This is a genomic window from Rhizobacter sp. P2_D12, assembly GCF_056404395.1.
The window spans coordinates 1-80836 of sequence record NZ_JBFUEB010000016.1; the positions used below are offsets into that span (position 1 = coordinate 1).

General features: G+C 69.2%; 76 protein-coding genes and 2 pseudogenes. 36 read left to right on the forward strand and 42 right to left on the reverse strand.

What is annotated here, in order from left to right; genetic code table 11:
- Positions 1-63: 63 nt before the first annotated feature.
- Positions 64-8826, reverse strand: a complete 8763-nt coding sequence (locus AC1DYN_RS07420) for a glycoside hydrolase family 94 protein (protein WP_477958484.1) — start codon at positions 8824-8826, stop codon at positions 64-66.
- A gap of 79 nt (positions 8827-8905) precedes the next feature.
- Positions 8906-9028 (reverse strand): hypothetical protein, encoded by a 123-nt coding sequence (locus AC1DYN_RS07425; protein ID WP_477958485.1) that lies wholly within the window; start codon positions 9026-9028, stop codon positions 8906-8908.
- Between the two features lie 377 nt (positions 9029-9405).
- Here AC1DYN_RS07425 and AC1DYN_RS07430 point away from each other — a divergent pair, with 377 nt between their 5' ends.
- A complete protein-coding gene (locus AC1DYN_RS07430; RefSeq protein WP_477958486.1) occupies positions 9406-9807 on the forward strand; it encodes a response regulator transcription factor in 402 nt (133 codons plus the stop codon).
- Positions 9808-9860: 53 nt separating this feature from the next.
- On the opposite strand, the gene AC1DYN_RS07435 is transcribed toward AC1DYN_RS07430, so the two are convergent.
- Positions 9861-10493 (reverse strand): response regulator, encoded by a 633-nt coding sequence (locus AC1DYN_RS07435; protein WP_477958487.1) that lies wholly within the window; start codon positions 10491-10493, stop codon positions 9861-9863.
- Positions 10494-10552: 59 nt separating this feature from the next.
- On the opposite strand from AC1DYN_RS07435, the gene AC1DYN_RS07440 reads away from it, so the two are divergent.
- The 10 genes from AC1DYN_RS07440 to AC1DYN_RS07485 all read left to right on the forward strand — a co-directional run bounded on the left by AC1DYN_RS07440 (position 10553) and on the right by AC1DYN_RS07485 (position 17147).
- Complete coding sequence (locus tag AC1DYN_RS07440; RefSeq protein WP_477958488.1) at positions 10553-11896, forward strand: CHASE3 domain-containing protein; 1344 nt, start codon at positions 10553-10555, stop codon at positions 11894-11896.
- 168 nt (positions 11897-12064) lie between these two features.
- Positions 12065-12232 carry a DUF1328 domain-containing protein gene (locus AC1DYN_RS07445; protein WP_047500752.1) on the forward strand — a complete coding sequence of 56 codons (168 nt, stop codon included), beginning with the start codon at positions 12065-12067 and terminating at the stop codon, positions 12230-12232.
- Positions 12233-12296: 64 nt separating this feature from the next.
- Positions 12297-12701, forward strand: a complete 405-nt coding sequence (locus AC1DYN_RS07450; protein WP_477958489.1) for a hypothetical protein — start codon at positions 12297-12299, stop codon at positions 12699-12701.
- Between the two features lie 88 nt (positions 12702-12789).
- On the forward strand, positions 12790-13173 hold the full coding sequence (locus AC1DYN_RS07455) for a hypothetical protein (RefSeq protein WP_477958490.1): 384 nt from the start codon (positions 12790-12792) through the stop codon (positions 13171-13173).
- Positions 13170-13781, forward strand: coding sequence for a hypothetical protein (locus AC1DYN_RS07460; RefSeq protein ID WP_477958491.1), 612 nt, complete (start codon positions 13170-13172; stop codon positions 13779-13781). The genes AC1DYN_RS07455 and AC1DYN_RS07460 overlap by 4 nt, the downstream gene beginning before the upstream one ends.
- A 188-nt stretch (positions 13782-13969) precedes the next feature.
- Positions 13970-14149 carry a DUF1328 family protein gene (locus tag AC1DYN_RS07465; protein WP_477958492.1) on the forward strand — a complete coding sequence of 60 codons (180 nt, stop codon included), beginning with the start codon at positions 13970-13972 and terminating at the stop codon, positions 14147-14149.
- Positions 14150-14263: 114 nt separating this feature from the next.
- Entirely contained in the window at positions 14264-14578 is a 315-nt protein-coding gene (locus tag AC1DYN_RS07470) for a BON domain-containing protein (protein ID WP_477958493.1), read from the forward strand.
- A gap of 14 nt (positions 14579-14592) precedes the next feature.
- A complete protein-coding gene (locus tag AC1DYN_RS07475) occupies positions 14593-14838 on the forward strand; it encodes a CsbD family protein (RefSeq protein ID WP_477958494.1) in 246 nt (81 codons plus the stop codon).
- 115 nt (positions 14839-14953) lie between these two features.
- Positions 14954-16162 (forward strand): AI-2E family transporter, encoded by a 1209-nt coding sequence (locus tag AC1DYN_RS07480; RefSeq protein WP_477958495.1) that lies wholly within the window; start codon positions 14954-14956, stop codon positions 16160-16162.
- A 4-nt stretch (positions 16163-16166) separates the two neighbouring features.
- Positions 16167-17147 (forward strand): YihY/virulence factor BrkB family protein, encoded by a 981-nt coding sequence (locus AC1DYN_RS07485; RefSeq protein ID WP_477958496.1) that lies wholly within the window; start codon positions 16167-16169, stop codon positions 17145-17147.
- Positions 17148-17198: 51 nt separating this feature from the next.
- Here AC1DYN_RS07485 and AC1DYN_RS07490 read toward each other — a convergent pair whose 3' ends face one another.
- Both AC1DYN_RS07490 and orn read right to left on the reverse strand, forming a co-directional pair.
- On the reverse strand, positions 17199-18758 hold the full coding sequence (locus AC1DYN_RS07490; protein ID WP_477958497.1) for a DEAD/DEAH box helicase: 1560 nt from the start codon (positions 18756-18758) through the stop codon (positions 17199-17201).
- Positions 18759-19133: 375 nt separating this feature from the next.
- Entirely contained in the window at positions 19134-19700 is a 567-nt protein-coding gene (orn, locus tag AC1DYN_RS07495) for an oligoribonuclease (protein WP_477958498.1), read from the reverse strand.
- Between the two features lie 53 nt (positions 19701-19753).
- Between orn and AC1DYN_RS07500 the strand changes: the two genes are divergently transcribed.
- Genes AC1DYN_RS07500 through rsgA form a run of 3 tightly spaced genes read left to right on the forward strand, consistent with a single transcriptional unit; the run spans position 19754 to position 22298 of the window.
- A complete protein-coding gene (locus AC1DYN_RS07500; protein ID WP_477958499.1) occupies positions 19754-21025 on the forward strand; it encodes a M48 family metallopeptidase in 1272 nt (423 codons plus the stop codon).
- Between the two features lie 3 nt (positions 21026-21028).
- Positions 21029-21361: a 4a-hydroxytetrahydrobiopterin dehydratase gene (locus tag AC1DYN_RS07505; RefSeq protein ID WP_477958500.1), complete on the forward strand. Its 333-nt coding sequence runs from the start codon at positions 21029-21031 to the stop codon at positions 21359-21361.
- Positions 21362-21392: 31 nt separating this feature from the next.
- The gene (rsgA, locus tag AC1DYN_RS07510; protein WP_477958501.1) at positions 21393-22298 is read left to right on the forward strand and encodes a ribosome small subunit-dependent GTPase A; all 906 of its coding nucleotides are present in this window, start codon (positions 21393-21395) and stop codon (positions 22296-22298) included.
- On the opposite strand, the gene AC1DYN_RS07515 is transcribed toward rsgA, so the two are convergent.
- From AC1DYN_RS07515 to rpsP, 6 genes are all read right to left on the reverse strand, one after another.
- Positions 22299-23288 carry a CobD/CbiB family protein gene (locus AC1DYN_RS07515; RefSeq protein WP_477958502.1) on the reverse strand — a complete coding sequence of 330 codons (990 nt, stop codon included), beginning with the start codon at positions 23286-23288 and terminating at the stop codon, positions 22299-22301.
- Between the two features lie 39 nt (positions 23289-23327).
- Entirely contained in the window at positions 23328-24011 is a 684-nt protein-coding gene (locus AC1DYN_RS07520; RefSeq protein ID WP_477958503.1) for a CoA pyrophosphatase, read from the reverse strand.
- A 125-nt stretch (positions 24012-24136) separates the two neighbouring features.
- Positions 24137-24490: a 50S ribosomal protein L19 gene (rplS, locus tag AC1DYN_RS07525; protein WP_169671788.1), complete on the reverse strand. Its 354-nt coding sequence runs from the start codon at positions 24488-24490 to the stop codon at positions 24137-24139.
- Between the two features lie 87 nt (positions 24491-24577).
- Positions 24578-25339 carry a tRNA (guanosine(37)-N1)-methyltransferase TrmD gene (trmD, locus tag AC1DYN_RS07530; protein ID WP_477958504.1) on the reverse strand — a complete coding sequence of 254 codons (762 nt, stop codon included), beginning with the start codon at positions 25337-25339 and terminating at the stop codon, positions 24578-24580.
- An 8-nt stretch (positions 25340-25347) separates the two neighbouring features.
- On the reverse strand, positions 25348-25950 hold the full coding sequence (gene rimM, locus AC1DYN_RS07535; protein ID WP_477958505.1) for a ribosome maturation factor RimM: 603 nt from the start codon (positions 25948-25950) through the stop codon (positions 25348-25350).
- 11 nt (positions 25951-25961) lie between these two features.
- The gene (rpsP, locus tag AC1DYN_RS07540; protein ID WP_477958506.1) at positions 25962-26228 is read right to left on the reverse strand and encodes a 30S ribosomal protein S16; all 267 of its coding nucleotides are present in this window, start codon (positions 26226-26228) and stop codon (positions 25962-25964) included.
- A gap of 172 nt (positions 26229-26400) precedes the next feature.
- Between rpsP and AC1DYN_RS07545 the strand changes: the two genes are divergently transcribed.
- Entirely contained in the window at positions 26401-26943 is a 543-nt protein-coding gene (locus AC1DYN_RS07545; protein WP_477958507.1) for a GNAT family N-acetyltransferase, read from the forward strand.
- Positions 26940-27383, forward strand: a complete 444-nt coding sequence (locus tag AC1DYN_RS07550; RefSeq protein WP_477958508.1) for an NINE protein — start codon at positions 26940-26942, stop codon at positions 27381-27383. Before AC1DYN_RS07545 ends, AC1DYN_RS07550 begins: the two co-directional genes overlap by 4 nt.
- Positions 27384-27401: 18 nt before the next feature.
- On the opposite strand, the gene AC1DYN_RS07555 is transcribed toward AC1DYN_RS07550, so the two are convergent.
- The 11 genes from AC1DYN_RS07555 to murJ form a co-directional block, all read right to left on the reverse strand.
- Positions 27402-28418, reverse strand: coding sequence for an inorganic phosphate transporter (locus AC1DYN_RS07555; protein ID WP_477958509.1), 1017 nt, complete (start codon positions 28416-28418; stop codon positions 27402-27404).
- The gene (locus AC1DYN_RS07560; RefSeq protein WP_477958510.1) at positions 28418-29065 is read right to left on the reverse strand and encodes a DUF47 domain-containing protein; all 648 of its coding nucleotides are present in this window, start codon (positions 29063-29065) and stop codon (positions 28418-28420) included. The genes AC1DYN_RS07555 and AC1DYN_RS07560 overlap by 1 nt, the downstream gene beginning before the upstream one ends.
- A 91-nt stretch (positions 29066-29156) precedes the next feature.
- Complete coding sequence (locus AC1DYN_RS07565; RefSeq protein ID WP_477958511.1) at positions 29157-29819, reverse strand: deoxynucleoside kinase; 663 nt, start codon at positions 29817-29819, stop codon at positions 29157-29159.
- A gap of 12 nt (positions 29820-29831) precedes the next feature.
- Complete coding sequence (locus AC1DYN_RS07570; RefSeq protein ID WP_477958512.1) at positions 29832-30185, reverse strand: DMT family protein; 354 nt, start codon at positions 30183-30185, stop codon at positions 29832-29834.
- On the reverse strand, positions 30182-30691 hold the full coding sequence (gene folK, locus AC1DYN_RS07575) for a 2-amino-4-hydroxy-6-hydroxymethyldihydropteridine diphosphokinase (protein ID WP_477958513.1): 510 nt from the start codon (positions 30689-30691) through the stop codon (positions 30182-30184). The genes AC1DYN_RS07570 and folK overlap by 4 nt, the downstream gene beginning before the upstream one ends.
- Entirely contained in the window at positions 30681-32231 is a 1551-nt protein-coding gene (pcnB, locus tag AC1DYN_RS07580; RefSeq protein WP_477958514.1) for a polynucleotide adenylyltransferase PcnB, read from the reverse strand. Before pcnB ends, folK begins: the two co-directional genes overlap by 11 nt.
- Complete coding sequence (locus tag AC1DYN_RS07585) at positions 32228-32899, reverse strand: histidinol-phosphatase (RefSeq protein ID WP_477958515.1); 672 nt, start codon at positions 32897-32899, stop codon at positions 32228-32230. The genes pcnB and AC1DYN_RS07585 overlap by 4 nt, the downstream gene beginning before the upstream one ends.
- Positions 32896-33573: a DnaA regulatory inactivator Hda gene (gene hda, locus AC1DYN_RS07590; protein WP_477958516.1), complete on the reverse strand. Its 678-nt coding sequence runs from the start codon at positions 33571-33573 to the stop codon at positions 32896-32898. Before hda ends, AC1DYN_RS07585 begins: the two co-directional genes overlap by 4 nt.
- A gap of 7 nt (positions 33574-33580) precedes the next feature.
- Positions 33581-34642, reverse strand: a complete 1062-nt coding sequence (locus tag AC1DYN_RS07595; RefSeq protein ID WP_477958517.1) for an AI-2E family transporter — start codon at positions 34640-34642, stop codon at positions 33581-33583.
- A 110-nt stretch (positions 34643-34752) separates the two neighbouring features.
- Positions 34753-35622 carry a SirB1 family protein gene (locus tag AC1DYN_RS07600; protein ID WP_477958518.1) on the reverse strand — a complete coding sequence of 290 codons (870 nt, stop codon included), beginning with the start codon at positions 35620-35622 and terminating at the stop codon, positions 34753-34755.
- Between the two features lie 10 nt (positions 35623-35632).
- Positions 35633-37189, reverse strand: coding sequence for a murein biosynthesis integral membrane protein MurJ (murJ, locus tag AC1DYN_RS07605; RefSeq protein WP_477958519.1), 1557 nt, complete (start codon positions 37187-37189; stop codon positions 35633-35635).
- Between the two features lie 127 nt (positions 37190-37316).
- Here murJ and rpsT point away from each other — a divergent pair, with 127 nt between their 5' ends.
- Positions 37317-37610: a 30S ribosomal protein S20 gene (gene rpsT, locus AC1DYN_RS07610; RefSeq protein ID WP_477958520.1), complete on the forward strand. Its 294-nt coding sequence runs from the start codon at positions 37317-37319 to the stop codon at positions 37608-37610.
- Between the two features lie 72 nt (positions 37611-37682).
- Here the strand turns inward: rpsT and AC1DYN_RS07615 are convergent, their stop codons facing one another.
- Positions 37683-38036, reverse strand: coding sequence for a DUF3579 domain-containing protein (locus tag AC1DYN_RS07615; protein ID WP_477958521.1), 354 nt, complete (start codon positions 38034-38036; stop codon positions 37683-37685).
- 212 nt (positions 38037-38248) lie between these two features.
- Between AC1DYN_RS07615 and AC1DYN_RS07620 the strand changes: the two genes are divergently transcribed.
- Genes AC1DYN_RS07620 through AC1DYN_RS07645 form a run of 6 tightly spaced genes read left to right on the forward strand, consistent with a single transcriptional unit; the run spans position 38249 to position 44151 of the window.
- Entirely contained in the window at positions 38249-39478 is a 1230-nt protein-coding gene (locus tag AC1DYN_RS07620; RefSeq protein ID WP_477958522.1) for an aspartate aminotransferase family protein, read from the forward strand.
- Positions 39475-40407: an ornithine carbamoyltransferase gene (gene argF / locus AC1DYN_RS07625; RefSeq protein ID WP_477958523.1), complete on the forward strand. Its 933-nt coding sequence runs from the start codon at positions 39475-39477 to the stop codon at positions 40405-40407. Before AC1DYN_RS07620 ends, argF begins: the two co-directional genes overlap by 4 nt.
- Before the next feature lie 10 nt (positions 40408-40417).
- Positions 40418-41161 carry a metallophosphoesterase family protein gene (locus AC1DYN_RS07630; protein WP_477958524.1) on the forward strand — a complete coding sequence of 248 codons (744 nt, stop codon included), beginning with the start codon at positions 40418-40420 and terminating at the stop codon, positions 41159-41161.
- Positions 41151-42626, forward strand: a complete 1476-nt coding sequence (locus tag AC1DYN_RS07635) for a serine/threonine protein kinase (protein ID WP_477958525.1) — start codon at positions 41151-41153, stop codon at positions 42624-42626. The genes AC1DYN_RS07630 and AC1DYN_RS07635 overlap by 11 nt, the downstream gene beginning before the upstream one ends.
- On the forward strand, positions 42623-43531 hold the full coding sequence (locus tag AC1DYN_RS07640; protein WP_477958526.1) for a polysaccharide deacetylase family protein: 909 nt from the start codon (positions 42623-42625) through the stop codon (positions 43529-43531). The genes AC1DYN_RS07635 and AC1DYN_RS07640 overlap by 4 nt, the downstream gene beginning before the upstream one ends.
- Positions 43531-44151 carry a flavin reductase family protein gene (locus AC1DYN_RS07645; RefSeq protein ID WP_477958527.1) on the forward strand — a complete coding sequence of 207 codons (621 nt, stop codon included), beginning with the start codon at positions 43531-43533 and terminating at the stop codon, positions 44149-44151. The genes AC1DYN_RS07640 and AC1DYN_RS07645 overlap by 1 nt, the downstream gene beginning before the upstream one ends.
- Positions 44152-44182: 31 nt before the next feature.
- Here the strand turns inward: AC1DYN_RS07645 and AC1DYN_RS07650 are convergent, their stop codons facing one another.
- The gene (locus AC1DYN_RS07650; RefSeq protein WP_477958555.1) at positions 44183-45718 is read right to left on the reverse strand and encodes an MFS transporter; all 1536 of its coding nucleotides are present in this window, start codon (positions 45716-45718) and stop codon (positions 44183-44185) included.
- 225 nt (positions 45719-45943) lie between these two features.
- Between AC1DYN_RS07650 and AC1DYN_RS07655 the strand changes: the two genes are divergently transcribed.
- The gene (locus AC1DYN_RS07655; protein ID WP_477958528.1) at positions 45944-48841 is read left to right on the forward strand and encodes a C1 family peptidase; all 2898 of its coding nucleotides are present in this window, start codon (positions 45944-45946) and stop codon (positions 48839-48841) included.
- A 132-nt stretch (positions 48842-48973) separates the two neighbouring features.
- Positions 48974-50086, forward strand: coding sequence for a catalase family protein (locus AC1DYN_RS07660; RefSeq protein WP_477958529.1), 1113 nt, complete (start codon positions 48974-48976; stop codon positions 50084-50086).
- Here AC1DYN_RS07660 and AC1DYN_RS07665 read toward each other — a convergent pair whose 3' ends face one another.
- From AC1DYN_RS07665 to AC1DYN_RS07695, 7 genes are read right to left on the reverse strand one after another with little or no spacing between them, the layout of a single operon-like run.
- Positions 50087-50482 (reverse strand): RidA family protein, encoded by a 396-nt coding sequence (locus tag AC1DYN_RS07665; RefSeq protein ID WP_477958530.1) that lies wholly within the window; start codon positions 50480-50482, stop codon positions 50087-50089.
- Between the two features lie 18 nt (positions 50483-50500).
- Positions 50501-52105, reverse strand: a complete 1605-nt coding sequence (locus AC1DYN_RS07670; protein ID WP_477958531.1) for an AMP-binding protein — start codon at positions 52103-52105, stop codon at positions 50501-50503.
- 1 nt (position 52106) lies between these two features.
- Positions 52107-53252, reverse strand: a complete 1146-nt coding sequence (locus AC1DYN_RS07675; protein WP_477958532.1) for an acyl-CoA dehydrogenase family protein — start codon at positions 53250-53252, stop codon at positions 52107-52109.
- The gene (locus AC1DYN_RS07680; RefSeq protein ID WP_477958533.1) at positions 53252-54103 is read right to left on the reverse strand and encodes an enoyl-CoA hydratase family protein; all 852 of its coding nucleotides are present in this window, start codon (positions 54101-54103) and stop codon (positions 53252-53254) included. Before AC1DYN_RS07680 ends, AC1DYN_RS07675 begins: the two co-directional genes overlap by 1 nt.
- On the reverse strand, positions 54100-54645 hold the full coding sequence (locus AC1DYN_RS07685; protein WP_477958534.1) for a MarR family winged helix-turn-helix transcriptional regulator: 546 nt from the start codon (positions 54643-54645) through the stop codon (positions 54100-54102). The genes AC1DYN_RS07680 and AC1DYN_RS07685 overlap by 4 nt, the downstream gene beginning before the upstream one ends.
- Positions 54645-55400 carry an SDR family NAD(P)-dependent oxidoreductase gene (locus tag AC1DYN_RS07690; protein ID WP_477958535.1) on the reverse strand — a complete coding sequence of 252 codons (756 nt, stop codon included), beginning with the start codon at positions 55398-55400 and terminating at the stop codon, positions 54645-54647. The genes AC1DYN_RS07685 and AC1DYN_RS07690 overlap by 1 nt, the downstream gene beginning before the upstream one ends.
- Positions 55397-57763, reverse strand: coding sequence for a bifunctional salicylyl-CoA 5-hydroxylase/oxidoreductase (locus AC1DYN_RS07695; protein ID WP_477958536.1), 2367 nt, complete (start codon positions 57761-57763; stop codon positions 55397-55399). Before AC1DYN_RS07695 ends, AC1DYN_RS07690 begins: the two co-directional genes overlap by 4 nt.
- Positions 57764-57913: 150 nt before the next feature.
- On the opposite strand from AC1DYN_RS07695, the gene kynB reads away from it, so the two are divergent.
- From kynB to AC1DYN_RS07720, 5 genes are all read left to right on the forward strand, one after another.
- Positions 57914-58537 carry an arylformamidase gene (kynB, locus tag AC1DYN_RS07700; protein WP_477958537.1) on the forward strand — a complete coding sequence of 208 codons (624 nt, stop codon included), beginning with the start codon at positions 57914-57916 and terminating at the stop codon, positions 58535-58537.
- 10 nt (positions 58538-58547) lie between these two features.
- Positions 58548-59834, forward strand: coding sequence for a kynureninase (kynU, locus tag AC1DYN_RS07705; RefSeq protein ID WP_477958538.1), 1287 nt, complete (start codon positions 58548-58550; stop codon positions 59832-59834).
- Positions 59792-60679 carry a tryptophan 2,3-dioxygenase gene (gene kynA / locus AC1DYN_RS07710; RefSeq protein WP_477958539.1) on the forward strand — a complete coding sequence of 296 codons (888 nt, stop codon included), beginning with the start codon at positions 59792-59794 and terminating at the stop codon, positions 60677-60679. Before kynU ends, kynA begins: the two co-directional genes overlap by 43 nt.
- A 196-nt stretch (positions 60680-60875) precedes the next feature.
- Positions 60876-61739: a DUF6597 domain-containing transcriptional factor gene (locus AC1DYN_RS07715; protein WP_477958540.1), complete on the forward strand. Its 864-nt coding sequence runs from the start codon at positions 60876-60878 to the stop codon at positions 61737-61739.
- A gap of 16 nt (positions 61740-61755) precedes the next feature.
- On the forward strand, positions 61756-62196 hold the full coding sequence (locus AC1DYN_RS07720) for a VOC family protein (protein WP_477958541.1): 441 nt from the start codon (positions 61756-61758) through the stop codon (positions 62194-62196).
- Between the two features lie 3 nt (positions 62197-62199).
- Here AC1DYN_RS07720 and AC1DYN_RS07725 read toward each other — a convergent pair whose 3' ends face one another.
- The 4 genes from AC1DYN_RS07725 to hmgA all read right to left on the reverse strand — a co-directional run bounded on the left by AC1DYN_RS07725 (position 62200) and on the right by hmgA (position 66996).
- Positions 62200-62604: a carboxypeptidase regulatory-like domain-containing protein gene (locus AC1DYN_RS07725; RefSeq protein ID WP_477958542.1), complete on the reverse strand. Its 405-nt coding sequence runs from the start codon at positions 62602-62604 to the stop codon at positions 62200-62202.
- Positions 62605-62783: 179 nt separating this feature from the next.
- Entirely contained in the window at positions 62784-64280 is a 1497-nt protein-coding gene (locus AC1DYN_RS07730; RefSeq protein WP_477958543.1) for a Do family serine endopeptidase, read from the reverse strand.
- 95 nt (positions 64281-64375) lie between these two features.
- Positions 64376-65698, reverse strand: coding sequence for a fumarylacetoacetase (gene fahA / locus AC1DYN_RS07735; RefSeq protein WP_477958544.1), 1323 nt, complete (start codon positions 65696-65698; stop codon positions 64376-64378).
- Entirely contained in the window at positions 65695-66996 is a 1302-nt protein-coding gene (gene hmgA, locus AC1DYN_RS07740) for a homogentisate 1,2-dioxygenase (protein WP_477958545.1), read from the reverse strand. Before hmgA ends, fahA begins: the two co-directional genes overlap by 4 nt.
- Positions 66997-67071: 75 nt before the next feature.
- On the opposite strand from hmgA, the gene AC1DYN_RS07745 reads away from it, so the two are divergent.
- On the forward strand, positions 67072-67848 hold the full coding sequence (locus AC1DYN_RS07745) for an IclR family transcriptional regulator (protein ID WP_477958546.1): 777 nt from the start codon (positions 67072-67074) through the stop codon (positions 67846-67848).
- A 37-nt stretch (positions 67849-67885) separates the two neighbouring features.
- Positions 67886-69421: a S41 family peptidase gene (locus AC1DYN_RS07750; RefSeq protein ID WP_477958547.1), complete on the forward strand. Its 1536-nt coding sequence runs from the start codon at positions 67886-67888 to the stop codon at positions 69419-69421.
- On the opposite strand, the gene pcaCD is transcribed toward AC1DYN_RS07750, so the two are convergent.
- The 4 genes from pcaCD to AC1DYN_RS07770 are packed head-to-tail and all read right to left on the reverse strand — an operon-like array spanning position 69405 to position 74094.
- Complete coding sequence (pcaCD, locus tag AC1DYN_RS07755) at positions 69405-70613, reverse strand: bifunctional 4-carboxymuconolactone decarboxylase/3-oxoadipate enol-lactonase PcaCD (protein WP_477958548.1); 1209 nt, start codon at positions 70611-70613, stop codon at positions 69405-69407. The two genes, AC1DYN_RS07750 and pcaCD, sit on opposite strands and share 17 nt — an antisense overlap.
- Positions 70614-70637: 24 nt before the next feature.
- Positions 70638-72032: a 3-carboxy-cis,cis-muconate cycloisomerase gene (gene pcaB / locus AC1DYN_RS07760; protein ID WP_477958549.1), complete on the reverse strand. Its 1395-nt coding sequence runs from the start codon at positions 72030-72032 to the stop codon at positions 70638-70640.
- 14 nt (positions 72033-72046) lie between these two features.
- Entirely contained in the window at positions 72047-72796 is a 750-nt protein-coding gene (locus AC1DYN_RS07765) for a SapC family protein (RefSeq protein WP_477958550.1), read from the reverse strand.
- Positions 72793-74094: a hemolysin family protein gene (locus AC1DYN_RS07770; protein ID WP_477958551.1), complete on the reverse strand. Its 1302-nt coding sequence runs from the start codon at positions 74092-74094 to the stop codon at positions 72793-72795. The genes AC1DYN_RS07765 and AC1DYN_RS07770 overlap by 4 nt, the downstream gene beginning before the upstream one ends.
- Before the next feature lie 119 nt (positions 74095-74213).
- On the opposite strand from AC1DYN_RS07770, the gene AC1DYN_RS07775 reads away from it, so the two are divergent.
- A complete protein-coding gene (locus AC1DYN_RS07775; protein ID WP_477958552.1) occupies positions 74214-75032 on the forward strand; it encodes a symmetrical bis(5'-nucleosyl)-tetraphosphatase in 819 nt (272 codons plus the stop codon).
- Positions 75033-75830: 798 nt separating this feature from the next.
- Here the strand turns inward: AC1DYN_RS07775 and AC1DYN_RS07780 are convergent.
- The 3 genes and pseudogenes from AC1DYN_RS07780 to AC1DYN_RS07790 form a co-directional block, all read right to left on the reverse strand.
- A pseudogene (locus AC1DYN_RS07780) lies at positions 75831-76032 on the reverse strand (IS66 family transposase); the annotation flags it as partial.
- Between the two features lie 147 nt (positions 76033-76179).
- Positions 76180-76353 (reverse strand): annotated as a pseudogene (locus AC1DYN_RS07785) (IS66 family transposase); the annotation flags it as partial.
- A gap of 229 nt (positions 76354-76582) precedes the next feature.
- Positions 76583-76828, reverse strand: a complete 246-nt coding sequence (locus AC1DYN_RS07790) for a hypothetical protein (protein WP_477868438.1) — start codon at positions 76826-76828, stop codon at positions 76583-76585.
- Between the two features lie 1477 nt (positions 76829-78305).
- On the opposite strand from AC1DYN_RS07790, the gene AC1DYN_RS07795 reads away from it, so the two are divergent.
- The 3 genes from AC1DYN_RS07795 to AC1DYN_RS07805 form a co-directional block, all read left to right on the forward strand.
- Positions 78306-78494, forward strand: a complete 189-nt coding sequence (locus AC1DYN_RS07795) for a hypothetical protein (protein WP_477868440.1) — start codon at positions 78306-78308, stop codon at positions 78492-78494.
- Positions 78495-78779: 285 nt separating this feature from the next.
- Positions 78780-79958 (forward strand): YcaO-like family protein, encoded by a 1179-nt coding sequence (locus AC1DYN_RS07800; RefSeq protein WP_477958553.1) that lies wholly within the window; start codon positions 78780-78782, stop codon positions 79956-79958.
- The coding region (locus AC1DYN_RS07805; protein WP_477958554.1) for a TfuA-like protein at positions 79955-80836 on the forward strand (882 nt) is incomplete at its 3' end. The genes AC1DYN_RS07800 and AC1DYN_RS07805, both read left to right, overlap by 4 nt.

The following is an 80836-nucleotide window of genomic DNA, read 5'->3' on the forward strand; positions in this document are numbered from 1 at the left end:
GGCTTGGCACGGGGGCGAGGGGCGGCTGGCATGGTTTTCTCCTTTCAATGCGGATGACTGCATTCAGGCGAGCGTCGCCACGACCCGGTGCACCGCACCATCGTCGACAAACGGAACGCCGCCCTCGGGGGGAACGGATTGCCCGTCATGCTGCAGGCTCCAGGTGCCCTGGGCCAGCCGCGACGGGTTGCTCACTTCGACTTCGTAAACGGTCTTGCCGCGCCTCAGACTGACGCGGAACTTCGGCCAGGACGCCGGCACCACCGGCTTCACGTGCAGCACGCCATCGCGCACCCGCACGCCCAGCAACTCCTCGACACCGATGCGCCAGTACCAGCCGGCCGCACCCGTGTACCAGGTCCAGCCGCCCTTGCCGGTGTGCGGCGCTTCGCCATAGATGTCGGCCGGCATCACGTACGGCTCGACCCGGTAGCGCTGCACCGCCAGGCGCGAATCGCTCTTGCCGATCGGGTTCAGCATCGCGTACAGAGGGTACGCCCGCTCGGCATCCTGCAGCCGCGCAAAGGCCATTGCCGTCCACACCGCGGCATGGGTGTATTGCCCGCCGTTCTCGCGGATGCCGGGCACGTAGCCCTTGATGTAGCCCGGGTCGTGCGGCGTCTTGTCGAAACTCGGCGTGAACAGCCGCACCAGCTGCGACTCGCGGTCGACCAGCATCTCGTCGACCTTGTCCATCGCGTCGCGCGCCCGCTGCGCATCGCCGCCGCCGGCGATCACCGCCCAGCTCTGCGACAGCGAATCGATGCGGCATTCGTCATTCGACGCCGAGCCGAGCGGCGTGCCGTCGTCGAAGTACGCGCGCCGGTACCATTGGCCGTCCCAGGCATTCGCGTCGACGGCCGCCAGCAGCTCCTGCGACAGCAGCGTCCACTGCGACACCAGGTCGGCGCGCTCCTTGCGCATCGCGATCGGCATGAACTCGTCCAGCACCGACTTCAGGAACCAGGCCATCCACACGCTCTCGCCCTGCCCCTTCCAGCCGACGCGGTTCATGCCGTCGTTCCAGTCGCCGCAGCCCATCAGCGGCAGCCCGTGCACGCCGCGCCCGCGGCTGACCTGGATAGCCCGCACGCAGTGCTCGAACAGGCTCGCGCTCTCGTGCGACACCGTCGGCTCGAAATACTGGCTCTCCTCGTGCGGCGGCAGTTGCGGCCCCTCGAGGAAGGACACCGTCTGGTCGAGCACCGCGTCGTCGCCGGTGACGGACACGTAGTACGCCACCGCGTACGGCAGCCACAGCCGGTCGTCCGAGAACGTGGTGCGCACGCCCTTGCCGCTCGGCGGATGCCACCAGTGCTGCGCATCGCCCTCGACGAACTGCTGCGCCGCCGCGCGCAGCAGGTGGTCGCGCGCAAAGCCCGGCCAGGCATGCACCAGCGCCATCACGTCCTGCAGCTGGTCGCGGAAGCCATAGGCACCGCCCGCCTGGTAGAAGCCGCAGCGGCCCATGCAGCGGCTGCTCAGCACCTGGTACAACAGCCAGCGGTTCAGCATCAGGTCGAGCGCGCGATCGGGCGTCTGCACCTGCAGCGCCCCCAGCAGCTCGTCCCACTGCGCCTTCACGTTGGCGAGCGCCTGGTCGGCGTCGCGCGTGGTCATGCGCACCAGCTCGTCGGCGCCGGCGATGCTCGCGGCCTGGCCGAACGAGAACACCACCACGTCGGACTCGCCCGGCTCCAGCTTCAGCTCCACCTGCATCACCCAGCACGGGTCGGGCCCGACGCCGGCCGCCTGGCGCAACGGCCGCTGCGATTCCAGCGCCTGCGGGGCGGCGAGGCTCTGGCCCAGGCCGATGAACTCGGCACGGTCGCAGGTCCAGCCGCTCACCGGGTGCGAGCTGCCCAGCCAGGCGATGTCGCGCCCGAAATCGGCATTCATCGGGTTGCGCGCATACAGCGTCGTCGATGCATTGCGCCCGGCCCAGGTGGACAGCAGGTCGACCTTGCCGCTGCGGTTGTCGCCCAGGCACAGATTGACGTACAGGCACAGCGTCAGCGTGCGCCGGCGCGCGCTGCGGTTGGCCACGCGCAGGCGCATCAACTTGGCCGGACGGTCCCACGCGACGAAATGCGTCAGCTCCGACTCGATGCCGTCGGCCTGTGTCGTGAAGCGGCTGTAGCCAGCGCCGTGCGCGCACTCGTGCGTCGCACCGGGTGCCGAGCGCGGCTGCGCCGTCGGCGACCAGTAGGCCCCGGTCACCCGGTCCTGGATGTAGAGCACCTCCGACGACGGGTCGACCAGCGCATCGTTCGACCACGGCGTCAGCTGGTTCTCGCGCGCGTTCATGCGCCAGGTGAAGGCCGAGCCGCTCTCGGACACCAGCGTGCCGATCTGCGGGCTGGCCATCACGTTGACCCAGGGTGCCGGCGTCGTGCGGCCCGGCGGCAGCACGATGCGGTATTCCTTGCCGTCGGGCGTGAAGCCGCCCGTGCCGTTGAAGAACTGCAGCGCCGCGGTCGCGGTCGGCTCGGCCGGGGCACCGCCCTGCACCAGCGGCGCACGCAGCGGCAAGGACTGCGCCGGCAAGGCTTCGCGCGGCGCGCGCCGGCGCAACTGGTCGCCCAGCAGCCCCTGGCCGCCACGCAGCAGCACGCGGCAGATCGTCATCAGCAGCCGGCGCTCGTCGTCGGGCAACCGGTCGCCGCGCAGCACGTAGATGCGGCCGCCGGCCACGCCCGGCTCGGGGCCTGCGCCGGCCTGGCGCACCATGGCCTCGATCGCGTGCTGCATGTCATCGGAGTACGAGGTCGCACGGTCGTTCAGCACCACGATGTCGACCTCGAACGAGCGCGACTTCCAGAAGTGGTGGCCACGCACCAGCTGCTGCACCAGCGGCAGGTCGTCGTTCGAGTCGATGGTGACCAGCAGGATGGGCCGGTCGCCCGAGATGCCGTAGCGCCACAGCGCGCGCTGCGACAGCTGGTTGCCGCGCATGAACTCGGTGCCGGGTCGGAACGCGGTGTCCGAGAACATCAGGTAACCCGACAGCGACTGGAAGTGCGTCGCCTCCTCGCTCCCGATGCCCAGCTGGTGCAGCTTGGCCTGCGCATACACCCACGAGCGCGAGATCTCGCGCTGCAGCGCGCTGAACGAGCCCAGGCGCTGCCAGGTGCGGGACGCGCTCTCGCGGTCGGGCCCGAAGGCCAACACGAAGGCGATGCGCGCCGACTGGCCCGGCTTCAGCTCCAGCGTCTGGCGCAGGCACAGCACCGGGTCGAGCACCGCGCCGGTGGTCAGCGCCAGGCCGCCGTGCTCGGTCAGCGCCAGCGGCTCGCGCTTGCTGCGACCGCGTCCGATCACCGTGCGCCGATCGGTGTCCCAGGCCAGCGGCCCGGCCTGCGTGCCTTCGACCACGGCGCCGAGGATGGCGGTCGTCGCCGCTTCGTCCGAGGCGCGCGGGCGGCGCGTCGCCAGCAAGGCACCGCGCACCGCGTCGTACTCGGTCGTGATGAACAGGTTCGAGAAGGCCGGGTGGGCCATGTCGGCATTGCGCCGGTTCAGCACCACCTCGCAAAGTGCGCTCACCTCGATGCGCCGCACGCCATGGCCTTCGTTGGTCAGCTTCAGCGTGCGGATCTCCGCGTCCTCCTGCTGGGCGACCACCACCTCCAGGCTGCTGCGGATGCCGTGCTGGCGCAGGTCGAACTGCGCGCGCGCCTCGGCGAACTCGACCGAATGGAAATCCGGCTCGCCGAAGGTCGGCGCCAGCGTCGCGCCCCACAGTACGCCCGAGTCGGCATCGCGCAGGTAGACGAAGAGCCCGCACTCGTCGAGCACCCGGTCTTCGCGCCAGCGCGTGATGTCGATGTCGGCGCACTCGCTGTAGCCCGAGCCACTGGCCGTCAGCGCGGTCGCGTAGCGGCCGTTCGACAGCAGGTGCACGGCCGGGCGGCGCAGGTCGGTGCCCTGGATGCGGCGCACGCGCTGCGTCGAATGGCGTGCCGCCTTCTCGTGGCGTTCCGGCGTCACGGTGCTGTCGCGCGCGATCACCACCGAGCCGGCCACCTGCTCCTGCAGCAGCAGGTCGAAGGCGTTCATCTCGGGCTCGCGGTGGAAGCGGTCGACCAGGCTGTCCGCCGCCAGCATGCCGGTCAGCGCCAGCAGGCTCATCGCCTGGTGGTGCGCCATGTGGCTCTTGACGATCGCGCACTTCTCGTCTTCGCCGAGGCGTTCGGCGGTGAAGTCGATCGCCTCGTAGAAACCGTGCGGGCCCAGTGCGCCCAGCTTGGTCAGCGCGGCGAAGTTCTCGCGCACCTCGACCGGCGCGAACGGCGCGGCCAGCGCGGTGGCATACGGCGCCACCACCAGCTGGCGGTCCATGCCGCGCTTCAGGCTCAGCGCCGGCGCGCCGGCCGGGCCGTATTGGTAGGTCAGCTCGACGTCGCGCACGTTGAGGCCCGACTCCGAAATGCCCCACGGCACGTTCTGCTCGCGGCCGTAGCGGATCTGCTCGGCGATCGCGTTGTGGCAGGTCTGGTGCAGCAGGCTGCCGGGCGGCGTCTTCATCACCAGCGCCGGCATCAGGTACTCGAACATCGAGCCCGACCACGAGATCAGCACCGGCCCCGCCTTCACGAGGCCCATGTGGCGGCCGAGCCGGAACCAGTGGTCGACCGGCACGTCGCCCTTGGCGGCGGCGACGTAGCTGCCCAGGCGCGCCTCCGAAGCCAGCAGGTCGTAGCGGCCTTCGTCGAGCTGGTGCTCGGCCACGCGGTAGCCGATCGAGAACAGCTTGCGCCGCGGATCGAACAGGAAACCGAACTGCATGCCGCGCCACGTGGCCTCGGCCTGGGCCGCGCAGGCGTCCAGGTCGGCCAGCCAGGCGATGGCCGCGGCGCGCGCGTCGGCGCAGGCCTGGCGCGCCGTGGCCAGCAGCGCCACCGTCGCGGATGAATCGCGGTGCACGTGCAGCGCCTGCGCCAGCGCCGCGTCGACGTCCGCCAGGTGCTCGGGCACCTCGCCGATCGCGGGCACCGCATCCAGCAGTTGGGACAGCGACCCGTCCAGCACCGCCGGTGCCTGCTGCGCCATCGTCGCGAACACCGCCTCGACCGCCCACGGGCAGCGCCGCTGCAGGTCGTCCAGGTGGCTGCCGAGCTCCAGGCCCAGGCATTCCGCCTCGGCGACCACCGGCTTCAGCGGGCCGGCTCCGTCGCCGCTGTCGAACGCATAGGCCTCCAGCAGCTCCTTCAGCTGCAGCGACAAGGCATGCGCGCCGCCCAGCGTGCGGCCGGCATCGGCCGGCGTCGTCGGCGCCGGCTGCAGCAGCTTGGCGCCCAGGTCGGCCATCGCCCGGTCGATCTCGGTCGGGCTGACGTTGCCGCGCGGCGCATTGGCCTTGGCGCCGCGCGGTGCGGCGGCGCGCACGCCGCGCCACGCCGACTGCAACTCGAGGAAGCTGTCGCGCGGGCCGGCCAGCATCTCCGGACCGACCACCGGGCGCTCGCGCTCCTCGCGCAGCGCGCGCGCCACCACCACCAGGTGGGCCGCCAGGTTGCCGCTGTCGACCGACGACACGTAGCGCGGCTCCAGCGGCCGCAGGTGCTGCGTCTCGTACCAGTTGAACAGGTGGCCGTTGTAGGTCTCCAGCCGCGCCATGCTGGCAAGCGTGGCCTTCATGCGCGCGATGAACGGGCCGCCGGCCAGCCAGCCGAGGTCGTGGGCCCGCATCAGCGCCAGCAGGTACAGCCCGATGTTGGTCGGCGAGGTGCGATGGGCCACCACCTCTTCCGGCTCGAACTGCACGTTGTCGGGCGGCAGGTGGTTGTCGGCCTCGGTGACGTAGTCCTCGAAGAAGCGCCAGGTGCGGCGCGCGATGCGGCGGAATTCGCGCAGCTCGTTGTTGCCGGCCAACCGCCCGGCCAGCAAGCCCGGCGAGCTGATCGCCACCGCGATCACCGGTGCCAGCCACCACGCTGCCAGCAGCGGGGCGGCGGCCAGGATCGCATCGCGGTTGAAGGCCAGGATCAGCGCGCTGGAGGCGATCACCGGCAGCGTCGCGCTGCTGATGGCCCAGCTGAACTGCCGCAGCTGGCCGCCGGCGGCCGCCTTGGCCTGCGCGGCGGTGCGCCATTCGAGCATCTTGCGCTGCGACACGAAGGTGCGCCACAGCGCGCGCACGATGGCATCGGCCATCACGCAGGCGCTCTGCGCCAGCAGCACCACCTCGATCAGCGCGTGGCCCGCCACGTGCCCCAGGTCGCGCGTCAGCTGGATCGGCCGGTTGCTGCGCACGCCCTTGGGCATCGGCTTGAAGAGCGCCGCGAACCAGCCGAGCAGGCCCGGCAGCGTGATGGCCGCCACCACCAGCGCCAGCCAGGCGAGCGGCTGCGCCGCCGGGTCCATCCAGGCCGCGACGATGAGCGCGAACGAAGCCATCGGCAGCAGCGAGCGGCGCAGGTTGTCGAGCATCTTCCAGCGGTTCAGCGGCGACAGCGGCTCGGCCCGCATGCCCAGCAGCCAGGGCAGCAGCTGCCAGTCGCCGCGCACCCAGCGGTGCGAGCGCGCTGCCGCGACCTCGGAATGCGACGGCGAATCCTCGAAGAACGCGACGTCGCTGACCAGCGCGCAGCGCGCGAAGGCGCTTTCGAACAGGTCGTGGCTGAGCAGCGCGTTCTCCGGCACGCGGCCGGACAACGCGGTGTGGAAGGCCTGCAGGTCGTACAGGCCCTTGCCGGTGTAGGTGGCCTCGCCGAAGGTGTCCTGATAGGTGTCGGAGACGGCGGCGGCGTACGGGTCGACGCCGGCGCCGCTGGAGAAGATCCAGCGGAACACCGAATGGTCCTCGGCCTGCGGCAGCAGGAACGAGATGCGCGGCTGGAACAGCGCATAGCCCCGCGACACGCGGCCGGTCTGCGGGTCGATCTGCGGCCGGTTCAGCGGGTGCGAGGCGGTGCCCACCAGGCGCGCGACCGAGCCGACCGGCATGCGCGTGTCGGCGTCCAGCGTGATCACGTAGCGCACGTTGCGCGGCACCCGCTCGGCCGAGCCGTCCTCGAACACGTACGAGGTGCCGCTCTCGCCGAGCAGCAGGCGGTTGAATTCGTCGAGCTTGCCGCGCTTGCGCTCCCAGCCCATCCACGCGCCTTCGGCCGCGTTCCAGCAGCGGCAGCGGTGGAACAGGTAGAAGCGGTCTTCGGTCTCGGTCCCGGCTGCCATCGGGTAGCGCCGGTTCAGCTGCGCGACCTGCTCGCGCGCCTTGGCCAGCAGCGCCTCGTCGGTCTGCAGCGACTGTTCCGGCGCGTCGCGCCAGTCGGTCAGCAGCCCGAAGCGCAGCTGGTCGTCGCGGTTCGACAGGTAGTGGCGCTCGAGCTCGCCAACCTGGTGCTCGACCTGGTCGAGCTGCGTCAGCAGGGTCGGCACCACCACCATGGTCTTGCACTGCGGCGGCAGGCCCTGGGCGAACTCCAGTCGCGCCAGCTGGACCGGGCGGAACACGCGCCCGAGGATGCGGTTGATGACGAGCAGCGCGATCTCGGAGGCCGGCCACACGGCCAGCAGGAAGATGACGAAGGCCGGCAGCGAGATGTGCTCTTCGGCATAGCCTGCGCGGAAGACCAGCGCGGTCAGCGCGAAGGTCAGTGCGAGCACCAGCGCGGCATACAGGCCGAGCCGGGTGTGCGGCACCGTGGCCTCGATGCGGCGCAGCGGGTTCGGCGTCAGGCCGATGCTGCGCTCGAGCTCGGACCGTCCGTCCGCCAGCAGCCAGTGGCCGATGTCGATGTCGTCGCCGGTCTCGGCCGCGTCGCCGGGGCCTTGCTTGCGGCGCCCGAAACGGTCGACCACCAGCTCCGCCAGGTCAGGTTCGGGCAGGCCGCTGCGGCGGCTCAGCCTTTCGATGCGCTGCCGGTACAACGCCTTCGAATGCGCGTCCATGCGCGCATAGACGCTGTTGCGCTGCAGCGCGCGGTCGACCAGCGAGGTCTGCGCGAAGATGTCGACCCAGTCGCTCAGCTCGATCGCCTTGACGCTGCGGAAGATGTTGCGCACGCGCACGTCGAGCATCGTGCGCACGACCAGGTCGTCCTCGATCGCGCCGGCCTGGTGCACGATGCCCACGCCTTCGGCATGGGCGGCACCGGTGGTGCCCGCAGGGTCGTCGTAGCGCCGGCGCTGCGCCAGCTGGCCCAGGTAGGCCTGGCGGAAGACGGCGGATGCCGTCTTCAGGTCGGGCATCGGCGGGGTCTTCGCCTTGGGCACCGGCCCGCGCGACGGCGCCAGCGAGGTGTCGGCCACGAGATCGGCCGCATGCGCGCCGCGGTGGATCTCGAGGATCTGCTCGGCGCACACGCGCAGCTGGCGGATCAGCAGGAAGTTGAGGATGGGCGCCAGCAGGGCCAGCTCGCGCAGCATCAGCGGGTGCACCTTCTGGTAGTCGACCAGCACGCGCACCAGTTCGTCGGCTTCGAAGTCGAAGTCGCAGGCTTCCAGGTAGAAGTGCGAGAACAGCTCGATGCGCGCGCGCGACGGGTGGCCGCCGGTCTGGTAGGCCGGCAGGCCCCGCACCGCGGCATCGGTGAGCTGTTGCGACAGCGCGGTCTGGATGCGCTCGATGACATAGAAGTTGTCGACCAGCCATTGCGCCGCCTGCGACAGCGAGCGCTGCTCGTCGGTGAAGCTCTCGATCTGGCGCACGCAGGCGCGCAACTCCTCGATCGCGCGCGACAACTCGGCCTTGAAGCGGGCCCGGCGCACCGAGCGCGACGGTGCATCCCAGCGCGAGAAGGCGCCGGCGAACTCCTCGATCGCCGCCGGCAACGCGAAGTCGAAGCCCTCGTACACGCTGATGGACGGCATCAATTGCATGCGGGCTCCCCGCGCCGGCCGGGCCGTCGACCTCTGCGCTGAACCGGACGCGCATCCCCTGAAACTGCCGGAGACCCTCTCAATGTCGTTGCGTCCACGAGAGGCTCGCAACCTGCGTGGACAACCCGTCGCTGAACGTCACCATGACCATGCTGAGCACGAGGAATGGCACACCCACAGCCCACATCAACAGTTTCTTCATCCAGCCACTCCCAGTTCGGTTCGGTTGAGGCGCGGGGTAGCGCTTCGGTGAACCCAGTCTATGAACGGCCCCCGTCGGACACAGCCGGACGACAGTGCGATCGTCTGTCGGTGCTGTCCTACGTGGGGCACGGCCGCCCCCGGCTGTAGGCAGCTTCCTACAAGCGCTCCCGCGCTCTTCCGGCAGGGCAGGCGTTGCCCGATTCATACAATCGATCGCATGTCTGCAGACGTCCTGGCGGCTCCTCCCATCATGTTTGTCGCGGAAATGGCAAGATCCGTAACCTTTGCAGACAACGCTGCGGCGTGGACCACTCGTGAAACACAAGAGTCCGACCTGCGCATGCCTCGCCCGTTGAAGAATCAAGAAGCCGGGACATGCTGAAAACCTACATCGTCGAAGACAGCCCGGTGATCAGGGAGAACCTGATCGCCGCGCTGGAGGAATTGGTGGCCGTCGAAGTGGTGGGCACGGCCGACAACGAGGCGGCCGCGTTGTACTGGCTGAAGCAGCCGCGCAATGGCTGCGACCTGGTGATCGTCGACATCTTCCTGAAGAGCGGTTCAGGATTGGGCGTGCTGTCGGCCAGCGCCGACCTGCCCGACAGCACCAAGCTCGTGGTGCTGAGCAACTACGCGACGCCCGACATGCGCCGCAAGTGCCTTGAACTTGGGGCCGACAAGGTGTTCGACAAGTCCAACGAGATCGACGCGCTGATCGGCTACTGCCAGCGCCTGGCGGCCGGCGAGGCCACCAACTCCAGCCCGGGAACCTTGTGAAGCGCACGACGGGGCTGCCCTCCCGGGCAGCGCCGTCGCGCCGGTGCGGCCATCTACTGGATCAGGCCGTTCTTCAGTGCGTAGTAGGTCAGGTCGCTGTTCGACTCGAGCTTCATCTTCTCCATCACGCGCGTGCGGTAGGTGCTGACCGTCTTGACGCTCAGCGACAGGCTGTCGGCCATGTGGCCGATGGTCTCGCCCTTGGCCAGGCGCAGGAACACCTGGAACTCGCGCTCGGAAAGCTGCTCATGCAACGGCCGGTTGGTGTGGCCGCCGAGGTTGTCGGCCAGCAGTTCGGCCACCGCGGGGGTGATGTACTTGCGGCCGCGGGCGACGGTGTGAATCGCCTTGACGATCTCTTCGGGGTCGCATTCCTTGTTGAGGTAGCCGCTCGCGCCCTGGCGCAGCAAGGTGGTCGCGTAGTGTTCTTCGGGGAAACCACTGAGGATGAGGACGGGCAGGTCGGGTTCGCGGGCACGGATGGCGGCGAGGGCATCGACGCCGCTTTGCTGCGGCATCGACAAATCCATCACCAGCACGTCGATCTGCTCCTTGCGCACGATGTCGAGGGCTTCGCGCCCGTTGGACGCCTCGGCCACGACCTGCAGGTCGACTTGCTCCGCGAGATACTGGCGCAGACCGGCACGCACCAATGCGTGGTCGTCAACGATGGCGATTTTGATCATGAGCGACTGTCCCCAGTGGTTGGACTGCGATCGATTCTAGAGGCACACAGAGAAATCGCATGAAGAACTTCTTTCTCCGGTTCAAGCGCAGTGCCTTCACCTTCCCGCTGGCCGTGGTGACTGCGCTGACGCTGATGGGCATCAGCGAGACGGCCTACCGCACCTCGGTCGAGGCGCTCGACCGCCTGGACCGGATGGGCGTCGCCCGCATCAACAACATGGTGCTGCTGCGCCAGGTGCTCGATGCCGAGAACGGCCAGCGCGGCTACCTGATCACCGGCCGCCCCGAGTACCTGAAGCCCTACCGCTCGTCGATGGAGAACATCGGCGAGACGCTGCGCACGCTGACCGAGTACTACACCCACGAGCCCGACCGGGTGGCCGACTTCACCGTGCTCGCGACGCTGGTGAGCAAGAAGCTGTCGGAGATGGACACCACGGTGCAGCTGCGCGCCGACGGCCGCGACGAGGCCTGGCGCGCGGTCATCGAGACCGACATCGGGCGCGAGCAGATGGAGAGCATCCGCCTCGCGTCCGAGCGGCTGGTGGCACGCGAGGCCAAGCTGATCGCGGCCCGCCGCGACGAGGTCTACCAGACGCTGCAGCTGAGCCGGCTGGGCGTCAGCACGATGACGGCGCTGAGCGTGCTGGCCTTCTTCATGTACCTGCGCCAGTCGAACACGCTGGAGCGGGAACGCGTGCACAAGAAGGAAGCCCTGCAGGCCGAGCGCGACCTGCTGGAGGTGCAGGTGACGGCACGCACGGCCCAGCTGACCGAGCTGGCGCAGCATCTGCAGACCGCGCGCGAGGACGAGCGCAGCCGGCTGGCGCGCGACCTGCACGACGAGCTGGGCGCGCTGCTGACGGCGGCCAAGCTGGACGTCGCGCGGCTGAAGTCGCGCATCACGATCCACACGCCCGACATCACCGAACGGCTGGTGCACCTGAACGACACGCTGAACGAGGGCATCGCGCTGAAGCGCCGCATCATCGAGGACCTGCGCCCGTCGTCGCTGAGCAACCTGGGGCTGCTGGCGGCGCTCGAGATCCTGGGGCGCGAATTCGCCGAGCGTTCGGGCGTGCAGGTGAAGAGCGAGCTCGATGCGGTGACGCTGAAACCGTCGGGCGAGCTGACGGTGTACCGGCTGGTGCAGGAGGYGCTGACCAACGTCGCCAAGTATGCGCAGGCGCGCCAGGTGGTGGTGACGCTGCGTCCGCGCGGGCGCCTGGCCGAGATCGACGTGCAGGACAACGGCGTGGGGTTCGACACGCAGGTGGCGCGGCCGTCGACGCACGGGCTGCTGGGCATGCGCTACCGCGTCGAGGCCGAAGGCGGGCGCATGAACATCCAGTCGACGCCGGGGTCCGGCACGCGCATCCACGCCACCTTGCCGTTGTTGTAGACCGGATGCCAATCCGGGTCGGCGCCAAGTCCGTCTCCCTGTCGGCGCTTTCCTACGTGGGCATCCCCGCGTCGCCGACATGGCATCGGCTCACCGTCCCATTCCTGCGCCTGTGGCCGGCTCCTACAGTGGTTCCATCGTCAACCACCACCTTCAAGGAGCCAGGACATGCTGTACTACGCCGTCGTGTTCTTCATCATCGCGCTGATCGCCGCCTTGTTCGGCTTCGGTGGCATCGCCGCCAGCGCGGCAGGCATCGCGAAGATCCTGTTCATCATCTTCGCCATCATGGCCGTGGCAGCTTTCCTGTTCGGTCTCATCAAGCGCGGAACCTAGCGCGTCCTTGCGGCGCCGCGGGCCCTCGCCTAACTTAGTTATCCCACAGCACAAGGAAACAACCATGACCTCCTCGACCTTCAAGCCCGACACCCTGAGCAGCCAAGCCGGCGAAGCCGTCAACCGCCTGGCCGACACGGCCGACAGCGCCGTGAAGAGCACCCGCCGCGTCACCAACACCGCACTCGACCAGGCCGAAACGGCCATCGGCGAAGCGCGCGACACCGCCGAGCCGACGATTGCCCGCCTGGCCGGCCAGGCCGAAGCCCTGGCGCGCCGCAGCGTCGACGCCGTCAAGGACACGGCCCACCAGGTGCGTGAACGCGCCGCCTCGGTCGGCGACGCCACGGTGCGCTACGTCAAGGACGAGCCCGTCAAGTCGATGCTGATCGCCGCCGCGACCGGCGCGGCGCTGATGGGGCTGCTGGCGTTGATCCAGAACGCTCGCCGCAACAACAACCAGCCTTGAGCGAACGCAGGCCACCCGGCCTGCGGCGCCTGTGCGCCGCGGCCGGGTTTCTTGCGTCTGCACCCCATCCACCTCACGGGTGACCGCCATGATCCATCCGCTGATCAAACTCGTGGCCACGCGGCCCGAACTCGTCGCCGATCACCTGAGCGCCTACGCCGCATTGATCGGCAGCGAGGCGAAGCTGGTGCAAAGCCGCTGGACGGTGCGGCTGCTGCTCACCGCACTGGCACTGTGCTGTGTCGGTGTCACGGCGGTGCTGGCCGGCGTGGCACTGATGCTGTGGGCCGTGACGCCGTCGCTGCAGGGCGATGCGGTGTGGGCGCTGTGGGTGGCGCCCGCCATCCCGGCGGCGGTCGCGATCGTCGCCGGCCTCATCGCCCGCAAGCCGCCGGCCGAACCGGCCTTTGCCGCGGTGCAGGAGCAGTTCGAGGCCGACACGCGGATGCTGAGCGAAGCGGGGGCCACATGACGCACGTCGAGGAAGGCGACCTCGACCCGGGCCTGCCGGCCGTCGCACCACCGCAGGCGCTGACGCCGAAGCAGCGCCTGGCCGCCTCGCGCGAGTCGATCCGCCTCGCGTTGCTGAAGGCGAAGGCCCCCCCCGACGCGCGCGCGATGGACACGCCGCAGGAGCCCGGCTGGCTGGGCACGCTGGGCGATGCGCTGTCCGACCTGCCCGCCGCGGCGATCGCGGTGCGCTGGCTGCGCCGCTGGTGGGCGGGTCATCCGTGGCGCACGACGTTCGAGTTCGCGCGCGATGCGGGCAAGGAGCTGGCCGGCCCGGTCGCGAGGAAGCATCCGTGGTGGCTGCTGATCGGCGCCTTCGTCGGCGGCATGCTGCTGACGCGTGCGCGGCCCTGGCGCTGGATCTCGGGCGGGGCCTTGCTGGCCGGGCTGTTGCCGCGCTTCGACCTCGGCTCGATCATCAACTGGGTCAACCTCGCGATCGCCGACTTCGGCGCGAAATCCGCACCGCCTGCCGCCGCGCCCGAAGCGAAGGCACAGGCAACGGCAGCAGAGCCTTCGCCCCCCACGCCCACGCCCACGATGGACAGCGCCACCGGCACCTTGCATTGACGGCAGTCGCATCCGCCCCGAAGCGCGCCCGACGGCGCGCTTCTTCTTTTTGCCGATCGACGAACCAACTGCAAGCGATCGAATCGGCAAAGCATTCCGTCCTACAGGCGCTCACGCCCGCGTCCGATGGCTCGCACGGGGCCGCGACCCTAGAGTTGCGACATCGAATCAGCACCCGGAGAACGAGCATGTTGAAGTGGGCCATCATCTTTGCGGTCATCGCATTCATCGCCGGCATCCTCGGGTTCACCGGCATCGCCGCGGGCGCGGCAGGCATCGCGAAATTCCTCTTCGTGCTGTTCCTGGTGCTGTTCGTCGCCGTCGTGCTGATCGGCCTGCTGGGCGCGAAAGCGATCAGCAGCAAGTGATGTTCTTCTGAATTCCGCGACACGGGCCCGTCCGGGTGGGGGCCTGTTGTTCACCTTCCCGAAGACCACCTGTCCCAAAACGTTCAACAACGTTCCCACTGAAGGAGAACCACCATGTTTGTCCGCAACACCCTCGCCGCCGTCGTGTCTGCCGTTGCGCTGCTGTCCGCCACCGGCTGCGCCGTGACGCGCGACCAGTCGACGGTCGGCGCGTACGTCGACGACTCCGCCATCACCACCGCCGTGAAGGCCAAGTTCGTCGGCAACAAGGAAGTCGATGCGTCGTCGATCAGCGTCGAGACGCTGAACGGCACGGTGCAGCTGTCGGGCTTCGCGAAGAGCGCCGGCGAGAAGAGCACCGCCGAATCGATCGCCCGCAACGTCAATGGCGTCAAGTCGGTCAAGAACGACATCCTGATCCGCCCGTGACGCCGGGAGTGACCATGAACTGGGATCGCATCGAAGGCAACTGGAAGCAGCTGAAGGGCCGCGTCCACGAGCAGTGGGGCAAGCTGACCGACGACGACCATGATGTCGTCGGCGGGCGCCGCGAACAGCTGGCCGGCAAGATCCAGGAGCGCTACGGCGTGGCCAAGGACGAAGCCGAACGGCAGATCGCGGCCTGGGAACGCAGTGCGACCGATGACTGGTTCGACTCGCGCGCCCAGCGCGAAGCGCGCCACCACTGATCGACTCTTCCTGTCGCGGCGCGCAGGCGCCGCGAAGGCGCACCTCCCTGCCGGGTCGTGCGCCTTGCGGCGTTGAAGGCACGGCGCTCTTCGCGCCCCTTCCAACACCATGGCGATGTCCGGCACCCTGACACCTTCCGCTTCGACGACGATGGCCGCACCACCGGCCGTCGACGAAGCGGAGTTGCCGGGCGACGAGCCGCTGCCCGATCCGCTGCCGCGCTCGGCCCCCGCGACCACCGTGCTCGCCGTCGTGGCCGTCATCGCGGCGCTGTGGTGGGGCCAGCGCTTCGCGATCCCGGTGGTCGCCGGCCTGATGCTGGCGATGCTGGTCGCGCCGGTGGTGTTCGCCTTGCGCAGGCTGCTGCACAACCAGGTGCTGGCGGTGCTGCTGTCGCTGGTGCTGTTCCTCGCGCTGGCGGCGCTCGCGTCGATGGCCTTCGGCGGCAAGCTGCTGCGCATGGTGGACCGCAGCCCCGAGGTGATCCGCATGGTGGCCGAGCGCATCACGCAGACCGAGCCGGACGATGATTCGGTGCTCAAGCGCTCGCGCGACGCGCTGCAGGAACTCGACCGCGCCGCGCAGAGCGTCGCCAACGGCGCGCCGCCGCCGAAGCCGTCGCGCCAGAAGCTGATCCCGGCCGCGCCGGCGCACACGCTGACCGAATCGGTGACGCTGTGGATGCGCGACACGGCCGTGAACGGCTCGTCGATCCTGATGAAGTTCGCCGGCGACCTGACGATCATCGTCTTCGTCGCGTTCTTCGTGCTGAGCGGCGGCAGCCCGCTCGCGACGCGCTTCATCGACCTGTGGGGCGGGCGTTCGCAATCGCGCACCCGGGCCTGCCGCGCCCTGCACGAATGCGCGCGGCAGATCCGCGTCTACGTCGGCGTGCTGATGGTCACCAACGTGCTGATCGGCTTTGCCGTGTGGGCCGCGTTCGCGCTCACCGACATCCCCGACGCCGCGAGCTGGGGCGTGACGGCGGCGGTGCTGCACGTGGTGCCGTACGTGGGCATGGGCATCCTGACGGCGTTCGGCGCGGCCGAGGCTTTCCTGGCGCACGGCACCGCGGCGGCGGCGTTCGGCACGGCCGCGTACCTCGTCGTGCTGTCGACGCTGATCGGCACCGCGGTCGCCGCGTGGCTGCAGAGCCGGGCCTCGAAGATGAATGCCGCGGCGGTGTTCATCGGGCTGGTGTTCTGGGGTGCGCTGTGGGGGATCTGGGGGCTGTTCCTCGGGCCGGGGCTGATCGTCGCGATGAAGGTGGTGGCGCAGCACTCGCGCTCGGCGCACCGGTTTGCGCGGCTGATGGAGGGCTGACGGCGTGGAACTGCGCGCAGTGGCCGATTCAGCCGATCCGCCCGGCACCGCCGCGCGCCTGTGGCACCGGCTGGTGGCGAGCGCCCCGGGTCGGCTCGCGTCGCTGGGCGTGCGCGCCGTCAACCGCTTCGTCGAATGCCACGGCGCCCGGCAAGGGGCGGCGGTGGCGTTCTATGCGGCGTTCTCGATGGCACCGCTGCTGGTGGTCGTCACCGGCCTGCTGGTGTGGGTGCTCGGCGACCAGGGCGCGAACTCGACCATGCTGGACGCGGTGGCGCGGCTGGTGGGGCCCAGCGAGGCCAAGGCCTTGTCGGACCTGCTGGCGAGTGCGCCGAAGGCTGCTTCGTCGTTGCTGTCGCACGAGCGGGCGGGCGGGTTCTCGGTCGTCGCACCCGCCGTCGCGGTGGTGACGATGCTGGTCGGCGCGGTGGGCGTCTTCGTCGAGCTGCGTGCGTCGCTGCAGGAGATGCTGGGCCAGCCGGCGACGCGCGGCTCGCTGTGGCACCTGGTGCAGGTGCGATTGCTGTCGATGGGCGTGCTGCTGGGCTGCGGCTTCCTGCTGGCGGTGGCGATGGTGCTGCAGACGGTGGCGCTGCTGGCGATCCGCTGGGTGGTCGGCCAGAGCGACGTGCTGGGCCCGGCGCTCGGGCCGCTGCTGCAATCGGTGGAACTGCTGTGGTCGTGGCTCGTGATGACGACGCTGTTCTCGTTGCTGATGATGTGGCTGCCCGACGCGCACCTGCGGGCCCGCCACGCGTTCATCGGCGCGGCGGTGGCGGCGGTGCTGTTCCTGGCCGGACGCTACGGCATCAATGCGTACATCGCCGGCACGGCCCTGCGCTCGACGCTCGGCGCAGCCGGGTCGTTCGCGGCGCTGCTGGTGTGGATCTACTGGTCGTGCCAGATCTTTTTGCTGGGCGCGGCGCTGGCGGTGGAGATGGGGGCGCACGAGCGGGTGCCGTATCCGGCGCCGCAGGCCGCCTGACCAAAAAAAGGGCCCGCTGTGCGGGCCCTTTCTTCATCGACTCGGCCGGGATCAGCGGCTGAACCCACCCTGGCGCGGACGCTGCGGCTTGCCGAAGCTGCCCTTGTTGCCGCCCGGGCCCGACGGCTTGCGCGGCGCGAAGCCGGCGTTGTTGCCGCGGTCGGCCGGTGCGCGGTCGAACGCGTGGCGCGGGGCGCCATCGTTCGAGCGGTTCGCGAACGGGTTGTCGCGGCGCTCGTTGCCGCCGGCGTTGCGGTCGAACGGACCACGCGGCGCGAAGCCGTCCGGACCACGCGTCGCAAAGCCTTCGCCGCGCGGCGCGAAACCTTCACCGCCACGCGGTGCCGGCTTGCCGTAGCCCTTGTTGAAACCGCCACCGTTCGGGCGGCCGAACGGCTTGCCGCCGAACTTGCCTTCCGGACGCGCCGCGAACATGCGCGGTTCCGGCGACTTCGGCTCCAGGCCGACGATCGTCGCGACCGGGATGTTCTGGGTCGTGAACTGCTGGATGCGGCGGATCATGCCGGTGTCCATGCGTTCGGCCAGCGTCACCGCCAGGCCATTGCGGCCGGCCCGGCCGGTGCGGCCGATGCGGTGCACGTAGTCCTCGGCCTTCATCGGCAGGCCGTAGTTGATCACGTGGCTGATGGTCGGCACGTCGATGCCGCGAGCGGCAACGTCGGTGGCCACCAGCACGCGCAGCTGCTTGTTGCGCAGGCCCTGCAGCACGCGGGTGCGGCGGCCTTGCGGCATGCCGCCGTGCAGCGAGGCCACGGCATGGCCCATGTCGGCCAGGCGGTCGGCCAGCCAGTCGGCATCGCGCTGGGTGCTGGTGAACACCACCGCCTGCTCCATGTCGCGCTCGGTCAGGATGTGGTCCAGCAACGCGTTCTTGTGCGCGCCGTTGTCAGCCCAGTGCAGGCGCTGCTCGATGTTCTCGTGCGTGTCGGTGTGCGACGTGACCTCGATGCGCTGCGGATCGCGCAGCAGGTCTTGCGCCAGTCGGCCCACGTGGCCGGCGAAGGTGGCGCTGTACATCACCGTCTGGCGCTCCTGCGGCAGCTGGTCGGCGATGGTGCGGATGTCGTCGATGAAGCCCATGTCGAGCATGCGGTCGGCTTCGTCGAGCACCAGCATCTCGACGTTCTCGAGGATGGCCTTGCCGCTTTGCAGGTGATCGAGCAGGCGGCCAGGCGTCGCGATCAGGATGTCCAGCGGGCCGCGCAGCGCCTTCAGCTGCGCACCGTACGGCACACCGCCGACGACGGTGGTGACGCGCAGGCCCTGCACGTGCTTGCCGTACACGGTGGCGGCCTTGTCGACCTGCATCGCCAGTTCACGCGTGGGGGCCAGCACCAGGATGCGCGGGCCGTAGACCATGCCCTTCTCGCGGCGCTTGGTGTTGTCGCCGCGGGCGGCCAGGATGCGCTGCAGGCCCGGCAGCACGAACGACGCGGTCTTGCCGCTGCCGGTGCTGGAGGCGACCATCAGGTCCTTGCCTTCGAGGGCCGGCGGGATGGCGCGCGATTGCACGTCGGTCGGGGTGGTGTAGCCGGAATCGGTAAGGGCCTGCAGCAGTGCCGGGTTCAGGCCAAGGGTATCGAAACTCATCGTCTTCTTTCTTCATGCACGGTGCCGCCCGCCCACAGGGCACGGCAGGACACCAGCGTGCTTCAAGCGCACGCAGATCAGTCGCTGGAGAGAATGTGTCCGAACCCAGATCGGAGCGAAATCGCGCCGGTGCCGGGGAACATGGGAACAGTCAAAGCGACGGCATCGCCGCCAACCATTCCCTTACGGGGTTCGGATCAGGCCGCGCGGGGGGAAAGGCCATGGGGGGCCAACCGCGGGAAGACTCGATGAGGTCAGAGGGGATGAACGAAACGCCCCGGCATGCACGCTGTACTTTTGTACGATGTACTTTTGGGGCGAAGCGCGTATTCTAGGGGGATCCGGGTTTTCCCGCAAGCTGCAATCCCCTCCGGTCTACTTGGCCAGGAAATGCTCGCGGTAGTACGCCAGCTCGTCGATCGACTCGTGGATGTCGGCCAGTGCGGTGTGCGCCTGGGCCTTCTTGAAGCCGGCCAGGATCTCGGGCTTCCAGCGCTTGGCCAGCTCCTTCAGCGTGCTGACGTCCAGGTTGCGGTAGTGGAAGAAGGCTTCCAGCTTGGGCATGGTCTTCGCAAGGAAGCGGCGGTCCTGGCAGATGCTGTTGCCGCACATCGGCGAGGTGCTCTTGCCAACATAACGCTTCAGGAAGTCGATCACCTGCGCCTCGGCCGAGGCCTCGTCGATGGTCGAGGCCTTCACGCGGTCGATCAGACCGCTGCGCCCGTGCGTGCCCTTGTTCCAGGCGTCCATCGCGTCCAGCGTCGCATCGCTCTGGTGGATCGCGAACACCGGGCCCTCGACGCGCTGCGTCAGCTGGGCATCGGTGACCACCACGGCGATCTCGATGATGCGGTCGGTCTCGGGGTACAGCCCGGTCATCTCCAGGTCGATCCAGATCAGGTTCTGGTCGCTGCTCTGCAGCGGGCTTGCGGGGTCGCTCATCGTGTTTTCTCCTTGCGGCGATTCTCGCAGGCTCGCGCCTACACTTGCAGACCATGCAATCCTTTCAGCTGACCCTCCTGTTCGCGGCCGCGCTGCTGGCCTCGCTGGGGCTGCGCCTGTGGCTCGCGACGCGCCAGATGCGCCACGTCGCGACGCACCGCGACAGCGTCCCTGCCGTTTTCGCCGCGTCGATCCCGCTCGAAGCCCACCGCAAGGCCGCCGACTACACCGTCGCCAAGGGGCGCCTGGGCCTGCTGTCGATGGCCTTCGGCGCCGCCGTGCTGCTCGGCTGGACGCTGCTCGGCGGGCTGGACGCACTCAACGGCGCGCTGCGCGACGCCCTCTTCCCACGCTTCGGCGGCATGGCCTACCAGCTGGCGCTGCTGGTGGCCTTCTCGCTGATCGGCACGCTGCTCGACCTGCCGTTCGAACTGTACAGCATCTTCCGCCTCGAAGAACGCTTCGGCTTCAACCGCATGACCTGGCGGCTCTACCTGGCCGACATGCTGCGCAACGCGCTGGTCGGCCTGGTGCTGGGCCTGCCGATCGCCGCGCTGATCCTGTGGCTGATGGGCACGGCCGGCGCCTGGTGGTGGGCCTGGGCCTGGGGCGCCTGGGTGGTGTTCGGGCTGGTCGTGCAGGTGATCTTCCCGGTCTTCATCATGCCGCTGTACAACAAGTTCGAGCCGCTCGCGGACGAAACGCTGAAGGCGCGCGCGCAGGCGCTGATGGCACGCTGCGGCTTCACCGCCCGCGGCTTCTTCGTGATGGACGGCAGCAAGCGCTCGGCGCACGCCAACGCCTATTTCACCGGCCTCGGCAAGTCCAAGCGCGTGGTCTTCTTCGACACGCTGATCAGCAAGCTCTCGCCCGGCGAGATGGAAGCCGTGCTGGCCCACGAGCTGGGGCATTTCAAGCGCCGCCACATCCTGAAGGGCACGCTGAAGATGTTCGCGTTCAGCCTCGCCGCCTTCATCCTGCTGGGCTGGCTGTCGGGCCAGGCCTGGTTCTACCTCGGCCTGGGCGTGCAGCCGTCGCTGGACGCGCCGAACGATGCGCTGGCGCTGCTGCTGCTGATGCTGGTGGTGCCGGTGTTCGGCGTCTTCGCGTCGCCGCTGATGGCGCGCAGCTCGCGCAAGCACGAGTTCGAGGCCGACGCCTATGCCTGCGAGCACGCGAGCGGGCAAGACCTTGCCGCTGCCCTGCTGAAGCTGCATGAAGACAATGCCTCCACGCTGACGCCGGACCCGGTGTACGCGCGGTTCTACTATTCCCACCCGCCGGCCGCCGAGCGCCTGGCGGCCCTTCATCCCCAGACGAGCTGAACCATGAGCAACCTGCTGCACCTGAAATGCAAGGCGCTGGAAGGCGCCGACGCGATGGGCCCGAACGAGATCCGCAGCCACCTGGCCCAGGTCAGCGGCTGGCACCTGAACAACGGCGCGATCGAGAAGACCTTCAGCTTCAAGAACTACCACGAAACGATCTCGTTCGTGAACGCGCTGGCCTGGATCGCCCACGCCGAAGACCACCACCCCGAGCTGGCCGTCAGCTACGACCGCTGCGTGGCGCGCTTCAACACGCATTCGGTGGGCGGCATCTCGCTGAACGACTTCATCTGCGCGGCCAAGGCGGACGCGCTCGTGGCCTTCCTCGGTTGATGCGCCGCACTGGCCGCGCGGGCGCCTTGCGATGAGCAAGACGGTTGCGCTGGACACCGGGCTGGTGGTGGCCGGCCACGGGCGCCACTACATCGTCGAGACACCCGACGGCGAGCGCATCGTGTGCCATCCGCGCGGCAAGAAGAGCGACTGCGTGGTCGGCGACCGCGTGCGCTGGCAGGCGTCGGGCGACGAGGGCGTGATCGAGCACGTCGAGCCGCGGCGCAACCTGCTGTTCCGGCAGGACGAATGGAAGACCAAGTCGTTCGCGGCCAACCTCGACCAGTTGCTGGTGCTGGTGGCGGCCGAGCCGGTCTTCAGCGAGTCGCAGCTGGCGCGCGCGCTGATCGCCGCCGAGAGCGCCAGCATCCCGACCCGCATCATCCTGAACAAGGCCGACCTGGCGCAGATCGCCGCGGCACGCGAGCGGCTCAAGCCCTACAGCGCGATGGGCGTCGACGTGATCGAACTCGCGCTGAAGGCCCGCCCCGACGAGGCGCGCGATCGCCTGGGCCCGTTGCTGGCCGGGCGTGCCACGCTGGTGCTGGGCCCGAGCGGCACCGGCAAGAGCACGCTGATCAACCTGCTGGCGCCCGATGCGCGCGCGCAGGTGGGCGACATCTCGCAGGCCCTGAACTCCGGCCGCCACACGACGACGACGACGCAGTGGTACTGGCTGGACGCGGCGCGCAGCACGGCGCTGATCGACTCGCCGGGCTTCCAGGAGTTCGGGCTGCGGCAGATCGAGGCGCAGCAGCTGGCGATGCTGATGCCCGACATCCGCGCGGCCGCCACCGACTGCAAGTTCTACAACTGCACGCACCAGCACGAACCCGGCTGCGGCGTACTGGCGGCGCTGGCGCGCGGCGAGATCAGCGAATCGCGGCATCGCATCTACGGCGAGATCCGCGACGAGCTCGGCCGGCAGCGCTTCTGATCAGCCGATCAGGTTGGCCAGCGACAACAGCGCCAGCAGCAGCATCCACAACACGACGGAGCGCCACACCAGGCCGACGATGCTGCGCAGGTGGCCGGTCTGCGGCGGCGCCCCGGGCGTCGAGCCCTCGGCCCCGGCCAGCTCATCGGAGGCGCCGCTGTCGAAAGTCTTGGAGCGGTCCGGCGTGACCCCCGGCGCCGCACTGCCGCCCAGCTGCACCCCCACCGCGCCGGCCGCGGCCGACAGGATGATGCCCTCGTTGGCATGCTTCCACAGGCCGGCATCGCGGCGCCAGCACGACACCGCCTCCTCGAAGTTGCCGACCACCGCGAAGCCGAAGGCCGTCAAGCGCGCCGGCAGGTGGTCGATCAGGCCGAACAGGCGCTGCGACAGCGCCAGCAGCCGCTCGTTGACCGGCGCGCCGACGGTGCGGCTCTTGAAGGCCCAGTAGCGGCTCGCGAACTCGGCCATGCGGTAGAACACCGCGCCGGCCGGGCCGAAGCCGAGCGTCGACAGCACGACGAACCAGAAGAACACGCCGAACACGTGGCGGTGCGCGGCCAGCAGCGAATGCTCGATGACGTGGCGCAGCAGCTCGGCGCGCGGCAGCTCGCTCGCGTCGAGGTGGCGCCATTCGGCCAGCAAGCGGCGCGCGGTGAGTTCGTCGCCGCGCTCGAGTGCATCGCGGATGTCGGTGAAATAGTGGCTGAACTGCCGGAAGCCCATCGTCAGGTACAGCACGACGACGTTCCAGGCCAGCGCGGCGATCAGGCTGAAGTGGACGATGACGAGGTAGATGCCCCAGGCCATCAACGCCGGGAACAAGGTGGTCACGCACCAGACCACCCAGGCGTGGTGGTCGCGGCCGGCATCGAAGTTGCGGCCGGTCCAGCGCATCCAGCCGGTCAGGCCGTCGTGCACGAAGTTGCGGCGGGGCAGCGGCTTCAGTTGCTCGATCAGCAGCGCGAACAGGACGGCGAAGAAGCTCATGGCCCGCGATGATAGCGGCGGGGGTGCGTGGCTTCGCCGTCAGGCGATCAGGAATCGGTAGAGGTTGCGCAGCATCGCGGCGGTCGCGCCCCAGATGAAGTACTGGTGCGGCTTGCCGTCGGCACCGAGGCCGGTCCAGGGCATCGACAGGAATTCGCGCCGCGCACCACCCACCTCGACGCTGTGGCGGCGGTGGTTGGCCGGGCTCATCAGGAACTCGAGCGGCACCTCGAACACCTCGGCCACCTCGAACGGATCGGCCTGGAACGTGAAGCCGGGGCGCAGCAGCGCGACCACCGGCGTCACGATGAATCCGGTGCCGGTGGTGTAGGTGGGCAGGCTGCCCAGCACGTCGACATACTCGCGGGCCAGGCCGATCTCCTCGGCGGCTTCGCGCAGCGCGGTGTCGACGGCATCCTGGTCGTAGCTTTCGGCGCGGCCGCCGGGAAAGCTGATCTGGCCCGGATGGTCGGTCAGGTGGTCGGTGCGCTGGGTCAGCACCACGCACAGCGATTCGCGCTGGACCAGCGGCACCAGCACCGAGGCATGGGTGGGCTGGCGGGTGCCGAAGGCGCGCTCGACGGCGGTCTCGGGCGCCCAGGCGGGCGGGGACAGGAAGCGGTGGCGCAGCGCATCGGGCGACAGGTGCGGCAGGCCGACGGCAGGAAGGTGATCGTCGATGCCCTCGACGGGCAGTTCCAGCGGATTGAAGCTCAGCGGCATGGACCGATTGGACAAGAAAAAAGCCGCCCCTGGGAGGCGGCTTTCGTAGACCGCGGTCGCCGTCGGGCGATCAGGCCGGCCTTGCCGCTTCGCGGCAGACCCGACGGCGTCGGGCCATGACTTCGTCAGGCGAGCTTTTCCTTGATCCGGGCCGACTTGCCCGAACGATCGCGCAGGTAGTACAGCTTGGCCCGGCGCACATCGCCGCGGCGCTTGACCTCGATCGTCGCGATCAGCGGGCTGTACAGCTGGAACGTACGCTCCACGCCTTCGCCGCTGGAGATCTTGCGAACGATGAAGCTCGAATTCAGGCCGCGGTTGCGCTTGGCAATCACGACGCCTTCGTACGCCTGCACGCGCTTGCGGGTGCCTTCGACGACGTTGACGCTGACGATCACCGTGTCGCCGGGGGCGAAGGGCGGAATGGTCTTGTTGAGGCGAGCAATTTCTTCTTGCTCGAGGGTCTGGATCAGGTCCATGGGCTTTCTCCTGTGATCTTGCCGGCGCCAAGTTGCAGTGTGGACTTCATGGAGGCCACGCCCGGCAGAGGATCGAAAAGCCTGCGATTATAGCCCGAGCCCGGCCAGGAACTTCTCGTCGTGTTTGTCGAGTTCGCCACGGGCCCGTGCCGCATCGATCAACTCCGGCCGGCGCCGGGCGGTGATCTCGAGCGAACGCTCGCGCCGCCAGCGGGCGATCGCGGCGTGGTGGCCCGACAGCAGCACCGGCGGCACCGGATCGGGCCCGGCCGGCGATTCCAGCACCTCGGGGCGGCTGTAGTGCGGACAGTCGAGCAGCCCGTCGGAGAAGCTGTCCTGCTGGTGCGACTGGGCGTCGCCCAGCACGCCCGGCTGCAGGCGGGCCACGCCATCCAGCAGCGCCAGCGCCGGCAGTTCGCCGCCGGACAGCACGAAATCGCCGAGGCTCAGCTCCAGCGTGACGTGGCGGTCGATGAAGCGCTGGTCGATGCCCTCGTAGCGCCCGCACAGCAGCACCGCGCCGGGGCCGGCGGCGAATTCGCGCAGCACGGCCTGGTCGATGCGCCGGCCGGTGGGCGTGAAGTGCACGACGGCGGCGGGGTGGCCCGAGTCGGCGCGCTCGCCGCGGATCGCCGCCAGCGCGCGTTCCAGCGGCTCGACCAGCATCACCATGCCCGGCCCGCCGCCATACGGACGGTCGTCGACGCGGCGGTAATTGTCGTCGGCGAAGTCGCGCAGCGGCCACAGCCGCACGTCGACCTGGTTCGATTCGAAGGCACGGCGCGTCACGCCCACCGTCAGGTGGGGCGAGAACAGCTCGGGAAACAGCGTGACGACGTCGAAGCGCATCGCCGGGCTCAGTAATCCAGGCCCCAGTCGACGGTGATGCGGCGCTCGGCCATGCTGACGTCGTCGACGTAGGCGGCGACGAACGGGATCAGGCGCTCTTCGGCCGGCGTGGCCGCCTCGAGCCGCAGCACGCTGTGCGGCCCGGTGTCGATCAGGCCGGCCACGGTACCCAGCGTCTGCCCTTCGCGGTTGACGACCGTCATGCCGATCAGGTCGACCCAGTAGTACTCGTCCTTGTCGGCGGTCGGGAAGCTGGAGCGGCCGACGAAGATGCGCGCGCCGCGCAGGGCCTCGGCGCCGCTGCGATCGGCCACGTCCTGCACCTGCGCGACGACACCGTCACCGTGCTCCTTGACCTGCATCACCTTCAACAGCGGGGGGATGGCGGCATGGACTGCGCCCGCGCTTGCAGGAAGCTTGACGCCCTGCTGCGGCTGCGGCGGTTTCAGGAACCACCGACGCGAAGAAAAAAGAGCCTGGGGATCGGCGGCGAACGGCTGGACCTTGATCCAGCCTTTCACGCCCCAGGCGTCGAGGACACGGCCGACTTCCACCGCATCGTCGGGCCAGGCGGGATCGGACATCCCGGTGGGCACCGGCGCGGCGGTCATCGACGCGTTCCTCAGGCTGCCGCGGCAGCCGGCGTCGCGGTCTTGGCTTGGGCGACCAGGCGGGCGACGGTCGGCGACAGCTGGGCGCCGTGGGCGGTCCAGTGCTCGACGCGGTCGAACGCGACGCGCAGCGGCTGTTCGCCACCGGACGCCACCGGGTTGTAGAAGCCGACGCGTTCGATGAAGCGGCCGTCACGGCGGACGCGCGAATCAGCGACGACGATGTTGTAGAACGGACGCTTCTTGGCGCCGCCACGTGCGAGTCGAATCACGACCATGTTGTTTCCTTGAATTGTCTAAAAACAATCCACCGCACCAGGAGACACTCAGGCGAGCAGATCAGGGGTCGAAAATCGACCAGGGCTCGGCGCCGTAGATACGCCGGCCTTGCGGGCCGACCGTCACCGAAACCGCGCATTATAAACTCCCGGATCCAACTTGCACCCCACCATGTCCGAGAGCCCCATCACGATCCGCGCCAGCAGCGCTGCCGACCTTCCCGCCATCGCCGACATCTACGGCTGGAACGTGCTGAACGGCACCGGCACCTTCGAGCTCGACGCGCCCGACCTCGCCGAGATGACCCGCCGCCGCGACGACGTGCTGGGCAAGGGCCTGCCCTGGCTGGTGGCCGAGCGCGGCGGCCAGGTGCTGGGGTACGCCTATGCCAACCACTTCCGCCCGCGCCGGGCCTACCGCTTCTGCCTCGAAGACTCGATCTACCTGGCCGACGCGGCCCGCGGCCAGGGCGTCGGCAAGGCCTTGCTGGCCGAACTGATGGCGCAGTGCGAAGCGCTGGGCGCGCGCCAGATGCTGGCGGTGATCGGCGATTCGGCCAACGCCGGCTCGATCGGCGTGCACCGCAGCTTGGGTTTCGAGCACACCGGGTTGCTGAAATCCGCCGGCTGGAAGTTCGATGCCTGGCGCGACGTGGTGCTGATGCAGCGCTCGCTCGGCCCGGGCGACGCGCAGGCCCCGGCGGCGGGCCAATGAGCATGGCCAAGTCGAAGACGCTCGCGACCTGGATCGCCCTCGTCGGCGGCAGCCTCGGGCTGCACCGCTTCTACCTGCACGGCCCGCGCGACCCCTGGGGCTGGCTGTGGCCGATCCCGACGCTGATCGGGGCCTACGGCGTCGAGCGCGTGATCCGCATCGGCCAGGACGACCCGCTGTCCTGGGCGCTGATCCCGCTGCTCGGCCTGGCGATCTCGGCGGCAATGCTGGCCGCGATCGTCTACGGCCTGATGCCCGACGAGAAATGGAGCCAGCGCTTCAACGCCGGCGCCCCGGTCACGCCGTCGGGCTGGGCCGCGGTGATCGGTGTCGTCCTCGCGCTGCTGCTCGGCGCCACCGTGCTGATGTCCACCATCGCGTTCGGCGGACAACGCTACTTCGAGTACCAGGTCGACGAGGCGCGCAAGATCAGCCAGTGACCGCGCCGGCGAACGCCGTCAGGCGAACAGCGCGAAGCTGACCCAGTACGCGACCGCCGCGACGAAGGCCGAGGCCGGGATCGTGAAGATCCACGCCCAGACGATGTTGCCGGCCACGCCCCAGCGCACCGCCGACGCGCGCCGCACCGAGCCGACGCCGACGATCGCGCCGGTGATGGTGTGCGTGGTCGACACCGGGATGCCGAGCGCGGTGGCGAGGAACAGCGTCATCGCGCCGCCGGTCTCGGCGCAGAAGCCGCCCACCGGCCGCAGCTTGGTGATCTTCTGCCCCATGGTCTTCACGATGCGCCAGCCGCCGAACATCGTGCCCAGGCCGATCGCCAGGTAGCAGCTGCCGATGACCCAGGCCGGCGGGGCCTTGTCGCCGGTCGCCGCGTGCCCGGTCGCGATCAGCAGCATCCAGATGATGCCGATGGTCTTCTGCGCATCGTTGCCGCCGTGGCCCAGGCTGTAGAGCCCGGCCGACAGCAGCTGCAGGCGCCGGAACCAGTTGTCGACCCGCAGCGGCGAGCTGCGCCGGCAGATCCAGGCCACCGCCACCATCAGCAGCGAGCCGAGCAGGAAGCCGAGCGCCGGCGACACGAAGATGAAGGCGACGATCTTCAGGACGCCCGCGCCGTTCAGCGCCGCGGTGCCGCCCTTGCCGATCACCGCGCCGCAGATGCCGCCGATCAGCGCATGCGACGAGCTCGACGGGATGCCGTACCACCAGGTGATCAGGTTCCACGCGATCGCGCCGATCAGGGCGCCGAACACCACGTGGTGGTCGACCGCGCTCGGCGCGACGATGCCCTTGCCCACCGTGGCCGCCACCGTGAGGTTGTGGAACACCGAGATCGCCAGCACGTTGAAGAAGGCCGCGAACACCACCGCCTGCTGCGGCTTGAGCACGCCGGTCGACACGACGGTGGCGATGGAGTTCGCCGCGTCGTGGAAGCCGTTCATGAAATCGAAGGCAATGGCCAGCAGCACCAGCAGCGCCACCACCCAGAACGCGACCTGGATCGATGCCATCAGGAGTTCTCGAGGACCACGCCCTCGATCAGGTTCGCCACGTCCTCGCACCGGTCGGAGATGGATTCCAGCTGCTCGTAGATCGCCTTCAGCTTGATCAGCTCGCGCACGTCCTTCTCCTCGCGGAACAGCTTGGACATCGCGGCGCGCATCACGCGGTCGGCGTCGGACTCGAGCTTGTCGATCTCCTCGCAGGTCTTGATCGCCGCCTCGATCGCGTCGTGCTGGTTCAGCTTGGGCAGCAGCGACACGGCGTGCTGCACGCGCTCGCAGCACTTGGCGCTCAGGTCGCCCAGGCGCAGCACCTCTTCGGTCATCGCGCGCACGTCGTACAGCTGCATGGTCTCGGTCGCGTCCTGCAGCAGGTCGACGATGTCGTCCATCGCATTGATCAGCCCGTGGATCTGCTCGCGGTCGATCGGCGTGATGAAGGTCTTGTGCAGCAGCCGGTTCACCTCGGCGGTGATGCGGTCGGCGGCGCGCTCGGCGGCGACCACCTCGTTGGCATGCTTCTCGCGCAGGTTCAGGTCGTTGTAGTTCTCGATCATCGCGATGAAGGCCCGCGCCCCTTCGACGATGAACGCGGCGTGCTGGTTGAACAGCTCAAAGAAATTGCCTTCGCGCGGCAGCAGCTTGCCAAACAGCATCGTGGGTTCTCCAAGGAATCGGCAGCGATGCCATCCCGGTTGTCACCGTGCTGTCATCGATTTGTCACGGCCGGAAGTGTAGCCGGGCGGATCAGGCCAGCCGGGGCTGCGCGCCGGGGTCGAAGAAGTCGCGCGGGCCCTCGAACGCGGCCAGCCGGTCGAGCAGCGCCTGCCAGTCGGCCTCGCTCGCGATCGGGTTGAAGCGYTCGGTGTTGACGGCCAGCACCGGTGCCGCGTCGAAGGCCTCGAAGTAGCTCGCATAGCCGTCGGCCAGGCGCTGCAGGTAGTCGGCACCGATGCGCTGCTCCATCGCGATCGCGCGCCGCTGGATGCGCTGCAGCAGCACCGGCGTCGGCGCCTGCAGCCAGATCACCAGGTCGGGCTGGGGCACCTGCGGCGCCACCTGCGCATACATCTGGCTGTACAGGTGGTATTCCTCGTCGCTCAGGTTCAGGCGCGCGAACAGCGCGTCCTTGGCGAACATGAAATCGCTGACGATGGCCTGCGAGAACATGCCCGGCTGCGCCAGCGAGCGTACCTGGCGCAGGCGCTGGAACAGGAAGAACACCTGGGTCTGGAACGCGTAGCCGGGCTGATCGGCATAGAAGCGCTCGAGGAAGGGGTTCTCGTCCGCCTGCTCCATCATCGGCTCGGCACCCAGGTGCGCCGCCAGCCGGCGCGCGAGCGAGCTCTTGCCGACGCCGATCGGCCCCTCGATGGCGATGTGGCGGAAGCGCTCCAGCCCGTGCGTCATGGCCTCAGGCGCTCACGAGCGGAAGATGAAGTACACCGCCCCGACCAGGCACAGCCCGGCCCACAGGTAGTCGAGCTTGAACGGCTGGCCCATCCAGATCATCGCGAACGGCACGAACACGCCGAGCGTGATCACCTCCTGCGTGATCTTCAGCTGCGCCAGCGAGAAGCCGCCGGCGTAGCCGATGCGGTTGGCCGGCACCTGCAGCAGGTACTCGAACAGCGCGATGCCCCAGCTGATCAGCGCCGCGGTGTACCAGGGCTTGTCGGCCAGGCTCTTCAGGTGGCCGTACCAAGCCACCGTCATGAAGACGTTGGAGGCGATCAGCAGCACGATCGTCTGCAGCGACACGGGGATGGCGTTCATGGGTCCAGTCTCTCGATGCGTTGTGCCGGCAGCCGCGACAGCAGCGACGCGACGCTGCCAAGGCCCGGCACCGGCCAGTCGGGCGCCAGGTCGGACAGCGGCGCGAGCACGAAGGCGCGCTCGTGCAGCCGCGGGTGCGGCACGGCGAGCGTCGGCAGCTCGAGCTGCAGGTCGCCGTACAGCAGCAGGTCGAGGTCGAGCGTGCGCGGGGCATTGCGCACCGAACGCACGCGCCCGTGCCGCGCCTCGATGGCCTGCAGCGCATCCAGCAGCTCCAGCGGCGCCAGCGTGGTGCGCAGGCGCGCGACGGCGTTGACGTAGTCGGGGCCGCCCGCATCGACCGGCGCGGTGCGGTACATCGGCGAGGCCTTCAGCTGCGACACGCCGGGCAGTGCCGCCAGGCCTTCCAGGGCCTGCGTCAGCGTGGCGCGTGCATCACCGAGGTTGGCGCCCAGCCCGACGAAAGCCCATTCGCCGCGCCGCTCACGGACCGGATCATTCGGCATCGCCGCCGGCGGACGGGGTTTCACCCGCGCCACCGCCCGGCTTGCGCCGGCGACGGCGGCGCTTGCGGGCCGGGTCCGCAGTCTCCTGCAGCTCGGCATCGCCCTGCGCCGCCACCGCCGGGGCGGCGGCCTTGCGCTCGCCCGCCGCGGCCGGGGCCCGGCGCGGGGCCTCGCGCGTGCCGTGCATCAGGCGCGAGCGCTCGTCGGGCTCGGCCTGCGAGAAGTCTTCCCACCAGCGGGCCAGCTCGGCTTCGATCTCGCCGGCATCGGCGCGCAGCCGCAGGAAGTCGAACGCGGCGCGGAAGCGCGGCTGGTCGACCAGCGTGAACGGGCCGTTGCCGGTGCGGCGCTCGAAGCGCGGCTGCATCAGCCAGATCTCGCGCATGTCGCCGGCCAGCTTGCCGCGGCCGGAGATGTCGCCGATGCGGGCGTCGAACACCGCGTCGATCGCCTGCTGCAGTGCCGGGAACGGCGCCTCGCCGCCCTTCTTCAGCCGCAGCCAGCGGTCGAGCACCTCGTGCCACAGCATGCAGGCGAGCATGAAGCTCGGCGCCACCGGCTTGCCTTCGGCGACGCGCCGGTCGGTGTCGGCCAGCGCCAGCTGCACGAACTTCTGGCGCGCCGGGTGCTTGGCCGCGTCGTCGAGCATCACGTCGAGGACCGGGAACAACCCGCGCGCCGCGCCGGCCAGGCCCTGCTTGTGCAGCTCTTCGATGCTGGCCAGCGCATGGCCGGTCTGCAGCAGCTTGATCATCTCGTCGAAGGTGCGCGAGGCCGGCACGCTGTCGAGCAGCGAGGCCAGCTCGCGGATCGGCGCGCGCGTCTTCGCGTCGATCGTGAAGCCCAGCTTGGCCGCGAAGCGCACCACGCGGATGATGCGCACCGGGTCTTCGCGGTAGCGCGTGACCGGGTCGCCGATGATGCGCAGCACCTTCTTCTTCGCGTCCTTGATGCCGCCGTGGTAGTCGACGACGATCTGGCGCTGCGGGTCGTAGTACATCGCGTTGACGGTGAAGTCGCGCCGCGCCGCATCCTCGATCTGCGGGCCCCAGACGTTGTCGCGCAGCACGCGGCCGGCCGCGTCGACCGCATGGGTCTTGCCGGCGAGCTCGCTCTTCGAGGTCTTCTCGTTGCCGCTGACCTGCTCGGAGGCCGCCGCGTCCATCATCGCGCGGAAGGTGGAGACCTCGATCACCTCGTGCTCCCGGCCGCGCCCGAACACCACGTGCACGATGCGAAAGCGCCGGCCGATGATGAAGGCGCGCCGGAACAGGCCCTTGACCTGCTCCGGCGTCGCGTTGGTGGCGACGTCGAAATCCTTCGGACGCAGCCCGACCAGCAGGTCGCGCACCGCGCCACCCACGATGTAGGCCTCGTAGCCGGCGTCGGCCAGCGTCTGCACGACGCGCACGGCGTGCTCGTCGACCAGCGCCGGGTCGATGCCGTGCTCGCCGGCCGGGACCTCGACCCGCTTGCCCTTGGGCACGGCGATCGGTGCGCTGGATTTGCCCAGCAGCTTGTCAATGAACTTCTTGATCATTGGTTGAAGAGTTGAAGTACGCGCCAGCCCCGTTCGCGTGCAATGGCTTCCAGCGACGGCGAGGGGTTGGTCGCCACCGGGTCGGTTGCGCATTCGAGCAGCGGCAGGTCGTTCGGCGAATCGCTGTAGACGCTGATGCGTTCGAAATCCTGCAGCCGGTGCCCCAGGCCTGCCAGCCACTCGCGGGTGCGAGCTGTCTTGCCGTCTCGAAACGAAGGTGTCCCGCGGATCCGGCCCGTGATGTTACCCGCCGGACCGCGTTCCAGGTCCACCGCAAGCAGGTGGGGCACGCCGAAGGCCCGGGCGATCGGGGCGGTGACGAACTCGTTGGTCGCGGTCACGATGGCCACCAGGTCGCCCCGCGCCTGGTGTTCGCGCACCAGCGCGGTGGCCCGCGGCAGCAGTGCCGGCGCGATCACCTCGCGCATGAAGCCGGCCTGCGCGGCGGCCAGCTCGGCCGCCGGGCGGTCGCGCCAGGCGCGGGTCGCGAACTCGACGTATTCGTGGATGTCCAGCGTGCCGGCCTGGTACTGGACGTAGAACGCGTCGTTGGCGCGGCCGAAGCTTTCGGCCTCGACCCAGCCCAGGCGCAGCATGTACTCGCCCCAGGCATGGTCGGAATCGAGCGGGATCAGCGTGTGGTCGAGGTCGAACAGGCACAGGTTCATGTCGGCTCCGGCCCTTCTTCGGCCAGCATCTGCTTCAGCAAGGGCACGGTGATGGCGCGCTTGTGCGCCAGCGCGAACTCGTCCAGCCGGTCGAGCAGGCGCATCAGGTGCTTCAGGTCGCGCGAGAAGCGCGTCAACAGGTAGTCCATCACGTCGTCGGACAGGAAGATGCCGCGCCGGTCGGCCTCGCGGCGCAGCGCGCCGCGCGCCTCGGATTCGCCCAGCGGCTCGATCGCGAAGATGTGGCCCCAGCCGAGCCGGGTGCGCAGGTCTTCGCGCAGCGGCAGGTCGATCGGCGGCACGCGGGCGGCTGCGGCCACCGGGATGCCGTGCGTCGTGGCCTGCACGAACAGCGCGAAGGCGGCGTGCTGCTCGGCCTCGTCGAAGGCGTCGCAGCCGTCCAGCACGATCAGCGTGTCGCCCTCGTCGAACTGCCACGGCAGGTCGTCGCCGGCGCTGAACCAGCTGACGCGTCCGCCCTGCTGCTGCACGCTGCCGGCCAGGCCGCGCAGCAGGTGCGTCTTGCCGGCACCGGACGGCCCCCACAGCAGCACCGGCGCCGCCTGGCGCGTGAGCCCGCGCAGGTGCTGCAGCGCCAGCGCGTTGCCGCCCGCGACGAAGGTCTCGAAGGTGTGGGCCGGGTCGCTGGCGATCAGCAGGGGCAGTTGACGCATCGGCCGTTCACCCGCGGAACAGCTTGCTGTCGACATAGGCCGCGCGCACCCGGCCGGCGGCCACGGCCATCACCGCGCTGAGCGGCAGCGCGATCAGCACGCCGACGAAGCCGAACAGCTGGCCGAAGGCGAGCAGCGCGAAGATCACCGTCAGCGGGCTCAGGCCGATGCGCTCGCCGACCAGGCGCGGCGTCAGGAACAGGCTCTCGATCACCTGCCCCGAGCCGTAGACCACCGCCACTGCGATCAGCCCGTAGGCGCTTGCGAACTGCAGCGTGCCGGCCAGCAGCGCCAGCACCAGCCCGAGGCCGAAGCCGAGGTAGGGGATGAAGACCGCCAGCCCGGTGAAGACGCCCACCGGCACCGCGAGGTCGAAGCCGAACAGCGCCAGCCCGATGCTGTAGAGCACCGCCAGGATGCCCATCACCAGCAGCTGGCCGCGCAGGTACTGGCCCAGCACCGCGTCGCACTCGTCCATGAAGCTGCGCACGCCGTGCTGCAGCCGCGGCGGGATCAGGGCTTCGAGCCGCTGCACCTGGCGCGGCCAGTCCATCAGCAGGTAGAACAGCACCACCGGGATCAGCACCGCGTTGCCGACGATGGCCAGCAGGAAGCTGCCGCCGATGCGCGCCGAGCTGAGCGCGGTGCCGACCCATTCCTCGACGTTCTCGCCCAGGCGCTGGACCACGAATTCCTTCACGCTGGCGGTGTCGAGCTGGGCGTGGATGCCGAACTGCGCGAGCCACGGCGTCGCCCACAGGCTGAAGCGGTCGATCAGCAGCGGCACCTGCTGGCGCAGCAGCGGCAGCTCCTTCGACAGGATCGGCACGATCAGCAGCAGCACCGTCAGCACGACCAGCAGCGCCAGCACCTCGACGCCCAGCACCGCCAGCACGCGCGGCACGCCGCGCGCGGCCAGCCGCTCGACCGGCGGGTGCAGCGCATAGGCCAGCACCGCACCGACGATGAAGGGCGTCAGCACCGGCGCCAGCAGCCACACCAGCACCAGCCCCACCAGGGCGATGGCCAGCCACGAAAGGGTTTGACGCTGCGCGGGAGAAAGTTGCATCGGCGGGTCGGTGATGCCGGCGAAGGCGTGCCCGGGGTGGGCGGTGCCGGCAGGAAGCGGCAAATTCTAAGGGGCAGCCCGACACCCCCTGAAACAATCGGCGCGGCCAGTCAGTGCAGCCTGCGCGGGCCCGCCCGGCGCAGTTCGTCCAGGCGGGACTGGATCGCCGCGCGGTCGTCGGCGCCCGGCACATGGGCCAGGTAGCTGGCCAGGTCGTGCACCGCCTCGCCGCCCAGGCCCACCGCGGCCAGCGCGAGGCCGCGGTCGCGGCGCTCTTCCCAGTCCTGCGGCAGCAGGATCACCAGCCGGTTCAGCACCTGCAGCAGGCGCGGCCAGTCCTCGGTGCTGCGGTGGATTTCCTTCAGGTTGCGCAGGATGCGCGCCAGCACGTCGCGTGCCGGCGCGGCCTGCAGGAACAGGCCGAGCGGCACGTCGAAATCGCCGACCAGGCCGTGGCTCTTGCGGTAGGGCATCAGCAGCTCGTCGAGCTCGTCGCGCGACAGCGAATGGCCGGTGAACGGGTCGATCACCACCTCGCCCTGCGGCATGTGCAGCTTGACCAGGAAGTGCCCGGGGAAGGACACGCCGCGCGCCTGCAGCCCGATCTGCGTGGCCAGCTCGATGTAGAGCACCGCCAGCGTGATCGGGATGCCGCGCCGCGTGCGCAGCACCGTGCCGAGGTGGCTGTTGCCGGGGTCGTAGTAGTCGTTGACATTGCCGGCGAAGCCGAGGTCGCTGAAGAAGAAGTGGTTGAGCCGGCGCAGGCGCTGCAGCGGCACCGCATCGGCCGGCACGCGCTGCTTCAGGCGGGCGCCGAGGCGGTCGATCTCGGCCAGCACGGACTGGGCGTCGAGCCCGGGATCGTCGTCCTGGCCGATCGCGACGGCAGCCTCGGTCAGCGACAGGCTGGCGTCATCGGCGACCAGCGACGCGAAATACTCCAGCGCGGTGGGCGCCTCGAACTGCAGTGGACCCGGCATGCGTTCCAGTTTAGCCGCGGCGCGCGAACTGCTTGAGGTTCAGCCCGGTCGCGAGCAAGGTCCCGAAATAGACCACGGCCGAGGCTCCCAGGCAGGCCGCCAGCCAGCCGATGCGCCCGCCGCCCTGGTGGCCGAGCGCGATCCAGTCGAGCCGGCTCGCGGCATACGCCAGCAAGGCGCCCAGCAGCGCGGTGGCCAGCAGCACGCGCCATGCGAAGCCGCCCCAGCCGGGCGACGGCACGTAGCTGCCGGCCCGGCGCAGCCCGAAGAACAGCCAGCCGGCGTTGACCAGCGCCCCGAGGCCGATCGACAGCGCAAGGCCCGCATGGCCCAGCTGCGGCACGAACAGCAGGTTCATCAACTGGGTCAGCACCAGCACGACGACGGCGATCTTCACCGGCGTGCGGATGTCCTGCCGGGCATAGAAGCCGGGCGCGAGGATCTTGATGCCGACCAGCCCCATCAGCCCGACGCCGTAGCCGCGCAGCGCGAGCACGGTCTGGGCGACGTCCTCGGCGCGGAAGGCGCCGCGCTGGTACAGCGTGGCCACCAGCGGCGTCGTGAAGACCAGCAGCGCCACCGCGCAGGGCAGCGCCAGCAGCACCACGAGGCGCAAGCCCCAGTCGAGCAGGCCGGCGTAGGACTCGGCGTCGGCACGCGCCTGCGCCGCCGACAGCTGCGGGATCAGCACCACGCCGAGCGCGACGCCCAGCAGCGCGGTCGGGAATTCCATCAGCCGGTCGGCATAGGTCAGCCACGACACCGCGCCGACGCCGACGTGCGATGCGATCTGGGTGTTGATCAGCAGCGACAGCTGGGCCACCGAAACACCCAGCAGCGCCGGTGCCATCTGGCGCAGCACCCGGTGCACGCCGGGGTGGTGCCACGCCGCGCGGATCGCCGCCGGGCTGAGCCCGATGCGCGGCAACTGGCCGATGCGCGCCAGCGCCGGCAGCTGCACGGCCAGCTGCAGCACGCCGCCGACCATCACGCCGACGGCCATCGCGTAGATCGGCTCGATGCCGTGGCGGCGGAACACCGGCGCCAGGCCCCAGCCGGCGCCGATCACCGCCAGGTTCAGCAGCACCGGCGATGCGGCCGGCACCGCGAATTTTTTCCAGGTGTTCAGCACGCCGGCCGCCAGCGCCACCAGCGAGATGAAGCCGATGTAGGGGAACATCCAGCGCGTCATCACCACCGCGCCGTCGAACTGCGCCAGGCCCGAGGCCATCAGCCAGACGATCAGCGGCGCGCCCACCATGCCGGCCAGGCAGGTGACCAGGAGCGCCCAGAACAGCACCGTGGCGACCGCGTTGACCAGCAGGTGCGTGACCTCGTCGCCCTCGCGGGTGCGCGTCTCGCCGAGGATGGGCACGAAAGCCTGCGCGAAGGCGCCCTCGGCGAACAGCCGGCGCAGCATGTTGGGGATGCGGAACGCGGCCTGGAACGCGTCGGTCCAGGCGCCGGCGCCGAACATCGCGGCCACCATCAGCTCGCGGCCGAGCCCGGTGATGCGCGAGGCCAGGGTCAGCAGGGAGACGACGGAGGCAGCGCGCAGCAGGTTCATGGGGGACCGGGCAGGAAGGCGGGCGGATTATAGGTAGCGCCTGCTAACGCCGGCGGGTCTGGTTTGCCTGCCCCGCGTCTTGAATGCTATACTCGTCGTCTTTGCCCCACCTGGATAAGCTCTAAGCATGGCCACCTCCTCCAAAGCCAAGAAGACGGTTCGCATCGCGTCGGGCCGCAAGCGTGTTCGCCAAGACGTGAAGCTCAACGCCGCCAACACCGCGCTGCGTTCGAAGTTCCGCACCGTCATCAAGAACGTTCAAAAGGCCGTTGTCGCCGGCGACAAGGCCAAGGCTGCCGAAATCTTCAAGACTGCCCAGCACGTCATCGATTCCGTGGCCGACAAGGGTCTGTTCCACAAGAACAAGGCCGCTCGCCACAAGAGCCGCCTGTCGGCCAAGATCAAGGCGCTCGCAGCCTGATCGAATCATCCAGGTGGTAAGTGAAAAGGCCCGCTCAGCGGGCCTTTTTCATTGGCGGCGGCAATGCAGGCCTCAAGCCGCTTCCTGGGCCGACGGCGGCACCGGCGCCAGCTGCCCGCCCGGCAGCAGGCAGGCCTCGACGACCTGCAGGTTGTTGTCGCGGGCGAAGTTCATCACGAAATCCCAGGCCATCGGCTCGATGGCCTTCAGCTCCTCGCTGACGATCACGCACTTCACGCCGTTGATGACCCGCGGCACGCAGTAAGGCGAATAGCCGATGAAGGAGCCGATGCCGCCGGCCGAGCCGCCGGGGCGGAAGCTGGACATCGCCCCCGCCAGCCGCTCCGCCCAGTCGCTGGGGCGGAAGGTCTTGCCATCCTTGGTCAGGCCTTGGATGAACACTTCGCGAGGCAGGGGTGAGGTCATGCGGTCTGGCGTGCTGCGAACAAAGGGGCGGGGTGGCCGCCCGGTATTGTGCCGCGATTATGTTGCGTCGCAGCACCGGGCCGCCCGATGCAGGGACATGCCGATGTGCCGTTATCGGCATGCAAAGGTCGACCCTTAGAATCAAAAGCCCTGGGCGGCGCACGGCTGCCCTCTTTTGCCGATCCCGGCCGATCCCCTTTGGAGCCCGCCGCATGAATGCGACCGCCACCAGCCCCGCCAGCCCCATGCCCCATGTGATGAACACCTACGGCCGCCTGCCGTTCGCGTTGTCGCATGGCCGAGGCTGCTGGGTGTGGGATACCGACGGCAAGAAGTACCTCGACGGCCTGGGCGGCATCGCGGTCAACACCGTCGGCCACGCCCATCCGAAGCTGGTCGCCGCGCTGCAAGATCAGGTCGGCAAGCTGATCCACAGCTCCAACTATTACCAGGTGCCGCTGCAGGAGCAGCTGGCCGCCAAGCTGACCGAGGTGTCGGGCCTGAGCAACGCCTTCTTCTGCAGCACCGGCCTCGAGGCCAACGAAGCCGCGCTGAAGATCGCCCGCAAGTTCGGCCACGACAAGGGCATCGAGCGTCCCGAAATCATCGTCTACGAGAAGGCCTTCCACGGCCGCTCGATCGCCACGCTGTCGGCCACCGGCAACGCCAAGGTGCAGGCCGGCTTCGGCCCGCTGGTCGAGGGCTTCGTGCGCGTGCCGCTGAACGACCTGGCCGCGGTGCAGAAGGTGGCCGCCGAGAACCCGAACGTGGTCGCGGTGTTCCTCGAGGTGATCCAGGGCGAAGGCGGCATCAACGTCTCGACCATCGAGTACCTGCAGGGCATCCGCAAGGTCTGCGACGAGCGTGGCTGGCTGCTGATGCTCGACGAGGTGCAATGCGGCCTGGGCCGCACCGGCAAGTGGTTCGCGCACCAGTGGGCCGGCATCAAGCCGGACGTGATGCCGCTCGCCAAGGGCCTGGGCTCGGGCGTGCCGGTGGGCGCGATCGTCTGCGGCCCGAAGGCGGCCAACGTGCTCGGCCCCGGCAACCACGGCAGCACCTTCGGCGGCAACCCGCTGGCCATGCGTGCCGGCGTCGAGACGCTGCGCATCATGGAAGAAGAAAAACTGCTCGAGAACGCCGCCACCGTCGGCGCCGCGCTGAAGGCCGGCCTCGCGAAGGAACTGGCCGCCGAGATCGCGAGCGGGGCCGTGGTCGAGATCCGCGGCCAGGGCCTGATGCTGGGCATCGAGCTCGACCGCCCGTGCGGCGTGCTGCTGAATCGCGCGGCCGAGGCCGGCCTGCTGCTCAGCGTCACCGCCGACCGCGTGATCCGCCTCGTGCCCTCGCTGATCCTCACCGCCGACGAAGCGGCGCAGATCGTGGCCCTGCTGTGCCCGCTGATCAAGCGCTTCCTGTCCGAAACCCCTGCCAAGCCATGAAGCCCGGCATGAGCCTCATCAAGCACTACCTGCAGTTCAAGGACTTCCGCGCCGAGGAGTACGCCTACCTGTTCGAGCGCACCGGCATCATCAAGAAGCGCTTCAAGAACTACGAGAAGTACACGCCGCTGGTCGACCGCACGCTGGCGATGATCTTCGAGAAGGCGTCCACGCGCACCCGCGTCAGCTTCGAGGCCGGCATGTACCAGATGGGCGGCTCGGTGGTGAACCTGACCACCGGCGACAGCCAGCTGGGCCGCGCCGAGCCGATCGAGGACAGCGCGCGCGTGATCAGCCGCATGGTCGACCTGGTGATGATCCGCACCTACGAGCAGACCAAGCTCGATGCGTTCGCGGCCAACTCGCGCGTGCCGGTGATCAACGGGCTGACGAACGAGTACCACCCGTGCCAGATCCTGGCGGACATCTTCACGTACATCGAGCACCGCGGCAGCATCGCCGGCAAGGTGGTGGCCTGGGTCGGCGACGGCAACAACATGGCCAGCACCTGGCTGCAGGCGGCCAGCATCCTCGGTTTCACGCTGCACGTCAGCACGCCGTCGGGCTACGAGGTGGATGCCAAGGCGGCCGGCGTTAGCGACACCCAGTGCATCAAGGTCTTCAAGGATCCGCTGGAAGCCTGCCGCGGCGCGCACCTGGTGACCACCGACGTCTGGACCAGCATGGGCTACGAGGCCGAGAACGAGACGCGCATGAAGGCCTTCGCCGACTGGTGCGTCGACCGCGAGATGATGGCGGCGGCCCAGCCGGACGCCCTCTTCATGCACTGCCTGCCGGCGCATCGCGGCGAGGAAGTCGAGGCCGAGGTCATTGACGGATCTCAATCCGTCGTCTGGGATGAGGCGGAGAATCGCATGCACGTGCAGAAGGCGCTGATGGAGTACCTGCTGCTGGGCCGCATCGGTTGAGCTCCCGCCTTTGAAACTTGCCCTGATCACCGACCTGCATGCCAACCGCGAGGCGGTCGAGGCGGTGCTCGCGCATGCGCAGTCGCAGGGTTGCGGGCAGCACGTCTTCCTCGGCGACTACGTCGGCTACGGCGCCGATCCCGGCTGGGTGGTCGACTGCCTGCAGGCCCACCTGGCCGATGGCGCCGTCGCGGTGCTGGGCAACCACGACGCGGCCGCGGTGCAGGGCCCGCAGCCGACGATGGTGCCGGATGCGCGCGAGGTGGTCGCGTGGACGCACCAGCAGCTGAGCCTGTCGCAGCTCGACTTCCTGTCGAAGCTGCCGGTCAGCGCACGCGACGGCGACCGCCTCTACGTGCACGCCAACGCCTACGCGCCGACCGCCTGGGGCTACGTCACCGCGCGGCTCGACGCGGTGCGCAGCATGCACGCCACCGATGCGCGCCTGACCTTCTGCGGCCATGTGCACGAGCCGCTGCTGTTCCACCTGTCGAGCACCGGCAAGGTCGGCGACTTCACGCCGGTGCCGGGCGTGCCGATCCCGTTGTCGCCGCAGCGCCAATGGCTGGTGATCCCCGGCTCGGCGGGGCAACCGCGCGACGGCAACCCCGCGGCCTGCTACGCGACCTTCGACACCGTCAGCGGCGACCTCACCTACCACCGCGTGCCCTATGACCACGAGGCGGCGAGCGCCAAGGTGGTGGCGGCCGGGCTGCCGCAGCGCATCGCGCAGCGCCTGATCGATGGACACTGAGGCCGAGCCGCCCAGGCCTGGATCGCGCCTGGCCGCCGGCCAGGTCATCGACGGTTTCCGGCTCGACGAGCACCTGCACCAGGGCGGCATGGCCAACCTGTGGGCGGTGACGCGGCTCGGCAGCGACGACCCGATGCCGCTGATCATGAAGGTGCCGCGCATCAAGGGCGGCGAGGATCCCACCAGCATCGTCGGCTTCGAGGTGGAGCAGATGATCCTGCCGTCGCTGTCGGGCACGCACGTGCCGAAGTTCATCGCCAAGGGCGACTTCACCGGCCAGCCGTTCATCGTGATGGAGCGGCTGTCGGGCGACTCGCTGCGCAAGCGCTTCGACGATGCGCCGCTGCCGGTCGACGAGGTGGTGCGCACCGGTGCGCTGGTGGCGACCGCGCTGCACGAGCTGCACCGCCAGCACGTGGTGCACCTGGACGTGAAGCCGAGCAACATCATGTTCCGCAAGGCCGCGGACGGCACGCGGACCGAGGCGGTGCTGGTCGACTTCGGCCTGTCGCGCCACGATTTTTTGCCCGACCTGCTGGACGAGGAGTTCGAGCTGCCGATGGGCACCGGCCCCTACATGTCGCCGGAGCAGGTGCAATTCATCCGCAACGACCCGCGCAGCGACCTGTTCGCGCTGGGCGTGCTGCTGTACCACCTGCTGACCGGCGAGCGCCCGTTCGGTGCGCCGACCAGCGTGCGCGGGCTGCGCCAGCGGTTGTATCAAGATCCGCTGCCGCCGCTGGCCTGGCGGCCCGACTGCCCGCCGTGGCTGCAGGAGCTGGTGCTGCGCTGCCTGGAGGTGCAACCCGACAAGCGGCACCAGAGCGCGGCGCAGCTGGCCTTCGAGCTGCAGAACCCCGACCAGGTGGTGCTGACCGAGCGCGCCCAGCGCCGCGCGCGCAGCGGCCGGGTGCAGACGCTGCGGCGTTGGTTTGCCGCGCTGGGCGCCGAGCCGGCCGAGCGCGGCAACGCCGCGGCGCAGGCGGCGCGCAGCCCGATCCTGCTGGCGGCGGTGGATGTCGCGAATGCCGAGCCGGCGCTGCTCGAATCGGTGCGCGACACGGTGCAGCGTCTGCTGCACACCGAACCCGGTGCGCGCCTGGCGTGCCTGGCGGTGCTGAAGATCAACCGCATCGGCATGGACGAGCTGGTCGACAAGGACGGCGGCAGCAAGCACGTGAGCCTGCTGGTGCAACTGAAGCACTGGGCGCGCCCGTTGGTGCAGGACCTGGAGGAGACGCGCCCCGAACAGGCCGGGCGCGTGACCTTCCACGTGCTGGAGGCACCGGACGCCGCCGGCGCGATCGTCGAGTACGCGCGCAAGAACCAGGTCGACCACATCGTGATGGGCGCGCGCAGCAGCGGCGGGCTGCGGCGCTACCTGGGCAGCGTGTCGGCCGAGGTGGTGGCGCAGTCGGATTGCACGGTGACGGTGGTGCGCAGCTTGCTTCGCGCCACCTCATGACGCACCCCGATCCCGACCCGCGCTTCGGCCCCCTGCCCACCCACGGCCGCCACGACTACTCGGCGATCACCCAGCGCGCGGACTTCCGCTGGCCGAACGGGCAGCGCCTGGCGGTGTACCTGGGCTTCAACCTCGAGGACTTCGCGTTCGGCGAAGGCCTGGGCGCGTCGCTCGGCCCGGCCTCGCCGCATCCCGACGTGCTGAACCACAGCTGGCGCGAATACGGCAACCGCGTCGGCGCATGGCGCTGCCTGGAGCTCTTCAACCAGCTCGCGCTGCCGGCCGGCGTGATCCTGAACACGGCCATGTACGCGCTGAGCGCGCCGCTGGTGGACGCCTTCGTGCAGCGCGGCGACGAGATGATCGCGCACGGGCACACCAACTCCGTGCGGCAAGGCACGCTGCCCGAAGCCGACGAGCGCGCGCTGATCGAGCACTGCCGCGACACGATGGCGCGCCACCACGGGGCGCCGCCGGCGGGCTGGCTGTCGCCGTGGATCTCGGAAAGCCAGGTCACGCCCGACCTGCTGGCCGAAGCAGGCTTCCGCTACACGCTGAACTGGTGCCATGACGACCAGCCGGTGCGCATGCGCACGCGCGGCGGGCCGCTGTGGGCGGTACCCTACCCGCAGGAGCTGAACGACATCCCGATGATCATCGCGCGCCAGATGGACGCGAAGGATTTCGCGCAGATGATCGTCGACCAGTTCGACGAGATGCTGGCGCAGTCGCAGCAGCAGCCGCTGGTCATGGGCATCGCGCTGCACCCGTACATCGTCGGCCAGCCCTACCGGCTGCGCCACCTGCGGCGCGCGCTGCGGCACGTCGCCGAGCACCACCGCGAGATCTGGCTCACGACACCGGGCGCGATCGCATCGGCGATGGATGCCCTGGAGGCCGCGTGATGGACATCGACTTCRATGCCATCACCGAGTACCAGCGCTACAAGCTGATGGCCAGCCTGATCGTGCCGCGGCCGATCGCGCTGGTGACCACGCTGGCTGAGAGCGGCATCGTCAACGCCGCGCCGTTCAGCATGTTCAACATGCTGGGCGAGGAGCCGCCGATCGTGATGATCAGCGTGAACCGGCTGAAGGACGGGGCACTGAAGGACACCGCGGCCAACATCGTGCGCACGCGCGAGTTCGTGGTGCACCTGAGCGATGAGGCCATGGCCGAGAAGATGCACCGCTGCGGCGAGCGGCTGCCGCCAGACGTCAGCGAGCTGGCGCAGGTGGGGCTCACGACGGCGCCATGCCGGCAAGTCAAGGCCTCGCGCATCGCCGAAGCACCGGTGGCCTTCGAATGCACGCTGTGGGAGACGCTGGAGACCGCCAGCCGCCAGATCTTCATCGGCCAGGTGCAGTGGCTGCATGCCCGCGACGACCTGATCGACACCGAGCGCTGGCGCGTGCGGCTGCAGAACTACTTTCCGGTCGGACGCTTCGGGGCCAGCTTCTACGTGAAGACGCGGGAGCGGTTTTCGTTCGACGCGGGGAGTTCGACGGCGATCGACGAGATTTGACGCGATGGTGGAGCGCCTCTCGCCGCTGCGCTCAGGTGTCCAGCCCCTGCGCCACATACCGCGACACCTTCGGCGGCGACTGCTCCACATGGAATCCCAGCCGCCGCTCGCGCAGCTCCATGTCGAACACCGTCATGCGCTCGAAATGCCGCAGGTGTTCCGCCCACGACTCGTTGACGAACTGTTCCACGTACAGCGCCGGATCCGAGGTGTCGCGGAACAGGCTCCATGACAGCACCCCGCGGCGCAGGCAGCTGCTGCGCCGCTCCTGCATCATGTGCAGGAAGTCGGCCTGCCGCACCGGGTCGATGCGGTATTCGATCGCGATCAGCACCGGCCCGTCGTGCGGGTCCAGCGGCAGCGCGGTGACCGGCGGCTTCAGCACGTTCGCCGGCGTCAGGTCCTCTTCGGCCACCGCGGACAAGCGCACCTTGCGCGTCAGCAGCAGCCCGATGACCGCCACCGCCGCCGCGCACAGCAGGCTGCGCCGCACGTCGCTCAGTGCCGCCACCTGCCCCCACAGCGCCGCCCCGAGCGCGCTGCTGCCCATCAACGCCATCTGGTAGATCGACATCCCGCGCGCCCGCACCCAGTCGGGCAGCGCCAGCTGCGCCGACACCGTCAGCGAGTTCGCCACCGAGATCCAGGCCGCGCCCGCCGCCGCCATCGCCGCCGCCGCGACCATCACGTTCGGCGCCAGCGCCACCACCACCATCGCCAGCGCCTGCACCAGCGAGCCCCAGCGCACCAGCTCGTCCGAGCCCAGCTTCTGCCGCACGCGCGGCAGGTTGACCGCCGCCCCGATCGCGCCCGCCCCCATCGACGCCAGCAGCAGCGTGAAGGTGCCCGCGCCGCCGCCGTGCAGGTGCTTGGCCACCAGCGGCAGCAGCGCCAGCAGCGCGGTCGACTGCAGGAAGAACAGCGACACCCGCAGCAGCACCACGTGCATGCGCGCCGACTCGCGCACGTACTGCACGCCCACCCGCATCGCGCCCAGGAAGCGCTCGCCCGGCAAGGTGCTCGCCTTCTGCTCGCGCCGCCAGCGGCTGATCGTGAAGGCGGCGCCGATCGACAGCAGCGCGTTCAGCACGAACACCCAGGCGCTGCCCGCGCTCGCGATGATCGCGCCGGCCACGATCGGCCCGACGATGCGCGACGCGTTCATCGCGATGCCGTTCAGCGCCAGCGCCGCCGGCAACTGCGAGCGCGGCACCAGCTCGGGCACGATCGCCGCGAACACCGGCCAGCGCATCGCCAGGCCAATCCCGTTCGCGAAGGTCAGCACCAGCAGCAGCGGCGCGTTCATCGCGTCGAACGCGATCGTCGCGCACATCACCACCGCCACCGCCGCCACCCACAGCTGGGTCAGCATGAAGTAGCGCCGCCGGTCCAGGATGTCGGCCATCGCGCCGCTGGGCAGCCCGAGCAGGAAGACCGGCAAGGTCGACGCCGACTGCACCAACGCCACCAGCACCGGCGAGGTCGTCAGCGTGGTCATCAGCCAGGCCGCCGCCACGTCGTTCATCCACATGCAGACATTGGCGGCCACCCAGGTGCCCCACAGCATGCGGAACACCGGCAGCGACAGTGGCGCCCAGGCCGAATTCGACGGGCCGGCCGGCGGCGGAACGACAGGGGGTGGAACCACCGGCGGCGGAATGACGGGCGTGCTCGACATCCCGGCACGTTAGCACCGGCGGCGCGTCCTTCAACTGTGGGATGGACGTACACACCCACGCCACGATACTGGCCCGTGCAGCCAACCGCTGTCTCTGCCGTCACGGAGGGGCCCATGAAGCTTCTGATCGCCAAGGGTGCGTCCGGCCAGGACGTGGATCAACTCGCACGGGCCCTCGCCGCCGAACTCGGCGCCGATGCCGCGCCCTTCCCGGTGCTGGCCCAGCCCGGCAGCGCCATCGACGACAGCTTCGATGCCGCGATCCGCCGCTGGCAGGCCGGCATCGGCGTCATCGCCGACGGCGTCATCGGCCCGCGCTGCCAGGTGCTGCTGAAGCTGATCCCCGAGCCGAAGCCCACCGACCCGCCGCTCACGGTGAGCCTGGTCAGCCAGCTGTTCCCCGCCACCAAGCCGGCCAACATCGCGCGCTACCTGCCCTACGTCGAGGCGGCACTGCGCGTCGCCGGCCTCGCCGACCGGCCGATGGTGCTGGGCGCGCTCGGCACCATCCGCGCCGAGACCGAGGGCTTCGTGCCGATCTCCGAGTTCCAGTCGCGCTTCAACACGCCCCCGGGTGGCGCGCCGTTCAGCAGCTACGACCTGCGCCGCGACATCGGCAACGGCGCCCCCGGCGACGGCGCGCGCTACAAGGGCCGCGGTTTCGTGCAACTGACCGGCAAGGCCAACTACAAGCACTACGGCGAAACGATCGGCCTCGCACTCGACGCCGACCCCGACAAGGCGAACGCGCCCGAGGTCGCCGCGGTGATCCTGGCGCTGTTCCTGTCCGACAAGGCCGACAGGTTCCGCGCCGCGATCGCCAAGTCCGACTTCGCCGCGGCACGCAAGCTGATCAACGGCGGCGCACACGGGCTCGACGCCTTCCGCAGCGTGTTCCAGCTGGCCGAGCAGGCGCACGAGGCGCAGGCGCCGCGTGCCGCTGCCGGCGCCGGGCGCAAGGCCGCCCGCACGTCGCACCGGCCGGCCGGCAGCACGCACCGCGTGTCGCGCACGAAGAAGGACACCGCCGACCTGCGCGACCGCCAGTACATGCCGGCCGCGATCACGCTGCCCGACGAGTTCCCGGCGGCCGAGACGGTGCAGCGCTTCCTGCCCGCCTACACCAAGGCCGGGCTGGTGCTGAACCAGGGCAGCGAAGGCGCCTGCACCGGCTTCGGGCTCGGCTGCGTCATCAACTACCTGCGCTGGCTGAAGGCGAAGACGCCGGCGAAGTTCCAGTCGGTCAGCCCGCGCATGCTCTACACGCTGGCGCGCCGCCACGACGAATACGAAGGCGAGAACTACGAAGGCTCCAGCTGCCGCGGTGCGCTGAAGGGCTGGTTCAACAACGGCGTGTGCCTCGAGCCCGACTGGCCCTACCAGGCCGACAAGTCCGACACCGCGCGCTACGGCTTCGCGACGCGTGCCACGCAGAACACGCTGGGCGTCTACTACCGCGTCGACACCCACTCGATCACCGACATGCAGGCGGCCATCGCGCAGCACGGCGCGGTCTTCGTGTCGGCCTTCACGCACGACGGCTGGGATGCAGTGCCCGACGTCGACAAGCCGCCCGCCGGCCATGCCGACCTGCCGCTGATCGGCTTCGACGGCCGCCCCTCGCAGGAAGGCGGGCATGCCTTCGCGCTCGTCGGCTTCAACGAGCGCGGCTTCGTGCTGCAGAACTCCTGGGGCCGCGACTGGGGGGCCGGCGGCTTCGCGACGCTGTCCTACCTCGACTGGCTGGCCAACGCCATGGACGCCTGGGTGGTGGCACTCGGCGTACCGGGCGTCGTCGCCGGCCGGCTGGCGGTGGCACAGGATGCCGCGCAGGGCGGCAGTGCCCGGCGCAGCGATGCCGACCGCCGCAAGTGGTGGGACACCGCGATGGCCTACCAGCACAGCGTGGTGCTCGGCAACGACGGCCGCGTCACCCGCTACCTGACCGAGGACGAGCAGCCGCGCAAGCTGCAGCAGCAGGCCTATGCGCTGCCCGACCAGTGGTTCCGCAGTCAGCCCGACGGCCCGAAGCGCCTGGTGCTGTATGCCCATGGCGGGCTCAACAGCGAACCCGACGCGATCAAGCGCGCCAGCGCGATGGGCCGCTTCTTCATCGGCAACGGCTGCTACCCGCTGTTCCTGGTGTGGAAGACCGGGCTGCTCGAGAGCATCGGCGACATCCTGTCCGACGCCTTCCACCGCGAGCCGGCACGCGCCGGTGCCGGCGAATGGCTGAGCGACAAGACCGACCTGCTGATCGAGAAGACCATCGGCCGCCCGCTGGCCCGCCCGATCTGGAGCGAGATGAAGGAGAACGCGCAGCTCGCCTTCGCGCCGCGCCGCGGCGGCGAGCTGCTGCTGGATGCGGTGCAGGCGCTGGCCGCCACCTGGGGGCCGCAGCTCGAGCTGCACCTGGTCGGCCACTCGGCCGGCTCGATCGCGCTCGGGCACCTGCTGTCCGCGCTGGCGGCGCGCGAGCATGCCGGCCGCGACGACGGCCTCGCGCAACGGCTCGCATCGGTCAACCTGTACGCGCCGGCCTGCACGGTGGCGTTCGCCAACCAGCACTACGCGGGCGACCCGCGCGTGATGGAGCGGCTGCACCTGGACGTGCTGTCCGACAAGGTCGAGCGCGACGACAACGTGGTCGCGATCTACCGCAAGTCGCTGCTGTACCTGGTGTCGAACGCGCTGGAGACCGACCTGCGCACGCCCATCCTCGGGCTGGACTGCGTCAACGACCCGTCGTTCGCCGGCTGGGACGGCTCGTCCGACACCGGCGAGGCGCTGGCCACCTGGCGCGCCGCGGCGGCCGATGCGAAGCTGCGCGAACGCACCCGCCTCGTCAGCGACGACCGCATCGAGACGGCGATCGGCAGCGACGGCCAGCCGGTGCTGCAGCGGGCATCGCACGGGGGCTTCGACAACGACGTCGAGGTGCTCTCGCGGACGCTGCAGCGCATTCGCGGCGGGGACCTGCAGATGAAGGTCGACGACCTGAGGGGGTATTAGTAGCCCGGATGCCAATCCGGGGTTTGTTCACCACATCCCGGATTGGCATCCGGGCTACAAGGCCACCTCCTACATCCGTTCAGAGGCACGTCCGACGCCCGCGGGCCGGCGCAGCGTCCATCATGGTCCGCCATGAACACGACGCTGCCCGCCGGTTTCGCCCCCGTCCCCTACGACTCGTCCTTCGAGCATGCCGACGAGGACGAGTCCGACACCTGCGAGCAACTGGCGAAGACCCTGCGCGGCATCAGCCAGACCACGTACGACCACTGCGGCCATGCACTGCGCGGCGTGCATGCCAAGAGCCACGGCTTGCTGCGCGCCGAGCTGCAGGTGCCGGCCGACCTGCCCGAGGTGCTGCGCCAAGGTGCCTTCGCCCAGCCCGGCCAATGGCCGGCCGTGATGCGCCTGTCGACCATCCCCGGCGACATCCTCGACGACAGCGTCTCCACGCCGCGCGGCCTGGCGATCAAGCTGATCGGCGTCGAGGGCCTGCGGCTGCCCGGCAGCGAAGGCGCCTTCACGCAGGATTTCGTGCTGGTCAACGCGCCGGTGTTCGGCGCGCGGGGACCGAAGCAGTTCCTGTCCGGCCTGAAGCTGCTCGCCGTCACCACCGACCGCGTGCCGACGCTGAAGAAGGCGGTCTCGGCCGTGCTGCGCGGCGCCGAGAAGGCGATCGAACAGGTGGGCCTGCAAAGCGGCACGCTGAAGACGCTGGGCGGCCACCCGGAGACGAACCTGCTCGGCGAGACCTGGTACAGCCAGGTGCCGATGCTGTGGGGCCCGTACATGGCCAAGGTGTCGGTGGTGCCGATGTCGCCCGAGCTGTGCGCGCTGACCGGCGCGCCGGTCGAGATGCACGAGCGGCCGCAGGCGCTGCGCGATGCGGTGCTGGCGCACTTCGCGCAGCATGGCGGCGAGTGGGACTTGCGCGTGCAGCTGTGCACCGACCTCGAGGCCATGCCGATCGAGGACGCGTCGGTGCGCTGGCCCGAAGACCGCAGCCCCTTCGTCACGATCGGCCGCCTCGTCGCGCGGCCGCAGCTCGCGTGGAGCGAGGCCCGCTCGGCCGCCATCGACGACGGCATGTCGTTCAGCCCCTGGCACGGGCTGGCCGCCCACCGGCCGCTGGGCGCGGTGATGCGGGTGCGCAAGCGCGTCTACGAGACCTCGGCCCGCTACCGCGCCGAGCGCAACGGCGTGCGCATCGCCGAGCCGCGCTCGGGCGACGACCTGCCGGCGTGATCAGGCCTTCGGCACGACGGCGGTCACCTCGATCTCGACCTTCGCGCGCGGCTCCATCAGCGCGCTGACCTGCACCGCGCTCATCGCGATGGCATAGCTGCCGACGAGTTCGCGGAACACCGCGCCCACCTCGCGTCCGCGCGCGACGTACTCGCCGCGGTCCAGCACGTACCAGGTCATGCGCACGATGTGCTGCGGCGTCGCGCCGCCTTCGGCCAGCACCGCGCACACGTTCAGCAGCGCCTGGCGCACCTGCTGCACGAAGTCGTCGCTGTCGAACTCGCAGCGCGCGTTCCAGCCGATCTGGCCGGCGACGAACACCAGCCGTCCCTCGGCGGCCACGCCGTTCGCATAGCCGCGCGGGGGCAGCCAGCCTGGGGGTTGCAACACGTTCACGGATCGGTCTCCTGTTCGTTATCGGGCACGCAAGCGGAAGCGCTGCAGCTTGCCGGTCTCGGTGCGCGGCAGCGCCGTGCAGAACTCGACCGCGCGCGGGTACTTGTAGGGCGCGACCGCCTGCTTGACGAAATCCTGCAGCGCCTTCGCCATCGCCGCATCGCCGGCATGCCCGGGCCGCAGCACGACGAAGGCCTTGACGATCTGGCCCCGCTCGTCGTCCGGCACGCCGACCACGCCGCATTCGGCCACCGCCGGGTGCAGCAGCAGCGCCGCCTCGACCTCCGGCCCGGCGATGTTGTAGCCGCCCGAGATGATCATGTCGTCGGTGCGCGCCTGGTAGACGAAGTAGCCGTCCGCGTCCTGCAGGTAGGCATCGCCGGTCAGGTTCCAGCCGCCGCTCACGTACTGGCGCTGGCGCTCGTCGGCCAGGTAGCGGCAGCCGGTCGGGCCCTTGACCGCGAGCCGCCCCACCTGGCCGGGCGGCAGCGGCCGGCCGCTCTCGTCGAGCACGCAGGCCCGGTAGCCCGGCACGACGGTGCCGGTGGCGCCGGGGCGCGCATGCGCCTCGTCGTGCGAGATGAAGATGTGCAGCAGCTCGGTCGAGCCGATGCCGTCGATGATCTCGATGCCGGTCGCGTCCTTCCACAGCCGGCGCGTCGCGGCCGGCAGCGCCTCGCCGGCCGACACGCACTGGCGCAGCGACGACAGGTCGTGGTTCGCGACCTGCGGCGCCATCGCGCGGTACGAGGTCGGCGCCGTCACCAGCGTGGTCGCGCGGTACTGCGCGATCGCGCCCGGCAGCGCGTCCGGCCCGGGGCGCTCGACGAGCACCGTCGACGCGCCGACCGACAGCGGGAACAGCAGCAGCCCGCCCAGCCCGAAGGTGAAGGCGAGCGGCGGGCTGCCGATGAACACGTCATCGGCACGCGGGCGCAGCACGTGGCGCGGCCAGCACGCGCAGGCCGCCATCACGTCGCGGTGGAAATGCATCGTGGCCTTCGGTGCGCCGGTGGTGCCCGAGGTGAAGGCCATCAGGCAGGTGTCGTCGGCCGCGGTGCGCACGGTGTCGAAGACGGCCGGCTTGGCGGCGGCCCGCGCCTCGAGGCCGCCATCGCGCTCGGTCATGAAATGCAGCACGTGCGCCAGCGTCGGGCACTGCGGGCCGGCCATCGCGAGTTCGTCCTCCAGCCGCACGTCGCACAGCGCGTGGCTGATCTCGGCCTTGTGGACGATCTGCACCAGTTCCTTCGCGCGCAGCAGCGGCATGCTGCCGACCGCGATGCCGCCGGCCTTGACGACGCCGAACCAGCACGCCGCCAGCATCGGCGAGTTCGGCCCGCGCAGCAGCACGCGGTTGCCGGCCACCAGGCCCAGGTCCTCGACCAGCACGCGGGCGATGCGGTTGGCCTGCGCCTGCAGCTCGGCGTAGGTCCAGCGCACGCCCTGCCCTTGCACGCACAGGCGCCCGCCCTGCCCCTGCTCGACCCAGCGGTCCAGCAGTTCGTGCGCGCAGTTCAGCTCGGCGGGAAACCGCAGCTCGGGCAGGTCGAACACCAGCTCCGGCCATTGATCGGGCGGCGGCAGGTGGTCGCGGGCAAAGGTGTCGACGTGCGCGGACATCTCACGTTCCTTCTTTCAACAACTCTCGGGCAATGATCAGCAACTGCACCTCGGTGGCGCCCTCGTAGATGCGCAGCGCGCGGATCTCGCGGTACAGGCGCTCGACGGTGTTGCCGCTCACGACGCCGGCCCCGCCCCACATCTGCACGGCCGCATCGATCACCTGCTGCGCGCCTTCGGTGGCCGCGAGCTTGGCCATCGCCGCCTCGCGCGTGACCGTGCGGCCCTGGTCGCGCTGCCAGGCGGCGCGGTAGGTCAGCAGTGCCGCGCTGTCGACGGTGATCGCCATCTGTGCGAGCCTGGCCTGCGTCAGCTGGAAGTCGGCCAGCGTCTGGCCGAACATCTTGCGGCGGGTAGCGCGCTGCAGCGCCTCGCCCAGCGCACGCCGCGCGAAGCCCAGCGCGGCGGCGGCCACCGAGGTGCGAAAGATGTCCAGCGTCTGCATCGCGAGCTTGAAGCCCTGCCCCGCCTCGCCCAGGCGCTGCGCCTTCGGCACGCGACAATCGGTGAAGCGCAGCCGCGCCAGCGGRTGCGGCGCGATSACGTCGATGCGCTCGGCGATCTGCAGGCCCGGCGTTCCGGCGTCGACGACCAGCGCGCTGATGCCGCGCGAGCCCGGCGCCTCGCCGGTGCGCGCGAACAGCACGTAGAAGTCGGCGATGCCGCCRTTSGAGATCCAGGTCTTCTCGCCGTTCAGCACGTAGGCGTCGCCGTCGTCGCGCGCGTCGCAGGCCAGCGCCGCGACGTCGGAGCCGGCCTCGGGCTCGGACAGCGCGAAGGCCGCGATGGCCTCGCCGCGCGCCACGCGCGGCAGGTAGCGCTCGCGCTGCGCCGGCGTGCCCTGCAGCGAGATCGCGCCGGAGCCCAGGCCCTGCATCGCGAACGCGAAGTCAGCCAGGCCATGGTGCCTTGCCAGGGTTTCGCGCAGCAGGCAGATGGCGCGGGTGTCGATCGCATCGCCGGGCGTCGCGGCGACGGCGTGGCGCAGCCAGCCGGCGTCGCCGAGCTTCCTGACCAGCAGGCGGCAGGTGGCGTCGACGTTGTCGTGCGGCACGTCGGCCAGGTGCTCGCCGCACCAGCGCGACAGCTCCTGTTCCAACGCGACATGTCTCGCCTCGAAGAACGGCCAATCCAGGTGCGTGCCCATCAGTCCCCCTCGAACACGGGCCGGGACTTGGCCGCAAACGCCTCGTACGCGCGGTGGAAATCCTGCGTCATCATGCAGATCGCCTGCGCCTGCGCCTCGGCCTCGATCGCCTCGTCGACCCCCATTGCCCATTCCTGGTGCAGCATGCGCTTGGTCATCGCATGCGCGAAGCGCGGCCCGGCCGCGATCTCGGTGGCCCAGGCCAGCGCCTCGGCCTGCAGCGCCGCCGGCTCGGCCAGCCGGTTGTAGAACCCCCATTGCAGCGCCTCGTCGCCGCCCAGCGAACGGCCGGTGTACAGCAGCTCCGACGCCCGCCCCTGGCCGACGATGCGCGGCAGCAGCGTGCAGGCGCCCATGTCGCAGCCGGCCAGCCCGACGCGCGAGAACAGGAAGGCCACCTTGCTCGCGGCCGTGCCGACACGCAGGTCGGAAGCCATCGCGATGATCGCGCCGGCACCGGCACACACGCCGTCGATCGCCGAGACGATCGGCTGCGGGCAGGCGCGCATCGCCTTCACGAAATCGCCGGTCATGCGCGTGAAGGCCAGCAGGTCGGGCATGCGCATCGCAGTCAGCGGGCCGATGATCTCGTGCACGTCGCCGCCGGAGCAGAAGTTGCCGCCGGCCCCCTGCACGACGATCGCCCGCACCTCGTCGACCTGGGCCAGCGTGCGGAACAGGTCGCGCAGCTCGGCGTACGAATCGAAGGTGAGCGGGTTCTTGCGCTCGGGCCGATTCAGCGTGATCACGCCGACCCGGCCGTGCACGGCCCAGCCGACGTGGCGCGGCGAGATCGCCTCGGCGCCGCGGCGGTTGCCGGCGGCGAGGTGGGTGTCCATCGGACGGGTCATGCGGGCTTCTCCTTGGACTTGCGCGGGGCGCGGGCCGGCCCGGCCTTGGCGGCGGGCAGCGGGGTCTCGAGGCCGGCCAGGTGCTGTTTCAGCACCGCGAGCAGCGCCTGCACCTGGGTCTTCTCGTCGTCCGACCAGCCGGCGAACAGCTCGACCACCCACTGCTCGTGCGTGGCCGCCATGCGGCGGAACTGGCGGCGGCCGGCCGGTGTCAGCTGCACCGTGTACGAGCGGCGGTCGCCCGCCTGCGGCACGCGACGCACCAGGTCGTCGGCCTCGAGCAGGTCGGTGATGCCGGTGACGTTGCCGCCGGTGACCATCAGGCGCTGCGACAGCTCGCCCATCGTCAGGCCGCCGGGCTCGCGTTCGAGCTGGGCCATCAGGTCGAAGCGTGGCAGCGTGGTCGAGAATTCGGTGCGCAGCCGGTTGCGCACCACCGACTCGATGCGGTTGGTGCACGACAGCAGGCGCAGCCACAGCTTCAGCGCCTGGTGGTGGTCGTCGATCAGGCGCGATTCGACGTCGGTGACCTCGGGCAGCATCACATCACCTCCCCGCCGGCCACGGCGATCGCCTGGCCGGTGATGCTGGACGACTCGCGCCGGCACAGCCACAGCACCGCCTGCGCCACTTCATCGGGCTGCACCAGGCGGCCCTGCGGGTTGGCCGATGCGAGCGCATCGCGCGCCTCGCCGGGGCTGCGGCCTGTCTTGCCGGCAATCTGTTCGACGGCCTGCGCGACGATGTCGGTGTCGGTGTAGCCGGGGCACACCGCGTTGACCGTCACGCCCTTGCGCGCGACCTCGAGCGCGAGCGCGCGGGTCAGGCCGAGCAGCCCGTGCTTGGCGGCGCAGTAGGCGGCGACATAGGCATAGCCTTTCAGCGCTGCGGTGCTGGCGATGTTGACGATGCGCCCGAAGCCGCGCTCGGTCATGCCGGGCAGCACCTGCTGCGTGCACAGGAAGCTGCCGGTCAGGTTGACCTGCAGCATGCGATTCCACAGCTCGAGCGACGTGCGGGAGAAGGGCTGGCTTTCCACCTGGCCGGCGTTGTTGATCAGGATGTCGACCGGACCCACGGATTGGAAGGCGTGTTCGACGCTCCTCGCGTCGGTGACGTCGACCCTCGTAGCCCGGATGCCAATCCGGGGATCGATGTCCCGGGACGATCCCGGATTGGCATCCGGGCTACGACGCCCCATCACGGTGACCTGCACGCCTTGCGCGGCCAATGCCGCCGCGATCGCCGCACCGATCCCGCTGCCCCCGCCCGTCACCACCGCGTGCAAGCCGTTCATACGCCCTGCGCCAGGTTGGCCTGTTCCTGCGCCGACAGCCCCGCCGCCTGCGCCGCCATCGCGCGTTCGCGTTCCAGGTTGCGTTCGAGCTGCGACTTGCCGGACAGGTACTGCCGCGGCCAATCGGCCCCGATGCCGTTGACGTGGCCGATCTTCGCGGCCTCCAGCAGCGTCCACGCCGGGTTGGCCAGGTGCGGCCGGGCGATCGCGCACAGGTCGGCACGACCGGCCGCGATGATGCCGTTCACGTGGTCGGCCTCGAAGATCGCGCCCACCGCCATCGTCGCGATGCCCACCTCGTTGCGGATCGCCTCGGCGAACGGCGTCTGGTACATGCGGCCGTACACCGGCTGCTGCTGCTTGCTGACCTGGCCCGACGACACGTCGACCAGGTCGGCACCCGCCGCCTTGAAGGCGCGCGCCATCGCGACCGCATCCTCCGGCGTGTTGCCGCCCGGCACCCAGTCGTGCGCCGAGATGCGCACCGACAGCGGCCGCTCGGCCGGCCACGCGGCGCGCATCGCCGCCAGCACCTCCAGCGGGTAGCGCAGCCGGTTGGCCAGTGCGCCGCCGTAGGCGTCGGTGCGCAGGTTGGTCAGCGGCGACAGGAAGGACGACAACAGGTAGCCGTGCGCGCAGTGCAGCTCCAGCCAGTCGAAGCCGGCCTCGGCCGCGCGCCGCGTCGCGGCGACGAAATCGGCGGTGACGCGGTCCATGTCGTCGCGCGTCATCGCGCGCGACCAGTCGCTGACGCCGTCCAGGTACTGCTGCGGCGAGGCCGAGAGCAGCGGCCAGTTGCCGTCCGGCAGCGGCAGGTCTTCGCCATCCCACGGCGCGCGCGTCGAGCCCTTGGCGCCGGCATGGCCCAGCTGCATCGCGATCTTCGCGCTGCTTCCGTGGTGCACGAAGTCGACGATGCGCCGCCACGCCCGCATCTGCCCGTCGGTGTACAGCCCGGGGCAGCCCGGCGTGATGCGCGCATCGGCCGACGGACAGGTCATCTCGGCGAACACCAGCGCGGCCCCACCCAGCGCCCGCGCGCCCAGGTGCACCAGGTGGTGGTCGCCCGGCACGCCGTCGACCGCGCTGTACTGCGCCATCGGCGACACCACGACGCGGTTCTTCAGCGTCAGGCCGCGCAGCGTGAACGGCGTGAACATCGGCGGCACCGCATGCGCGCCGTCCAACCCGGCCTGGCCGGCCAGCCAGCGCTCGTAGTCGCCGACGTAGCCGGCATCGCGCAGCCGCAGGTTCTCGTGCGAGATGCGCTGCGAACGCGTCAGCAGCGAGTAGGCGAACTGCTGCGGCGCGAGCCGCGCATGGCGCTCGACGTTCTCGAACCACTCGGTCGAGTTGCGCGCCGCGTTCTGGATCTTCAGCACCTCGATGCTGCGCTGCGCCTCGTAGGCGGCCAGCGCCGCGGGCAGGTCCCCGGGGTGGCCCTGGATCGCGGCGGCCAGGTCGATCGCGTCTTCCAGCGCCAGCTTGGTGCCCGAGCCGATCGAGAAATGCGCGGTGTGCGCCGCGTCGCCCATCAGCACCACCGGCACGCGGCCGTTGTGGCGCTCTTGCCAATGCACCCAATGCTTGCAGACCACGCGCGGGAAGCGGATCCACTGCGCCGAGCCGCGCAGGTGCGCCGCGTTCGACATCAGCGGGTGGCCGTCGAGGATGCCCGCGAACAGCTTCTCGCAGAACGCGATGCTTTCCTCCTTGCCCATCTCGGCCAACCCGGCGGCCTGCCACACCGGCTCGGGCGCTTCGACGATGAAGGTGGAGGTCTCGGCGTCGAAGCGGTAGGCGTGCACCTGGAACCAGCCCCACTCGGTCTCCTCGAACGCGAACGTGAACGCGTCGAACAGCTTGTGCGTGCCGAGCCAGACGAAGCGGCACAGGCGCGCATCGACGTCGGGCTGGAAGGTCTGGGCATACTTGCCGCGGATGCGGCTGTTCAGCCCGTCGCAGGCGATCACCAGGTCGGCATCGAGCGCGGTGTCGTCCTGGCACTCGGTCTCGAAGCGCAGGTTCACGCCAACCTCTTCGCAGCGGTCCTGCAGGATGTTCAGCAGCTTGCGCCGGCCGATGCCGCAGAAGCCGTGGCCGGACGAGCGGATCCGCTCGCCCTTGAAATGCACGTCGATGTCGTCCCAGTGGTTGAACGCATCGAGGATCAGCGCGGCGCTCTGCGGATCGCTGCGCTGCACCGCGCCCAGCGTCTGGTCGGAGAACACGACGCCCCAGCCGAAGGTGTCGTGCGAGCGGTTGCGCTCGATCACGGTGACCTCGTGCGACGGGTCCTGCTTCTTCATCAGCAGCGCGAAGAACAGGCCCGCGGGGCCGCCGCCGATGCAGGCGATGCGCATGGTGGATCTCTTTCGGGATTGCCGCGGCGACGATCGCACGCCGGCACAATTTAGGCCTTGATATTTCATATGTCAAGCAATTCCCAGAAGACCGCGCCTGTCTGAAATAACCGACACCACGACCGCTGCCGCGGTGCTACTGTTCCGGCCGTGAAAAAGCTCTGGGACATCTCCCCCCCCATCTCGCCCGACTCGCCGCTGTTCCCCGGCGACGCGGCGTACTCGCAGGCCTGGACGGCGCGCATCGGCCCGGGTTGCCCGGTCAACCTGAGCGCGATCACGATGTCGCCGCACATCGGCGCGCATGCCGATGCGCCGCTGCACTACGGCGACGACGCGCCGGCCATCGGCGAGGTCGACCTGTCGCCCTACCTGGGCCCGTGCCGCGTGATCCACGCGATCGGCGCCGGCGCGCTGATCCGGCCCGAGCACCTGGCGCCGTTTGCCGCCGGGCTGCCGCCGCGCGTGCTGGTGCGCAGCGCACAGAAGGCGCCGACGGCCTGGTCGCCGGACTTCTCGTCGTTCGCGCCCGAGACCATCGCCTGGCTGGCCGACCGCGGCGTGCGGCTGGTCGGCATCGACAGCCAGTCGGTCGACCCGGCGGACAGCAAGACGCTGGACAGCCACCACCAGCTGCTGGCGCGCGACCTGCGCGTGCTGGAGAACCTGGTGCTCGACGACGTTCCGGCCGGCGACTACGAGCTGATCGCGCTGCCGCTGAAGCTGATGCTGGCCTGCGCATCCCCCGTCCGCGCGGTGCTGCGCGAACTCTGAAAGACCTTCGATGACGACAAAGCAAGACTGCCTGGCGCTGGACGCCCGCGACGAACTCGCCCCGCTGCGCGAGCTGTTCGACCTGCCCGACGGCGTGATCTACCTGGACGGCAACTCGCTCGGCGCGTTGCCGCGCGCCACCGCCGCGCGCGTGGCGCAGGTGGCCACGGCCGAATGGGGCCGCGACCTGATCAAGAGCTGGAACACCGCCGGCTGGATCGACCTGCCACAGCGCATCGGCGACAAGATCGCCTCGCTGCTGGGCGCGGGGCCGGGCGAACTGGTGGTGGCGGACTCGACCTCGGTCAACCTCTACAAGGCATTGAGCGCGGCGATCGATCTCGCGAAGACCGACATGCCCGGGCGCAAGCGCATCGTCTCGGAGCGCCACAACTTCCCGACCGACCTGTACATCGCCGAGAGCCTGGCGCGCCAGCACGGCTTCGAGCTCGTGCTGGCCGAGGCCGACGAGATCCCGGCGCTGATCGACCAACGGCTCGCGGTGCTGATGCTGACGCACGTCAACTACCGCACCGGGCGCATGCACCGCATGGAGGAGGTCAACCTCGCGGTGCACGCCGCCGGCGCGCTGGTGCTGTGGGACCTGGCGCACTCGGCCGGCGCGGTGCCGGTCAACCTGAAGGGCAGCGGGCCGCGCGCCGGCGCGGCCGACTTCGCGGTGGGCTGCGGCTACAAGTACCTGAACGGCGGGCCGGGTGCACCGGCCTTCGTGTGGGTGCACCCGCAGCACACCGCCCGCATGGACGCCGAGCAGCGCTGGCAGCCGCTGTCGGGCTGGCTGGGGCATGCGGCGCCGTTCATGTTCACGCCGGACTACCACCCGGCGGCGGGCATCGCCCGCTTCGTCTGCGGCACGCCGCCGGTGCTGTCGCTGGCGGCGCTGGAGTGCGGTGTCGACACGATGCTCGCGGCCGAGGCGCAGGGCGGACAGCCGGCGCTGCGCCGCAAGTCGATCGCGCTGACCGAGCTGTTCATCCGGCTGGTCGAGGCGCGCTGCGCCGGCCACGGGCTTGCGCTGCAGACGCCGCGCGAGGCGGCCGAGCGCGGCAGCCAGGTGAGTTTCTCGCGCGCCGAGGGCGGCTACGCGATCATGCAGGCGCTGATCGCGCGCGGCGTGATCGGCGACTTCCGTGCGCCGGACATCCTGCGCTTCGGCTTCACGCCGCTGTACACGCGCTTTGCCGACGTCTGGGATTCGGTGGAGCACCTGCTGCAGGTGCTGCAGACGGGCGAATGGCAGCAGGCGCGCTTCAACCAGCGGGCGGCGGTGACATGAGCAACCCGGCCGACGGCGAGCGCATCGTCCGCGAAGAGGGGGCGCAGCTCGATTTCTCGCGCGACATGAGCTATGGCGACTACCTGCACCTGGACACGCTGCTGAACGCGCAGCACCCGCTGTCGCCCGAGCACAACGAGATGCTGTTCATCGTGCAGCACCAGACCAGCGAGCTGTGGATGAAGCTGATGCTGCACGAGCTGCGCGCCGCGGTGGCGGCGCTGGCGCGCGACGAGCTGGGCGCGGCCTTCAAGATGCTGGCGCGCGTGAGCCGCATCATGGAGCAGCTGGTGCATGCCTGGGACGTGCTCGCGACGATGACGCCGCCGGAGTATTCGGCGATCCGGCCCTACCTGAGCAACAGCAGCGGCTTCCAGAGCTGGCAGTACCGCTGCATCGAGTTCATGCTGGGCAACAAGAACGCGGCGATGCTGAAGCCGCATGCGCACACGCCGGAGATCCTGGCGATCGTCGAGGCGGCGTGGCGGGCGCCATCGCTGTACGACGAATCGCTGCGGCTGCTGGCGCGGCGCGGGCTGCCGGTGCCGGCCTCGCACGTCGAGCGCGACTGGTCGCAGCCGTACGTGGCGGACGATGCGGTCGAGCAGGCCTGGCTGGTGGCCTACCGGGCGCCGCAGCAGCACTGGGACCTGTACCAGCTGGGCGAGGAGCTGACGGACCTGGAAGATGCGTTCCGGCTGTGGCGCTTCCGGCACGTCACGACGGTGGAACGCGTGATCGGCTTCAAGCGCGGCACCGGTGGCACGAGCGGGGTCGGCTACCTGCGCAAGATGCTGGACGTGGTGCTGTTCCCGGAGATCTGGAAGCTGCGCACGAGTTTGTGATCCCCCTCCGTTCGGGCTGAGCTTGTCGAAGCCTTGGTGCCATGCGCGCARCCCTTCGACAAGCTCAGGGCGAACGGCCTCACCGCCCCGCTCGGGCTGAGCTTGTCGAAGCCTCGGTGCCATGCGCGCAGCCCTTCGACAAGCTCAGGGCGAACGGGGGTTGTTCGATCCCCGTCGAAGCCTTATGGTGCACCGCATGCTGCTGCGCCATGTGCCCGCTCCACCGCTGGATGCGTTCGTCGACTGCCTGTGGGCCAGCGAACGCGGCCCGATGCCGCATGCGCGCGAGCGCAACCTGCCGACCGGGCGCGCCGACCTGGTCATCGCGCTACAGCAAACCCACCTGAACCGCTTCGCATCGGTCGATGAACTGCATGGCCGGCGCTTTGCCGGCGGCATCGTGCAAGGGCCGCAGCAGTTGCCGTTCTTCCGCGACACCGCCGAGCCGTCGTGCGTCGTCGGCGTGCACTTCCGTGCTGGCGGCGCCTGGGCCCTGCTCGGCCTGCCTTTGAACGAACTGGCCGACAGCGCGATGACGCCGGACGACCTTTGGGGTGCCGAGGCCGCCCACCTGCGCGAATGCCTGCAATCGCTGCCCGATGCGAGATCCCGCCTGCGCAGACTCGAAGCCTGGCTGCTGTCGCGCCTGCAGCGCGCGCGATCGCACGACGCCGACGCGCCCGTCGCCTGGGCGCTGAAGGCCTTCGAAGCGCATCCCGACCGCAGCGTCGCGGACGTGCGGCAAGTGCTCGGCTGGTCGCCGCAACGCTTCATCACCGAATTCTCGCAACGCGTCGGCCTGGCACCCAAGCGCTACCTGCGCATCGCGCGCTTCCAGCGCGTGCTGCAGGCGGCCGCGCACGGCACCCGCATCGACTGGGCCGCGCTGGCCGCCGCCGAAGGCTATGCCGACCAGGCCCACCTGGTGCGCGAGTTCCGCAGCTTCTCCGGCCTGACGCCCTCGCGCTACCAGCCGATCGCCCCCGACCAGGCCCAGCACGTCGCGGAAAAATCTTCAAGACCCGGGATGCATCCCACCGCTACGCTGCAAGGCCGTTGACGACCAGGAGCCCGCGATGATCCATGAAGTCTTTGCCTACCTGCGCGTGCGCGACACCGCGGCCGCGATCGCGTTCTATGCGCAAGCCTTCGGTGCGAAGGAGACGTTCCGGCTCGTCGAGCCATCCGGCCGCATCGGCCATGCCGAGATGCAGCTGGGGCCCGCGGTGCTGATGCTGGCCGACCCCTTCCCCGAGTTCGGGCTCAAGGCGCCGACGCCGGGCGCCACCACCTACAGCTGCGTCCACCTGCACGTCGACAACGCCGACGCGGTGCTGGACAAGGCGGTGTCGGCCGGCGCCACCGTGCTGATGCCGCCAGCCGACCAGTTCTATGGCGAGCGAAGCTGCAAGCTGCGCGATCCCTTCGGCCACGAGTGGCTGATCGGGCACAGCCTCGAGGTGCTCAGCCCCGAGGAGATGCAGCGCCGCTACACCGCGCTGCTGACACCCGGTTGAGCGTCAGTCCGTGCCCTGCGGGAACACGACAACGGTGTTGGTCGTGCCGCGCGCGTTGACGTTCACCTGGCGCGTCACGGTCTTGCCGTTCAGCGAGGCTTCCATCCTGTACTGGCCCGCCGGTGCCTTCACCAGCATGTAGGGACCATCGGCCTGCGCGTCGAACACGACGCCGCCGCTCCTGTCGATCAGCTTGACCTGCGTGTCGGCGGTGAACTGGTTCTTCGACCCGGCCTTCTCGTAGATCTCGATCGCCAGCGGGTAGTCGCGCTTGGCGTCCTTGAACGCCGGCACTTCCTCGTAGGCCACACCGCCGGTCACGTAGGTGATGTCGCCGGCCTGCTTGGTCGGCGGCAGCGGAACACGGTCGTCCTGGGCCCAGACCGCCGACGCGGAGGCAATGGCCATCGCAGCGGCAAGGGGAGCGAGCAGAGACTTGTGGCTGTTCATGTGAGTCCTTCCTTTTTCAAGAACGAGACCCATTGGACCGCTCTCCGCGAGGCTTGTGCCTGGGACGAAACCGGCAATGCAGGCCGGGCGCCCGCCTGCCGGTTTGTCAGTCCGGATGCCTTTCGCTGTAGGACAGGTCAGCTCAGGTTCACCGGCACGAAGATGCGTTCGCCATCGCGCTCGACCAGCAGCGCCACGCTCTTCGGCTTGCCCGCCATCACGCTGCGCACCTGCTCGATCGACGTGACCGGCTTGCCATTGATCGACAGCAGCACGTCGCCCGCCTCGATGCCGGCGCGGGCCGCCGGGCCGTCGACGCTCTCGACCACCAGGCCCTGCTCGATCTTGGTCTGGCGCTTCTCTTCGCGCGTCAGCTGGCGCAGCGACAGCCCCAGCTGCACACCGCCCGCACCGCCTTCGTCGCTGGCCGACGCCTGCTGGTCGCCATCGTCGGCACCGCCCAGCTTGACGTCGATCGAACGTTCGGCGCGATCGCGCCAGACGGTCAGCTTGACCTTGTCGCCGGGCGCAGCCAGGCCGATGCGGCTCGACAGCGCGCCCGAGCGCACGATCGGGTCGCCGTTCACCGCGGTGATCACGTCGCCCGGCTTCAAGCCGGCCTTCTCGGCCGCGCTGTCCTTGCTGACCTTGGCGATCAGCGCGCCGTCGGGCCGCTTCATGCCGAAGGACTCGGCCAGGCTCTGGTTCACGTCCTGCACCGCGACGCCCAACCGGCCGTGCGTGGCGCGCCCGGTGGCGACGATCTGGTCCTTCACCTTCAGCGCCACGTTGATCGGGATCGCGAAGCTCAGGCCCTGGAAGCCGCCGGTCTGCGAATAGATCTGCGCGTTGATGCCGATCACCGCGCCGCTGCCGTCGAACAGCGGGCCGCCCGAGTTGCCGGGGTTCACCGCCGCATCGGTCTGGATGAAGGGCACGACGGCGTCGCCGGGCAGCGAACGGCCCTTGGCGCTGATGATGCCGGTGGTGGCGGTCTGCTCGAAGCCATAGGGCGCGCCGATCGCGAGCACCGGGTCGCCCACCTCGATGGTCTGCGGGTCGCCCAGGCGCACCGTCGGCAGGTCCTTGGCCTGGATGCGCAGCACCGCGATGTCGGTGGCCGTGTCCGAACCCAGCACCTTGGCCGAGAACTCGCGCCGGTCGCTCAGCTTGACGGTCACTTCCTTGGCCTCGCGCACCACGTGCGCGTTGGTCAGGATGAGTCCGTCGGAGCTGATGATGAAGCCCGACCCCTGGCCGCGGAACGGCACCGACGGGTTGCCCTGGCGGCCGCGCTGCTGGAAGCCCGGCAGCCCACGGAAGAACTGGAAGAAGGGATCGTTCTCGGCGCCGGGCGGCAGGCCTTGCTGCTGCTGCTCTTCGGCCGTGGCCTTGTGCAGGCCGGCGACGGTGACGCCGACCACGGCCGGGCCGGAGGTGGCGACGATCGCGCGGTAGTTGGGGACGGCGGCCTGCACCATCGGCACCGGCGCGGGCGCATTGGTCGCGGTGGGCACCGGCTTGGCTTCAGGCTTGCTCTTGAGCCACTCGGGCGTCAGGCTGAAGGCACCGGCCGAGCTGGCGGCCAACACCCCGGCTGCGGCGAGGGCAGCGGTCAACGACTTCATCTTCATGTGAACTCCTGGGACAGGCGTCGCGGAGGATTCCGCATGAAACGGAAGATAGGGCCGGGCCGTTAGTGTTCGGTTAGCCGTGGATGAAGCGAAAGTTAAGGTGCGGAAGGCAGCACCGTGGCAGCGCAGTCCCCGAAGCCGATGCGCCGCTGCCCGTCGCGCTCGCAGAAGGCGCGCAGGATCACCGTGTCGCCATCCTCCAGGAAGCGCCGCGTCTCGCCACCGGGCAGCGTGATCGGCTGCTGGCCGCCGCGCGTCAGCTCGAGCAGCGAACCGCCCTGCTCGGGCAACGGCCCCGATTGCGTGCCGCTGCCGAGCAGGTCGCCCGGCCGCAGGTTGCAGCCGTTGCTGCTGTGGTGCGCCACCAGCTGTGCGAGCGTCCAGTACGCATCGCGGAAGTTCGATTGCATCAGCCGCACCGCAGCCTCGCCACGCCCACGCATCGCCGCGGTCTGCAGCCACACCTCGAGCGTGATGTCGATCGCGCCCTGCGCACGGTTGGCCACGCTGTCCAGGTAGGGCAGCGGCTGCGGCCGGTCGGCGGCGCGCTCGAACGGCCGGCGGAACGGCTGCAGCGCCTCCATCGTGACGAGCCACGGCGACAGCGTGCTCGCGAAGTTCTTCGCGAGGAACGGCCCGAGCGGCTGGTACTCCCAGGCCTGCACGTCGCGCGCCGACCAGTCGTTCAGCAGCACCAGGCCGGCGAGGTGGTCTTCGGCCTGCGCCATCGCGACCGGCTCGCCCAGCGCATTGCCCGGGCCGATGACCGCGCCGATCTCCAGCTCGTAGTCGAGCCGCCGGCACGGGCCGAACACCGGCGCCGCGGCGTCGGTCTTGTACTGCCCGCGCGGGCGCCGGAAGGCGTGGCCGCTCGCGCGCAGCGACGAGCTGCGCCCGTGGTAGCCGATCGGCACCCATTCGTAGTTCGGCAGCAGCGGCTGGTCGGGCCGGAACAGCTTGCCGACCGCCGTCGCATGGTGGATGCCGGTGTAGAAATCGGTGTAGTCGCCGACCTCGCAGGGCAGCGCCATCTCGGCCTGCGATTGCGGCAGCAGGCAGGCCTGCAGCTCGCGCTCGACGCCGGCGCCGCGCCGCAGCGCCTGCGACAACGCGCTGCGCACCACGCGCCGCGCGGCCGCCGGCTGCGCGATGAAGGCGTTGACGTCGCCCGCCGCCAGCGGGGCCATCGCGCGCTGCACCGCCGCCGGCCAGCTGCTGCGCTCGAGCGCGAGCGCCAGGTCGAGCACCTGGTCGCCGATGGCCACGCCCCCCCGCAGGGGCTGCAGCGCCGCGTCGCTGCCGACACGGCGGAAGCGCCCGAGCGGCAGGTTCTGCAGCGGAAAATCGGTGGCCGGGTCCTGGGCCGAGTCGACCCAGCTCTGCAGCCCGGCGTCGTGCGTGTCGTCGAGGCCGCTCATTGGAAGCCGTCCTTCAGGTCGCGCCAGCAATCGGCGTAGCCGGTGTCGAGCGCCCCGCCCTGCATCGCCCATTCGGTGGGCCGGAAGCGGAAGCGGCTCTCGAACATGAAGGCCAGCGTGTTGTCGAGCTTGTGCGGCGCGAGCGGCACCGACGATGCGCGCTCGAAGGCGTCGGCATCCGGCCCGTGCGGCACCATGCTGTTGTGCAGGCTCGCGCCGCCCGGGCGAAAGCCCTCGGGCTTGGCGTCGTACTGGCCGTACACCAGCCCCATGAACTCGCTCATCAGGTTGCGGTGATACCAGGGCGGTCGGAAGGTGTCCTCGGCCACCAGCCAGCGTGGCGGGAAGATCACGAAATCGCAGTTGGCGGTGCCCGGCGTGTCGCTGGGCGAGGTCAGCACCGTGAAGATCGACGGATCGGGATGGTCGAAGCTGATCGAGCCGATGGTCATGAAGTTCTTCGTGTCGTACTTCAGCGGCGCCAGGTTGCCGTGCCAGCCGACCACGTTGAACGGCGAGGCGGCACCCCGCGCGCTCCACAGCCGGCCGGCGAACTTCTTGACCAGCTGGTAGCCCGCCGCATCGCGCTCGAAGGCGGCCACCGGCGCCAGGAAATCGCGCGGGTTCGCCAGGCCGTTGCTGCCGATCGGCCCCAGCTCGGGCAGCCGGAAGTGCGCGCCGTAGTTCTCGCAGACATAGCCGCGCGACGGCCCGTCGACCGCCACCTTGAACGCCATGCCGCGCGGCAGCAGCGCGATCTCGCCGGGCGCCACCTGCAGCACGCCGAGCTCGGTGGTGACCGTGAGCGCGCCCTGCTGCGGCACCAGCAGCATCTCGCCATCGGCGTTGACGAAGGCACGCTGCGCCATCGAGCGGTTGATGAAATACAGGTGCGCGGCCATGCCGGATTGCGCGTCGACGTCGCCATTGACGGCGATGCTGCGCAAGCCGTCGACGAAATCCAGCGGCTGCGACGCCGCATCCGGGATGGGCGCGGGCGACCAGCGCAGCGGATCGGGCGGCGCATCGACACCGCCGGCCGCGCCGGTCTTCCACCCCGGTTGCGCATAGGCCGTGTAGCCGCCCACCACCACCGACGGCTGGCGCCGGTACATCCAGGTGCGCAGGTTCTCGGCCCGCGGCGCGGTGAAGGCGCTGCCGCTGATCAGCTCGGCGTACAGGCCGTGCGCCGCCTTCTGCGGGCTGTTGCGGCCCGGCGGCAGCACGCCCGCCACGGCCTCGCTCGCGAAGTGGTTGCCGAAGCCGCTCTGGTAGCGCAGGGTTTCCGTCGTGCTCATGGCTTGATCTTAGGCAGTCGATTCGTTAATGTCTAATCCATTCTACAAAACCAAATTGAAACCGGAACTGCAGCCATGGCCACACCCGCCCCCGCCGAACGCAGCCCGCGCGGCATCCAGAGCATCGAGGTCGGCGGCCAGCTGCTGCGGGCGCTGGCCCACCACGGCCGCCCGATGGCGCTGAAAGACCTGGCGCGCGAGGCCGGCATGGCGCCCGCCAAGGCGCACCCCTACCTGGTGAGCTTCGGCAAGCTGGGCCTGGTGTTGCAGGACGCCGGCTCGGGCCGCTACGGCCTGGGGCCGCTCGCGATGGAGCTGGGGCTGATCAGCCTGCAGCAGTTCGACCCGCTGCGCCTGGCCACGCCGCTGCTGCCGGGCCTGGCGCAGCAGATCGGCCACACCGTCGCGATCGCGGTCTGGGGCAACCGCGGGCCGACCATCGTGCGCGTCGAGGAGGCGCCGTCCGCGGTGCACGTCAACATGCGGCACGGCACCGTGATGTCGATGCGCGGCACGGCCTCGGGCCTGCTGTTCGCCGCCTGGCTGCCGCCGGCGCAGCTGCGGCAGGCGCTGGCCGACGACAGCCACGGCGGCCGGCGCAAGCTCGATGCCGCACTGCAGGACCAACTCGCGGCCATCCGCGCCGAAGGCCTGAGCCGCGTCGTCGACGGGGCCGTGCCCGGCGTCAGCGCGATGGCCGCGCCGGTGTTCGACCTGCACCGCGGCATCGTGCTGAGCCTGGCCGCGATCGGCCCCAACGCCACCTTCGACACGCGCCCCGGCGGCCCGGTGGCGGCGCCGCTTCAGGCCGCCGCGGCAGCGCTTTCGCGGCAGCTGGGCTGCCCGGTATAGTCGCCCGATTCACGGCATCGGGAGATGGGAGATGGAGATGGCCCCTCAAGGCAAGCGGGTCGCGCGTGCGACGTCCGGTTGGATCGGCCTGCTGGCGGGGGCGCTGGCGCTCAGCGCGTGCGGCGGAAGCTCCGACGAATCCGGCTCGCCGCCGGGCCCGTCGGACAGCTTCGCGCAGCAATGCGCGCCCACCAACCCCTATGCCGCCGCGATCCTGCGCACGGCCAGCCTCGACACCGAGAAGCAATGGGTGCGTGCCTACCTGAACGAGGCCTACCTCTGGTACGACCAGATGCCGCTGGTCAACGCCTCGGCGCCGGCCTACAGCAACACCTCGGACGTGCTCGGCTCGCTGGGCGCCTACTTCGACGCCTCGCTGACGCAGGGCGTCACGCCCAGCGGCGCATTGACCGACCGCTTCAGCTTCATCACGCCGACGTCGACCTCGAACGCGCTGTTCGATTCCGGCGTCGAAGCCGGCACCGGCGTGCAGTGGCGCATGCTTTCCGGCCGCGCACCGCGCGGCATCCGCGTGGCCTACATCGAGCCCGGCTCCGAGGCCGCGACCAAGGGCGTGCGGCGCGGCGACACGCTGCTGACGGTGGACGGCGTGTCCGCCGATGACCAGACGAGCGCCGGCGTCGACGTGCTGAACGCCGCGCTGTTCCCCAGCGCCACCGGCGGCACGCACACCTACGTGCTCAGCCGTGCCGGCGCCGCCAACGTGACGGTGTCGATGACGACCGCCGCGATCACCACGAAGCCGGTGCTGAGCTACGGCTTCATCACCGCCACCGATGGCCAGAAGGTCGGCAACATCGTCTTCAACGCGCACGTCGCGCCGGCCGAAGGGCAGTTGATCACCGCTGTCAACTACCTGAAGACGCAAGGCGTCACCGACCTGGTGCTCGACCTGCGCTACAACGGCGGCGGCTACCTCTACATCGCGAGCGAACTCGCCTACATGATCGCCGGCCCCAGCCGCACCACCGGCAAGGTGTTCGAGAAGTTCAACTACAACGCCAAGCGCGTGGCCGACAACAACCGCCCGGCCCAGCCCTTCGACAGCCTGGACGGCAACGACGCCGCGCTGCCGACGCTGAACCTGTCGCGCGTCTACGTGCTGACGACCGCGTCCACCTGCTCGGCCAGCGAGTCCATCATCAACAGCCTGCGCGGCGTCGACGTCGACGTGCGGCAGATCGGCAGCGCCTCGTGCGGCAAGCCGTACGGTTTCGCGGCCAAGGACAACTGCGGCATCTCGTACTTCCCGATCGAGTTCAAGGGCGTCAACGCCAAGGGCTTCGGCGACTACACCGACGGCTTCGTGCCGAACGGCAGCGGCGCCGCGGGCGTGCCCGGCTGCGTCGCCGGCGACGACTTCACGCACGAGCTGGGCGATGCGAACGAGGGGCTGCTGAAGGCCGCGCTCGACTACCGCACGAGCGGCAGCTGCCCGGTGGCGGCCTCGTCCGAATCGCCGCAGTCGGTGGGCCGCGCGCTGGCGGGGTCCGGCATCGCGCTGCGCGGCAACCCGCTGCTGCACAACCGGATCGTCAAGGCAGCGCGCTGAGGAAGCGCTCGAGCAGCGCCGCGAACTGCTGCGGCTGCTCGGCCACGCTGAGGTGCGAGGCCTCGGCCAGCACCTCGAGCCGGGCACCGGGAATGCGTTCGGCGATCGCCTGCGACATCGCCACCGGCGCGCCGACGTCCAGCGCGCCGGCGATCACGAGCGTCGGGCATGCGATGGCCGGCAGCTCGTCCAGCCAATCGACACTGCGCACCGCGTGGCAGGTGGCCGCGTAGCCGGCCGCCGAACTGCGCAGCAGCGTCGCGCGGAAGGCGGCCAGCGCCTCGGGCTGGCTGCTGCGGAAACCGGCGTGGAAGTAGCGCTCCATCACCATGTCGGCGATGGCCGCGAGGCCGCCCTGTTCGACGGCCGCGATGCGCTGCGCCCACGCCGCCTGCGCGGCCTCGGGGTAGCGCGCCGTCGTGTTGGCGAGCACCAGGCCGCGCACCAGTTCGGGATGGCGGATCGCCAGGCCCTGGCCGACCATGCCGCCGAGCGACAGGCCGATCCACACCACCGGCCCGGCGCCCCACTCGCGGATCACGCGCGCCGCGTCGTCGACCAGCTCGTCCATGCGGTACGGCCCGGCCGGCACCGCCGAGCCGCCATGGCCGCGGTGGTCATAGCGCAGCACCTGGTGGCGCGGCGCCAGATCGGCCGCGAGGCCCTCCCACATGCCCATCTCCAGCCCCAGCGCGTGGCTCAGCACCACCGGCGCGCCCTCGCCCTGCAGCGCCACCTTGAGCTGCGGCCGGCTGAAGGTGTGGTGCGACGACACCCGCAGCCCGGCCGACAGCGGTGCCGGCGGCGGCAGCAGTCCTTCGTCGCGCAGGATCTCGGTGGCCAGCTTGAAGGCGGTGTTGGCGGCCGGCACGCCGCAGTAGATCGCGCCCTGCATCAGCGTCTCGCGGATCTTCTCGACCGGCACGCCGCCGCGCACCGCGGCGCGGCAATGCAGCTCGAATTCCTCCCAGCGCGCCAGGCCCATCGTCATGCCCAGCACCAGCAGGCGGCGCGTGGTCGGATCCAGCCCCGGGCGGCCCCAGATGTCGTGCCAGGCGTAGCGCGTGATCAGTGCCTGGAACTCGGCGTTGAAGCCGGTCGCGTTGTCGAGCGACTTGTCGACCCAGGCATCGCCCAGGATGGCGCGGCGGTTCTTCACGCCGCGGTCGAAATCGTCTTCCTGATGTGCCATGGCGGCTCCTGCGGAACGGGGGTTTCAGGCCGGCCGCCAGGCGCTCCAGGGCGCCTGCGCCGACAAGGTGGCGGCGGTCTCGGCCAGCGCCGCGAGCTGCGGCGCGGCGACCTGCACCGCGCGCCGCGCCGCCTGCGCCGGGTCGAACAGCGCCTCGATCTCGGCGGCCGGCAGCGCGGCGTCGCCAGCCAGCGCCTCGAGCGTGACGTCGCGCAGGTGGCGCTGCGTGGCCAGCGCCTGGTGCGACAGCGTCTCGAGCAGCGCGTGCGCCCGCGCCTTGCCCACCTGCTGCGCGAGCCGCATCGCGACCGCCTCGGCGAACACCAGGCCCTGCATCGCGTCAATGTTGCGCCGCATGCGGGGCACGTCGACCTCGAGCCCGGCGGCCGCATCGGCCAGCGCCTTCAACGCGCCATGCACCGAGATGTACAGCCCGGCGGTCTCGGCCAGTTCGGCCTGCCAGTTGCCGAGGCCGCGCTCGTGCTCCTGCACCATCGCGGCCAGCAGCGCCGACACGCGGTGCGGCGTGCGCAGCGCGGCCGACAGCGCGACCATCGCCGCCACCGGGTTGCGCTTGTGCGGCATCGTCGACGAGCCGCCGCGGCCGGCGCCGGACGGTTCGGCCAGCTCGCCGACCTCGCCCTGCGCCATCAATGAAATGTCTTTCGCGATCTTGCCGAGCGCACCGCCCAGCACGCCCAGCTCGCAGGCGAGGGACGCCGATTCGTCGCGCTGGGTGTGCCAGGAGCCGGGCGGCAGACGCAGCTGCAGCTCGTCGGCAACGCGGCGCGACACCGCGGCAGCGGCCTCGCCCATCACCGCCAGCGTGCCGACCGCGCCGCCCAGCTGCAGCTGCAGCGCCTGCGCGCCGGCAGCGCGCAGGCGCTGCTGCGAACGCACCAGCGGCGCGATCCAAGCGAGCAGCTTGAAGCCGAAGCTCAGCACCTGCGCCGGCTGCATCAGCGTGCGGCCCAACAGCGGCGCCTGCGCGTGCGTGCGCGCGAGCGCCAACAGGTGGCCGATGAGGCGCGACAGGTCGTCGTCGATCAGTGCCAGCGCGCGCCGCGTCACCAACACCAGGCCGGTGTCGACGACGTCCTGGCTGGTGCTGCCCCAGTGCACGTAACCGGCGGCATCGGCATCGAACAGCGCGACCGTCTCGGTCAGCTTGCGCACCAGCGGGATCGCGAGGCTGCCGGCGCGGCCGCTGGCCTGCACCAGCGCCGGCAGGTCGTACAGCTCGGCCTTGCAGACGCCGGCGATCGCCTGCGCGGCCGCGGCCGGCAGCAGGCCTTCGGCGGCCTGGGCGCGTGCCAGCGCGGCCTCGAAATCGAGCATCGCCTGGATGACCGCGGCCTGGTCGAACACCGCCAGCATCTGCGGCGTCGACAGGAAGCCTTCGAAGGCGAGCGCGGCCATGACGGCGCTGCGGGTCAGGCGGGCCGCGGGGCGGACTTGCGGTCGACCAGGCGCTGCATGCAGCCCAGCGACACGATGTGCATCTGGATCAGGGCCAGGATGCCGTTGCGGTGCAGCTCGAGCACGTCGGCATCGGGCAGCGCGAGCAGCTTCTCCTGGTCGACGACGTGGAAGCCGTCGATCGCGAAGGTGCTGCCGTCGGCCAGCGATCCTTCGGCGCGCATCGGCTTGAGCAGGCCGAGCGCGGCGACGCGGTCGCAGAAGGGCTGCGTGCGGTTGAACTCGCGCTCGCACAGCTCGAGGAACTGCACGGCATTGCGCAGCAGCTCGCTCGGCTCGCCGTTCTCGAACAGCGGCTGGCCCTCGGGTCCGTCGGACAGGCCGGGATAGCTCTCGTCGACGCACACGGTGAGCTGGCGCTGGCCCTGGTCGTCCTCGGCCGGCGCCAGGGCCAGCGGGTGGCTGCGCATCACGGCGGGCACGTAGCCGGCGGCCCAGCGGTGGCCTTCGACCATCAGGTTCTCGCCGTTCTGCAACCCGAGCAGCACCACGGTGTGGAAGGCCTCGCCCTGCGGCCCGCCGGCGGCGTCGCTGCGGACGAACAGGATCGGGTAGTCCTTGCAGGCGTCGGGGAACTCGCCGACCGCGCAGAACATCGCGTTGATGTCCTTGGCCACCGAGCAGTCGAGCGGCAGCAGGCGCTTGCCGGCGTGGCGGATGCGGTCGAGCACCGCGGGCTGCCTGTGCAGCGAATTCATGATCATGGGGACACTTCTCCAGGGGGCAAGGCGGTGGCCAGGACCTTGTCGACGCGCTTGCCGTCCAGGTCGACCACCTCGAAACGCCAGCCTTCCCAATCGACCGTGTCGGCGGTCTTGGGCAGCCGGCCCAGCAACAGCATGATCATCCCGGCCAGCGTGTTGTAGCGGCCGCGGTCTTCTTCGGGCAATTCCTTCAGCGACAGCCGGTCCTTCAGCTCGGGCACCGGGATCAGGCCGTCGAACAGCCAGCTCTGGTCGGCCCGCTGCACCGCCCAGGCGTCGCCGTCGGACGGCGTCGTGAACTCGCCGGTGATGGCCTCGAGCACGTCGCGCACGGTGATCACGCCCTGCACCTCGCCGTATTCGTCGACGACGAACACCAGTTGGGCGGACGAGGCGCGGAACTGGTCGAGGAGCTCCATGCCGGACAGCGTCTCGGGCACGAAGACCGGCGGCTGCAGGCCTTCGGTGAGCGTCAGCGTGCGGCCCTGCAGCGCCTGCTGCAGCAGCGTCTGGGCCGAGATGATGCCCACCACGTCGCTCAGGCTGCCGCGGCACACCGGGTAGCGCGAATGCTCCTGGTCGCCCATCACCTTCAGCACGTCGTCCAGCTCGGCCGAGACGTCGAGCCAGGTGATCTCGGTGCGCGGGATCATCATCGAGCCGACCTGGCGGTCGTCGAGGCGGAACACGTTGCGCACCATCTGGTGCTCCTGCGCCTCGATCACGCCGGCGTCCAGGCCCTCTTCGAGGCTGGCGGCGATCTCTTCCTCGGTGACGGAGCGGTTCGGGCCGTTGCGGATGCCCAGCAGGCGCAGCGTGCCTTCGGTGCAGAACGACAGCAGCTTGACGAAGGGGCGCGCGGCGAGCGAAAGCCATTCCATCGGCTGCGCGACGAGGCGGGCGACGTTCTCGGGATACATCTGCCCGAGGCGCTTGGGCACCAGCTCGCCGAAGATGATGGTGAGGAAGGTGATGCACATCACCACCAGCGCGGTGGCGGTGATGCCGGAAGCCTTCTCATGGATGTTGAAGGTCAGGTGGATCCAGGCGGCGAGCGGCTCGGAGAAGGCGGCCTCGCCGACGATGCCGTTGAGCACCCCGATGGAGGTGATGCCGATCTGCACGGTGGACAGGAACTTGGTGGGGTTCTCGTGCAGGTCCATGGCCGCGCGGGCGCCTTCGTCGCCGGTCTCCACCATCACCTGCAGGCGTGCCTTGCGGCTGGCGGTGAGCGCCATTTCCGACATGGCGAACAAGCCGTTGAGGATGATCAGGAAGGCGAGGAGCGCTATGTCCATGGAAGCACGCTGCAGGGACCCGGCCCGGAACGCGCAGAACGACGAAGGCCGCAAGGGTAGCAGACTCGGGTGGCCGGCCCGTGGCAGCGGTGCGGCGGCTGGCGGGCAGAATCCGGGCCATGAACTACCTGATCGGCGACCTGCAGGGCTGCTGCGACCCGCTGGAGCGCCTGCTCGAGAAGATCGATTTCTCGCCGTCGCGCGACCATGCCTACGTGCTGGGCGACCTGGTGAACCGCGGCCCGGCGTCGCTGCGCACACTGCGCCGGCTGCGGCAGCTGGGGGATTCGGCCACCTGCCTGCTGGGCAACCACGACCTGCACCTGCTGGCGGTGGCGCACGGGGTGCGCAAGCCGGGCCGGCGCGACACGCTGGACGAGGTGCTGGCGGCGCCGGACCGGCCGGCCCTGCTCGACTGGCTGCGGCAGCAGCGCATGGCCGTGCATGCGCATGGCTGGCTGATGGTGCACGCCGGCGTGGCGCCGCAATGGGACCTGGCGACCACGCTGGCGCTGGCCGGCGAGGTGGAGGCGCGGTTGCGCAGCGACGGGCTGGTGGACTTCTTGCAGGTGATGTACGGCAACGAGCCGGCGCGTTGGACGCCGGGGTTGCAGGGAGCGGACCGGCTGCGCTTTGCGGTCAACGTGCTGACGCGCATCCGCTTCGTCGCCGCAGACGGCACGCTGGACATGTCGAGCAACGAGGGCGCCGATGCGACCCCGCCGGGGTTGTTCCCGTGGTTCGAGGCGCCGGGGCGGCAGACGGCCGGGGTGCCGATCGCCTTCGGGCACTGGTCGACGCTCGGGCTGACATTGCGGGCGGACCTGATGGCGCTGGACACCGGCTGCGTGTGGGGCGGGCGGCTGACGGCGGTGCGGCTCGAGGCCACGCCGGAGGTGGTGCAGGTGGAGTGCGAGCAGGCGCAGAAGCCCGGTTGACGCGGTGGCCGGACTACAATTCCGGCCTTCTCCGAGGAAGCGTGGCCGAGCGGTTTAAGGCACCGGTCTTGAAAACCGGCGACGGGCAACTGTCCGTGGGTTCTTATCTGAACCATCAAGTTGTGCATCCAATTGGGGATGTCGGCCACGCTCAAGTCGTCGGTTCGAGGCACGTAGCGCGGGCCATTTGCGTGGCCGGCTTGAGCAGCCCGTACGGCTTGAGCCGCCTGCCGGTAGTGCGTCTGCAGTCGGAGTAACCCGTCCCGACTCCCAGTTCATTCAACCACCTGGCAATCAAGTAGCGGCAGTGCGACCGCCCTTAGACGCCTTGCGGCACCCCAGCCCCTCTCCGGACGTACCGGGCGCCAGCACAGTTGGTCGCTTGCTGAGAGGCCCCGAGGACGCGCGTCGAGCGCCCACGCTTCCACTGCCCGGCTTCCTGGCAGTCGACATGAGTCCGCAACGTTCGGATAGGTGGTCACAGCACACCGTATAGTCAGTACGTATTGACATCAATTTGACGATAGCCGTCGCAAACAGTTGGTGCCATTTTTTGCGGACGTTGAGGCTTAAAGCGAATCATGCACCCGCTGCAGGTGGAGTCCCGGGTCGGAAGCCACGACGTGCAGAGATCGCCGCCTCGGCAGTCCCGGAGATTGCCTTCTGTAGGCTTGCATCGTGCCGCTGAGAGACGGCGCTGCATTTCATCTCGATGGTTGGCCGTGTTGGCGACGTTCGACTGACCGCAGAGTTCGGTTAGAAAAATGTACGAGTCCGGCAATCTCGTCACGACCGAACTCAGGTCACTGCGGTCGCCGACCAGCGACGCGGCAACAGGTCTGCGACCCGATGCGCGGAAGCTGCCGGCAGGCGTTCCAGAACGTCCTTCAGGTAACCCACGCCCGTTGAGCCGAGCCGGCAGGACCAAGCTCATCGCGGCCGCAGCCCGCTTTCCCGGGCGCAGGCTCCCGGCGAACGGCCAGTCGTTGCGCCCAAGCGCAATCGGCCGAGGCTGTGTGAAAACTCGAGACTCGAAGCATTTCGGGGGTCTTCTCACCCCTACCTTAAGGTCGATCGTCGAATACAGCGCGATCTGAGAGGTCGATTTCGGTGACCACCTTCAACGCGGCGAGTTTTCACACAGCCTCGGCCGTAAGCGGTTCTCTGCCCAGTTGTTGTCCGCCRGCAGCGTGCCGTCGCACGTCAGCGCCGTCCACCGTCCCAGGCTGTAGTCGATCGCCTTGGCTGTCGCTGACCCCGCGGGCACTTTCTGCCGATGCAGCGTCAGCCAGGTTTGCAGCACCGCCGAGATCTCGGCGGCCACCGTTGTGGACGCGGAGAGTCACCTTTCACTGGTTCCAAGTGGGTGACGAGCTCGTCCTCAACCATCAGGGCGCACAGAGCCCGGCAGACCCCAACAGCGGCCTCTTAGCCATCACGATGGTTGGCCAGCGCGAACAGGCTGTACATGAGCCCCCGGTTCTTGGCCAGCCCGCCGCAGCCGACCTTCTTGCGGCCAAACAGATTCATCACGATGTGGAAAGGGTGCGCTACGCGGGCACGGATCTGCGCTTTCTTGTGCTCAGCAGCACCGCCTGGCGCTCGTGCACGCCGTTGGTCATCGCGGCGATCGCTCTGCGCTTGGCCGCGATCAGCCAGGCGATGTCACCGCTGATGCGCCCGTCAGTCTGCATCTTGATGATCTCCTCTCGCTTGGCGACGCCGGTGCTCCCCGAGTCACTGTGCACGCGCCGAGCCTGGCCAAGCCGCGTCGCTTCAATACGTACCTCACGCAATTCACGCCCACCAGCACGTCGTGGCTGAACATGGTCGAGCCGTTCTTCGCCACATCTTCGAACGACGAATCAGGCGTGACAGCTTCACCAACGTGACTGAACAGGAGCTGGCGATCAACTTTTACATCGCCGAGCGCAACGCTCACCCCAAGCCTTCATCTGAACTGCCTCGTCCAATAGGACATCCGGCCAAGGTCTCTCGCGCCGTGGCTTCCTTGGCGGTCGTCTTCAGATAGGTAGGCAACAGATTGCCGCGCCACACTAGGAGCTCTCGATACAGCGGTTCCACGTGCCAACCGAACGTCCCGCATGGCTGGCTATGCAAGGCCAATGCCTCTGACTTCACTCTGCTCACCACACCGCTGAAGAGCTCGGACAACAGAGCCTTGGCAACGCATTGGGTTGCAGTGCCCCTCTAATTTAGTCGGTGATTGACGCGGATCAGCTCTCAGCTAAACTGATCCGCATAAGTAAGAACATCAAACCAACATTGGGAGCGGGTTTGAACGATTCAGTACGTACAAGTGGGGCGGAGCTGTCTTCGCGTGCAAGACGCAATGACGCGACAGCGAGCACGCGAATTTGCGGCGAAGGAGCGGCCTCTCGTGGGTGGCCTAACCTTCCAGCAGGACATTGCATTCCGCCTGCCACGTTAGTGGAGCGCTGGCCGGGCTCGAGGCGACCTGCCTCATTGGGCACTCGGCAGCTGTCAAGGGCATATTGCGGGCTCAAGCCCGACCCAACAATCGAGGCATTCGATCGTTTGGGCCCCACTGCGTTGGCGGCGATGACCGTCCTCGTATTGCCCTCTCGACGTAGATCCCCGAGCCGATCGTCTGGCGTCATCCGGGCGTGCATCCAGCACTATGCTTACGGGCGATTCTTTGGGCCAAGAGACGCTCGTTCTCAACGTCCTGCGGTGTCGGTTCCGCGGAGAGAGTTCGTCGGGACCACCCTCGAGCGATTGGGCAGCGCTCAGTCCTAGAGGACCACGGAGCGATTGTGCGGCTTGTCCACAGCAGATCGACTATGGCCTTGTTCGACGTGTCTAGCTTTTCGTGGTAGCTCACGTTAGAGCTGGCCCTCCTGTCTCCGCTGGTCGGCTCTTCTAGCAAGCACTTGCCGCGAATTTGCTCGCAACAATGTCTTGGTTCTCAATCAACGATGCCCTCGCGCTGCTATCGGCATGAAAAGGCTGCGGCCACGACACAAGACGTCACCCGTTCTTGCGGCGACAGTTGTCAATTGCCGCGAAGCACATTGACATATCCTGACGCAATTAATCATCAAATGCCCATTGCCGGGGCAGGCCTCGAATTGCCCGCCGCAATCGCCCGCCATCCTGCTGAATTGCCATCATCAATTGTGTCTAGAGTGCTCGCATTGCGCTTGACATTGAGCAATTGGCAACGTCAAATGCCTCTCGCAATGGCAGATCCGCCATCGCATTTCTACGTTGTTCATCATGGAGAAATTGATGCAAATCATCGACGTTGTCGCCCACACTTCAAGCAACAACATGCTGACCGGTATTGGCCTGCTTGACCGAGGAGTTCTTCTCGCGTCTTGCGAGAAGGCCAGCGAGGAGTTTCTGAAAGAGATCGACCTGGAGCAGCTTTTCGCTGTCGAGGCGGAGCAGAGCGATAAGCAAGCTATCGCTGCGTAAGTAGAGGTTGTTTCCATCGCAGAGGCCCACATGGTCTCTGCGATGTTGGATGGCTGGATACGAGTGGGCTGGGGTCGGCCGATGGCATCCAATTGGGCAAGGCATTGAGTCCAGCCCTGAGGCTGTCCCGCTTGCATCTTTTTTTACGCGTATTGATCGTGCAGCTTCACGACTAAGAATTGGAAGCGCTCCCACGCTCGCGATGCCAAGTGGGACGCAGTCGGTTCGGAGTTGAGTGCGAGCGAGTGTCGAACTCAATCACCACCTCTATTGCTGGTTGCCCGTATGAGTATTGAAACCATTCGTGAGCGTGATCTCACTGAGTCCATTGGCGGCAGTTGGGTGAACTATGGGAGTTGCATTCGGCGGAAATCCCCCGAGGAGACGCTGCGCGCCATCTTGCCGCTCGCCGCATCCTTCGGTGTGACTCGGGTAGCTGATGTAACCGGGCTTGACTCCATCGGCATCGCAGTTGCGTTGGCAGTGCGCCCCCGCGCGAAGAGCCTATCGGTGTCGCAGGGCAAGGGTACCTCGCTCGAAGCCGCCAAGGTGTCAGCACTCCTCGAGTCGATTGAGATCCATCATGCAGAGCACTTGGCAACACCAGATCAAGTTGCATCTGCGAATGAGGTGCAGCGTCTAGGGCTCGCAATGGCTACGCCGGCCGAATTGGACCCGCTCAACGGGACGAACGTGGTGTGGAACACAGATAGCCTGCGGTCTTGGTACCGTGGCTTGGAGATGCACAGCCGGACATCCGTGCTTATTCCCGAGCTAATGCTCTCACTGGATTCCACACGCTGGGACAGTGAAACCGCGCACTACGAAGTGACGACGAACGGGCTCGCCTCTGGCAACGACTTCTCCGAGGCGTTCAGCCATAGTGTCTTTGAGCTTATAGAGCGGCATGCGTTCAGCTATTGGATAGCTCAGTCGCCCTCATATCGAGCCGACACCGGCGTCGCCTTGGCATCTCTTGGCAGCGATGCGCGCCAACTTGTCGCTCGCATACAGGGCGCAAATATGGAGCTAACAGTCTTCCACTTGGCGGAAGCTTCGCTGGGGTTACCTTGCTATGTCGCCGAAATTACGAATCCCAACGACCCCCTGATGCCAGCGCGACCTTACACGGGCAGAGGATTGCATGTATCTTCCGAGATCGCCGTGGGGCGTGCAATTACTGAAGCCGCTCAGAGCCGCTTAACAATGATTTCTGGCGCGCGGGACGACAATCTACATGAGGACTATTTTATTCCCAGATCGCGAACTGAATCCTCTTCGACAAGAGAGTTTTCTCCCACAGACGCTAATACTCTGGCGTCATGGCTTAGCAATCCGATCGAATTTTTGTTAAGTCGGCTCAGAGACTCGGGGTTTCCCACCTGTGTGGCATATGCGCATCGAGCTGCCCCCCCATTCTATGTCGTGCGATGCTTCATCCCAGGAATGAGGCATGACTCATGATCAATGGAATCGTCTTTGCCGGCCCCAGCATGGATGTCGCAGTCGACTTGATTGGTCTCGACCGGGTACAGCTAGCGCCTCCCGTCAGATGCGGAGATATATTGATCGCGATTTCAATGCGACCAAAATATATAGCAATAATTGACGGCTTATTTGGATCGGAACCAAGCGTTTGGCACAAGGAGATTTTGCTTGCCATATCGAAAGGAATCTCCATCTACGGTTGCTCCAGCATGGGGGCGCTACGAGCCGCTGAACTCCACAGCGAAGGCATGATCGGCGTTGGAAAAGTCTTCGAGTGGTACCGAGACGGTGTTATTGAGGCCGATGATGAGGTTGCATTGGTTCACGGGCCGCGAGCACTGAACTACAAAAGTCTCTCCTACGCTCTAGTGGACGTGAGGTTTGCCTTCGAACAGGCAATGGAGAGAGGCGACCTAACTTCTGCGCAAGCGCGTTCCGTCCTTGATCTTCATCGCCAAAGATTCTATCCCACTCGCGTTCAAAGGACTCTTGACCAAGACATGGACGCGTGTGGAGTCCCTCCTGTCTGCCGAGAACGAATCCTCGACGCGCTCCGCGGCCCGAGTATTAAGAGGCTCGACGCACAGAAACTTATTTCGCACATCGCAGGAGTACAAGAACTGCTTGAGGCGCCGAAGGTCTCGGACGATACTGAGGCGCAATTGCCCCTATTGACGAGTGGAGTACGACGGTTGATCGGCCGCCTTGTTGCAAGCGGGCGGCCCCTAGTACCCGACCAAGCAGAAGCCTCATCGGAGTATGTCGACTCAAGAGTACTCAGATGCTGGCCGCGTCTTTATTTGATTGCGAGCATCACTTCTCGCATGCTCTGCCTTTCCAACATGCCTTGGCAC

Bases quoted from the DNA above. Each gene is read 5' to 3' on its own strand.
- AC1DYN_RS07420 (WP_477958484.1), bottom strand. From the start codon at position 8,826: ATGCAATTGATGCCGTCCATCAGCGTGTACGAGGGCTTCGACTTCGCG.
- AC1DYN_RS07425 (WP_477958485.1), bottom strand. From the start codon at position 9,028: ATGAAGAAACTGTTGATGTGGGCTGTGGGTGTGCCATTCCTCGTGCTC.
- AC1DYN_RS07430 (WP_477958486.1), top strand. From the start codon at position 9,406: ATGCTGAAAACCTACATCGTCGAAGACAGCCCGGTGATCAGGGAGAAC.
- AC1DYN_RS07435 (WP_477958487.1), bottom strand. From the start codon at position 10,493: ATGATCAAAATCGCCATCGTTGACGACCACGCATTGGTGCGTGCCGGT.
- AC1DYN_RS07445 (WP_047500752.1), top strand. From the start codon at position 12,065: ATGCTGTACTACGCCGTCGTGTTCTTCATCATCGCGCTGATCGCCGCC.
- AC1DYN_RS07450 (WP_477958489.1), top strand. From the start codon at position 12,297: ATGACCTCCTCGACCTTCAAGCCCGACACCCTGAGCAGCCAAGCCGGC.
- AC1DYN_RS07455 (WP_477958490.1), top strand. From the start codon at position 12,790: ATGATCCATCCGCTGATCAAACTCGTGGCCACGCGGCCCGAACTCGTC.
- AC1DYN_RS07460 (WP_477958491.1), top strand. From the start codon at position 13,170: ATGACGCACGTCGAGGAAGGCGACCTCGACCCGGGCCTGCCGGCCGTC.
- AC1DYN_RS07465 (WP_477958492.1), top strand. From the start codon at position 13,970: ATGTTGAAGTGGGCCATCATCTTTGCGGTCATCGCATTCATCGCCGGC.
- AC1DYN_RS07470 (WP_477958493.1), top strand. From the start codon at position 14,264: ATGTTTGTCCGCAACACCCTCGCCGCCGTCGTGTCTGCCGTTGCGCTG.
- AC1DYN_RS07475 (WP_477958494.1), top strand. From the start codon at position 14,593: ATGAACTGGGATCGCATCGAAGGCAACTGGAAGCAGCTGAAGGGCCGC.
- AC1DYN_RS07480 (WP_477958495.1), top strand. From the start codon at position 14,954: ATGTCCGGCACCCTGACACCTTCCGCTTCGACGACGATGGCCGCACCA.
- AC1DYN_RS07490 (WP_477958497.1), bottom strand. From the start codon at position 18,758: ATGAGTTTCGATACCCTTGGCCTGAACCCGGCACTGCTGCAGGCCCTT.
- orn (WP_477958498.1), bottom strand. From the start codon at position 19,700: ATGAGCGACCCCGCAAGCCCGCTGCAGAGCAGCGACCAGAACCTGATC.
- AC1DYN_RS07500 (WP_477958499.1), top strand. From the start codon at position 19,754: ATGCAATCCTTTCAGCTGACCCTCCTGTTCGCGGCCGCGCTGCTGGCC.
- AC1DYN_RS07505 (WP_477958500.1), top strand. From the start codon at position 21,029: ATGAGCAACCTGCTGCACCTGAAATGCAAGGCGCTGGAAGGCGCCGAC.
- rsgA (WP_477958501.1), top strand. From the start codon at position 21,393: ATGAGCAAGACGGTTGCGCTGGACACCGGGCTGGTGGTGGCCGGCCAC.
- AC1DYN_RS07515 (WP_477958502.1), bottom strand. From the start codon at position 23,288: ATGAGCTTCTTCGCCGTCCTGTTCGCGCTGCTGATCGAGCAACTGAAG.
- AC1DYN_RS07520 (WP_477958503.1), bottom strand. From the start codon at position 24,011: ATGCCGCTGAGCTTCAATCCGCTGGAACTGCCCGTCGAGGGCATCGAC.
- rplS (WP_169671788.1), bottom strand. From the start codon at position 24,490: ATGGACCTGATCCAGACCCTCGAGCAAGAAGAAATTGCTCGCCTCAAC.
- trmD (WP_477958504.1), bottom strand. From the start codon at position 25,339: ATGCGCTTCGACGTCGTCACGCTGTTTCCCGAGCTGTTCTCGCCCCAC.
- rimM (WP_477958505.1), bottom strand. From the start codon at position 25,950: ATGACCGCCGCGCCGGTGCCCACCGGGATGTCCGATCCCGCCTGGCCC.
- rpsP (WP_477958506.1), bottom strand. From the start codon at position 26,228: ATGGTCGTGATTCGACTCGCACGTGGCGGCGCCAAGAAGCGTCCGTTC.
- AC1DYN_RS07545 (WP_477958507.1), top strand. From the start codon at position 26,401: ATGTCCGAGAGCCCCATCACGATCCGCGCCAGCAGCGCTGCCGACCTT.
- AC1DYN_RS07550 (WP_477958508.1), top strand. From the start codon at position 26,940: ATGAGCATGGCCAAGTCGAAGACGCTCGCGACCTGGATCGCCCTCGTC.
- AC1DYN_RS07555 (WP_477958509.1), bottom strand. From the start codon at position 28,418: ATGGCATCGATCCAGGTCGCGTTCTGGGTGGTGGCGCTGCTGGTGCTG.
- AC1DYN_RS07560 (WP_477958510.1), bottom strand. From the start codon at position 29,065: ATGCTGTTTGGCAAGCTGCTGCCGCGCGAAGGCAATTTCTTTGAGCTG.
- AC1DYN_RS07570 (WP_477958512.1), bottom strand. From the start codon at position 30,185: ATGAACGCCATCCCCGTGTCGCTGCAGACGATCGTGCTGCTGATCGCC.
- folK (WP_477958513.1), bottom strand. From the start codon at position 30,691: ATGCCGAATGATCCGGTCCGTGAGCGGCGCGGCGAATGGGCTTTCGTC.
- pcnB (WP_477958514.1), bottom strand. From the start codon at position 32,231: ATGATCAAGAAGTTCATTGACAAGCTGCTGGGCAAATCCAGCGCACCG.
- AC1DYN_RS07585 (WP_477958515.1), bottom strand. From the start codon at position 32,899: ATGAACCTGTGCCTGTTCGACCTCGACCACACGCTGATCCCGCTCGAT.
- hda (WP_477958516.1), bottom strand. From the start codon at position 33,573: ATGCGTCAACTGCCCCTGCTGATCGCCAGCGACCCGGCCCACACCTTC.
- AC1DYN_RS07595 (WP_477958517.1), bottom strand. From the start codon at position 34,642: ATGCAACTTTCTCCCGCGCAGCGTCAAACCCTTTCGTGGCTGGCCATC.
- AC1DYN_RS07600 (WP_477958518.1), bottom strand. From the start codon at position 35,622: ATGCCGGGTCCACTGCAGTTCGAGGCGCCCACCGCGCTGGAGTATTTC.
- murJ (WP_477958519.1), bottom strand. From the start codon at position 37,189: ATGAACCTGCTGCGCGCTGCCTCCGTCGTCTCCCTGCTGACCCTGGCC.
- rpsT (WP_477958520.1), top strand. From the start codon at position 37,317: ATGGCCACCTCCTCCAAAGCCAAGAAGACGGTTCGCATCGCGTCGGGC.
- AC1DYN_RS07615 (WP_477958521.1), bottom strand. From the start codon at position 38,036: ATGACCTCACCCCTGCCTCGCGAAGTGTTCATCCAAGGCCTGACCAAG.
- AC1DYN_RS07620 (WP_477958522.1), top strand. From the start codon at position 38,249: ATGAATGCGACCGCCACCAGCCCCGCCAGCCCCATGCCCCATGTGATG.
- argF (WP_477958523.1), top strand. From the start codon at position 39,475: ATGAAGCCCGGCATGAGCCTCATCAAGCACTACCTGCAGTTCAAGGAC.
- AC1DYN_RS07635 (WP_477958525.1), top strand. From the start codon at position 41,151: ATGGACACTGAGGCCGAGCCGCCCAGGCCTGGATCGCGCCTGGCCGCC.
- AC1DYN_RS07640 (WP_477958526.1), top strand. From the start codon at position 42,623: ATGACGCACCCCGATCCCGACCCGCGCTTCGGCCCCCTGCCCACCCAC.
- AC1DYN_RS07650 (WP_477958555.1), bottom strand. From the start codon at position 45,718: ATGCTGTGGGGCACCTGGGTGGCCGCCAATGTCTGCATGTGGATGAAC.
- AC1DYN_RS07655 (WP_477958528.1), top strand. From the start codon at position 45,944: ATGAAGCTTCTGATCGCCAAGGGTGCGTCCGGCCAGGACGTGGATCAA.
- AC1DYN_RS07660 (WP_477958529.1), top strand. From the start codon at position 48,974: ATGAACACGACGCTGCCCGCCGGTTTCGCCCCCGTCCCCTACGACTCG.
- AC1DYN_RS07670 (WP_477958531.1), bottom strand. From the start codon at position 52,105: ATGTCCGCGCACGTCGACACCTTTGCCCGCGACCACCTGCCGCCGCCC.
- AC1DYN_RS07680 (WP_477958533.1), bottom strand. From the start codon at position 54,103: ATGACCCGTCCGATGGACACCCACCTCGCCGCCGGCAACCGCCGCGGC.
- AC1DYN_RS07685 (WP_477958534.1), bottom strand. From the start codon at position 54,645: ATGCTGCCCGAGGTCACCGACGTCGAATCGCGCCTGATCGACGACCAC.
- AC1DYN_RS07690 (WP_477958535.1), bottom strand. From the start codon at position 55,400: ATGAACGGCTTGCACGCGGTGGTGACGGGCGGGGGCAGCGGGATCGGT.
- AC1DYN_RS07695 (WP_477958536.1), bottom strand. From the start codon at position 57,763: ATGCGCATCGCCTGCATCGGCGGCGGCCCCGCGGGCCTGTTCTTCGCG.
- kynU (WP_477958538.1), top strand. From the start codon at position 58,548: ATGACGACAAAGCAAGACTGCCTGGCGCTGGACGCCCGCGACGAACTC.
- kynA (WP_477958539.1), top strand. From the start codon at position 59,792: ATGGCAGCAGGCGCGCTTCAACCAGCGGGCGGCGGTGACATGAGCAAC.
- AC1DYN_RS07715 (WP_477958540.1), top strand. From the start codon at position 60,876: ATGCTGCTGCGCCATGTGCCCGCTCCACCGCTGGATGCGTTCGTCGAC.
- AC1DYN_RS07720 (WP_477958541.1), top strand. From the start codon at position 61,756: ATGATCCATGAAGTCTTTGCCTACCTGCGCGTGCGCGACACCGCGGCC.
- AC1DYN_RS07725 (WP_477958542.1), bottom strand. From the start codon at position 62,604: ATGGCCATTGCCTCCGCGTCGGCGGTCTGGGCCCAGGACGACCGTGTT.
- AC1DYN_RS07730 (WP_477958543.1), bottom strand. From the start codon at position 64,280: ATGAAGATGAAGTCGTTGACCGCTGCCCTCGCCGCAGCCGGGGTGTTG.
- fahA (WP_477958544.1), bottom strand. From the start codon at position 65,698: ATGAGCGGCCTCGACGACACGCACGACGCCGGGCTGCAGAGCTGGGTC.
- hmgA (WP_477958545.1), bottom strand. From the start codon at position 66,996: ATGAGCACGACGGAAACCCTGCGCTACCAGAGCGGCTTCGGCAACCAC.
- AC1DYN_RS07745 (WP_477958546.1), top strand. From the start codon at position 67,072: ATGGCCACACCCGCCCCCGCCGAACGCAGCCCGCGCGGCATCCAGAGC.
- AC1DYN_RS07750 (WP_477958547.1), top strand. From the start codon at position 67,886: ATGGCCCCTCAAGGCAAGCGGGTCGCGCGTGCGACGTCCGGTTGGATC.
- pcaCD (WP_477958548.1), bottom strand. From the start codon at position 70,613: ATGGCACATCAGGAAGACGATTTCGACCGCGGCGTGAAGAACCGCCGC.
- pcaB (WP_477958549.1), bottom strand. From the start codon at position 72,032: ATGGCCGCGCTCGCCTTCGAAGGCTTCCTGTCGACGCCGCAGATGCTG.
- AC1DYN_RS07765 (WP_477958550.1), bottom strand. From the start codon at position 72,796: ATGATCATGAATTCGCTGCACAGGCAGCCCGCGGTGCTCGACCGCATC.
- AC1DYN_RS07770 (WP_477958551.1), bottom strand. From the start codon at position 74,094: ATGGACATAGCGCTCCTCGCCTTCCTGATCATCCTCAACGGCTTGTTC.
- AC1DYN_RS07775 (WP_477958552.1), top strand. From the start codon at position 74,214: ATGAACTACCTGATCGGCGACCTGCAGGGCTGCTGCGACCCGCTGGAG.
- AC1DYN_RS07795 (WP_477868440.1), top strand. From the start codon at position 78,306: ATGCAAATCATCGACGTTGTCGCCCACACTTCAAGCAACAACATGCTG.
- AC1DYN_RS07800 (WP_477958553.1), top strand. From the start codon at position 78,780: ATGAGTATTGAAACCATTCGTGAGCGTGATCTCACTGAGTCCATTGGC.